Genomic DNA, 112,282 nt, shown 5'->3' with positions numbered 1-112,282 from the left:
GCCCGGGATTGGTTCATCAGCGTACGATCCAGGGTGCCGATGATCAGGGCTTCGTCCAGCCCGGCCAGGGCGATCCGGCTGCCGTCGGGGGCGGCGATGGAGCTTTGGCCGCAATAGCGGATCTGCTCTTCCCGGCCGCAGTAGTTGGCGTAGGCCACATAGCACTGGTTTTCGAAGGCCCGGGCGCGAATCGTCACATCGGCGACGAAGTCGTAGGGAATCATGTTTGCCGTCGGCACCAGGATCAGCTCGGCACCGGCCAGGGCCAGGCGCCGGGCGTTCTCCGGAAATTCGATGTCGTAGCAGATCAGGAAGCCGAGCTTCCAGCCGTTGAGCTCCACCAGGGGGAAGTCATCCGCACCGGCGCTGAACATCGAGTGATCCAGATCACCGAACAGATGAGTCTTGCGGTAGTTGCACAGGCGCTGGCCCTGGGCGTCGATCAACTGCACGGCGTTGTAGATCTGGCCGTCGCTGCTGCGCTCCGGGTAGCCGTAGAGAATCGCCGTGCCGGCGGCCTGGGCGATGGCGGCGATGCGCTGGGCCGAGGGGCCGTCCTGGGCCTCGGCCAGGGCGCCGACCGCTTCGGCACCGATGTTGTAGCCGCTGAGGAACATCTCCGGCAGCACCAGCAAATCGGCATCCGTGGCCTCCATGGCCACCCGGTGCAGGCGCTGCAGGTTACCGGCCACATCCAGTGGCGCGGGCGGGCACTGGTACAAGGCGACGTGCATGGTCTTCACTCCTCTGACTGACTGGCCGACCACTGTAGCGGCTGGCGCAGGCGGCGATAAGCCCCGCCAGGGACTTGCCGCGCGCCATGGTCCGTTGCTCAGTCCGCCAGGGCAATCGGTCCGATTTCGTGGAACACGTCCCCCGGTCCCGGGTTCTCGGGATGGGTGGCGCCGCCGAAGTGCTTCATGATGCCCCACACGGCGTTGAGCGAGGTCTGCACCGCGCCCTCGACCCAGGCCGGGGTCCAGGACACGTCATCGCCGGCGATGAAGATGCCGCGCTGTTCGGCCGGCATGTCGTCCTGCATGAAGTGCGCGTACATGCGCTGGTTGTAGCGGTAATGGCCCGGCAGCGCGCCCTTGAAGGCACCGAGGAAATGCGGATCGGCCTCCCAGGACACGGTGATCGGATCGCCGATGATGCGGCTGGCGATGTCGACTTTCGGGTAGATCTTCTTCAAGGCGTCCAGGGCCAGCTTCACGCGCTTTTCCACCGGCTGCGGGAGCATCTTCAGGGCGTCGCTCATCCACGAGTAGGACAGGCAGATCACCCCCGGCTTGTCGTCGCCGTTGTCGAACAGGTAGGTGCCGCGAGTCAGGCGGTCGGTGAGGGTCATGCTCATCAGGTCGCGGCCGGTTTCCGGGTCCTTGTCCTTCCAGAACGGCCGGTCGACCATGACGAAGGTCTTCGACGACTGCATGTAGCGGGTGCGGTCCAGGGCCATCCACATCTTCTGCGAGAACAGCGACTCTTCGCATTCGATCTGGGTGGTTAGCAGCCAGCTCTGGCAGGTGGTCAGGACCGCCGCGTATTCCCGGGTATCGCCCCAGTTGTCGGTGACGCTGAAGCGGCCGTCGGCGGCCCGGGCAATGCGCTTGACTCCGGTGCGTGGCGCGCCATGGTGCAGCGAGCTGAGGCTGGTGCCGGCCGGCCAGTGGGCGCAACGCTCCGGCACGTGGCGCCAGATGCCCAGGGGCACCTGTTCGACGCCGCCGACCACCAGATGCTGGTGATCGTCGCAGTTGGTCATGACCACGCGGAAGATTTCCAGCATCGAGTTGGGGAAGTCCGAGTCCCAGCCGCCGGTGCCGAAGCCCACCTGGCCGAACACTTCACGATGGTGGAACGACAGTTTGGCAAAGGCCTTGGAGGTGGCGACGAAGTCGTAAAAGGTGCGGTCGTCCCACAGCGGCACCAGGGTGTTCCACAGCTCCTTGAGGCGCGGCACGTCGCGATCGCGGATGGCTTGCTGGATCTCGCTGAAGCGCGAGCCGTCCTCCAGGGCGTCGGCCCAGGCGTCGGCGACTTCCTGGAACAGGGCCGGCAGGTCGGCGAGTTTCTGGGCGTAGTGGGTCTGGCCTTCGAGATCGATGACCGTGCTGCCCGACGCCGGGGTCAGCGGGTTGGGGAAGGGCTTGGTCTCAAGGCCGAGCTTGTCGACGTAGTGATAGAAGGCCGTGGACGACACCGGAAAGCGCATGCCACCGAGTTCGGCGATGATGCCTTCGGCGCCTTCGAAGGCCTGGGAGCGCAGGCGGCCACCCATTTTCGACGCTTCATAGACCACCGGCTTGAGGCCCAGTTTCATCAGTTCGTAAGCGGCGACCAGGCCGGCGATACCCGCGCCGACGATGGCCACTTCGGTGCCGTGCTGGGCTTCGGGGATGCTACCCAGGCCGGCGGGGTGCTCGATCCAGTCGTCAAAGGCGAAAGGAAAATCCGGGCCGAAGATGGTGATCGGTTTTTTACCGTCTGCAGGATGGCGATTGTTCTTGTTCATGGCTGACCTTGGCGGGCGGCTCAGCAGAGTGCTGAGTATAGGAAAAGATGGCAGCCATTCTAGAGAGGGGGAAACACGTAAATAAGACGCAAACTGTCGTCGTTATGCATTGTTATTTATCAACCTGACGAAGAGATGATTCAGATTGACGATGGAGCGCTTTCAGCTGTGGGGCTTCAGAGCGCATGCCCGCGATCGATCTTGCTGCTGAGGATGATCGAGGTGGTGGTCTTTTCCACGCCGTCGACGCTGCCGATCTGGTCCAGCAATTGGTCCAACTGTTCCGGCGAGTCGGTGCGCAGCCAGGCCACGTAATCGAACTCGCCGCTCACCGCGCACAGTTGCTGGACCTGAGCCATGCCGCTCAGGCGCCGCAGCACTTCCTTGCCGGAGCGCGGCTGGACCTTGATCCCCACATACGCCTGCAAGCCGCCGTCGACCACCCTCTGACCCAGGCGCACACCGTAGCCGGTGATGACCCGGGTCTTTTCCAGGCGCGCCAGACGCGAAGTCACGGTGGTGCGGGCAATACCCAGCTGCCGGGCCAGCATGGCCACGCTTTCGCGGGCATTGATCTGCAGGGCGGCGATCAGTTGGCGATCGACTTCATCAAGAACGGGAGGGCGGCTATCGGACAAGGGGGGCTCCAGCACGGCTATCGAGGGAGCGAGCATGTTACAGCCTCGGGCAAACCCTGGCTGCTGCTGCCGATTGTCTGTTCTGGCCAGGGACTGAGCTTTCGCCATCGGGACTTTTTTTGAAACAAATAGCCTGCGACAAGTTGTCATAAGTAACCAGTTAGTACATTCTCGCTGCCTAGTTTTACAAATGGCAGAGGTTTGACATGAAAAACACGGGGGCTGCCACCGGCAGCCGATGGCTCCTGGCGGGGTTGGGCATTCTGATTGCCCTGATCGGGCTGGGCCTGGCGGGAGGCGGTGGCTATCTCCTGAGTCTGGGAGGCAGCGCCTATTTCCTGTTGATGGGCCTGGCGATGCTGGTGTCCGGCATTCTGATTGCCCGGGCCAATCCTCGTGGCGCCAGACTGTACGGCGTGGCCCTGGTGCTGACCGCGATCTGGGCGGTCTGGGATGCCGGCTTGGAATACTGGCCGCTGGTTTCGCGGGTGCTGACCTTTGCCGTGATCGGCCTGGTGGTGGCGCTGATCTATCCGACCCTGATGCGCGCCTCCGGTGCCCGCGCCGGGCGTGCGGCTCATGGGCTGGCGGGGCTGCTGGGCGTTGGCATAGTGGCGACCCTGGCCTACATGTTCGTGCCGACCCATGTGGTCAAGGCCGACAGCGTACCGGCCATCCAGCCGGTGGCTCCCGCCGAGCAGCAGAAAGACTGGGCCCACTGGGGCAACACCACGGCGGGCAACCGCTTTGCTGCCCTGGACCAGATCAACAAGGGCAATATCGGCCAACTGCAAGTGGCCTGGACCTTCCGCACCGGTGACCTGCCCCAAAGCACCGGCGCCGGCGCCGAAGACCAGAACACCCCGCTGCAGATCGGCGATACCGTCTACACCTGCACCGCCTACGGTAAGGTGTTCGCCCTGGACGCCGACACCGGCGCCGAGCGCTGGAAGTTCGACCCGCAAGGCTATGCACCCAACTGGCAGCGCTGCCGTGGCTTGGGCTATTTCGACGCCTCCGCGGTCCCGGTAAGCCAGTCCTCGGCGCCCGCCGCTGCTCCTGCGGCTTGCACCAGGCGCCTGTTCCTGCCGACCGGCGATGCGCGCCTGATTGCGCTCGATGCTGAAACCGGCAAGCCCTGTGAAGACTTCGGCCACCAGGGCACGGTCGATCTGAAAACCGACATGGGCGAGATCAAGCCGGGTTACTACCAGCAAACCTCGACGCCCCTGGTGGCGGGCACCGTGGTCATCGTCGGCGGCCGGGTGGCGGACAACTTCTCCACGGGCGAGCCGCCAGGCGTTGTGCGGGCTTTTGATGTGCGCAGCGGCGATCTGATGTGGGCCTGGGACCCGGGCAACCCGGCCACCACCAAACGTCCGCCGGCGGGTGAAACCTATACCCGTGGCACCCCGAACGTCTGGTCGGCGATGTCCTATGACGCCAAGCTGGGCCTGGTGTACCTGCCCACCGGCAACGCCACGCCGGACTTCTTCGGCGGTCAGCGCAGCGAGTTCGATGACAAGTGGAGCTCCTCGGTCGTCGCCCTCGACGTGAAGACCGGCCAGGTGCGCTGGCATTTCCAGACCACCCACCACGACCTCTGGGATTTCGACCTGCCGGCGCAGCCGCTGCTGTACGACATTCCGGACGATAAGGGCGGCGTGCAACCGGCATTGGCCCAGGTCACCAAACAGGGCGAGATCTTCCTGCTCAACCGCGAAACCGGCAAGCCGATTGCCCGGGTCGAAGAGCGTCCGGTGCCCCAGGGCAATGTGCCGGGGGAGCGTTATTCGCCGACCCAGCCGTTCTCGGTGGAAATGCCATCGATTGGCAATCAGACGCTGACCGAGTCCGACATGTGGGGCGCGACTCCGTTCGACCAGCTGCTGTGCCGCATCCAGTTCAAGGGCATGCGCCATGAGGGCGTGTACACCCCGCCTGGCCTGGATCACGCACTGCAGTTCCCCGGCTCCCTGGGTGGCATGAACTGGGGCAGCGTGTCGGTGGATCCGACCAGCCACTACATGTTCGTCAACGACATGCGCCTGGGCCTGGCCAACTACATGATCCCTCGGGAGCAGATTGGCGCCGGTGCCAGTGGCATCGAAATGGGCGTGGTGCCCCAGGAAGGTACGCCGTTCGGCGCCATGCGCCAGCGCTTCCTCTCGGCGGTGGGCATTCCCTGCCAGAAGCCGCCGTTCGGCACCATGTCGGCCATCGACCTGAAGACCCGCAAACTGATGTGGCAGGTGCCGGTGGGCACCGTGCAGGACACCGGCCCGCTGGGGATTCGCATGCACCTGCCGATCCCGATTGGCATGCCGACTCTTGGCGCGTCTCTGGCGACCCAATCCGGCCTGCTGTTCTTCGCCGGCACCCAGGACTTCTACCTGCGGGCCTTCGATACCGGCAACGGTAATGAAATCTGGAAAGCGCGCCTGCCAGTGGGTAGCCAGTCGGGCCCGATGACTTACGTATCGCCCAAGACCGGGCGCCAGTACATCCTGCTCACGGCCGGTGGCGCACGGCAGTCGACCGATCGCGGTGACTATGTGATTGCCTACGCGCTGCCCAAATAAGGACAGCCGGCGACACAGTGAAAAGCCGCGCAATGCGCGGCTTTTTCATGGGGGCAAGAAATGGCTGGCGATGGCGGTGGTGCCCAGGGGCCTGCCTTGGCGTTGTAAGTATTAGCAGGTCTGAATTTGAGCTGACCACTAATGGTGCAGCGTTAAGTCGGCATCCGGGTTAATTCTGCATCAGCGATAACAGCTTGGCTGAACGAGCAGCAGATCGCGTAGCGCTTCACCCACTCCGGTGGCGGATTGAGGGTTTTGTCCCGTGACGAGCCGACCATCGACCACCACGTTGGCAGTCCAGTTTGCTGCGCCGTGATGATGCGCACCACGCGCACTCAGGGTGCTGGCCAGCAAGAAAGGCACGATGTTGTCGAGCTTGACCGCACGTTCTTCGTCGTCGGTAAACGCACTGAGGTTTTTGCCGGCAACCAGGTAGCTGCCATCGCTGAGCGTCACGTTCACCAGTGCCGCGGGGCCGTGACAGACTGCGGCCACTGCACCACCGGCTTCGAAGAGGTCGCGGGTCATGCTTTGCACGGCAGGGCTAGTCGGGAAATCCCACATCGCACCGTGGCCGCCGGTAAAGAAGATAGCGGCGTACTTCGACGCATCCAGGGCGTCCAGGCGTTGTGTGTTAGCAATGGCGGCGCGAAAGCGACTGTCGTTCCAGTAGCGTGCGTTGGTGACATCATTTAGGTCGAGACCATCGACCGGAGGTTCGCCGCCCTGGATCGAGGCGAACTCGATTGTAAAGCCGGCCGCTTCGAGTACGGCAAGCGGGTGGGTGACTTCGGCGAGGTAAAAGCCCGTCGGCTCGCCACCATCGCCTTTGCTGGCGTGGCTGGTGAGGACCATCAATAGTGGTTTGTGTTGGTTTGCGGATGAGGGCGTCATGATTTTTTCTCTAGAGTTCAAGCTGAAGGAGCAATGCCGGTGGCAGTGCCCACTGGCACAGTCGGGGAATTCGCTGGAGCGGCTGAGCCGCAAATGTTGTCGTTAGAAAGTCGCTTTACCGACTGACGCACCAGTAATAAGGACAGTGTGAGGTTTCATTACAGTGCTCCAAATACCCGTCAGAAACCGGGGTCGAGGGAGGGCGCAGTGCTGCAGTCGTGTTATTTCAATCGATCGAGCAGTGCCTTGCCGACCTCAATGGCCGAGGCTGGATTCTGGCCAGTGATCAACTCGCGATCGATGACCACATTAGGCGTCCAATTGGAAGTGTTGCTGCGGTACACCCCACCGGCTTGTTCCAGCGCGGTTTGCGGGTAGAACTTCATAACACCACCGTTGAGCAGACCTTTGGCTTCTTCCTCTTCCTTATTGCTGATAACGGTCATCTTGTAGCCCGCATAAATCCAGTCGGCGCTGCCCCTCTCAGGTTTCGCACTCTGGAGTTGGCGGGTGAATTTTTCGGCGTCAGGCAAGGTCGACAGCAGGGCGATCGGGCCATGGCAGACGAGTGCGGTGGTCTTGTCTTGTCCATGGAAATTCGCCAGCAAGCGACCCAGCTGACGGCTGTGGAGCAGGTCCTGCATGGGGGCGTGGCCGCCGGGAATGTAGACCGCATCAAAGTGCGCATAACCGATCTGCTCTACCCGAGAAAGGCTGATGACCGGTGACTGTTCCGGCAAGGTCAGTTTCAGTTGATCAAGCAAGTTCTTATAGGTCTGAAGCGCTGCCTCATCGTTGTTGAAGTACATTTTATCGATGGACGTTTTGTCCACTGTCGGCGCGTTGCCGTTCGGGGTGGCAAAGGTGACGTTATGGCCAGCGTCGAGCAGCATCTTTACCGGTTGCAAAAGCTCGTTCAGGTAGAAGCCGGTGGCAAAGACCTTGCCGTCCTTCAAATCGAGCTTCGCCGAATCGGAAAGCACCACAAGCACGTTGTCAGCGCTGGCTGCCAGGCTGGTGCTGGCGAGGGCCATGGCTAATGCAATACGGGTCAGTTTTCTCATGTCGTGTCCAGAATTTATCGGGCGAACGGTTGCCGCCCCTGCCTGGATACTCTATTGATGTATGATTTGGCGATAAACTACCTAAAATGGAATTCATTTGGACTTTGTAGGCAATAATGGCGCGTAGATTTGACCATCTTGGGGATGTGGAAGCCTTTATTCGCGTGGTGGAGCAGGGCACTGTCAGTGCTGCTGCCACTGCCCTGGCGACCACGCCTTCGGTGCTCAGCCGGGCGTTGACGAGGCTCGAGTCGCGCCTTGGCGTGCAATTGTTGCGACGTACTACCCGAAGGCTCAGCCTGACAGACGCCGGCAAGTTGTACCTGGAACAAACCCGTTTGGCCTTTTCACAGATTGAAGAGGCGGAGCGCAATATTTGCGGCCAGGAAGGCGAGTTGAGCGGGCGCGTTCGGATGAGCGTCCCAACGACTTACGGGCATCATCGTCTGCCACCGCTGCTCAGTGAGTTTGCCCGGCAATACCCGGCTGTGCGGGTGGAACTGAGCATCACCAATCGCAATGTCGACCTAGTCGCCGAAGGCTACGATCTGGCGATTCGTCTGGGGCAGTTGCCGGACAGTGGTCTGGTGGGCCGCAAACTGGAAGATGCGCGGCTTTGCCTCGTCGCGTCTCCCCAATACCTGGCTCGCGCCGGCATCCCTACGACGCTTGAGATGTTAGGCGAGCACGTTTGTCTGCCATTCATCATGCCCAGCAGTGGCAAGGTCGGATCGTGGTTGTTCTGTCTTGACGGGAAAAATATCGAATGGCTACCGCAAGCCAATGTGGAGGTTTCGGATGATGTTCTGGGGATCGTTTCGCTGGCGGAAAGCGGTCTGGGCATCTGCCAGACCTATGATTTCATCGTCCGGGACAAAATTCAGCGCGGGCAATTGGTGGAAATACTTGCGCAATTGAGTGGGCGCAGTCGGCCGTTCTCGATTATTTACCCGCCTCACCGGCAATTGTCAGCCGCATCCCGGGCGCTGATCGAGTTCATCCTGGACAACACCCAAGCCTGAGCGATTCAAGCGGCTGATGTGGACGTTTTGTGGACGGTCAGCAGATTTTAATTCGAGGTCTTTCGAACCGTAGAAGCGCGAAAGCCGCGCATTGCGCGGCTTTCAATTTGGTGGGCCCACACGGACTTGAACCGTGGACCAAAGGATTATGAGTCCTCTGCTCTAACCAACTGAGCTATAGGCCCTCAGTAGGCGGCGGATTATAACGATGGTTTCTCGGCTGTGCTATCCGAAAAATCGGAAACCCGGATCCGCAGGAAGGCCGCACAGAACTCATCTGCCTCAAGGGGCAGACTGACGATGTAGCCCTGGATCTGCTCGCAGCCTTCCTGGGCGAGGAAGGTCTGCTGGTCATGGTCTTCCACCCCTTCGGCGATCACCGTGAATTGCATGCTGCGACCCAGGGCGATGATGGCGCGGACAATCGCCACGTCGTGGGGGTCGTCCGGTAGGCCACGGACGAAGGACTGGTCGATCTTGAGGAAATCCAGGGGCAGGCGCTTGAGGTAGCTCAGGGACGAGTAGCCGGTGCCGAAGTCGTCGATGGCCAGTTGCACCCCCAGGCGCTTGAGCTGGTGCAACACCTCCAGGGCTTCTTCGGCCTGGCTCATGATGAAGTTCTCGGTGATCTCCAGTTGCAGCAAACCAGGCTGCAGGTCGTAGTCGCGCAGCAGTTGTTCGATGCGGCCCAAGAGATTGGGTTGGCGCAACTGGGCGCCGGCCAGGTTCACCGACAGCGGTCCGAAGTGCTCGTAGTGCTGGTTCCAGCTATGCAGGTGCTGGCAGGCCTGTTCCAGGACCCAGTCGCCGATCAGCAGGATCATGCCGTTTTCTTCGGCCAGGGGAATGAAGTGCTCGGGCGGGACATCGCCGAAGGTGGGGTGGTGCCAGCGGATCAGCGCCTCGGCGCCCACCAGTTCGTGGTTGCTGAGGCTGATCTTGGGCTGGAAGTACAGCGACAGCTCATCGCGTTCGATGGCCCGACGCAGTTCGTGTTCCAGGGCCACCCGCTCGCTGGCCTGGGCGGTCAGGTCGCGGGTGTAGCGTTCCACGCGGTTGCGGCCCTTGGCCTTGGAGCGGTACATGGCGGCATCGGCGTTCTTGATCAGGGTGGCGACGTCGCAACCGTCCTTGGGGTAGAGGCTGGTGCCGATGCTGGCGCTGATGAAGAACTCATGTTCACCGGCCTGGAACGGCGCGGTGAAGCAGTTCAGCAACTTGGTGGCGATGTGGTCGGCATCGCTGGCCTGGTGCAGCCCGGGCAGCAGGATGATGAATTCGTCCCCGCCCAGGCGAGCCACGGTGTCGATGTCTCGTAGCTGTTCCTTGAGGCGCACGGCGATGCCCTTGAGCAGCAGATCGCCCACCGGGTGGCCGAGGCTGTCGTTGATGTGCTTGAAGCGATCCAGGTCGAGGAACAGCACCGCGCCCTGGCCGCCGCTGTCCTGCTGGCCGTTGAGCGCGGCCAGCAGGCGACTTTCGAACAGGGTGCGATTGGGCAGGCCGGTCAGGGGGTCGTGGTGGGCCTGATAGTCGAGCCGTGCCTGGGCGTGCTTGAGGCTGGAGATATCGGCGAATACCGCCACGAAATGGGTGATCTGCCGCTCCTTGTTGCGCACGGCGTTGATGGTCAACCAGTTGGGGTAGAGCTCTCCGTTCTTGCGGCGGTTGGAAATCTCGCCCTGCCAGTGGCCTTCCAGGGTCAGTTGATGCCACATCGCGGCGTAGAAGGCGCTGTCGTGCAGCCCCGATGCCAGCAGGCGCGGGGTCTGGCCCAGGGTTTCACTTTCGCTGTAGCCGGTGATTTCGCTGAAGGCCCGATTGACCGCGCTGATGCGCTGCTGGGTATCAGTGATCATCACGCCCTCGGCGGTGCTTTCGAACACTGTGGCGGCCTGTTGCAGTTTTTCCTGCATTTGCTGGCGATCGGTAATGTCCCGGGCGATGGTCAGCATGCAGTCTTCTTCGCCGATGGGCAGCGGCCGGCTGGACAGCTCGCAAAGGCGGATCTGGCCATCGTTGCGGCGAATATGGCAACGGAAGTCGCGGACGTAGCCGTCGCGTTGCAGCAGATCGAGCATCTGTTTGCGTTCGTTGAGATTGACCCAGATTCCCAGTTCCAGGGTCGAGCGGTCCAGTGACACGGCGCTATTGAAGCCGGTGATGCGACTGAAGCCCTCGTTGACCTCGATCAGCAGGCCATCGCGCTGGCGGCTCAACAGCAGTCCGTCCGGGGAGGCGTGGAAGGCTTTGGCGAACTTCTCTTCGGAGGTCTGCAGTTGCTGCTGGGTTTCCTTGAGCTGGCTGATATCGCGCACCACCACCACCAGCGCCGGGGTGGTGTCGAGGTCAAAGGGCTCGGCGGAGATCAGCCCGGTGAACAACTGGCCACTGTGGCGGCGAAAGGGCATCTCCAGGTTGCGGATGCTGCCGGCCTGCAAGCGCTGCAAGAGGCTGGGGCCGACCCCCGGGATCCCCCAGATGTTCAGCTCGGTGGCGGTCTGGCCGATGACCGTTTCGGCACTCAGGCCGATCTGTTCCTCGAAGGCCTTGTTGACCTCCAGCAGGCAGCCGTCGGACAGGCGTGCGATGACCAGGATGTCCGGGCACTGCTGGAACACCGAAGCGAACTTCTGCTCGGACAGGCGTAGCGCTTCTTCGGTGTGCTTGGCTTCGCTGATGTCGATCATCAGCCCGCGCATCACCGGTTCCTGGCCGTGCTCGATCAGGCTGACGATGTCGCGTACCCAGAGACAGCGACCGTCGGCGGTGATCACCCGGTAGTCGAGGCTGTGGTCGCGCCCGGCCTGGACCTCATGGTCGCAGAACGCCTGGGCCCGGGTCAGGTCGGCGGGGTGGATGATGTTGCGCCAGAACCCGGGAACCAGCCAGTGAGCCAGGGGATAGCCCAGCAGCGCTTCGGCGTGGGGCGAGACGTAGCTGTAGGTGAAGTCGCTGACGCGGGCTTCCCAGGCGATGGCGGACAGGCTCTCCACCAGGCTGCGATAGTGGTATTCGCTGCTGCGCAGCTCCTGTTCCAGGGCCACCCTGCGGGAGATCTCCGAGCTCAGGCGGCGGTTGATACGGATCACCACCGCGAGCACGGTGACCAGCAGGAGCAGCCCGGGCAGCCCATAGAGCAGCACGTCGGACCAGAAGGTTCGATGGTCGAGCACGCTGCCGACCCAGTGTTGCTGAATGGCACTGATTTCATCGGGGCTGAGGTCGGCCAGCACTTTGTCGAGAATGCCCACCAGGATCTTGCTGTCGCGCGGGACGCCCATCGCCAACTGGTAGCGATAGGGGGTTTCGCCGCTGACATACAGGCCCTCGAGCTTGAGCTGGCGCAGGCTCCAGACGCTGGAGGCCAGGTCACCGACCACGGCGTCCACTTCGTCGGTGGCCAGGGCCTGCAGTGCGGAACTGATGTTGGGCAGGGCGACCAGGTTCAGGTCCGGATGATGGGTGCGCAGCAGTTCGTGGGGGGCGTAGTTTTCCACCACGGCCACTTTCAGGCCGTAAAGGTCCTGAAGGTTGCGCGGTTGCGCACCGCCGCTGTGGGCGAGGATGACGATGGGAAAATCAAGGTAGGGGCGGGTGAACGCCATGTAGCTCTGGCGCTCCGGTGTCGACATGATCCCGGGCAGCAGGTCCAGCTTGCCCTGCTTGGCGTCCTCGAGTACCTCGGTCCAGCTGGCGGGCTCGATGGGCGTCAGGCTCACCGACAGGCGTTCCTGGATCAGGTGGATGTAGTCCGCTGCAAGGCCCTGGTAGCGACCTTCCTCGTCTCGATATTCGAATGGCGGCCAGGAGGCATCTACCCCCAGGCGCAGTTGCGGGTGAGCCTTGAGCCAGCCACGTTCTTCATCGGTGAGAGTCAGCGCGCCAGCCGTTGCCGTCCAGGTAAGCAGCGCCAGCAGTAGCATGGCCGACAGTCTGGGCATAACCGTCTCGTTATGGCACGGGGAATGTTTCGAGTGTAGACGGGCTATGCGGCGAGGGAGAGCGAGGATCTGCAAAAAGCAAAACCCCCAGCTGGGCTGGGGGTCTTGGGCTTACTCGTCGAGGAAGGAGCGCAGATGCTCGCTTCGCGTCGGGTGGCGCAGCTTGCGCAGCGCCTTGGCTTCGATCTGACGAATCCGTTCACGGGTCACGTCGAACTGCTTACCAACCTCCTCGAGGGTGTGGTCGGTATTCATGTCGATGCCGAAGCGCATGCGCAGGACCTTGGCTTCACGGGCAGTGAGGCCGGAGAGTACTTCGCGGGTCGCTTCTTTGAGGCTCTCAACGGTGGCCACATCGATTGGCGACTGCATGGTCGAGTCTTCGATGAAGTCGCCCAGATGGGAGTCTTCGTCATCACCGATCGGGGTTTCCATGGAGATCGGCTCTTTGGCGATCTTCAATACCTTGCGGATCTTGTCCTCAGGCATTTCCATGCGTTCGCCCAGCTCTTCCGGCGTCGGTTCACGACCCATTTCCTGCAGCATCTGCCGGGAAATGCGGTTGAGCTTGTTGATCGTCTCGATCATGTGCACCGGAATACGGATAGTGCGGGCCTGGTCGGCAATCGAGCGAGTGATCGCCTGACGGATCCACCAGGTGGCATAGGTCGAGAACTTGTAGCCGCGACGGTATTCGAACTTGTCCACCGCTTTCATCAAGCCGATGTTGCCTTCCTGGATCAGATCGAGGAATTGCAGGCCACGGTTGGTGTACTTCTTGGCGATGGAGATCACCAGACGCAAGTTGGCTTCAACCATCTCTTTCTTCGCGCGGCGGGCCTTGGCCTCACCGATCGACATGCGACGGTTGATGTCCTTGATCTCGGCGATCTTCAAGCCGGTTTCGACTTCAAGAGCGGTCAGCTTCTGCTGGCAACGGATGATGTCCGGCTGCAGGCGGGCAATGGCTTCGGCGTATTTGGTCTTGCCTTTGGCCAGGGCGTCGGTCCAGCTTTCATCCACTTCGTTGCCCGGGAACTGGCGCAGGAAGTCGGCACGCGGCATGCGGGCATCACGCACGCAGAGCTGCATGATGGCGCGCTCTTGCTGACGCAGGCGATCCAGGGCGCTGCGTACGCGTTCAACCAGGCCTTCGAATTGCTTCGGAACCAGTTTGATCGGCATGAACAATTCGGCCAGGGCCAGCATTTCGGCGATGGCTTGCTTGTTCTCGCGGCCGTGCTTCTTCAGCGCCTTGCGGGTGATCTCCATCTGATCGGCGACAGCGCCAAAGCGCTGTGCGGCGATAACAGGATCCGGACCGCTTTCGGCTTCTTCTTCGTCTTCGGTCGCTTCAGCTTCTTCGTCGTCGCTGTCGTCATCCGCCTTCGCGGTTTTGGTGTCGACAGGCGGCGGCACTTCGGCGGCAGGCGGCGTAATACCGTCGTCCGGATCGATGTACCCGCTGAGAACGTCAGACAGGCGGCCACCTTCGGTGGTGACGCGAGTGTATTCGGCGAGGATGTGATCAACCGTGCCAGGGAAGTGCGCGATTGCGCCCATCACTTCACGGATGCCCTCTTCGATACGCTTGGCGATTTCGATTTCGCCTTCACGTGTGAGCAGCTCTACCGTGCCCATTTCGCGCATGTACATGCGCACTGGGTCGGTAGTGCGACCAATGTCGGTTTCCACAGCCGCCAACGCTGCGGCGGCTTCTTCAGCTGCTGCTTCGTCGGTGTCGGCTTCGGCCAACAAAAGGGCATCCGCATCCGGAGCACTCTCGAATACGTTGATCCCCATGTCGTTGATCATGCGGATGATGTCTTCCACCTGTTCCGGATCTGAAATATCCTCCGGCAGGTGGTCGTTGACCTCCGCGTAAGTCAGGTAACCCTGCTCACGTCCACGGCTGATCAACTCTTTGAGGCGAGACTGCTGTTGCGCTTTTCCGGACATAACACCCTATCCACTGAAGGTCTTGGCGGGCAAAAAACAAGCCGAGGATTATACCCGAGCTATGACCTCACGCGCCAGTTGAGGTCGGGTTCGATGCGGGAACATTGCGTTTTAAAAGCTCAACCAGCTGAATTTTCTCTTCGCTGCTGAGCTCGCTTTGACGCGATTTCCTGAGAAGTTGGTCTAAAACACGCTCGCGTTGGCGAGCGGACAAGCTATTAATGGTGTCGAAAAACTGTTGTTCAAGGTTATCTCCGTCGATCAACCACTCTTTTTCTGCCAGAGCAGTCAGCAGGTGGCCCTGCTGAGTGCCGTGCCAGCGCGCCATCAACTGATGAATAGAGCGTAGCTTAGGATTTTTCTGCACGGCTTCGATCAGGGCGACCAGCAACTGTGTATTGATGTTGTCGTCATCGGCAAAGTGCCCGGCATCTTCAACTTTTTCTGCCAACTGCGGGTGATGCAGCAAGGTGCGCAGAGCTGCCAGTGTCGGAGGCTCCACCGCTGCCGGGACCCGCGGGCCCCTGGGCTGGTCGCGATCGCCCTGGCGCTTGCCCTTGCCGTTCTTGTCCCAGGGCTTGTTTTCCCACTTCTTGCCGCCGCCATTTTTCTTCGGCGTCCAGTCCTGTTGAGGGACGTAGGTTTCCTGGTGGGGCTCATGGTAGTCGGCGTAATCCGGCATTGCGTCGTAATCAATGCCGGCGTCGTAGGCTGGCGGCGCTTCCGGCGCGGCGTTGTGGACCAGTTGCGTGACGGTTTCGCTGGTCAGGCCGGTGATCTCGCTGAGGCGCTGGCGCATCAGGGTGCGCAGGTTGGCGCCAGGGATCTTTTCGATCAGCGGCGCAGCCAGCGTGGCCAGGTGGGCCTTGCCTTCCAGAGAGCGCGGGTCTGCTTCGTCGATCAGTTGCTGGAAAAAGTAATCCGCCAGCGGCTGCGCGTGCTGATTGATCCGCGCGCGGAAGGCGTCGGTGCCTTCGGAGCGCACCAGGGTATCCGGGTCTTCGCCTTCCGGAAGGAACAGGAAGCGTGCGCGGCGTCCGTCCTGCAGGCAGCTCAGGGTGGCTTCCAGGGCGCGCCAGGCGGCCTTGCGTCCGGCCTGGTCGCCGTCGAAGCAGAACAGTACGTTGGGCACGATGCGGAACAGGCGCTTGAGGTGTTCCTCGCTGGTGGCGGTGCCCAGGGTCGCGACGGCATTGCGCAGCCCTTGCTGGGCCAGGGCAATCACGTCCATGTAGCCCTCGACGACGATGATTTCGTCGAGGTTGCGGTTGTTCTTGCGGGCCTCGTACAGGCCGTAGAGTTCCTGGCCTTTGTGAAACACCGGGGTTTCCGGGGAGTTCAGGTACTTGGGTTTGTCGTCCCCCAGCACCCGGCCGCCAAAGGCAATGATCCGGCCGCGGGTATCGCGGATGGGAAACATCACCCGGTCGCGAAAGCGGTCATAGCGTTTGCCGGTCTCGGCGTTTTCAATCAGCAGGCCGGCGTCGATCATGGCTTTTTGCTGCAGGGTGTCGCTGCTCAGATGCTTGAACAGGTTGTCCCAGCCGGGCGGGGCGAAGCCCAGGCCGAAGTCGCGGGCGATCTCGCCGGTGAGGCCACGTCCCTTGAGGTAGTCCACCGCCGCCTTGCGTGCCGGGTGGCTTTTCAGGGCCTGGCGATAGTAGTCGGCAGCGGCAGTGAGCAGGGGATAGAGCGGGGAGTCCGTGGGCTGTCGGGGTTTGCGCTGGCCGCGAGTGCTTTCCTCGCGGGGAATCTCCATGCCGGCGGCTTTCGCCAGTTCCTCGACGGCCTGGGGGAAGTCCAGGTTGTCGTGGTCCATGATGAAGCCGAGGGCGTTGCCGCCCGCGCCACAGCCGAAGCAGTAGTAGAACTGCTTGTCGGGGCTGACGCTGAAGGAGGGGGTCTTTTCCTTGTGGAACGGGCAGCAGGCGGTGTAGTTCTTGCCGGCTTTCTTGATCTGCAGGCGCGAGCTGACGACATCGACGATGTCGGTGCGGTTCAGAAGGTCGTCAATAAAGCTCTGGGGAATGAGCCCGGCCATGGCGTTCTCGTCATCACTGCGGGAAAAAATAGCCCTGGCGACGCTGTCGAAAGACCGGATGCAGCGAGGCGTGAAGGTTGCGCGGCTCGGTCCGGGTTTTCGGCGTGATCGCAGTCGGGAAGTGTATCTGCCGAACGTCCACTGACGTTAGTTTCAATCAGTATTCGACTATTTGAAGGTATTGCGCTGAGTCCGACAGTGGCCTTTGGGTGGCCTCGGATAGCTCATTAAGCGGGCGCTGGAGAAGTGCGCCTTGGGCTGATCGTCTGTAGGAATCAGTAAGGGTGTGCTCGTCAGTAGCCTTGGAAGGCTCGTCAGAAAAGACGTGCACCGCTGGCAAGAGCCAGGTCTGACGTGGTGAAGCAGATTCGTCTGGGTCGCATGGGCGGCTTCGACGGTGAAGCATCAAGCGTATTCCGCAAATGCCATTAGCCCGGCTGAGGGCCGGGCTTGGCAGAAGCTTGCAGCGAACGTCTGTGTATTAGTACAGACGTACGGCGCGGCGCTGTTCGCGCTGAACTTTCTTGGCGTGACGCTTAACAGCAGCAGCTGCTTTGCGCTTACGCTCGGAAGTCGGCTTCTCGTAAAATTCGCGGCTACGAACTTCAGCCAGAACACCGGCTTTTTCGCAGGAGCGCTTGAAACGACGCAGAGCTACGTCGAAGGGTTCGTTCTCTTTAACTTTGACGGCTGGCATCCAGAGCTACCTTCATTCATTACCGGGGTCAACGTTCTCGTCGCAAAAATCGCGGCTGAGGTCGTCGGTTTTTAAGGGTTGCGGATGTTAACCCCTCAACGCTCGGAATGCAAAGCCTCTGATCGAAAACCGCTGGTCGGGCGCGGGAGTGGCGACTATTATGCGCGCCTTCGAATTCAGCCTCTACAAGGCGCAAACCCATGCTAGTACTGGGATTAGAAACCTCCTGCGACGAAACCGGCGTCGCGCTTTACGACAGCGAGCGCGGCCTTTTGGCCGATGCGCTGTTCAGCCAGATCGACCTGCACCGCGTCTACGGCGGCGTGGTGCCGGAGCTGGCTTCCCGTGATCACGTCAAGCGCATGCTGCCGCTGATCCGTCAGGTTCTGGCTGAGGCCGACTGTGTGCCCACTGAGATCGATGCCATTGCCTATACGGCCGGTCCCGGCTTGGTCGGCGCGCTGCTGGTCGGGGCTTCCTGCGCCCAGGCGCTGGCGTTCGCCTGGGGCATTCCAGCCCTGGGCGTGCATCACATGGAAGGTCACCTACTGGCGCCAATGCTGGAAGAGCAGCCACCGGAATTCCCGTTCGTCGCCTTGTTGGTGTCCGGCGGTCATACCCAGCTGGTTCGGGTCGATGGCATCGGCCAATACGAGCTGCTGGGCGAGACGCTGGATGATGCGGCGGGCGAGGCGTTCGACAAGACCGCGAAGATGATCGGTCTGAATTATCCCGGCGGCCCTGAAATTGCGCGTCTGGCCACTCAAGGCGTACCGGGGCGGTTTGTCTTCCCCCGGCCGATGACCGATCGTCCTGGCCTCGATTTCAGTTTCAGCGGCTTGAAGACCTTCGCCCTCAACACCTGGCAGCAGTGCGTCAGCGCTGGAGACGACGGTGAGCAAACCCGTTGCGACATCTCCCTCGCGTTCCAGCAGGCAGTGGTGGAGACTTTGACCATCAAGTGCAAGCGCGCACTGAAGCAGACCGGCCTCAAGCGCTTGGTGATCGCCGGGGGCGTGAGCGCGAACAAGGCCTTGCGCGAGGCTCTGGAAAAGATGCTCGCGGAGATGAACGGCAATGTGTTCTATGCTCGCCCCCAGTTCTGCACCGATAACGGCGCGATGATCGCCTTTGCCGGTTGTCAGCGTTTGCAGGCCGGTCAGCAGGAAAGCCTGGCAATCACTGTGCAGGCGCGTTGGCCGATGGAGCAGTTGTCGGCCCTTTAGAGGGTGCGCGGCGGCGTAAGCTTGAGTCTTTTGATCGTCGAGGACTTAGAAATGCCGTTCGCGGCCGGCAAACAGGTCGCGTAGATTGCCGCGATGGCGCCAGACGATCAGCAGCGTCAGTACGCTCATCGGCAGCAGCGCTTCGGGCGCCTGCCAGGCCAGCAGCGGCAGGGTCAGGGGCGTGGCGATCAGGGCGGCCAGTGAGCTGGTACGGGTGAGGTAGAAGGTCAGCGCCCAGGCGGCGACGGCCAGCAGGGCGGCTGGAGGATAAAGCCCCAGCAGCATGCCGGCGGCGGTGGCGACACCTTTGCCGCCGCGAAAGCGGAAGTACAAAGGGAACAGGTGGCCAAGGACGGCGTAGAGTCCGACCCAGGCCTGTTGTTGCAGCGAGAGTCCCGCAAGGTGCGCGATCAGCACGGGCACCAGGCCCTTGCAGAGATCCCCCAGCAGGGTCAGGACTGCGAGTTTCTTGCCGGCCAGGCGCAGCATGTTGGTGGCGCCGGCATTACCCGAGCCACTCATTCGCGGATCGGGATTACCCGTCAGGCGGCTGAGCAAAATGGCAAAGGACAGAGAGCCAAGCAGGTAGGCGAGAATCGCCAGTAACCAAAACATGCTAACTATTCCGGGCGAGGACGCCCTGATTCTAACGGCGCATTGCGCCCTTGTCGTGCTGCGGAGAAGAGTGCTTGGACAGAGTGTTTATCGAAGGACTGGAAGTGGACACCGTGATTGGAGCCTACGACTGGGAGCGTGGCATCCGACAGTGCCTGCGTCTTGATCTGAGCTTTGCCTGGGATAATCGCCCGGCCGCCGCTGGGGATGATCTGACGCTGGCGCTGGATTACGCCAGCGTTTCCACGCGGATCCAGGCGTTTGCCGAGCAGGCCCAGTACCAGTTGGTGGAAACCTTTGCCGAGCGTCTTGCCGAAGTGCTGATGAGCGAATTCCACATCCCGTGGCTGCATTTGAAACTGACCAAGCCGGGTGCCGTTCCGGCTGCCGCGGGCGTGGGCGTGGAGATCGAGCGCGGATGTCGCTGACTCAGGTGTTTCTGGGGCTTGGTAGCAATATCGAGCGTGAAGTTCACCTGTGCGCCGGGCTTGATGCCCTGGCCGGCTTTCTGGTGGATATGCGTTGCTCGGCGGTGTTCGAGAGCCAGCCGGTGGGGATCAAGAGCGGCCCGTTCTTCAATCTGGTGGTGTCGGGCTATACCGATCTGCCGTTGATCGAACTGGATCGGCGCTTGAAGTTCATCGAGGCGGACAACGGCCGCTATGCTCCGGACCGCAAAGGCTTGCCGCTGGACATCGATGTGCTGCTGTATGGCGATCTGACCGGCAATTTCGATGGTCTGATCCTGCCTCGGGCAGAGATCCTGAAGAATGCCTTCGTGCTTTGGCCGTTGTCGCTGATGGCCCCTGAGCGGGTGCATCCGCTGGCCGGCAAGAGCCTGGCGGTGCTCTGGCATGAAGCGCAGATCGATCAGGTGTTGGCGCCGGTGCCGTTCGAATGGCGGGGCCGGCAACTGACGCCTCCCGGGCTGTAGTCCCCAGCCTCGGCTCCTGAGGCGGGCAAGGCTTGTGCCTTGCCCGCGGGGCTCAAGGTGTGGGCGGCTCCTTGTAGGCCTTGAGCGCTTTGAGTCGTTCCAGTCTCAGCGCTTCGCCCAGTGCCGGGCCTTTGAAGCCTTGCTCAAGCAACGGCTGGACCGCCACTGCCCGGGCCACATTGGCCGCGCCGCGCAGATAGTCCGCTTGGGGGTAGGGGCGCGACTCCAATCCCAACCGTCCGCGGGCATCCATCTCGCAAGCGGCAATGAACTCTTCGAAGCGCTGCGGGCGACGGAACACGTCAAAGCTTTGCAGCAGCTCTAGCAGTGTCGAGGCCTTCAGTTCCTGCGCCTTGTGGGCGTGGGTGTGGTACTGGCCTACCAGCAATGCCAGTTCCTGGCATTCCCGTGGCACCTTGAACCGCTCGCTGACGGCCTTGATCAGCTCCAGACCCTTGTGTTCGTGTCCGATGTGCCGTGGCCACTCCTGCTCGGGGGTAAGGCCTTTGCCCAGGTCGTGCAGCAGGCAGGCCCAGCGTACCGAGAGGGGCTGATGGTGCAGTGCCGCTTGCTGCAAAACGCTGAGGGTGTGCAGGCCGGTGTCTATCTCCGGATGGTGCGCGGCTGGCTGGGGAACGCCGAACAGGGCGTCGACCTCGGGCATCAGCACCGCCAGGGCGCCGCAGTCCCGGAGCACCTGGATGAAGACCTGGGGCTGTTCTTCCATCAAGGCCCGGGAAATCTCCTTCCAGCTGCGCTCCGCGGTGAGGGCCTGCAGCTCGCCTGACTCACTGAGTTCTCGCATCAGTTCGAGCGTCTCTGCGGCCACCCTGAAACCCAGGCCGGCATAGCGCGCGGCGAATCGCGCTACCCGCAGTACTCGAAGGGGATCTTCGGCGAATGCCGGGGAAACATGACGTAACAGCCGTTCTTGAAGATCCTTCTGGCCGTTATATGGGTCGGTCACGACACCCTGATCATCCTCGGCCATGGCGTTGATCGTCAGGTCGCGGCGAATCAGGTCCTCTTCCAGGGTGACCTCCGGGCTGGCGTGGAAGGTGAATCCGCCGTAACCCCGTCCGCTCTTGCGCTCGGTTCGGGCCAGGGCGTATTCCTCGCCATTCTTGGGGTGCAGAAACACCGGAAAATCGGCGCCAACCGGGCGAAAGCCCTGAGCGATCATGTCTTCTGCGCTGGCACCGACTACCACCCAATCAATATCGGTGACCGGCCTGCCCAGCAAGCGATCGCGCACTGCGCCGCCGACTTTGTAAATCCGCATAAAAAACCTCCGTTAGCGCGACAGAATAACTCTTGTGTCGCGCTGACGGAGGACTGTTGTTGGACTCAGAGGTGGATGACTGCCAGGTCCAGTCGACCGTAGTCGTTTTCGTTATGATCGCTTCTTGGCGGGACGTGATGGGTTTTCACCACTTGATCACCCTGCAGGGTTTCCAGGTGAATGTCGAAACCCCACAGGCGGTGCAGGTGCTTGAGTACCTCGTCAGTGGAGTCGCCAAGGGGTTTGCGATCATGTTGCTGGTGGCGCAGGGTCAGTGAGCGGTCGCCACGGCGGTCGATGCTCCAGATCTGCACGTTGGGTTCCCGGTTGCCCAGGTTGTATTGCGCGGCCAGGGTTTCGCGGATGATCCGATAGCCGCTTTCGTCATGGATCGCCGGCACCAGCAGGTCGTCCTTCTGGTCGTCGTCCATGATGCTGAACAGCTTGAGATCACGGATCACCTTGGGTGACAGGTACTGCAGGATGAAACTCTCGTCCTTGAAGCTGCTCATGGCGAATTTGATGCTCGACAGCCAGTCGGTGCCAGCCAGTTCCGGGAACCAGCGGCGGTCCTCTTCCGTGGGTTCCTCGCATATGCGGCGGATGTCCCGGTACATGGCAAAGCCCAGGGCGTAGGGGTTGATGCCGTTGTAGTAAGGACTGTCGAAGCCCGGCTGGTAAACCACGCTGGTATGGGAGGCGAGGAATTCCATCATGAAGCCGTCGGTCACCAGGCCTTCGTCATACAGGTCATTCATCAGGGTGTAGTGCCAGAAGGTTGCCCAGCCCTCGTTCATTACCTGGGTCTGGCGCTGCGGGTAGAAGTACTGGGCGATCTTGCGCACGATGCGCACGATCTCCCGCTGCCATGGCTCCAGCAGGGGGGCGTGCTTTTCAATGAAGTACAGGATGTTTTCCTGAGGCTCGGCGGGGAAGCGAGCATTGTCCTTGTCGCTGTATTTGTCCGCGCCTTTGGGAATGGTGCGCCACAGATCGTTGATCTGTTTCTGCAGGTGCTCTTCCCGGTCCTTCTGGCGGCGCCGTTCTTCCTCGGCGGAGATCGGGTAAGGCCGCTTGTAGCGGTCGACGCCGTAGTTCATCAGGGCATGGCAGGAGTCCAGCAGATCCTCCACGGCATCGATGCCATGGCGCTCCTCGCACTGCATGATGTACTGCTTGGCGAACACCAGGTAATCGATGATCGAACTGGCATCGGTCCAGGTGCGGAACAGGTAGTTGCCCTTGAAGAAGCTGTTGTGGCCATAGCAGGCATGTGCGACGACCAGGGCCTGCATGCAGATGGTGTTCTCCTCCATCAGGTAGGCGATGCAAGGATCTGAGTTGATCACGATCTCGTAGGCCAGTCCCATCTGCCCGCGGCTGTAGGACTTTTCGGTGCTGAGAAAGTGCTTGCCGTAGGACCAATGGTGATAACCCAAGGGCATGCCCACCGAAGCGTAGGCATCCATCATCTGCTCGGCGGTGATCACTTCGATCTGGTTGGGGTAGGTATCCAGGGCATAGCGAGCCGCGATACGGCTGATTTCGCGGTCGTAGGCCTGGATCAGCTCGAACGTCCATTCCGAGCCGGTGGAGATAGGTTGGCGCTTCTGCTCTCTGGCGGTCATGTCACTAACCTGCGCTGGAAGAGTTCACGGAAGACCGGATAGATATCGCCGGCCGAAACCAATTGTTGCTGGGCGAACGTGTCGGAGAAGGCCTCGGCGATACGTTCGTATTCGAACCACAGGGCCTGGTGCTCTCGTGGAGTGATCTCCACGTAGGTGTAGTACTGCACGAAAGGCATGATCTGGTTGATCAGGATGTCGCGGCAGATGGGCGAGTCATCGTTCCAGTTGTCGCCGTCGGAAGCCTGTGCGGCGTAGATGTTCCATTCGTTGCTTGGATAGCGCTCGGCCATGATCTCCTGCATCAGTTTCAGGGCACTGGAGACAATGGTCCCGCCGGTTTCCCTGGAATAGAAGAACTCTTCCTCGTCCACTTCACGGGCACTGGTGTGATGGCGGATGAAAACCACGTCGATCTTGTCGTAGTTGCGCTTGAGGAACAGGTACAAAAGGATGAAGAAGCGTTTGGCAATGTCCTTGGTGGCCTGGGTCATGGAGCCGGAGACGTCCATCAGGCAGAACATCACCGCCTTGGAGCTGGGGTTGGGCTGTTTCACCAACAGGTTGTACTTGAGGTCGAAGGTGTCGAGAAAAGGCACGCGATGAATGCGCGCGCTAAGGCGTTCGATTTCTGCTTCAAGTTCCTGAATATCGCCGAAGTTGTCCGGTTCTTCGCGTTTCAGGCGTTCCAGCTCTTCTTTCACCTCCCGCAGCTTGGCCCGGCTGCTGCCGGACAGGGCAATGCGTCGGGCGTGGGCCGAGCGCAAGGTGCGGATGATGTTGATCCGCGACGGGTTGCCTTCGTTGCTGATCCCCGCTCTCACGGTCTTGAAGGTGTCGGTGCCGGTCAGGTTGCGTTTGACCAGGTTGGGCAGTTCCAGGTCTTCGAACATGAACTCGAGGAATTCTTCCTGGGTAATCTGGAAGACGAATTCGTCCATGCCTTCGCCGGAGTTGCCGGCCTTGCCGCGGCCGCCGCCACCGCCGCCGCCCTGAGGCCTGGCGATATGTTCGCCGGCGGTAAATTCCTTGTTCCCGGGATGGACCACGGTCTGCTTGCCGCCACGGCCGTGGTGCAGCACCGGTTCGTCGATATCCCGCCCGGGAATGCTGATTTGTTCGCCGTGCTCCATGTCGGTGATGGAGCGGCGGCTGACGGCCTCTTCGACGGCCTTTTTAATATGGTCACGGTAACGCCGCAGGAAGCGCTGGCGGTTCACCGTGCTCTTGTTCTTGCCATTGAGACGTCGGTCGATCACATAGCTCATGGGCCCCTCCGGGGAGCTTCAAGACATAAGCCTCAAGCCGCAAGCGGCGTAGCGGCGGGGCCCGGGAAGGCTCCGCAGCATCGCGCTTGCAACTCGTAGCTAGAAGCTTGCAGCTGCATCACTGCGATTTTCTGACCCGCAGATACCATTCGGACAGCAGCCGAACCTGTTTGTCGGTGTAGCCGCGCTCGACCATTCGTGTGACGAAGTCGTTGTGTTTCTGTTGATCCTCCTTGCTGGCCTTGGCGTTGAAGCTGATGACCGGCAGCAGGTCCTCGGTGTTGGAGAACATTTTCTTCTCGATGACCACCCGCAGTTTTTCGTAGCTGAGCCAGGTGGGGTTCTTGCCGTTGTTGTTGGCCCGGGCACGCAGGACGAAGTTGACGATCTCGTTGCGGAAATCTTTCGGGTTGCTGATGCCGGCTGGTTTTTCGATCTTCTCCAGCTCCTCGTTGAGGGCCACGCGATTGAGGATCTCGCCGGTTTCCGGATCGCGGTATTCCTGATCCTGAATCCAGAAGTCCGCATAGAGCACGTAGCGGTCGAAGATGTTCTGGCCGTACTCGCTGTAGGACTCCAGGTAAGCGGTCTGGATCTCCTTGCCGATGAACTCGATGTAGCGCGGCGCCAGGTATTCCTTGAGGAAACGCAGGTAACGCTCGCGGGTTTCCGCCTGGAACTGTTCCTGCTCGATCTGCTGTTCCAGCACGTACAGCAGGTGCACCGGGTTGGCCGCCACTTCATGGGGGTCGAAGTTGAAGACTTTCGACAGGATCTTGAAAGCGAACCGGGTCGACAGGCCATTCATCCCTTCATCTACGCCGGCGCTGTCGCGGTACTCCTGGATCGACTTGGCCTTGGGATCGGTGTCCTTCAGGTTTTCACCGTCATAGACCCGCATCTTCGAGTAGATGTTGGAGTTCTCCGGCTCCTTGAGGCGCGACAGCACAGTGAACTGCGCCAGCATTTTCAGGGTGTCGGGGGCGCAATGGGCCTTGGCCAGGGAGCTGTTGAACAGCAGCTTGTCGTAGATCTTCACCTCATCGGTGACGCGCAGGCAGTAAGGCACCTTGACGATATAGATCCGGTCGATGAAGGCTTCGTTGTTCTTGTTGTTGCGGAAGGTGTGCCACTCCGATTCGTTGGAGTGGGCCAGCAGGATGCCGGTGAAGGGGATCGCCCCCAGCCCCTCGGTGCTGTTGTAGTTGCCTTCCTGGGTGGCGGTCAGCAATGGGTGCAGCACCTTGATGGGGGCCTTGAACATCTCGACGAATTCCATCAGGCCCTGGTTGGCCCGGCACAGTGCCCCGGAGTAGCTGTAGGCATCGGCATCGTTCTGCGGGAATTCTTCCAGCTTGCGGATATCCACCTTGCCGACCAGTGCCGAAATGTCCTGGTTGTTCTCGTCCCCGGGCTCGGTCTTGGCCACGGCGATCTGGTTGAGAATCGACGGGTACAGCTTCACCACGCGGAACTGGCTGATGTCACCGCCAAACTCCGACAGGCGCTTGGTGGCCCAGGGCGACATGATGGTGTTGAGATAGCGCCGGGGAATGCCGAAGTCTTCTTCGAGAATCGCGCCATCTTCCGTGGCGTTGAACAGCCCCAGTGGCGATTCGAAGACCGGGGAACCCTTGATCGCGTAGAAGGGCACTTTTTCGATCAGTTGCTTGAGCTTCTCGGCCAGGGACGATTTACCACCGCCCACCGGACCCAGGAGGTAGAGGATCTGCTTCTTCTCTTCCAGGCCCTGAGCGGCATGTCGGAAGTAGGAGACGATCTGGTCGATGCATTCTTCCATGCCATGGAAGTCTTCAAAGGCCGGATAACGCCGGATCACCTTGTTGGAAAAGATTCGTGACAGCCTCGAGTTGGTCGAAGTGTCCAGCAGTTCCGGCTCGCCGATGGCCAATAGCAGGCGTTCGGCGGCGGATGCGTAGGCGCTTCGGTCCTTCTTGCACAGCTCCAGGTATTCCTGCAGTGAGAACTCTTCCTGGCGTGTGGATTCGAAGCGCTGTTGGAAGTGGCTAAAAATACTCATGACGTCACCTCGCTCGATACGTTGAGCCGGCGTCGGATCAGTCAGTCAAGTGCTGGCGAGCAACTGAAAATCCAGTTGCCGTTTACCCCCCAGAACACTTCCAAAGCTATCGACCTTGAAAGCTAGTACCGATGACCCACTCGCCGGTGTACCGGCTCTCCCCTGATTTGGATGGCCTGAGGCTAAGGATAGTTCGGAATCCGGGAGGTCAAGGCGAGATGGGGAATTAGTTGCGCACTACCGTTCGTCCGGTGGCGCGTCAGCCCACGTAGTACGCGGGCTGGAGCTGAGGAAAAAAATTATTCGGCGCCGCCTTGGGCGGTTTCCGTCGGGTAGGTGCTGCGCCACAGCTCGAAGCCGCCGTCGAGGCTGTAGACATCGGAAAAACCCTGGCTCACCAGATACGCGGCGGCGCTCTGGCTGGAGTTTCCGTGATAGCAGACCACCACCAGCGGGGCGTCCAGGTCGGCGTTGCGAATGAAGTCGGAAATGGAGTGATTATCCAGATGCTGCGAGCCGCTGATGTGGCTCAGGGCATAGGTTTGCGGGTCGCGGATGTCCACCACCACGGCACCTTGCTCGCGCAGCGCCTGGGCCTGTTCTGGGGGAATGCGTTTGAATTCGCTCATGGCGGGCTCCTGGAGCTTGATAGTCAGCGCCGACTAGCGCTTTGCCGAGACAGGCAAGGGGTTGGGGGAAGGGTGTGCGGCGTGTCCCTGAGCATCGCAATCACAGGTCAGGCGCACGCCGCTGTCGACATTCAGCAGGGTCATGGCGCCGCCCCAGACGCAGCCGCTGTCGAGGGCGAAAATGCCGGGTTGGTTGCTATGGCCTTCCAGGGCCGCCCAGTGGCCGAAGATGATCTTCAGGTCCCGGGTCTTGCGCTCCTTGTGACTGAACCAGGGGGCATAGCCCGCCGGGGCGGTATCCAGTCCTTCCTTGCTCTTGAGATCGAGCTTGCCCTCGCTGGTGCAGAAGCGCATGCGGGTGAAATAGTTGGTGATGACCCGCAGGCGGGTCACGCCTTTGAGGTCACTGTCCCATTTCGCCGGGTCGTTGCCGTACATGCCGTCCAGAAAGGGTTCGAAGAGGTTGTCGTCGCGCAGCGCCTCTTCCACCTCGGCGGCGCATTTGAGGGCCTTTTTCAGCGACCACTGAGGGGCGATGCCGGCATGCACCAGGGCCACATGGCGGGCTTCGTCGTAGTGCATAAGTTTTTGCTGGCGCAACCACTGCAGCAGCTCTTCGCGGTCGGGGGCCTCAAGGATCTCGCGCAAGGTGTCGGACTTTTTCAAGCGCTCGATGTTGCGCCAGGCGGCCAGCAGGTGCAGGTCATGATTGCCCAGCACGCAGACCAGCGAATCGCGGATCGAGTACAGGTAGCGCAGGGTTTCCAGCGACTGCGGGCCACGGTTGACCAGGTCGCCCACCAGCCACAGGCGATCCCGGGCCGGGTCGAAGGCGACTTGTTCAAGCAGGCACTGCAGTGGCTCCAGGCAGCCTTGCAGGTCGCCGACAGCGTAAGTTGCCATCAGTGCAGGGCTCCGGGGACCGCCAGGCGGAAGGGCGCGATGATGGCGTCGAACTGTTTGCCGTCTTCGGCGAGCATCTGGTAGCTGCCCTGCATGTTGCCGACCCGGGTGGTCATCACGGTGCCGCTACTGTAGGTGTGGCTTTTGCCGGCGGCGATCAGCGGTTGCTGGCCAACCACGCCGGCGCCGCGCACTTCTTCCACGTGACCGTCGCCGTCGGTGATCACCCAGTGCCGGGACAGTAGCTTGGCCGGGAGCGAGCCATTGTTATGAACGGTGATGGTGTAGGCGAATGCGAAGCGGTTCTGCTCGGGTTGCGATTGGTCTGCCAGAAAGCGGGTGACGACGCTGACATCGACCTGATAACGAGGATCGGACATGCAAGAGGCCTTTAAAGCAAAGCGGGGCGCGGGACAAAGCTGATGGAGGTCAGTCTAGGTCAAGTACCGGGTAGTAAACCAGACATCCTGTCCGGCGTCCTACCCGATCTCGGGCAGAGGTAACGCTCAGTCGGCAGCAGGCTTGGGCTGGTCGGCCAACTGATCGGCCAGGCGCACGAAAGCGGCCAGGTCCAATTGCTCGGGGCGCAGGCTGCCGTCGACGCCGGCGGCTTCGATCTCGGCGCTGCTGAGGAGGGCCTTGAGGGTGTTGCGCAGGGTCTTGCGGCGCTGGTTGAAGGCTTCGCGCACGATGCGTTCCAGCAGTCGGTGATCCTTGGCCGGGTGTGGCAGTACCGCATGGGGCACCAGGCGCACGATGGCCGAGTCGACTTTCGGTGGCGGGTTGAAAGCGCCGGGACCGACATTGAACAGGTGTTCCACGCGGCAGTGATACTGGACCATGATCGACAGGCGGCCCCAGTCACCGCCGCCGGGTCCGGCTGCCAGACGCTCGACCACTTCCTTTTGCAGCATGAAGTGCATGTCGCGGATCAGTCCGGCGTTCTGCAGCAGGTGGAAGATCAGCGGAGTGGAGATGTTATAGGGCAGGTTGCCGACCACCCGCAGGCTGCTTGGCGCCGCGCCCAGGGTGTTGAAGTCGAACTTCAGGGCATCGCCCTGATGCAGGTTGAAGTTGCTCTTGCCAGCGAACTGCTGGTTGAGGATCGGGATCAGGTCCTTGTCCAGCTCCACCACATCCAGCTGCGCGCCGCTGCCCAGCAGGCCTTCGGTCAGGGCGCCCTGGCCCGGGCCGATTTCCAGCATGCGGTCTTCGGGTTTGGCGTGGATGGCCCGCAGGATGCGGTCGATGACGCCGGCGTCGTGCAGGAAGTTCTGACCGAAGCGCTTGCGCGCCCGGTGTTGGTATTGCTCGCTCATAAACGGTTCTCGGCCATCTGGTAGGCGGTTTCCAGGGCGACCTGCAGGCTGCCGGTGTCGATCTTGCCGCTGCCGGCCAGATCCAGGGCGGTGCCATGGTCGACGGAGGTGCGGATGATCGGCAGGCCGAGCGTCACATTGACGGCCGCGCCGAAGCCTTTGTATTTCAGCACGGGCAAGCCTTGGTCGTGGTACATCGCCAGCACTGCGTCGCAGTGCTCCAGATATTTGGGGGTAAACAGAGTGTCGGCTGGCAATGGACCGCGCAGGTCCATGCCTTCATTGCGCAGGCGCTCTAGGGTGGGTTCGATGATGTCGATTTCTTCGCGGCCCAGGTGTCCGCCTTCACCGGCATGAGGGTTGAGCCCACACACCAGGATGCGTGGCTGGGGGATGCCGAACTTATGCTGCAGGTCGGCATGCAGGATCCGTGTGACCCGCTCCAGGCGCTCGACGGTGATGGCGTCGGCAATCTCCCGCAAGGGCAGATGGGTGGTCACCAAGGCTACGCGCAGACCACGGGTGGCCAGCATCATCACCACTTGTTCGGTGTGGGTCAGGTCCGCGAGAAATTCGGTATGCCCGGAAAAGGCGATTCCGGAGTCGTTGATCACGCCCTTGTGCACGGGGGCCGTGATCATGCCGGCAAAGTGCCCATCCAGGCAGCCTTGGCCGGCGCGAGTCAGGGTTTCCAGGACGAAGGCGGCATTGGCCTGGTCCAGCTGGCCGCTGACCACCGGTTTGCCCAGGGGCGTGTCCCAGACATACAGGCTGTTTGCGGGGGCGGGTTGACTCGGCAGTTGCTCCAGGGTCACCGGCAGCAGATTGACTGCCACACCCAGTTGCGCGGCCCGCTCAAGGAGCAGGTCGCGGCTGGTAATGGCTATCAGGGGGTAAGGCTGGGGTTGCGAGGCGAGCAGCAGGCATAGGTCAGGACCTATACCCGCCGGTTCGCCGGGTGTCAGAGCGAAACGTCTGGGTTTCACTGTGCCGCCTGTTCAGCGCCAGGCAGTTTGATTTCGACGTAGGCCTCGTCACGGATCTGCCGCAACCAGGTCTGCAGCTCTTCGTCGTACTTGCGGTTGCGCAGGACGGTCATGGCTTGTTGCTCACGGGCCTGGCTGGTGCTGTCGGTGGCGCGACGGCCAAGGACTTCCAGTACGTGCCAGCCATAAGGACTCTTGAACGGCTTGGACAGCTGACCTTGTGGGGTCTTGGCCATCACTTCGCGGAATTCCGGTACCAGGGCGTTCGGGTCGATCCAGTTCAGATCACCGCCGTTGAGTGCCGAGCCTGGGTCTTCGGAGTAGCTTTTCGCCAGTTCGGCGAAGTCTTCGCCGGCTTCGATGCGCTCGTAGAGCTTCTGCGCCAGGCGCTTGGTCTCTTCTTCGCTGCGAATTTCGCTTGGCTTGATCAGGATGTGGCGTACATGCACTTCGTCACGCACCTGATTGCCGCCACCGCGCTTGTCCAGCAGCTTGAGGATGATGAAACCGCCTGGGGTGCGTGCTGGCTGGGTGATGTCGCCAACGGCCATTGCGCTCAGCTCGCGGTCGAACGGTGGAGGCAGTTGAGCGGCTTTACGCCAGCCCATGTCGCCGCCTTCCAGGGCGTTATCACTGCCGGAGCGGGCAATCGCCAGCTGGGCGAAGTCCGCGCCTTGCTTGAGTTGCTGGTACACGTCCATGGCCTGGCGGGCGGCACTCTGAATCGCTTCGGAGTTGGCGCTTTCCGGGGTCGGGATCAGGATATTGGCCAGGTGCAGTTCTTCGGAGAGCTGCATCTTGCCCAGGTCCGAGGCCAGGAAGTTCTTCACCTCCTGCTCCGACACCTGAATGCGTTCGGCCACACGGCGTTGACGCACGCGGCTGATGATCATCTCGCGGCGAACCTGATCACGCGCGTCTTCATAAGACAGGCCATCGTGAGCCAGGGCGGCGCGGAACTGCTCGATGCTCATGCTGTTGCGCTGGGCAATGGTGCCGATGGCCTGGTTCAGCTCTTCATCGGTGATGCGGATGCCGGAACGCTCGCCAATCTGCAGTTGCAGGTTTTCAACGATCAGGCGCTCCAGAACTTGCTGTTCCAGAACGCTGGTAGGTGGCACGCCACCGCCACGCTTGGCGATGGTTTGCTGGACTTCGTGAACCCGCTGGTCCAACTGGCTCTGCATGACCACGTCGTTATCGACGATGGCCACGACCTTGTCGATGGACTGCACCGCGGCGCTGGCCGCGGTACTCAGGAACAGCGCGCCCAGCATCAGCGGGCGCAGACAATCAGAAAGCTTGGTCTTCACGTTCACGATAACCTTGGATGCCTTTGTCGAGGAAGCTCTCTACTTTGGTGCCCATGACGCCACCGAGACCCTTCAGAACAATTTGGAGGAAGATGCCGCGGTCGCCTTTCTCGTTTTCCGGAGCGTTCTGACTGAACTCGTCATACTTGACCCAGTAACGGCTGATCAGGCGCAGTTTCCAGCAGCAGTTGTCGTATTCGAAACCACCGAAGGCCTCGAGCGTGCGGTTACGGTTGTAGTCGTACTGCCAACGGCTGATGGCGTTCCATTGCGGCACGATCGGCCAGATCACCGAGAAGTCATGCTGCTGGATCTTGTAGTAGTCCTTCACGTAGCCAGGTTGGCCTGCAGTTCCATAGCTGCTATCCATTTTCCAGGTGCCGCTGTTCTGGTCATAGCGGATCTGGTCGTTGCGATAGCGATAGCCGGCGTTGATAACCTTGTTCGGGTTGTCTTCGGGCTGGTAGTGGAGCATCGCACTGCCGGAACGCGGGCTGTGGCTGTCCGGGTCCCAGTTGTAGTCGGCAGTGGTACGCCAGTCGCGGTTGTAGCGGTACTCGTATTCAAGCGCGTAAGGCGAGACGTTGGACTTGGCGTCGGCGCGGGCGCGGTAGTCGATACCCGGGAGCTGGACAGTGCGGTCCTTGAAGTACAGAGCCTGGCCGACGCTGATGCGTTGACGCTGGAAGCCGTTGTCCTCGATCCAGCGGCTGGTTACACCCAGGGACAACTTGTTCTCGTCGCCGACACGGTCGGAGCCCGAGAAGCGGTTGTCGCGGAACAGCGAGGCGTAGTTGAAGGTGTATTCGCCGGTATCGAACACCGGGATGTCCTTCTGGTCTTCCTCGGGTACATAGAGGTAGAAGGCGCGCGGTTCCAGGGTCTGGCGGTAGTTCTTGCCAAACCATTGGGTGTTGCGGTCGAAGTACAGGCCACCGTCGAGGCTGGCGATTGGGACGCCGCGGTTCTGCGAGCTCTTGTAGGACTCGCCCAATGCCGAGGCGTTGTTTCTATTGCTGACCAAGTCGCCTTTGCCTTGCGCATCCAGATCAAGATTGTACTGGGTGTACATGTACTTGAGGGACGGTGTCAGGTAGCCGTAGCTCCAGTTCAGCGGCAGGCTGACGCCAGGCTTGAGGTTCAGGCGGTCACCGTTGGAACGGGCCAGCCCGGCAACGTTTTCATCCAGGCGGCGAGTTCCGATTGCAATGCCATTAGCATCGAATGGGCCGCCGTCCTTGTCAAAGTAGTTGCCTTTCATCAGGTCGCGCTCGAAGCGCACCAGCTCGGTCTCGTAGGTGAAATCCAGGCCTTGTGGGTGATATGGCAAGGCACCGTTGAAAGTGATTTGCGGCAGGCGGTTGTACGGGGTGATGTTGGACACGCTGGCCAGCTCGTACGCCTGTACGTTGAGGCGAGCGGTGTAGTCATCACCACGATAGGTCACGGCACCTTGCTGGTTGACGTAGTCGGTGGACGACTTCACGCCGAGCTGATCGGTCTGCAGATCCTGGAAGTAATAGGGATCGCTGATCTTGGTGTAGTCGACCTCGGTCATCAGACGCGAATCAAGCCCGCCCTTGTGCTGCCAGTTGAGCATGTAGCGGGTTTTTTCGTAGTCGGTCTGCTTGCTGCGATCGGTATCGTCGTCGTTGAGGTAAGCCGCGCCGAACTGACCTTCGCTGCTCTTGGTCAGGTAGCGGAATTCGCCTTCCATCAACAGGCCGCGCTTGGCCATGTAGCGTGGGTACAACGTGGCATCGTAGTTCGGTGCCAGGTTGAAGTAGTACGGCGTGACCAGCATGAAGCCGGTGTCGCCACCACTGCTGATGCTCGGTGGCAGGAAGCCGGACTGGCGACGGTCGTCGATCGGGAAGTAGATATACGGGGTGTAGAGCACCGGAATATCTTTGACCCGCAAGGTGACGTTGGTCGCAGTACCGAAGCCGGTGGCCGGGTTCAAGGTGATGTTGTTGCCCTTGAGCTGCCAGGCGTTGCTGTTCGGTTCGCAGGTGGTGTACGTACCATCCTTGAGGCGGATGATGGCGTTTTCCGCACGCTTGGCGTACAGCGCGCTGCCCCGCACCCGCGACTTGTGCATCACGTATTCGGCGTTGTCGACCTTGGCTTCACCGGTGTCGAGTTGCACGTCGGCGTGGTCGCCGACCATCAGCGTGCCGTTGTCGCGAATCCGTACGTTGCCGCTCAGTTCGCCACGGTTCTCGGCCTGGTACAGGTTGGCCTCGTCGGCCTCGACCTGCATGCTGCCCTGGCGCATGACCACGTCACCGGCCAGGGTCGCCACTTGTGCTTCCTGCTGATAACGCGAGGCCTTGGCGCCGATAAAGGTAGGGGCGTCACTTTTATTCGTCTTGTCATTCATGCCAGGACGAATCGGTTCGATATAGGAACCAGAGCAGTAAGGACCAGTCTCGGCCAATTGAGCGGCGGTGAGCTTCTCACGCGGCACCCAGTCGAGGTGGCTGTAGTCCGCACTGCGGGATTTCAGTCCACGGCCTTTGGCTTCGGTCACCAGCGTCGGCTTGTCGCCGCTGGCTGCTTCGCCCGCAGCGCCGGCATCAGCCGCTGTAGCAACGCTGGAGCTGACCGAGTTGGCGTCGTGAACCGGCCGTGGAGGCAGTTGGGCTGCGCTGGTTTTCGGCGCACAGGCCCAGCCACCCGAAGCAGAGACTGAGCAGTCATACTGTTCCGCAGCGACCACGAAGGAAGTGGCTAGAGGTTGCAGGGCCAGCAAACCGCCGGTAACCAGCAACGGGAATTTTTTACGAAACGCGGGGGATTTCAATGCCATCTTATTAGTCCGGGCTTCCTGCGTGCCATCTGCCCGCGGTGTGGGCCGCACGCCTCTCGATGGTCTGAAAAAGATGCTGGATAATAAAGCATGACCCGCTTGACGGCTAGCGCCGTCGGAGACCCTTGTAATGCCTGACCAAGATGTACGCTTGCAACACCTGAAAGTTTGGCTCGATGAGCAGTTGGCGATTGTTTACGCAGAGCAAGGCTGGGGCGAAGTGCCCCCGGCGACATTGACCGCGGCCAGTAGCGACGCGAGTTTCCGCCGTTATTTCCGTTGGCAGGGTGCTGACCGCAGCTTTGTGGTCATGGATGCCCCGCCCCCTCAGGAAAATTGCAAACCCTTCGTGGATATCGCCCATTTACTGGCGACTTCAGGCATCAACGTGCCGAAAATTTATGCACAGGACCTGGCGCGCGGCTTTCTGCTGCTCAATGACCTGGGCAACAAGACCTATCTCGACGTGATCGACGAGCACAACGCCGACGCGCTGTTTGACGACGCATTGCAGGCGTTGCTGGCGTTTCAGCAACTGCCGATGGAGGCGCCGCTGCCCAGTTACGATGTGGCTCTGCTGCGTCGCGAGCTCGAGCTGTTTCCCGAGTGGTACGTCGGACGCGAGCTGGGGATCACCTTCAGCGCGCAGCAACGTGAACAGTGGCAGCGGGTCAGCGATCTGTTGATCGACAGCGCGCTGGCGCAGCCCAAGGTGCTGGTGCACCGCGACTACATGCCGCGCAACCTGATGCTCAGTGAACCGAACCCGGGGGTTCTGGATTTTCAGGATGCGGTCTACGGTCCCGTGACCTATGACGTCACGTGCCTGTTCAAGGATGCCTTCCTCAGCTGGCCGGAGCCTCGGGTCCATAGCTGGCTCAGCGACTATTGGAATCGCGCCCGGGCGCTGGGAATTCCCGTGCAGGACGATTTTGCAGCCTTTCTGCGTGCCAGCGACCTGATGGGCGTGCAGCGTCACCTGAAGGTGATCGGGATCTTCTCGCGGATCTGCCATCGCGACGGCAAGCCGCGTTACCTCACGGATGTGCCGCGCTTCCTTGCTTATATAGAAGCGGTACTGGCCCGTCGTCCCGAGCTGGTCGAACTTGGGCAATTGCTGTGCAGCCTGCGCCAGTCCGCGGGGAGTGAGGCATGAAGGCGATGATTCTGGCGGCCGGCAAAGGCGAGCGCATGCGCCCCCTGACCCTGACCACCCCCAAGCCATTGTTGCCGGTGGCTGGCGTCCCTCTGATCGAATACCACCTGCGGGCCCTGGCTCGGGCGGGCTTTCGCGACATCGTCATCAATCACGCCTGGCTCGGCCAGCAGATCGAGGATGCGTTGGGCGATGGCCAGCGCTGGGGCCTGAACATCCGCTACTCGGCTGAAAGCGAGCCGCTGGAAACCGCAGGCGGAATCTTCCAGGCCCTGCCATTGCTGGGTGACCAACCGTTCCTGGTGGTCAATGGCGATATCTGGACCGATTACGACTTCGCCGCATTACGCCGCCCGCTGACCGGGCTTGCTCACCTGGTCATGGTGGACAACCCGGCTCATCACCCCAGCGGTGGTGATTTCTGCCTGGAGGACGGGATGTTGCACGACGCTCGCCCTGGAGTGGCGGCCCTGACCTTCAGCGGTATTTCGGTCCTGCATCCCGACTTGTTCCAAGACTGCGTGGCCGGTCCTTCCAAGCTCGCGCCACTGCTGCGCGAAGCCATGGCCCGGGACCAGGTCAGCGGCGAGCACATGCTGGGACAGTGGATCGACGTCGGCACGGTCGAGCGCCTGGCGCAGGTTGAGCGCCTGCTGCAAGCGAGTCGCTGATATGTGGTGGCCAGGGACTCTGATCGGAGCCGGAGCGGGTTTTGCAATCGCCAGCATTCCGGGGGCCATGCTTGGGGCATTGTTGGGGCAGGCGCTGGACCGGCGCCTGCAACTGCACAGCTGGGCACATGTGCGTGAGCGTCTGGGTGGACCCTCTGCGTTGCGCAACGATGAACTGTTGTTCGTGCTGTTGGGGCGCCTGGCGAAAAGTGACGGTCGGGTGGTGGATGGGCACATTCAGCAAGCACGCCAGGAAATGCGCTCGCTGGACATGAATGAAACAGCACAGCGCAGGGCCATCGCGGCGTTCAACCGGGGCAAGTCGGACAATGATCGTCTGCGCGGCTATCTGCGGCGCCTCAAAGCCCAGCCCCACGCTGCGGAAGGGGTGCTGCGCGCCTGCTGGCGCATGGTCTGGGCCGATGGCCGGGTAGGGCCGGCGGAGCGTGAACTGATCCAGCTCTGGGGCAAGTGGCTGGGCTGGACGTCGGAGCAGATCCAGGCCCTGGCACAGGAGTATGGTCCGGCAAGACGCGCGCTGGCCGAAGCGCCGTTGACCTATCAGGAGGCGCTACGTCTGCTGGGGGTCGCCGCCACCAGCGAGCCATCGCAGATCAAGCGCGCCTATCGACGACTGCTCAGCCGCCATCACCCGGACAAGATTGCCGGCAGTGGCGCCAGTACGGAGCAGATACGTGAGGCCACGGAAAAGACCCGGGAGCTGCACAGTGCCTATGCCCTGATCCGCCAGCGCCGGGACTTTCGCTGAGATCGATAAGCCTGGGCCGCGCCGCCGTCGTCGTTACTCAGGCGATGGCGGCCGGTGCCTTCAGCTGTCGGTCGGTTGTGGGTTCAGCCAGCCGCGGACCCGGCGGAACAATTGCTCTTGCTGGGCGGCAGCATTGCCCGGCACGGCCTTGAGCGGGATCTGGCTGAAGTTCGAATGCTTCAGGCGCTTGCTGGCTTGCAGCCGCTCCAGGGCGGCTTTCTGTGCGGCGCTCTTGTCGGCGTAGAAAAAGTCCGCAGTGGCCAGTTTCAGGGTCGGTGTCAGTTCCGCCAGTTGGGGCTTGCCGTTGGCCGGCGCTTGAGCGGCCACCATCACCAGTTTTTGCACTTGCGAGGGCTGCTTCTCGCTCAGGTAACGGGCAGCCCAGTAGGCGCCCGTACCGTGGCCCAGAAGCACGATACTGCGCGCATTCTGTTGTTCGGCGAAGGCCAGGGCCGCGTCGATCCGGGTAAAGATACGCTCGGCATCGGCCTTGACCTGTTCCTCGGTACTTTCCGCGACGACACGGTCGGCCACGTCGGTTTCGCCGCCGGCCACCTGTTCGATGGGCTTGGCTTCAGTGCTGGCGTCCTTGGCGGTGTTGCTCTTGTCGGTGGGGGCTGGAGCCGCCTCGACTACCCGCGGCTGGGCCGCTTCGCTGAGCATGTCCGGCAGGGTCAGGCTCAGGCTGCCCCAGTCGGTGTCCGGCAATTTGTTGCGCAGTGGCGCCACGGCTTGCGGCCAGTCAGCGGTTTCACCGGCGCCGGGGAGGATAATCACCACGCCCTTGGGGTCGCTGGTGTTGGCCGGCTTCCACAGGGCCAGGAAGGTGTCACCGCCGGCTTGCAGTTGTTGCTGCTCCTGGGCCGGCAACTGGCGTGCCAGGGCGCTGGCGTCTTCCTGGCTGCGCTCGGGCAGGGGTTGGCGTTGCGCCGGTTGTTCCTCGGGAGCCTTGGTTTCCGGAGCCGGATCGGCGGCTTGTGCAGAAAAGGTCCAGGGCAGGATCAGCGACAGGCACAATGCAGGCAGTGCCGAGCGGTGGACAAGGGGCATCGGATATTCCAGGCCAGAAGTAATTCCGGCAGCCTAATGGGTTGGTCAGTATTTGTCAGGGTGTGAGACTTCAGATGATGCTTTTTCGCTGCCTTTTGCTTATCGGCTGTGTCTGCCTTCCCTTGATAGGCTGGGCGGCGCCCACGTCTCCCGGGCCCATGGCGGCCTTGAGCCAGGAGCAGCGGCAATGGCTTGAGCAGCACCCGGAATTGCGCGTGGGGCTGGTGCTGCAGGCGCCCTTCGCTCAGTACGACCGGCGCCTGCAGCGTTTATCCGGCGCCAACGTCGAACTGATGCAGGCGTTGGCCCAGGCGCTGAAGATCGAGCTCAGCTGGCGCAACTTCCCTGATCAGGCACAACTGGAAAGAGCCTTGCGCGACGGCGAAGTGGACATGGCTCCGGGCCTGACCCAGACACCTGCCGGCCTGCGCCTGTGGCTGTTCAGCGACCCTTACATGCGCGTGCCGCAACTGGTGGTGGGGGAGCGCAAGGGGGCGGGCGCGGTCGAGCTGGAAAAGCTCGACAGCCAGGCCCGGGTCGCGGTGCGGATGCCCAGCGCGGTGGCCGACTACCTGCGTCAGACCTATCCCAATCTGAACCTGCAAGGGGTGCCCCTGGAGCGCCAGGCCCTGCAGTTGCTGCTGAGCCAACAGGCCCGTTATGCGGTAGTGGACGAGGCCCAGCTCAGTCGCCTGTCGGGGGAGGCGGAGTTCGCCGGGCTGGCGGTGGTGGGCGACATTGGCCTGCCGCAGCTGTTGCGGGTGGCGACCCGGCGCGACTGGCCGGAGCTGGCCAGCATCGTCGAAAGAGCCCTGCATGCGATTCCGGCCAAGGATCTGGAACAACTCCACAGTCGCTGGCTGCAGCCCAAGTACCCGCGGCTGGGGCAGTCCCCCGGCGTCTGGCAGAACCTCAGCCTGCTGTTGGTGATCCTGCTGTTGGCCAGCCTGGCGATCGTCTTCTGGCAGCGCCGTCAGCAACGCACCCTGGAGCAGCGGCTGTTGGCGGCTCGCGAGGACATCGCCCTGCGCGCCGCCAGCGAGGAAGCCCTGCGCCTGACGCAGTTTTCCATCGACCAGAGCACCGTGGGCATTCTCTGGGTCAACTGGGACAGCCACGTGCGCTACGCCAACCGCGCCGCCGAGGAGATGCTTGGCTATCCGGCGGGCGGGGTGATTGACCGGCCGTTGATCGATTTCGAACCCAACCTGCACATGGATCGTTGGCTCAACCTGTGGAAACGGGCCCGGGCCAGCGAGGAGGGCGTACAAAGCTTCGAGACGGAGTGTGTGCGCGCTGATGGCAGTATTCTGCCGGCGGACGTGTCATTGAGCTTCCTGCGCTTTCGCGACAGCGAGTACCTGGTGGTCTACCTCAACGACGTCACCGAGCGCCGGCGGGCCCTGGCGGCCCTGCGTGAAAGCGAAGCGCGCCTGCAGGGCATTGCCGCCAACGTTCCGGGCCTGGTGTTTCGCCTGGAACGGGCGCCGGTCACCGGGCAGATCGACTTTGCCTACATCAGCGAAGGCAGCGAAACCCTGGTGGGCTACCCACCGGCGGTACTGGCTCACCGGGACACCGGCCTGCGCAGCCTGGTGCACCCGGACGACAAGGCCAGCTACCACCAGACCCAGGACCAGGCCCTGGATACCGACAGCGACTGGTCCTGGCAGGGCCGCATCCTGACCCGTCAGGGGCAGCAGCGCTGGGCCGAGATCAAGGCCATTACCCGGCGCCTGGATGACGGCGCCTTCGTTTGGGACGGTATCGTCTGGGACATCAGCGAAAGCAAGCGCATCGAGCTGGAACTGGCCAGCTCCCGGGAGCAATTGCGCGAGCTGTCGGCGCACCTGGAGAGCGTGCGCGAGGAAGAAAAGGCCCGCATTGCCCGGGAAGTCCATGACGAACTGGGGCAGATGCTTACCGTGCTCAAGCTGGAAACGTCCATGTGCGAGCTGGCCTATGCCCAGCTCGACCCGGGCCTGCATGAGCGCCTCAACAGCATGAAACGCCTGATTGCCCAGTTGTTCCAGCTGGTGCGAGACGTGGCCACCGCCCTGCGGCCGCCGATCCTCGATGCGGGCATTGCTTCGGCCATCGAATGGCAGGCCCGACGGTTCGAGGCACGGACCCAGATTCCCTGCCTGGTGCAGGTGCCGGACAACCTGCCGCGTTTGAGCGACGCCAAGGCCATCGGCCTGTTTCGCATCCTCCAGGAGGCCCTGACCAATGTCATGCGTCATGCCCAGGCGCATACTGTGGAACTGTACCTGACCCTGGAAGGCGCGGAACTGTGCATGAGCATCAGCGATGACGGTCTTGGTTTCGACACCGCTTCGGCACGGCCAACCTCCTTTGGGCTGGTGGGCATGCGCGAGCGGGTGCTGATCATGGGCGGCAGCCTGGTGCTGCAAAGCGAGCAGGGCGAAGGCACCACCTTGAGCGTCCGGGTGCCCCTGGATCCAGAACAATAACGAGGAGAAGCGCGTGATCCGTGTACTGGTAGCCGAAGACCACACCATTGTCCGCGAGGGCATCAAGCAGCTGATCGGGTTGGCCAAGGATCTCACCGTGGTGGGGGAGGCGAGCAACGGCGAGCAACTGCTGGAAACCCTGCGCCAGGTGAGCTGCGAGGTGGTGCTGCTGGACATCTCCATGCCCGGGGTGAACGGTCTGGAGGCGATTCCGCGGATTCGCGCGCTGAACAACCCGCCGGCGATTCTGGTGCTGTCGATGCACGATGAGGCGCAGATGGCCGCCCGGGCGTTGAAGATCGGCGCTGCCGGCTACGCCACCAAGGACAGCGACCCGTCGCTGCTGCTGACCGCGATCCGCAAGGTGGCCTCGGGCGGACGCTACATCGATCCGGATCTGGCGGACCGCATGGTCTTCGAAGTCGGTCTGACCGACGCCCGCCCCTTGCATTCGCTGCTGTCCGAGCGCGAATTCTCGGTCTTCGAACGCCTGGCCCAAGGGGCCAATGTCAACGACATCGCCCAGCAGCTGGCGCTGAGCAGCAAGACCATCAGCACCCACAAGGCGCGGCTGATGCAAAAGCTCAACGTCACGTCCCTCGCCGAGCTGGTGAAGTACGCCATGGAGCACAAGCTGCTCTGACACCTGCTCCAGTGCTCTCTTCACCTCCCGGGGAGGGCACTTATCCATTTGCGACATCCCCGCCCTCAGGCTTTTGCCGTTTCTTGCCGCTTGTAGCTTGTCGCTGGCCACTGCCCTTACCCAATCCCGCCATCCTTGTAGGGCAATCCCTACAGACAACCTTCCAGGCGGCTGAGGCGAATCTCTCCTGAGCCCCGATTTGCGTGACCTGCGCGCTCCACTAGGCTTGCTCCACAGCCGTCTAAAACAAAAGGTGTGGGTATGAGCGAGGTCGTTTCAAGCGCTGGGGCCAACGATGTTCTGGTCAGTTTTCGTGGTGTGCAGAAGAGCTACGACGGCGAGAACCTGATCGTCAAAGACCTCAACCTGGAAATTCGCAAAGGCGAGTTCCTCACCCTGCTGGGGCCGTCCGGCTCCGGCAAGACCACCAGCCTGATGATGCTGGCCGGTTTCGAAACCCCGACCGCCGGCGAGATCCAGCTGGCCGGCCGCGCCATCAACAATGTGCCGCCGCACAAGCGCGACATCGGCATGGTGTTCCAGAACTACGCCCTGTTCCCGCACATGACCGTGGCCGAGAACCTCGGCTTTCCGCTGTCGGTGCGGGGCCTGGGCAAGACCGACATCAGCGAGCGGGTCAAGCGCGTGCTGAGCATGGTCCAGCTCGATGCCTTCGCCCAGCGCTATCCGGCGCAACTGTCCGGCGGCCAACAGCAGCGGGTGGCCCTGGCCCGCGCCCTGGTGTTCGAGCCGCAGCTGGTGCTGATGGACGAACCCCTCGGCGCCCTCGACAAGCAACTGCGCGAACACATGCAGATGGAGATCAAGCACCTGCACCAGCGCCTGGGCGTGACCGTGGTCTACGTGACCCACGACCAGGGCGAAGCCCTGACCATGTCCGACCGGGTGGCGGTGTTCCATCAGGGCGAGATCCAGCAGATCGCTCCGCCGCGGACCCTCTACGAAGAACCGAAGAACACCTTCGTCGCCAACTTCATTGGCGAGAACAACCGTCTCAACGGCCGCCTGCACAGCCATAACGGCGAGCGCTGCGTGGTGGAGCTGGGGCGTGGCGAGAAAGTCGAAGCGCTGGCGGTGAACGTCGGCCGCATCGGCGAGCCTGTGACCCTGTCCATCCGGCCGGAGCGCGTGAGCCTCAACGGCTCCAGCGAAAGCTGCGTCAACCGCTTCTCCGGGAGGGTGGCGGAATTCATCTATCTGGGCGACCACGTCCGGGTGCGCCTGGAAGTCTGCGGCAAGAGCGACTTCTTCGTGAAACAGCCGATTGCCGAGCTCGATCCTGCGCTGGCAGTGGGTGACGTGGTGCCGCTTGGCTGGCAAGTCGAGCACGTTCGCGCGCTTGACCCGCTTCTAGAGGCGAATTGATCGCCCCCCTGCAACACCAACCTGCACGTGGAGAACACAATAAATGTTGAGATCCCTGAAATTCACCGCCCTGGCATTGGGCATGATGGGTGCGGCGCACGCCATGGCGGCGGGCCCGGACCTGACCGTGGTGTCCTTTGGCGGGGCGAACAAGGCGGCTCAGGTCAAAGCCTTCTACGCACCGTGGGAAGCAGCGGGCAACGGCAAGATTGTCGCTGGTGAATACAACGGCGAGATGGCCAAGATCAAGGCCATGGTCGATACCAAGAGCGTGTCCTGGGACCTGGTGGAAGTGGAATCTCCTGAACTGTCCCGTGGTTGCGACGAGGACATGTTCGAGCAACTGGACCCGGCGCTGTTCGGCAAGAGCGAAGATTACGTCAAGGGCGCTATCCAGCCGTGCGGCGTGGGCTTCTTCGTCTGGTCCACGGTGCTGGCCTACAACGCCGACAAGCTGAAGGCAGCCCCCAGCAGCTGGGCCGACTTCTGGGACACCAAGAAATTCCCGGGTAAACGCGGCCTGCGCAAGGGCGCCAAGTACACCCTGGAATTCGCCCTGATGGCCGACGGCGTCGCGCCCAAGGACGTGTACAAGGTGCTGGCCGGCAAGGACGGCCAGGATCGTGCCTTCAAGAAACTCGATGAGCTCAAGCCCAACATCCAGTGGTGGGAAGCCGGCGCCCAGCCGCCGCAGTACCTGGCTTCCGGCGACGTGGTCATGAGTTCGGCCTACAACGGCCGGATCGCCGCAGTGCAGAAGGAAAGCAACCTGAAGGTGGTGTGGAACGGCGGCATCTACGACTTCGACGCCTGGGCCATTCCAAAAGGCTTGGACAAGGCTCGCGCCGAAGCGGCGAAGAAGTTCATCGCCTACTCGGTCCAGCCGCAACAGCAGAAAACCTATTCGGAAAACATCGCCTACGGTCCTGCCAACACCCAGGCCGTGCCGCTGCTGGCCAAGGACATCCTCAAGGACATGCCGACCACCCCGGAAAACATCGCCAACCAGGTGCAGATCGACGTCAGCTTCTGGGCTGACAACGGCGAGCAGCTGGAACAGCGCTTCAACGCCTGGGCAGCCAAGTAACCACCCCCTGCTGTTGTAGGAGCGAGCTTGCTCGCGAAGGCGTCATCAGCATCAACCCTGATGTTGAAGGATGCCCTTCGATTTGCGGCCAAGCCCGCTCCTGCCGCCTGGTGGCTTGTATTCGAAAGATCGATTCGCGGAGTTTGTCATGACCATCACCGTTCCCCTGAACGCGGTCACCGGCCCGACCTTGAAGCAGCGGCTGGCCCGTGCCGAGCGGGTCAACCGCTGGAAGGCGCAGGCCTTGATCGCGCCCCTGGTGCTGTTTCTGTTGCTGGTGTTCCTGGTACCGATCGTGGCGCTGCTGTACAAGAGCGTCGGCAACCCGGAAGTGGTCGGCGGCATGCCGCGCACGGTGGCGGCCGTGAGTGCCTGGGACGGTCGTGGTCTGCCCGGCGAAGGGGCCTACAAGGCCTTGAGCGAAGACCTGGCGGACGCCCGCAAGAATCAGACCCTGGGCGACCTGTCCAAGCGCCTGAACATGGAACTGGCCGGCTACCGCAGCCTGCTGACCAAGACCGCCCGCGCCTTGCCGTTCAAGGCCGAGCCCGAATCCTATAAAGAAGCCATGGAAAGCCTGGACGAGCGCTGGGGCGACCCGGCCTATTGGCAGGCGATCCGTCGCAACACCAGCAGCCTGACCCCTTACTACCTGCTGGCGGCGGTGGACCATCGCATTGATGATCTGGGCGAACTGGCCCCGGCCACCCCGGACCAGGCCATCTACCTGGACATCTTCGCCCGGACCTTCTGGATGGGCCTGGTGATCACCGCCATCTGCCTGGCCCTGGCCTATCCCCTGGCGTACCTGCTGGCCAACCTGCCGGCACGCAAGAGCAACCTCTTGATGATCCTGGTACTGCTGCCGTTCTGGACCTCGATCCTGGTGCGGGTCGCGGCCTGGATCGTGCTGCTGCAATCCGGTGGCCTGATCAACAGCGCGCTGCTGGCCATGGGGGTGATCGACAAACCCCTGGAGCTGGTGTTCAACCGCACCGGGGTCTACATCTCCATGGTGCACATCCTGCTGCCGTTCATGATCTTGCCGATCTACAGCGTGATGAAAGGCATCTCGCCCACCTACATGCGTGCGGCGATTTCCCTGGGTTGCCATCCGTTCGCCAGCTTCTGGCGGGTGTACTTCCCGCAGACCTACGCCGGGGTCGGCGCCGGTTGCCTGCTGGTGTTCATCCTGGCCATCGGCTACTACATCACCCCGGCATTGCTGGGCAGCCCGAACGATCAGATGGTCAGTTACTTCGTCGCCTTCTACACCAACACCAGCATCAACTGGGGCATGGCCACGGCCCTGGGCGGCCTGCTGTTGCTGGCGACCGTCGTGCTCTATCTGATCTACAGCTGGCTGGTGGGCGCCAGCCGCCTGCGCCTGAGCTAAGGAGAGAATCGAAATGCTGAGCCCCTACATGTCTCCCGTCGAACGGGTCTGGTTCTACAGCTTGCGGATTCTCTGCGGCTTGATCCTGTTGTTCCTGGTGTTGCCGGTGCTGGTGATCATCCCGCTGTCGTTCAACTCGGGCAGCTTCCTGGTGTACCCGTTGCAGGGGTTCTCGCTGCACTGGTATCAGGACTTCTTCGCCTCCGCCGAATGGATGCGGGCCCTGAAGAACAGCATCATCGTGGCCCCGGCCGCCACGCTGCTGGCCATGGTCTTCGGCACGCTCGCGGCCATCGGCCTGACCCGTGGCGACTTTCCCGGCAAGGCGCTGGTCATGGCCCTGGTGATTTCGCCGATGGTGGTGCCGGTGGTGATCATCGGTGTCGCCAGCTACCTGTTCTTCGCGCCGCTGGGCATGGGCAACAGTTTCTTCTCGCTGATCATCGTGCATGCGGTGCTCGGGGTGCCTTTCGTGATCATCACCGTGTCGGCGACCCTGCAGGGCTTCAACCATAACCTGGTGCGCGCCGCGGCGAGCCTCGGGGCTTCGCCCTTGACCACCTTCCGCCGGGTGACCTTGCCGTTGATCGCGCCCGGGGTCATCAGTGGCGCGCTGTTCGCCTTTGCCACCTCGTTCGACGAGGTGGTGGTGACGCTGTTTCTGGCCGGTCCGGAGCAAGCGACCCTGCCACGGCAGATGTTCAGCGGCATCCGTGAAAACCTCAGCCCGACCATTGCCGCGGCGGCGACGCTGCTGATCGCCTTTTCGGTGATTCTGCTGCTGACCCTGGAATGGCTGCGCGGACGCAGCGAGAAGCTGCGCACCGCCCAGGTGTAAACCCTTCGCTTTCCCCGCCCGGGCCACTGACTGTGCTCCCGGGCGAGGGGCAGCAGGGCATTCGTCCGCTGAATAGGCGACAACCGATAATCCACGTCTACGCTTGTGCCAGCTTCCACCTTCTATATAAGAGGCTGCGCACATGAGTATTTCCTCTTTCAAGATCGCTCATAAGCTGCTCACCGGCAGTACCGCCATCGAGCAACTGGCTGCTGAACTGACCCGCCTGGATGTCGACAACCCGCTGATCGTCACTGATGCCGCGCTGCTCGAGTCGGGCACGGTGGCGCTGGCGTTGGCCCATCTGGGGGAGCGCGATTACGAGATCTTCGACCGGGTGCTGCCCGATCCGGAAATCGCCATCGTCGAAGACTGCATGCAGGTTTACCGCGAAGGCGGGCATGACGGGCTGATCGGGCTGGGGGGCGGCAGCGCCATCGACATTGCCAAGAGTGTCGCGGCCTATGCCGGCTATCACGGCGCCCTGGAAGACCTGTTCGGCATCGATCAGGTGCCGCGCAAGGGGCCGCCGCTGATCGCCATCCCCACCACCGCCGGCACCGGTTCGGAAGTCACCAACGTGGCGATACTGTCCGACAGGGCCGCGCAACTGAAGAAGGGCATTGTCAGCGACTACCTGTTGCCGGACGTGGCCCTGGTCAGTCCGCAGATGACCCTGACCTGCCCCCGCAGCGTGACCGCCGCCAGTGGCGTCGATGCCCTGGTGCACGCGATTGAAGCCTATTTGTCGCTGAGTGCCTCCGCGATCACGGATGCCCTGGCCATAGGGGCCATCAAGCTGATCGTCAAGGCGCTGCCCAAGGCCTTTGCCAATCCGGCCAACCTGCAGGCCCGGGAGGATATGGCCACCGCCAGCCTGATGGCGGGCATGGCCTTCGGCAATGCCGGGGTGGGGGCGGTGCATGCGATGGCCTATCCCCTGGGTGGCCGTTTCCATATGTCCCACGGGGTCAGCAATGCCTTGCTGCTGCCCTATGTCATGACCTGGAACAAGATGGCCTGTGTCGAGCGTATGCAGGATATCGCCGACGCCATGGGGGTGCAGACCGCGCACTTGAGTGCCGGCGAGGCCGCCGATCGGGCCGTGGAGGCGATGACCGCCCTGTGCGCCGCGGTGGAGATTCCCAGTGGCTTGCGCAGCTTTGGCGTGCCCGAAGAGGCGATTCCCGCCATGGCCGTGGAGGCCGCGGGGATCGAGCGTCTGATGCGCAACAATCCGCGCAAGCTGAGCCCCGCCGATATCGAGAAGATCTATCGCGCGGCTTACTGAACATCGCGGTTACGGTGTGCGCCCCAAAGCATGAGGTATACAATGCGCGCCATCGTGATTCCGCTCAAAAAAGGTGCGTCATGCAGCCCTTCGCTATTGCTCCGTCGATTCTCTCCGCCGACTTCGCCCGTCTGGGCGAGGAAGTGGACAATGTCCTGGCCGCCGGTGCCGATATCGTCCACTTCGATGTCATGGACAACCACTATGTGCCGAACCTGACCATCGGCCCGATGGTCTGCTCGGCGCTGCGCAAGTACGGGATCACCGCGCCGATCGATGCGCACCTGATGGTGACCCCGGTGGACCGCATCATCGGCGACTTCATCGAGGCGGGCGCGACCTACATCACCTTTCACCCGGAAGCCACCCTGCACGTGGATCGCTCCCTGCAGATGATCCGCGAAGGCGGTTGCAAGGCGGGCCTGGTGTTCAACCCGGCAACCCCGCTGGACGTGCTCAAGTACGTGATGGACAAGGTCGACATGGTGCTGCTGATGAGCGTCAACCCGGGTTTCGGCGGGCAGAAGTTCATTCCTGGGACCCTCGACAAGCTGCGTGAGGCACGGGCCCTGATCGATGCCTCCGGCCGTGATATCCGCCTGGAGATCGACGGTGGGGTGAACGTCGGCAACATCCGTGAGATCGCCGCAGCAGGCGCTGACACCTTTGTTGCCGGCTCGGCGATCTTCAATGCGCCGAACTACCGGGAAGTCATCGAGAAGATGCGCGCCGAACTGGCGCTGGCGCGCTCATGAGCGCATTTGAGCAGCTGTTCCCGGGGCGTCTGCCGCGGCTGGTGATGTTCGACCTGGATGGCACTCTGGTCGATTCGGTGCCGGACCTCGCGGCCGCCGTGGATCAGATGCTGCTCAAGCTGGGGCGCAAGCCTGCGGGTATCGACGCGGTGCGCGAGTGGGTCGGCAATGGCGCGCCGATGCTGGTGCGCCGGGCCCTGGCCAACAGCCTGGAGGCCCAGGACGTCGACGATGTCGAGGCCGAGCACGCTCTTGAGCTGTTCAATGCGGCCTATGAGGACAGTCATGAGCTGACCGTGGTCTATCCCGGCGTGCGCGAAACCCTCAAGTGGCTGCACAAGCAGGGCGTGGAAATGGCCCTGATCACCAACAAGCCCGAGCGTTTCGTCGCCCCCTTGCTGGATCAGATGAAGATCGGCCGGTATTTCCGCTGGATCATCGGTGGCGACACCCTGCCGCAGAAGAAGCCGGACCCGGCGGCGCTGTTCTTCGTGATGAAGATGGCCAGCGTGCCAGCCTCGCAGTCGCTGTTCGTCGGCGACTCGCGCAGTGACGTGCTGGCGGCCAAGGCCGCGGGGGTCAAGTGCGTGGCGCTGAGCTACGGCTACAACCATGGTCGGCCGATTGCCGAGGAATCCCCGGCGCTGGTGATCGACAACCTGCGGGCGCTGATCCCCGGTTGCTTAGAACCTGCCGCTGAGATAACGTTGCCCGACGCTGTTCCATCCCCTTCTGGAAATTCCATCGTGGTGGTCACTCGCAAACTCTGGATGAAAGTCATCAAGGCCTTGGCCCGTTGGCGTTGGCGCGCCTGATTTTTGTCTGGCCGGCCCTGCCGGCGTGTTTGCATACCTGACTGTTAGACCCTCAAGCCACGAGGCATCCCATGATTCGCGAAGAATTCCTGCGTTTGGCCGCAGCCGGTTACAACCGTATCCCGCTGGCCTGCGAAACCCTTGCCGACTTCGACACGCCGCTGTCGATCTACCTGAAACTGGCCGATCAGCCCAACTCCTACTTGCTGGAGTCGGTGCAGGGCGGCGAGAAGTGGGGGCGCTATTCGATCATTGGCCTGCCGTGCCGCACCGTATTGCGTGTGCAGGGGCACCGGGTCAGCGTGACCCATGACGGGATCGAGATCGAAAGCCATGAAGTGGCCGATCCACTGGCCTTCGTCGAGGAATTCAAAGCCCGCTACAACGTACCGACCATCGCCGGCCTGCCGCGTTTCAACGGCGGCCTGGTGGGGTACTTCGGTTATGACTGCGTGCGTTATGTCGAGCCGCGCTTGGGCCAGTGCCCGAATCCGGATCCGATCGGCGTGCCGGATATCCTGCTGATGGTTTCCGATGCAGTGGTGGTGTTCGACAACCTGGCGGGCAAGATGCACGCCATCGTGCTGGCCGATCCGAGCCAGGACAATGCGTTCGAAGCCGGCCAGGCGCGTTTGCAGGAGTTGCTGGCACAGCTGCGCCAGCCGATCACCCCACGCCCCGGGCTGGATTTCAGCAAGCAGTCGGCGGCGGAGCCGGTGTTCCGCTCCAGCTTCACCCAGGGCGACTATGAGCGCGCGGTGGACACTATCAAGGAGTACATCCTGGCCGGTGACTGCATGCAGGTGGTGCCGTCCCAGCGCATGTCCATCGATTTTTCGGCCGCGCCCATCGACCTGTACCGGGCGCTGCGCTGCTTCAACCCGACGCCTTACATGTACTTCTTCAACTTCGGTGACTTCCATGTCGTGGGCAGTTCGCCGGAGGTGCTGGTGCGGGTCGAGGACAACCTGATTACCGTGCGGCCGATTGCCGGTACCCGTCCGCGGGGCGCTACCGAGGAAGCCGACCTGGCCCTGGAACAGGACCTGCTGTCGGACGACAAGGAAATTGCCGAGCACCTGATGCTGATCGACCTGGGGCGCAACGACACCGGTCGCGTATCCGAAATCGGTAGCGTGAAGCTCACCGAGAAGATGGTCATCGAGCGTTATTCCAACGTGATGCACATCGTCTCCAACGTCACCGGTCAATTGAAGGCCGGGCTGACAGCGATGGATGCTCTGCGGGCGATCCTGCCGGCGGGGACGTTGTCCGGGGCGCCGAAGATCCGGGCCATGGAAATCATCGACGAGCTGGAGCCGGTCAAGCGCGGCATCTACGGCGGCGCCGTGGGTTACTTCGCCTGGAACGGCAACATGGACACCGCGATTGCCATTCGCACCGCGGTGATCAAGAACGGTGAGCTGCATGTACAGGCCGGCGGCGGGATTGTTGCCGACTCGGTGCCGACCCTGGAGTGGGAAGAGACGCTGAACAAGCGTCGCGCAATGTTCCGTGCCGTGGCACTGGCTGAACAAACCCCCGCATCCAAGGCTTGAGGAGTTTCCACTATGTTGCTGATGATCGATAACTACGACTCCTTCACCTATAACGTCGTCCAGTACCTGGGCGAGTTGGGTGCCGAGGTCAAGGTGGTGCGCAATGACGAGCTGACCGTGGCTGAAATCGAGGCGCTCAAGCCTGAGCGCATCGTGGTTTCGCCCGGTCCTTGCACACCCACCGAGGCCGGTATCTCCATCGAGGCGATCAAGCATTTCGCCGGCAAGCTGCCGATTCTCGGCGTGTGCCTGGGTCACCAGTCCATCGGCCAGGCCTTTGGCGGCCAGGTGGTACGTGCCCGGCAAGTGATGCACGGCAAGACCAGCCCCGTGTTCCATCGTGACCTGGGGGTATTCAGCGGCCTGAATCTGCCGCTGACGGTGACCCGCTACCACTCGCTGGTGGTCAAGCGGGACAGCCTGCCCGACTGCCTCGAAGTCACTGCCTGGACTCAACTGGAAGACGGTTCCGTCGACGAGATCATGGGGCTGCGCCACAAGACATTGAATATCGAGGGTGTGCAATTTCACCCCGAGTCTATTCTCACCGAGCAGGGCCACGAGCTGTTCGCCAACTTCCTCAAACAGAGCGGCGGCACGCGCTAAGGACTTTTCATGGATATCAAGACTGCCCTGAGCCGTATTGTCGGCCATCTGGACCTGAGCACCGACGAGATGCGCGATGTGATGCGCGAGATCATGACCGGTCAGTGCACCGATGCGCAGATTGGCGCCTTCATGATGGCCATGCGCATGAAAAGCGAAAGCATCGACGAAATCGTCGGCGCGGTGTCGGTGATGCGCGAGTTGGCGGACAAGGTCGAGCTCAAGACCCTCGACGGTGTGGTGGATGTGGTAGGCACCGGCGGTGACGGTGCGAACATCTTCAACGTGTCCACGGCTTCTTCTTTTGTGGTGGCGGCGGCCGGCTGCACGGTCGCCAAACATGGCAATCGCGCGGTGTCCGGCAAGAGCGGCAGTGCCGACCTGCTGGAGTCGGCCGGGGTCTACCTGAACCTGACGCCGGTCCAGGTGGCCCGCTGCATCGACAACGTCGGTATCGGCTTCATGTTTGCCCAGTCTCATCACGGCGCCATGAAATATGCCGCTGGCCCGCGTCGCGACCTTGGTCTGCGCACCCTGTTCAACATGCTTGGCCCGCTTACGAATCCGGCCGGCGTGAAACATCAGGTGGTGGGCGTGTTCACCCAGGCGCTGTGCCGGCCATTGGCCGAGGTTTTGCAGCGCCTGGGCAGCAAGCATGTGCTGGTGGTGCACTCCCAGGATGGCCTGGACGAGTTCAGCCTGGCTGCACCGACCTATGTGGCCGAGCTGAAGAATGACCAGATTACCGAGTACTGGGTGCAGCCCGAGGACCTGGGCATGAAGAGCCAGAGCCTGTTTGGTCTGGTGGTGGAGAGCCCGGCGGCGTCCCTGGAGCTGATTCGCGATGCCCTGGGACGACGCAAGACCGAGCATGGCCAGAAGGCCGCCGAAATGATTGTGCTCAATGCCGGCGCGGCGCTGTATGCCGCGGATCATGCCAGCAGCCTGAAAGAGGGCGTGGCCCTGGCTCACGATGCGTTGCACACGGGCCTGGCCCGGGAAAAGCTTGAGGAACTGGGCGCCTTTACCGCGGTGTTCAAGCAGGAGAATGAAGGATGAGTGTGCCGACTGTTCTGGAAAAGATCCTCGCCCGCAAGGTGCAGGAGGTTGCCGAGCGTAGCGCGCGTGTCAGCCTGGCCGAGCTGGAAACCCTGGCGCGAGCCGCCGATGCCCCGCGTGGCTTCGCCAAGGCTCTGCAGGAGCAGGCCAAGCTCAAGCAACCGGCGGTGATCGCCGAGATCAAGAAGGCATCCCCCAGCAAAGGTGTGATCCGCGAGAACTTTGTGCCGGCGGACATTGCCAGGAGTTATGAGAAGGGCGGCGCCACCTGCCTGTCGGTGCTCACCGACGTCGACTTTTTCCAGGGCGCCGATGCTTACCTGCAACAGGCTCGGGCTGCCAGCAAGTTGCCGGTTATCCGCAAGGATTTCATGATCGATCCCTATCAGATCGTCGAAGCCCGTGCCCTGGGGGCCGACTGTGTGCTGCTGATCGTCGCCGCGCTGGATGACGCGCGAATGGCCGAGCTGGCCGCGGTGGCCAAAGGCGTTGGCCTGGATGTGCTGGTGGAAGTGCACGATGGCGATGAGCTGGAGCGGGCACTGAAAACCCTCGACACGCCGTTGGTGGGGATCAACAACCGCAACCTGCACACCTTCGATGTCGACCTGGAAACCACCCTCGACCTGCTGCCGCGGATTCCCCGCGACCGCCTGGTGATTACCGAGAGTGGCATTCTCAATCGTGCCGATGTTGAGCTGATGGAAATCAGCAACGTCTATTCGTTCCTGGTGGGCGAGGCGTTCATGCGCGCCGAGAGTCCGGGCAGCGAGCTGCAACGCCTGTTCTTCCCTGAACGCGGCGTCCCGGTCAGCGGTTCGACCCTGGACTGAACCTGAAACACTGAACAAGCCGGCGATGCCGGCTTTTTCATATCCACTGCCAAGGACTTTCCCTGTCATGACTCAACCCCTTGCCTTGACCGTCGAAGCCGGCCTGCAGGCCGAGCAGGATCTGCTGGCTCAGGTGTGTGCCACAGAGCAGGAGTTTGGCCTGCTGTTCTGGCAACCCAGTGACCGGGCGCTAGTGATGCCGCGGCGCCTGAGCCGCCTGCCCGGATTCGAGCAGGCTTGCCAGGTGTCGGCCGCCAATGGCTGGCCGGTGTTGCTGCGGGAAACCGGTGGCGAGCCAGTGCCGCAGTCGGCGGCCACGGTGAACATTGCGCTGGTCTACGCGCCGCCGCGTAGCGAGGGGGATCAGGGGCGGATTGAAACGGCCTATCGACGCTTGTGCCAACCGATTTGCGACCTGCTCACTGAGCTGGGAGGCAATCCGTCGTTGGGAGAGGTGGACGGTGCCTTTTGCGATGGGCGCTTCAACGTCAATCTGGACGGTCGCAAACTGGTCGGCACTGCCCAGCGCTGGCGTCAGAGCAAGGGCGGGCAGCGGCCGGTGGGGCTGGTACACGGAGCCTTGTTGCTGGATAACGAGCGCGCCTCGATGGTAGAAGCGGTCAATAGCTTCAATCAGGCCTGTGGACTGGAGCAGCGTTGCCGGGCCGAAAGCCATATCGCCTTGCATGAGGCTTTTGCCGCCCCCGATGCCATCGGCCGGCTGGACAGTCTCTACCGCGAGATGCTCAAGGGCTTTCTGCCGGGTTAGCGGGTGCCGAACACCACCATGGTCTTGCCTTTGACATGAACCAGATTGCGTTCTTCCAGGTCCTTGAGGACGCGGCCGACCATCTCCCGTGAACAGCCGACGATCCGGCCGATCTCCTGGCGGGTGATCTTGATCTGCATGCCGTCCGGATGGGTCATGGCATCCGGTTGCTTGCACAGCTCCAGCAAGCAGCGGGCAACCCGTCCGGTCACATCGAAGAACGCCAGATCGCCGACCTTGCGCGTGGTGTTGCGCAGGCGTTGGGCGATCTGCCCGCTCAGCACGTACAGAATGTCCGGATCGATCTGCGACAGCTCTCGGAACTTGGCATAGCTGATTTCCGCCACTTCACATTCCACCTTGGCGCGCACCCAGGCGCTGCGTTGCTGCTCCTGCCCGGCCTCTTCGAACAGCCCCAGCTCGCCGAAGAAGTCCCCGGCGTTGAGGTAGGCAATGATCATCTCCCGGCCGTCGTCGTCTTCGATGAGGATGGTCACCGAACCCTTGATGATGAAGTACAGGCTGTCGGACACGTCGCCGGCGCAGATGATGTTGCTCTTGGCCTGGTGCCGGCGGCGTTGACAGTGCATCAGCAACTTGTCGAGATTTTTGATCCTGGAGGTGGGGGCAATAGCAACCATGGTTGTATCCCGAAAAGACTGCACGGTATGAGGTGTTTGTTATGGGGCGAACAGCGAAGCTGTTTGACGCTGGCGATGCGCCATTCATTTGGCGTCAGCTTAACAGACACATCCTAAGCGGATTTAAGATTTTTCTTGGTAAGGATCGGCAATAGGCCTACATCGAGCAAAGCGCGGCCCGGGCAAAACCCTGTGCTAAGCTGGCGACCCTTTTTTAGCAGTGGAGTCTTGGCGATGAAGGCACGCATCCAATGGGCTGGCGAAGCCATGTTCCTCGGTGAGTCGGGCAGCGGTCATGTCGTGGTGATGGACGGCCCACCAGAAGCCGGTGGACGTAATCTGGGTGTTCGCCCCATGGAAATGCTCCTGTTGGGCGTGGGCGGTTGCAGCAACTTCGATGTGGTCAGCATTCTGAAGAAATCGCGCCAGGCCGTGGAAAGTTGCGAGGCCTTCCTCGACGCCGAACGCGCGACCGAAGATCCCAAGGTCTTCACCAAGATTCACATGCACTTCGTGGTCAAGGGGCGGGGCTTGAAGGAAGCCCAGGTCAAGCGCGCTATCGAGCTGTCGGCCGAGAAATACTGCTCGGCCTCGATCATGCTCGGCGCCGCTGGCGTGGCCATCACTCACGATTACGAAATCGTCGAGCTCGGCTGATTGGCGTCGATTGTTTCGGGCAAAGCAAAGGGCGCTCATGGAGCGCCCTTTTTTGTCAGCGGCAGTAGCGGGGTCAGATCCGGTAGGTGCTTTTGGTCATGACCTTGGCCAACAGGCTCATGCCGAACTTGACCGGTGCCGGGAAGCGAAAGCCGCCGGCTTCAAGGGCGGTTTCGGCGTGGTGTTCTTCGTCGATCCGCATCTGCTCGAGAATGGCCCGGGACTTTTCGTCCTCGGCCGGGAGCTGTTCCAGGTGCTCGTTCAGGTGTTTGCAGACCTGATCTTCGGTGGCGGCGACGAAACCCAGGCTGACCTTGTCGCTGATCAGGCCGGCCGCTGCGCCGATGCCGAACGACAGGCCGTAGAACAATGGATTGAGCACACTGGGATGGCTGCCCAGCTGACGGATGCGCTGTTCGCACCAGGCCAGGTGGTCGATCTCTTCTTCGGCGGCATGCTCCATGGCCTGGCGTACCTGGGGCAGCTTGGCGGTCAGCGCCTGGCCCTGGTACAGCGCCTGGGCACAGACTTCCCCGGTGTGGTTGATGCGCATCAGGCCGGCAACATGCCGGGTGTCCTCGTCACTCATCTGCGCTTCCGGCTGCACGATGGCCGGCGACGGGCGATAAGGTTGGCCACTGAACGGCAACAGCGTGCGCATGGCCATATCGGCCTGCAGCAGCAGGCGGTCAATCGGCGAGTAGTGACGTTGGGTAGTCATGCTTATCTCCGGGAAGAATCACGGCGGCCAGTTTACTCCAATCGATGGGGCGAAAACTGCGCTGGATCAGCGCACCCTCGTCGCAGACCGGACGAGAGGGCGCCGTGCAGGGGGGGCGTGGGTGGGGCAATCAGCCCGGAGGCCAGTTCATCTGACGTTGACCCAGCACATGCATGTGAATGTGGTAGACGGTCTGTCCGCCCAGCTCATTGCAGTTCATCACCACCCGGAAGCCGTCTTCACAGCCTTGTTCCTTGGCCAGTCGCTGGGCGGTGAACAGAATATGCCCGGCCAGGGCCTTGTCGTCCTCGGTGAGGTCGTTGAGGGTGCGGATGGGCTTTTTCGGAATCACCAGGAAGTGCACCGGCGCTTGCGGGGCGATGTCGTGGAAGGCCAGAACCTGGTCGTCCTCGTAGATGATCTTCGCGGGTATTTCTCTGTTGATGATCTTGGTGAACAGAGTATCCACAGCTGTTTCTCCATTGGGTTGGTCCGGGCTGAGTGTACTCAGGCTCATCCTGTGCGCCCAGCCCGGCATCTAACGTGGGCAATAGGCCCGATTGACGTAACCGACGATCTTGCGGGTCAGCCAGCGCGAGCCGAGGCGGCTGCTGAAAGCCATCCAGCGATTCAGGCGGCCGGGAATGATGATGGCGCGGTTCTTCTCCAGCGCGCGGACCGCGTACAGGGCCACTTCCTCGGGGCTCATGAGCAGTTTGCTGTCGTTGAGCCTTTGAGTGTCCATTTGTGCCGTGCGGAAAAAGCCCGTGCGAGTCGGGCCGGGGCACAGCACCGAGACCTTGACGGCGCATTTCTTCAGTTCTTCGCGCAGGCCTTCGGAGAAGTGCAGGACATAGGCCTTGCTGGCGTAGTAGGTGCTCATCCACGGGCCCGGATAGAAGGCGGCTACCGAGGCGACGTTGAGAATCTGTCCGCCGCCCAGCAGCGCCATGCTGTTGCCCAGGGCATGACACAGGCGGGTCAGGGCGAGGATGTTGACCTCGATCAGGTCCTGTTCGGTCATCCAGTCCTGGGCCAGGAAGGGGCCGCAGGTGCCGATGCCGGCGCAGTTGACCAGCAGATCGATCTGACGCTCGCCTTCCTCCAGTTCCAACAGGAAGCCGGACAGGCGCAAGGGCTCCCCCAGGTCGCAGGCGCGAAACAGCACTTCGACACCAAAACGTTGGGTCAACTCCAGGGCGATGCTTTCCAGCTGATCACGCTGGCGGGCCACCAGAAGCAGGTTGCGCCCACGCCGGGCCAGTGCTTCGGCCAGGGCCAGGCCTATGCCGCTGGAAGCGCCGGTGATCAGAGCGTAACGGGTCATGCATTTCTCCATCGCAACGGCCGGTCGCCTGCGACAGGAAGGGTCGCAGGCTCGGACGCGTTTATTCTTGCTCGGATTCTACAGGGGCCGCGGCGCTGTCGGCGGGTTCAGCATCTTCGTCAACGCTGCCGGAGTCGACGCTTTCGCTGTAGCTGGTCTCGCTGTAGCGATCTTCCAGGGAGCTCAGGCCACCGGCCACCATGCCAACGATCAATGCCACGATCAGTACCACCCACATCCACGACAGGACCTTGACCGCAGTGGTATTGGGCGGTGGTGGGGCGCCGTAGCGGTTGGCGACGTTGCTGCCCGGGCTGACCATCAGCACCAGGGGGAAGATGCTGCCGACGATTGGCACGAAGTTCAGCAGCCACAGCCAGCCGGACCAGCCCAGGTCATGCAGGCGCTGCACGCTGATCTGGATGCTGACGACGAGGAAACCGATGAACACCACGATGCCGCCGACGATCCCCACTCCAGTGAGGAGCGTGGAGTTGAGCACAGCAGCGGAAAGAATGCCGAAAAACGCACCGACTCCGACCACGGCCAGCATCGCGACCGTCAGGACCAGGGTCCAGGCCAGGTAGCGCAGGCGACCGATGCGGCCTTCGAAGCTGAAGACATTGAGTGTGGCGTATTGCGGCAGAGCTTCGCCGACCGTGGCTTGGGGAGGCGCGTAGGGCGACTCGCTGATCGGCGCCGGGCTCGGGGCATGGGTGACCGCGTCCAGGTTCAGGTCCAGTGCCTGTTCAGCTTCGATACGGGCGTCGATCCCGGCGTTTTTCAGGGCTTCCAGGTAGCGCTGGGCATCCGCTTGGGTCAGATCGCGTTTGAGCTCTACCCGTTGGCCGCTGAACAGACGCTCCACTGCGGCAGCATCGCTTTTGAACAGTTCTGCCAGGTTCAGTTGGGCGGTGGACTTCTCGACGCCGGGCAGCAGCGCGCCGTCGAAAACAATCTTGTAGCGAGTTTCGCTCATGGGGGGCATCCCTGTCTTTTGAAAAGAAGGCTTACATAAAAGGCGGCTAGTTTAAGGCCAGCGCCCCCCCGCTGGCCAAAAAACAATGAGAACGGGTTAACGTGGCCAGCGATTGCCCAACTGCGCGGCGCGTGCCTGGGCGGCCTGGTATTCGCTGTCCAGGCGGGCGATCAATTGATCGACGCTGGGCAGGTCGTCGATTTCGCCTACGCCTTGGCCGGCCGACCAAACGGTTTTCCAGGCCTTGGCCTCGTCGCTGATGGGCTTGAGCTTGGAACCGAAGTTGATTTCACCCTTGCCCTGCAGGGCAGCCAGGTCGAAACCGGCATTCTCCAGGCTTTGGCGCATGAAACTGGCGGGCACCCCGGACACGGCGGCGGTGTGCACGATGTCCGCAGCGCGGGAGCTGAGCAGCATCTCCTTGTAGGCGTCCGGTGCATGACTTTCGCGGGTGCCGATAAAGCGTGTACCCAGGTACGCCAGGTCGGCACCGAGCAATTGAGCGGCGAGAATCTCGTGGCCGCGGTTCAGGCAGCCGGCCAGCAGCAGGGTCTTGTCGAAGAACTGGCGGATTTCGGCGATGAGGGCGAAGGGGCTCCAGGTGCCAGCATGGCCGCCGGCCCCTGCGGCGACGGCGATCAGTCCATCGACTCCGGCTTCTGCGGCTTTCTCCGCGTGCCGGCGCGTGGTCACGTCATGGAACACCAGGCCGCCGTAGCTGTGTACGGCGTCCACGACTTCCTTGACCGCTCCCAGGCTGGTGATGACGATCGGCACTTGGTGTTCGATGCAGATCTGCAGGTCCGCCTGCAGGCGCGGATTGCTGTTGTGCACGATCAGGTTCACCGCGTAGGGGGCAGGGTTCTCCAATTTGTCCAGCCCCGCCTCGATCTCTTCGAGCCAGGCCTTGAAGCCACTGCTTTCGCGCTGGTTCAGGGCCGGGAAGCTGCCGACCACGCCATTGCGACAGCAGGCCAGGACCAGTTCGGGGTTGGAGATCAGGAACATCGGCGCCGCCACCAGGGGCAGGCGCAGGTGTTGCTCGAGCAGAACGGGCAGTGACATTGGAGTACCCCCAGGCAAGTGACTAGTCAGTGTTAGAACGGCCTGACAACGACCAAAATTACGATAGCCAGCAATAGCAGAACCGGTACTTCATTGAACCAGCGATAAAAGACATGGCTGCGGGTGTTCTCGCCACGGGCGAAGCGTTTCACTTGAGCGCCGCACATGTGGTGATAGCCGATCAGGATCACCACCAGGGTCAGTTTGGCGTGCATCCAGCCGCCCTGGCCGAAGTAGGCGCTGGGGTTGAGACTGATCAGCCAGATGCCGAAGATCAGCGCCGCGATCATCGCCGGGCCCATGATGAAGCGGTACAGCTTGCGCTCCATCAGGCAGAAGCGCTCGCGGCTGACGCTGTCTTCGCTTTGGGCGTGATAGACGAACAGGCGTGGCAGGTAGAACAGGCCGGCAAACCAGCAGACCACGCTGACGATATGAAAGGCTTTGAGCCATAGATAGAGCATTTTTAGTTATTCCCAGATTCACGGTGGCGAAGATAGTAGAGGGTAGAGCGGCCGCACGTCACCTTGACGGTTGTCGCAGGGGCGCGCCGCCCCTATTATCGGCAGCTTTCCAGTGGGTTCGTTGAGGGCAGGTTTATGGTCAAGGTCGGTATCGTCGGCGGCACGGGTTACACCGGTGTCGAACTGCTGCGTCTGTTGGCACAGCATCCGCAAGCGCGAGTGGAGGTCATCACTTCGCGATCCGAAGCCGGCCTGGCCGTCGCCGACATGTATCCGAACCTGCGCGGTCACTATGACGGCCTGGCCTTTAGCGTGCCGGATATCAAGAGCCTGGGGGCTTGCGATGTGGTGTTCTTCGCCACGCCTCACGGGGTAGCCCATGCCCTGGCCGGGGAGTTGCTGGCGGCGGGAACCAAGGTCATCGACCTGTCGGCGGACTTCCGTTTGCAGGATGCCGATGAGTGGGCCAAGTGGTACGGCCAGCCCCACGGCGCTCCCGAATTGCTGGATGAGGCGGTCTACGGCTTGCCGGAAGTCAACCGCGAGCAGATCAAGAAGGCTCGGCTGATCGCTGTTCCGGGCTGCTATCCAACCGCTACCCAGCTGGGCTTCCTGCCGCTGCTGGAAGCGGGGCTGGCTGATGCGTCGCGTCTGATCGCCGACTGCAAGTCGGGTGTCAGCGGCGCCGGCCGTGGCGCCAGCGTGGGTTCGCTGTACTCGGAAACCTCTGAGAGCATGAAGGCCTACGCGGTCAAAGGGCATCGTCACTTGCCGGAAATCCGCCAGGGCTTGCGTCGGGCGGCGGGCAAGGATGTAGGTCTGACCTTCGTTCCGCATTTGACGCCGATGATTCGCGGTATTCACTCCACGCTCTACTCGACGGTGGTGGACCGTTCGGTTGATTTGCAGGCGTTGTTCGAGAAGCGCTATGCCAACGAACCCTTTGTCGATGTGATGCCAGCGGGCAGTCATCCTGAAACCCGTAGCGTGCGTGGCGCCAACGTGTGCCGGATCGCGGTGCATCGTCCGCAGGACGGTGATCTGGTGGTGGTGCTGTCGGTCATCGACAACCTGGTCAAGGGCGCTTCGGGCCAGGCGGTGCAAAACCTCAACATCCTCTTTGGCCTGGATGAGCGTCTGGGGCTGTCCCACGCGGGCATGCTGCCTTAAGGCCGTTTTAGCGTTGAACACAAAGGCCCGTCTGACGGGCCTTTGTGCGTTATGCGGGTAGCTGTACGACTATTGATATACCGTAACAATAGTTGACCGCTTTTCTAGGAGAAGCGGATAATGCGCGTCATTACGCAGTATGGCGGCTTAACGCCGGGAGATAGTCAGCATGAGCGTTGAATCCTTCACCCCCACGGCTTTGCAATTCACTCAAGGTGCAGCGCACAAGGTGAAGACCCTGGTCGACGAAGAGGGTAATGATCGCTTGAAGCTGCGCGTATTCGTTACGGGCGGCGGTTGTTCGGGGTTTCAGTACGGTTTCACTTTTGATGAGGAAGTGGCCGAGGATGACACCATCGTTGAGCGCGAGGGTGTGAGCCTGGTGGTGGACCCCATGAGTTTCCAGTACCTGGCCGGTGCTGAGGTGGACTATCAGGAAGGCCTGGAAGGTTCGCGTTTCGTGATCAAAAACCCCAATGCCACTACTACCTGTGGTTGCGGGTCATCGTTTTCGATCTGATCGATCGCTCAAAGCCATTCGCCTAGCGCCGCAGGGTCTGACGATCCTGCGGCGTTTTGCTGTCTGGTGTTCAAGCAGGGTAGATAGCGCCCAGTATCCGCAGGCCGCGGGCGCCGGTAACGCTGGGGCGGTTGGCGGCAATGCCTTCCATGCAGCAATGGGCCAGCCAGGCGAAGGCCATGGCCTCGACCCAGTCGGGATCCACGCCATATACAGCGGTGCTGCTCACCCGTGTCCCGGGCAGTAGGGCCGCGAGGCGCTGCATCAGGGCATTGTTGTGGGCGCCGCCGCCACAGACCAGAAGCTCCTGGGTGTCGCTCTGTGCCGCCTGTAGCGAGTGAACGATGGTCAGCGCTGTCAGTTCCAGCAGGGTGGCTTGCACATCTTCGGCGGGAAGCGGAGGGTGCTGTGCCAGCTGCCGTTGCAGCCACTGCAGATTGAATACTTCGCGCCCTGTGCTCTTCGGCCCCTGGGTAGCGAAGAACGGGTCGCTGAGCAGGGTTGTCAATAAGGACTGGTCGAGCTGGCCGCTGGCTGCCCACTGGCCGTTGCGGTCAAAGGTTTCTGCGCGTTGATCCTGTATCCAGGTGTCGAGCAGTACATTGCCTGGGCCGCAATCGAAGCCGGTCACCGGTTTGTCCGTCTCGATCAGGCTCAGGTTGCTGAAGCCGCCAATGTTCAGAACTGCACGGTTTCCTGTGCGCCGTTCGAACAGGGCTTCGTGGAAGGCCGGGACTAGTGGCGCCCCTTGGCCGCCGGCGGCTACATCGCGGCTGCGAAAGTCACTGACGACGCTTATACCGGTGAGCTCTGCAAGCAGTGCCGGGTTGCCAATCTGTACAGTAAAACCGCGGCTCGGTTCATGACGTACTGTCTGGCCGTGACTGCCAATGGCGCGAATCTCCCCAGCTTGCAGTTGTTGCTGTTGCAGAAGGCTATGGATGCCCTGGGCAGCCAGCTTGACCCAATGCTGCTGAGCCATGGCGGAGCGGGCGATCTCGTCTGGGCCGCTGGCGCACAAGCTCAACAGCTCGGCGCGCAGGGACTCTGGCATGGGGATGTAGTGGGTGGCGATCAGTCTGATCGCCGGATCCTGCTCGATCAGGGCGATGTCCAGGCCATCAAGGCTGGTTCCGGACATGACTCCTATATAGCGCGCCATGGTTCAGCGCTTGCTCGAGGCCAGCATCGTGGCCTTTTCCTGCTCCATTCGAGCCATCAGAGGCTGGCTCTGCTGGAGGAAACGAGCACGTTCTGCCTTGGCGATCGGGTCGGCCATTGGCAGTTTCTGGCCCAGCGGGTCTACGTGGACGCCATTGACCTGAAACTCGTAATGCAAGTGTGGGCCGGTGGACAGGCCTGTGGTGCCGATATAGCCAATGACCTGACCCTGCTTCACCGAGCCGCCGGTTTTGACACCTTTGGCGAAGCCTTGCATGTGGCCATACAGCGTGCGGTAGGTATTGCCGTGCTGGATGATCACGGTGTTGCCGTAACCGCCGCGGCGACCTGCCAGCAGGACCTTGCCGTCGCCGGCGGCCTTGATGGGGGTACCCCGCGGAGCGGCATAGTCGACGCCCTTGTGAGCGCGGATCTTGTTCAGGATTGGATGCTTGCGCCCCATGGAGAAGCGTGAGCTGATGCGGGCAAAGTCCACTGGCGTGCGGATGAACGCCTTGCGCATGCTGTTGCCGTCTGCGGTGTAGTAGCTGCTTGAGCCTTGTTTGTTGGTGTAGCGCACTGCGGTGTAGGTTTTGCCACGGTTGGTGAAACGCGCGGAGAGGATATTGCCGGTCCCGACCACTTTGCCGTTGGCCACCCTCTGCTCATAGATCACGTCAAACTCGTCACCCTGGCGAATGTCCTGAGCGAAGTCGATGTCGTAGCCGAAAATGCTCGCCATATCCATGGTCAGGCTATGGGACAGGCCGGCACGGGCCGCAGACTGTGAAAGCGAACTGTTGATCACGCCGTGAACGTAGGCTGAGCGCACTACTGGCTTGGTGATTACTCGGTTGAAGGTAAAGCCTTTGGGGCCCTTGGTCAGCGTGATGGTTTCCAGGTCGCTGACTTTCGTGTGCAGGTTGTTCAGTTGGCCGTCTGGAGTCAGTTCGAACTCCAGCTTCTGGCCATGTTTGAGCTGAGAAAACTGTTTGGCTTGCTTGTCGCTAGCCAGTATTTCGTGCACCGAGGTGGCGGGCAGGCCAACCTTCTCGAACAGTGTGGACAGGGTGTCGCCCTTGGTGACTGTTACTTCTCTGTGGCCTGGAGCTTTTGCTTCTTCCACGACGGCGGGCGCAGGTTTGCTTTCTGCGGTTTCCGTGGTGTCTTCCGGGGTGTTTTCGATCTGTGCGAAAGGTGAGGCTACTGCTTCAGTTGTGGCTTGTTCCGTAGATGCAGCGTCTTGATCTTGTGTGAGTTGCTCGATCGGGCTTTCCAGATCAAGGCTCAAGGTGGTTTTTTTGGCTTCAACATCACTGGAAGGGAATACCAGCAGAGCCAGACTTAGAAGGGCTGCTATGCCGCTTGCGGCGAGCAGGTGGCTCTTCGGATAAAGCGGTGGCGCTTTAGACGGTTCGGTGGTCATAGGTAATTTGACTTTGAAAAGATGAAATGGAAAAGATGAATGACATGATGAAGATGAAATAACTGTATAAAATATAACCAAATCATCTGTGACGCAAGCGCGCGGACACTCTGTTCTCTGAATGCACCCGTACGCCGGGCAAAACTTGTAATTAGTCCGTGATCTTGTATGGTTGGTTCCCTTTTGAATCTGAGCCTTGCGGGTCTGTTATGAAGTCGGTTGAAGAGCAGCTAGCGCTGATCAAGCGTGGTGCGGAAGAGTTGTTGGTCGAGTCCGAGTTGATCGAGAAGCTCAAACGTGGCGTGCCGCTGCGTATCAAGGCCGGCTTCGATCCGACTGCGCCGGATTTGCACCTTGGGCATACCGTGCTTATCAATAAGCTGCGTCAATTTCAGGATCTGGGTCATCAAGTGATCTTCCTGATTGGCGACTTTACCGGGATGATCGGTGATCCAAGCGGCAAGAGTGCCACTCGTCCGCCGTTGACTCGCGAGCAGGTTCTGGAAAATGCCGAGACCTATAAAAGCCAGGTCTTCAAGATTCTTGATCCAGCCAAGACTGAGGTGGCTTTCAACTCGACTTGGATGGACAAGATGGGGCCGGCGGACTTCATTCGTCTGACTTCTCAATACACGGTTGCGCGCATGCTCGAGCGCGATGACTTCGATAAGCGCTACTCGACCAATCAGCCGATTGCTATCCATGAGTTTTTGTATCCGCTGGTTCAGGGGTACGACTCGGTTGCGCTGCGTGCGGATGTCGAGCTGGGTGGTACCGATCAGAAGTTCAACCTGTTGATGGGGCGTGAGCTGCAGCGCGGTTATGGTCAAGAGGCGCAATGCATCCTGACCATGCCGTTGCTTGAAGGGTTGGATGGGGTCAAGAAGATGTCCAAGTCCTTGGGCAACTACGTGGGTATCCAGGAAGCGCCAGGGGTTATGTATGGCAAGTTGGTTTCCATTCCTGATGCGTTGATGTGGCGTTATTTCGAGCTGCTCAGCTTCCGTTCGATGGAAGAAATCGATGCATTCCGCGCTGATGTCGAGGCGGGTGCGAATCCGCGTGACATCAAGATCAAGCTGGCCGAGGAAATTGTTGCGCGCTTCCATGGTGAGGAGGCGGCTGCAAGTGCTCATCGTGCTGCGGGCAACCGCATGAAGGATGGCGAACTGCCAGAGGATCTGCCGGAGATCGAGCTGGCGGCCACTGAGGATATGCCGATTGCTGCTGTCCTTAATAAAGCTGGGCTGGTTAAGAACGCTGCAGTGGCGCGTGATCTTCTGGGTTCTGGTGGTGTGCGCGTGGATGGCGAAGTTGTTGATCGCACCTTTATATACGTATTGGGCGCTACGCATGTTTGTCAGGCCGGCAAGAAGGCATTTGCGCGCATTACGCTCAAATCCGAATAAAACAGAAAATAGGTGTTGACGGCGAGTTATATGTCTCTATAATTCGCCCCACTTCCGGCGCAGTCGAAACGGAAAACTCCTTGAAATTCAACGAGTTACGCAGTTTTCGGCAGCGGTTACGCTTCAGTTCATCGAAGCCAGAAGCAGTTAGTAAGGCAGTGTGTTTTCGCCTTGTTAACGATTCGATCGTCTCGGTCGAAAGCGGTTAAAAAGAGGTGTTGACAGCAGCGTGTAACGCTGTAGAATTCGCCTCCCGCTAACGAGAGATCGAAAGCGCAAGTGGTTGAAGTTGTTGAGGAAATCTTCAAAAACTTCTTAAAAAATCGCTTGACAGCAAATGAGGCTGCTGTAGAATGCGCGCCTCGGTTGAGACGAAAGATCTTAACCAACCGCTCTTTAACAACTGAATCAAGCAATTCGTGTGGGTGCTTGTGGGGTCAGACTGATAGTCAAAAAGATTATCAGCATCACAAGTTACTCCGCGAGAAATCAAAGATGTAACCAACGATTGCTGAGCCAAGTTTAGGGTTTTCTCAAAACCCAAAGATGTTTGAACTGAAGAGTTTGATCATGGCTCAGATTGAACGCTGGCGGCAGGCCTAACACATGCAAGTCGAGCGGCAGCACGGGTACTTGTACCTGGTGGCGAGCGGCGGACGGGTGAGTAATGCCTAGGAATCTGCCTGGTAGTGGGGGATAACGTCCGGAAACGGGCGCTAATACCGCATACGTCCTACGGGAGAAAGTGGGGGATCTTCGGACCTCACGCTATCAGATGAGCCTAGGTCGGATTAGCTAGTTGGTGAGGTAATGGCTCACCAAGGCTACGATCCGTAACTGGTCTGAGAGGATGATCAGTCACACTGGAACTGAGACACGGTCCAGACTCCTACGGGAGGCAGCAGTGGGGAATATTGGACAATGGGCGAAAGCCTGATCCAGCCATGCCGCGTGTGTGAAGAAGGTCTTCGGATTGTAAAGCACTTTAAGTTGGGAGGAAGGGTACTTACCTAATACGTGAGTATTTTGACGTTACCGACAGAATAAGCACCGGCTAACTCTGTGCCAGCAGCCGCGGTAATACAGAGGGTGCAAGCGTTAATCGGAATTACTGGGCGTAAAGCGCGCGTAGGTGGTTTGTTAAGTTGGATGTGAAAGCCCCGGGCTCAACCTGGGAACTGCATCCAAAACTGGCAAGCTAGAGTATGGTAGAGGGTGGTGGAATTTCCTGTGTAGCGGTGAAATGCGTAGATATAGGAAGGAACACCAGTGGCGAAGGCGACCACCTGGACTGATACTGACACTGAGGTGCGAAAGCGTGGGGAGCAAACAGGATTAGATACCCTGGTAGTCCACGCCGTAAACGATGTCAACTAGCCGTTGGGAGCCTTGAGCTCTTAGTGGCGCAGCTAACGCATTAAGTTGACCGCCTGGGGAGTACGGCCGCAAGGTTAAAACTCAAATGAATTGACGGGGGCCCGCACAAGCGGTGGAGCATGTGGTTTAATTCGAAGCAACGCGAAGAACCTTACCAGGCCTTGACATCCAATGAACTTTCCAGAGATGGATTGGTGCCTTCGGGAACATTGAGACAGGTGCTGCATGGCTGTCGTCAGCTCGTGTCGTGAGATGTTGGGTTAAGTCCCGTAACGAGCGCAACCCTTGTCCTTAGTTACCAGCACGTTATGGTGGGCACTCTAAGGAGACTGCCGGTGACAAACCGGAGGAAGGTGGGGATGACGTCAAGTCATCATGGCCCTTACGGCCTGGGCTACACACGTGCTACAATGGTCGGTACAAAGGGTTGCCAAGCCGCGAGGTGGAGCTAATCCCATAAAACCGATCGTAGTCCGGATCGCAGTCTGCAACTCGACTGCGTGAAGTCGGAATCGCTAGTAATCGCGAATCAGAATGTCGCGGTGAATACGTTCCCGGGCCTTGTACACACCGCCCGTCACACCATGGGAGTGGGTTGCACCAGAAGTAGCTAGTCTAACCTTCGGGGGGACGGTTACCACGGTGTGATTCATGACTGGGGTGAAGTCGTAACAAGGTAGCCGTAGGGGAACCTGCGGCTGGATCACCTCCTTAATCGACGACATCAGCTGCTTCATAAGCTCCCACACGAATTGCTTGATTCATTGAAGAAGACGATAGAAGCAGCTTTAAGCTCCAAGCTGATAGCTCCAAGCTAACAGTTACAAGCTCGAAATTGGGTCTGTAGCTCAGTTGGTTAGAGCGCACCCCTGATAAGGGTGAGGTCGGCAGTTCGAATCTGCCCAGACCCACCAATTTTGTTATGGGGCCATAGCTCAGCTGGGAGAGCGCCTGCCTTGCACGCAGGAGGTCAGCGGTTCGATCCCGCTTGGCTCCACCATAAACTGCTTCTGAAAGCTTAGAAATGAGCATTCACATTGAATGTTGATTTCTAGTCTTTTGATTAGATCGTTCTTTAAAAATTTGGGTATGTGATAGAAAGATAGACTGAACGTTACTTTCACTGGTAACGGATCAGGCTAAGGTAAAATTTGTGAGTTAAATTGCAAATTTTCGGCGAATGTCGTCTTCATAGTATAACCAGATTGCTTGGGGTTATATGGTCAAGTGAAGAAGCGCATACGGTGGATGCCTTGGCAGTCAGAGGCGATGAAAGACGTGGTAGCCTGCGATAAGCTTCGGGGAGTCGGCAAACAGACTTTGATCCGGAGATCTCTGAATGGGGGAACCCAGCCATCATAAGATGGTTATCTTGTACTGAATACATAGGTGCAAGAGGCGAACCAGGGGAACTGAAACATCTAAGTACCCTGAGGAAAAGAAATCAACCGAGATTCCCTTAGTAGTGGCGAGCGAACGGGGACTAGCCCTTAAGTGGCTTTGAGATTAGCGGAACGCTCTGGAAAGTGCGGCCATAGTGGGTGATAGCCCTGTACGCGAAAATCTCTTAGTCATGAAATCGAGTAGGACGGGGCACGAGAAACCTTGTCTGAATATGGGGGGACCATCCTCCAAGGCTAAATACTACTGACTGACCGATAGTGAACTAGTACCGTGAGGGAAAGGCGAAAAGAACCCCGGAGAGGGGAGTGAAATAGATCCTGAAACCGTATGCGTACAAGCAGTGGGAGCAGACTTTGTTCTGTGACTGCGTACCTTTTGTATAATGGGTCAGCGACTTATTTTCAGTGGCGAGCTTAACCGAATAGGGGAGGCGTAGCGAAAGCGAGTCTTAATAGGGCGTCTAGTCGCTGGGAATAGACCCGAAACCGGGCGATCTATCCATGGGCAGGTTGAAGGTTAGGTAACACTGACTGGAGGACCGAACCGACTACCGTTGAAAAGTTAGCGGATGACCTGTGGATCGGAGTGAAAGGCTAATCAAGCTCGGAGATAGCTGGTTCTCCTCGAAAGCTATTTAGGTAGCGCCTCATGTATCACTGTAGGGGGTAGAGCACTGTTTCGGCTAGGGGGTCATCCCGACTTACCAAACCGATGCAAACTCCGAATACCTACAAGTGCCGAGCATGGGAGACACACGGCGGGTGCTAACGTCCGTCGTGAAAAGGGAAACAACCCAGACCGTCAGCTAAGGTCCCAAAGTTATGGTTAAGTGGGAAACGATGTGGGAAGGCTTAGACAGCTAGGAGGTTGGCTTAGAAGCAGCCACCCTTTAAAGAAAGCGTAATAGCTCACTAGTCGAGTCGGCCTGCGCGGAAGATGTAACGGGGCTCAAACCATACACCGAAGCTACGGGTATCACGTAAGTGATGCGGTAGAGGAGCGTTCTGTAAGCCTGTGAAGGTGAGTTGAGAAGCTTGCTGGAGGTATCAGAAGTGCGAATGCTGACATGAGTAACGACAATGGGTGTGAAAAACACCCACGCCGAAAGACCAAGGTTTCCTGCGCAACGTTAATCGACGCAGGGTTAGTCGGTCCCTAAGGCGAGGCTGAAAAGCGTAGTCGATGGAAAACAGGTTAATATTCCTGTACTTCTAGTTATTGCGATGGAGGGACGGAGAAGGCTAGGCCAGCTTGGCGTTGGTTGTCCAAGTTTAAGGTGGTAGGCTGGAATCTTAGGTAAATCCGGGGTTCTAAGGCCGAGAGCTGATGACGAGTTACCTTTTAGGTGACGAAGTGGTTGATGCCATGCTTCCAAGAAAAGCTTCTAAGCTTCAGATAACTAGGAACCGTACCCCAAACCGACACAGGTGGTTGGGTAGAGAATACCAAGGCGCTTGAGAGAACTCGGGTGAAGGAACTAGGCAAAATGGCACCGTAACTTCGGGAGAAGGTGCGCCGGTGAGGGTGAAGGACTTGCTCCGTAAGCTCATGCCGGTCGAAGATACCAGGCCGCTGCGACTGTTTATTAAAAACACAGCACTCTGCAAACACGAAAGTGGACGTATAGGGTGTGACGCCTGCCCGGTGCCGGAAGGTTAATTGATGGGGTTAGCTAACGCGAAGCTCTTGATCGAAGCCCCGGTAAACGGCGGCCGTAACTATAACGGTCCTAAGGTAGCGAAATTCCTTGTCGGGTAAGTTCCGACCTGCACGAATGGCGTAACGATGGCGGCGCTGTCTCCACCCGAGACTCAGTGAAATTGAAATCGCTGTGAAGATGCAGTGTATCCGCGGCTAGACGGAAAGACCCCGTGAACCTTTACTATAGCTTTGCACTGGACTTTGAATTTGCTTGTGTAGGATAGGTGGGAGGCTTTGAAGCGTGAACGCCAGTTTGCGTGGAGCCATCCTTGAAATACCACCCTGGCAACTTTGAGGTTCTAACTCAGGTCCGTTATCCGGATCGAGGACAGTGTATGGTGGGTAGTTTGACTGGGGCGGTCTCCTCCTAAAGAGTAACGGAGGAGTACGAAGGTGCGCTCAGACCGGTCGGAAATCGGTCGTAGAGTATAAAGGCAAAAGCGCGCTTGACTGCGAGACAGACACGTCGAGCAGGTACGAAAGTAGGTCTTAGTGATCCGGTGGTTCTGTATGGAAGGGCCATCGCTCAACGGATAAAAGGTACTCCGGGGATAACAGGCTGATACCGCCCAAGAGTTCATATCGACGGCGGTGTTTGGCACCTCGATGTCGGCTCATCACATCCTGGGGCTGAAGCCGGTCCCAAGGGTATGGCTGTTCGCCATTTAAAGTGGTACGCGAGCTGGGTTTAGAACGTCGTGAGACAGTTCGGTCCCTATCTGCCGTGGACGTTTGAGATTTGAGAGGGGCTGCTCCTAGTACGAGAGGACCGGAGTGGACGAACCTCTGGTGTTCCGGTTGTCACGCCAGTGGCATTGCCGGGTAGCTATGTTCGGAAAAGATAACCGCTGAAAGCATCTAAGCGGGAAACTTGCCTCAAGATGAGATCTCACTGGGATCTTGAATCCCCTAAAGGGCCGTCGAAGACTACGACGTTGATAGGTTGGGTGTGTAAGCGCTGTGAGGCGTTGAGCTAACCAATACTAATTGCCCGTGAGGCTTGACCATATAACACCCAAGCAATTTGCTTAAGAAGCGAGTTGCGGTGTGTGAAGACGAAACGAACCGAAAGTTTGCACCGCTCACAAAGCACACAAACCTATTACATACCCATTCGCTGGCACGTTGCATAAGCAACGGACTGGCTACCGAATTTCTTGACGACCATAGAGCGTTGGAACCACCTGATCCCATCCCGAACTCAGAAGTGAAACGATGCATCGCCGATGGTAGTGTGGGGTTTCCCCATGTGAGAGTAGGTCATCGTCAAGATTAAATTCCGAAACCCCAATTGCGAAAGCAGTTGGGGTTTTGTTTTTGCGCTGCAGAAAAGTTGCGCTGCTGCGGCCGGCCATGACCGCTCGGCTACGGTTGCCAGCGCTTCGATCTCCCTCTGAAGCCCTTTGCCTACGGTGATTTCTATGCAATGGCTTGGGGCATAGCTATCATTCCAGCCTCATTGTAAGGCGGAGCTTGCATGTCGACGTTGTTAGAGCTTCTTAAGGATGGGCAATTTCACTCAGGGCAAGCCCTTGGGGGTGCGTTGGGTGTTACTCGTAGTGCTATATGGAAGCAATTACAGCTTCTTGAGGCGGAGTTGGGGCTCGATATTCATAAGGTGCGAGGCCGTGGTTACCGCCTGGCCTCCCCCATTACGTTGTTAAGCGCAGAGAAAATTAATCGTCTTTCCCCCGATGCCCCCTGGGCGGTCCAGGTTTTTGATTTTCTGGACTCGACAAACGCCGAGGCGCTGCGCTCGATCGAGCGTGGATGTATTGCTCCCTTCCTGGTTCTAGCTGAGCGACAAACAGCGGGGCGCGGTCGGCGCGGTCGTAAGTGGGTCAGTCCCTTCGCTGAGAACATTTACTACAGCCTTGTGTTGCGAGTTGATGGTGGTATGCGGCAGTTGGAGGGGCTGAGTCTGGTTGTGGGCCTGGCTGTGATGCAGGCTCTTCGAGGCTGTGGCGTTCCAGGTGCGGGGCTGAAATGGCCAAATGATGTCTTGGTCGGTCAGAAAAAGATTGCTGGAATACTTCTTGAGTTGGTGGGTGATCCTGCAGATGTATGTCATGTCGTCATTGGTGTTGGGATCAATGTGAACATGCAAGGTTCTGAGGAGGTCGATCAGGAATGGACTTCGGTAAGGCTCGAGTCTGGCAAGATCATGGATCGAAATCAGCTTGTCGCTCGTCTGGGCGAGGTTCTGGCCGCTTATCTGGAGCGTCATCGCTTGCAGGGGTTTTCAGCTATCCAGCATGAGTGGGAGCAAAACCACCTATGGCAGGGGCGCGCAGTGTCTCTGATAGCGGGTGTAACTAAAGTTGATGGGGTCGTTCTGGGAGTTGATCGCCAGGGAGGGCTGCGCCTTAAGGTGGGGGGCGAGGAAAAGGTATATAGCGGTGGAGAGCTTAGTTTGAGGTTGTGCGACGACTCTTGAGCTCTGGCTAGCGCTAATTGGATTGGCTGTGGCGCGTCCGCTGTCGTGAGGTGTTTATGCGTTGGTTGTTTCTGCTGTTATTGGTACTCAATGTTTTCTACTACGTCTGGCATCAGCAGGAGGCCCCGCTTCGGGCAAAAGAAGTGATGCCGCTCTCACTTTATCGAGGATCTCAGCAGGATATTCGACTGCTGAGCGAGTCTACTGACGCGGTCGAGCGACGTGATAAGGGGCGGGTGGCAGATGCGGAGGCAGGTTGTCTGTATCTGGGGGGCTTTGTGCGTCGAGAGTCGGCTCAGGGGCTTGAGCGGCGTCTCGGTGAGTTGGGTGTCGAGGTCAAATTGCAGGCTTTGAATGCCCCTGGTTCATCAGGTTTTTGGTTGCGCATATCTCCTGAAAGCAAGCATCTAGTGGATGATCCTCAGTTGCTGAGCCTTGCTAAGGAATTCAATGAGTTAAAACATAAAATAATGCCGTGTGAGGGGGTTGCAACTGTCGAATAGGTTGCATAGAATGGCGCCCGCTCCGCAGTGAAGACCTCTTGAGGTTGAAGCTAAAGAGTTAGGTCAATGCAGCTAACCTCAAGATTTAATTGAGAAAATGCTTGACAGAAGGGTGGCATAGTATAGAATGCTGCCTCGCTTAGGAGGGGTTCCCGAGCGGCCAAAGGGATCAGACTGTAAATCTGACGTCTACGACTTCGAAGGTTCGAATCCTTCCCCCTCCACCAGATTTAGCGAGAGCTGCAGGCTCCGCGGGTATAGTTTAGTGGTAGAACCTCAGCCTTCCAAGCTGATGATGCGGGTTCGATTCCCGCTACCCGCTCCAAGTTTGCGGATTTTGCAAAGTGTTTTGCTCTTGTAGCTCAGTTGGTAGAGCACACCCTTGGTAAGGGTGAGGTCAGCGGTTCAAATCCGCTCAAGAGCTCCATATAACAAGGCAGATATGAAAATATCTGCCTTTGTTTTAATGGCTTGTGTGAGTTGCTTAATTCTTCTCCTAGGGGTGATTTCGATGGCTAAGGAAAAGTTCGAACGTAATAAGCCGCACGTTAACGTGGGTACTATCGGTCACGTTGACCACGGTAAAACCACTCTGACTGCTGCTCTGACTCGCGTTTGCTCCGAAGTTTTCGGTTCGGCTCGTGTTGACTTCGACAAGATCGACAGCGCCCCAGAAGAAAAGGCTCGTGGTATCACTATCAACACTGCTCACGTAGAGTACGATTCGCACATTCGTCACTACGCGCACGTTGACTGCCCAGGTCACGCCGACTACGTCAAAAACATGATCACCGGTGCTGCCCAGATGGACGGCGCGATCCTGGTTTGCTCGGCTGCCGATGGTCCGATGCCACAAACTCGTGAGCACATCCTGCTGTCCCGTCAGGTAGGCGTTCCGTACATCGTTGTCTTCCTGAACAAGGCTGACATGGTTGACGACGCTGAGCTGCTGGAACTGGTTGAGATGGAAGTGCGCGATCTGCTGAGCGCTTACGACTTCCCAGGCGACGACACTCCGATCATCATCGGTTCGGCTCTGATGGCTCTGAACGGCCAAGACGACAACGAAATGGGTACCACCGCTGTTAAGCGTCTGGTAGAAACTCTGGACACCTACATCCCGGAGCCAGAGCGTGCTATCGACAAGCCGTTCCTGATGCCAATCGAAGATGTATTCTCGATCTCCGGTCGTGGTACCGTGGTAACTGGCCGTGTTGAGCGTGGTATCGTTCGCATCCAGGAAGAAGTTGAGATTGTTGGTCTGCGCGACACTCAGAAAACTACCTGCACCGGCGTTGAAATGTTCCGCAAACTGCTCGACGAAGGTCGTGCTGGCGAGAACTGCGGCGTTCTGCTGCGTGGTACCAAGCGTGACGACGTTGAGCGTGGTCAGGTTCTGGTTAAGCCAGGCACCGTTAAGCCTCACACCAAGTTCACCGCTGAAGTTTACGTTCTGAGCAAAGAAGAAGGCGGCCGTCATACTCCGTTCTTCAAAGGCTACCGTCCACAGTTCTACTTCCGTACTACTGACGTGACTGGTAACTGCGAGCTGCCAGAAGGCGTTGAAATGGTAATGCCAGGTGACAACATCCAGATGACTGTCACTCTGATCAAAACCATCGCGATGGAAGATGGTCTGCGTTTCGCTATCCGTGAAGGCGGTCGTACCGTCGGCGCCGGCGTCGTGGCCAAAGTCATCGAATAAGCTCTTGAAATATCTCCATCGGGCCGACATAATGGTCGGCCTGATTTTGTTTTTAGGTCAGTAGCTCAATTGGCAGAGCGACGGTCTCCAAAACCGTAGGTTGGGGGTTCGATTCCCTCCTGACCTGCCAGATTCACTCAATGTGTCTGGCTTTCTTTTCACAGGATCTTCATAGATGACTCCTAAAGCTGAAGCTCAAGGCTCTCGCTTCGATCTGCTCAAGTGGCTCGTTGTGGTCGCTTTGGTGATTGTTGGTGTTGTTGGCAATCAGTACTACTCTGCTTCGCCGATCCTGTACCGTGTCCTAGCGCTGCTTGCTATTGCTGCTGTTGCTGCCTTTGTTGGTCTGCAAACTGCAAAGGGCAAGTCGTTCTTTGTGCTGGTTAAGGAAGCGCGCACTGAGATTCGTAAAGTCGTATGGCCTACTCGCCAAGAAACCACGCAAACCACTTTGATTGTTGTGGCTGTGGTTCTGGTTATGGCGTTGCTGTTGTGGGGGCTAGATTCCCTGCTCGGCTGGCTTGTTTCCTTGATTGTTGGCTAAGGGTGTCCCGTGGCTAAGCGTTGGTACGTTGTGCATGCTTACTCGGGTTACGAGAAGCATGTAATGCGCTCGTTGATCGAGCGTGTGAAGCTGGCTGGCATGGAAGATGGCTTCGGCGAAATTCTGGTTCCCACTGAAGAAGTGGTTGAGATGCGTAACGGCCAGAAGCGCAAAAGCGAGCGTAAATTCTTTCCAGGCTATGTGCTGGTTCAGATGGATATGAATGAGGGTACTTGGCACTTGGTCAAGGATACCCCTCGTGTGATGGGCTTTATCGGTGGTACTGCCGATAAGCCGGCTCCTATTACTGATAAAGAAGCGGAGGCGATTCTGCGTCGCGTCGCTGATGGTAGTGATAAGCCTAAGCCCAAGACCCTGTTTGAGCCGGGTGAAGTGGTTCGTGTTACTGACGGTCCATTCGCTGACTTTAATGGCACGGTCGAAGAAGTTAACTACGAAAAGAGCCGTATTCAGGTGGCTGTGCTCATTTTCGGTCGCTCTACTCCGGTAGAGCTAGAGTTCAGTCAGGTCGAGAAGGCATAACTGGACGAGAATCCCATACCCCGCAGCCTTAGGCTGTGGGGTTTTGTCGTCACTGGGATAAACGCGCAAGTAACCGGGGAGCCTTTCTAGGCGTCTGAACCCGTAATTGGAGTGCCTCATGGCTAAGAAGATTACTGCTTACATCAAGCTGCAAGTTAAGGCCGCTCAGGCCAACCCAAGCCCGCCCGTTGGTCCGGCTCTGGGTCAGCACGGCGTGAACATCATGGAATTCTGCAAGGCTTTCAACGCCCGTACTCAGGGTCTTGAGCCAGGTCTGCCGACTCCTGTGATCATCACTGTTTACAGTGACCGCAGCTTCACTTTCGAAACTAAGAGCACCCCTGCTTCGGTTCTGCTGAAGAAAGCTGCTGGTCTGACCAGCGGTTCCGCTCGTCCGAACACCGTTAAGGTTGGCACCGTTACCCGTGCTCAGCTGGAAGAGATCGCGAAAACCAAAAACGCGGATCTGACTGCAGCTGATATGGATGCAGCCGTGCGTACTATCGCCGGTTCTGCTCGTAGCATGGGCCTTAACGTGGAGGGTGTGTAATGGCTAAGCTGACCAAGCGCCAAAAGGCTATCGCCGGCAAGATTGAAGCAGGCAAGGCCTACAACTTCGTAGAAGCCGCCGCTCTCCTGACCGAGCTGTCGACCGTTAAGTTCAGCGAGTCCGTAGACGTTGCTGTGAACCTGGGCGTAGACCCACGTAAATCTGACCAGGTTGTTCGTAGCGCTACTGTGCTGCCGCACGGCACTGGCAAGACTGTACGTGTAGCTGTGTTCACCCAGGGTCCAGCTGCTGAAGCTGCTCTGGCTGCCGGTGCAGACCGCGTAGGTATGGATGATCTGGCTGCCGAAATGAAAGGCGGCGACCTGAACTATGACGTAGTTATTGCTTCCCCGGATGCAATGCGCGTTGTAGGTCAGCTGGGTCAGGTTCTGGGTCCTCGTGGCCTGATGCCTAACCCGAAAGTCGGTACCGTTACTCCAGACGTAGCTTCGGCAGTCAAGAACGCCAAGGCTGGCCAGGTTCGTTACCGCACCGACAAAAACGGCATCATCCACACTTCCGTTGGCAAGGTCGGCTTCGACGCCGTCAAGCTGAAGGAAAACGTTGAAGCCCTGATCGCTGACCTGAAGCGTATCAAGCCAGCTTCTTCGAAAGGCATCTACGTCAAGCGCGTTACCCTGAGCACCACTATGGGCCCAGGTCTGGTCATCGACCAGGGTTCGCTGGACGTATAAGACACAAGCGGATGCAAGTGATTGCATCCGCTGAAAAATTGGGGTCCCTGCCTGGCGGGGGCTATCCAAGACCGTAGGCGACGCAAGTCTTAAACCTCAAGCCTACGCAGATGGTGCTCCCGGTTCCTTACCGAATCAGACACCAAAACGACATCCAGCTCCGGTTGGATGAAACGGTAACAAGCAGGAGTTAAACCCGTGGCAATTAAACTCGAAGACAAGAAGGCCATCGTCGCTGAAGTCAACGAGGCTGCCAAAGTCGCTCTGTCTGCTGTTGTGGCTGATGCCCGCGGCGTGACAGTAGGCGCAATGACCGGACTCCGTAAAGAGGCCCGCGAAGCTGGCGTTTACGTACGTGTTGTACGTAACACCCTGCTCAAGCGCGCTGTTGAAGGCACTCAATATGACGTGCTCAACGACGCGTTCGTCGGCCCTACCCTGATTGCATTCTCCAAGGAACATCCGGGCGCTGCCGCTCGTATTTTCAAAGAGTTCGCAAAGGGTCAGGACAAGTTCGAGATCAAGGCAGCTGCGTTCGAGGGCAAGTACCTCGCAGCAAACGAGATCGACGTGTTGGCTTCGCTGCCAACTCGCGACGAAGCTATTGCGAAGCTGATGAGCGTGATTCAAGGCGCTACCAGCAAGCTGGCTCGTACTCTGGCGGCTATTCGCGACCAGAAAGAAGCTGCTGCTGCCTAAGGCACCGCAAGCCCTTTCAAAATCATATGTTTAATTTGATGGCTGCGTAGGCTGTCACCCCAATACAGGAATTTATAGTCATGTCTCTGACTAACGAGCAAATCATCGAAGCAATCGGCCAGAAAACCGTTCTGGAAGTTGTTGAGCTGATCAAGGCAATGGAAGAAACCTTCGGCGTTACCGCTGCTGTTGCCGCCGCTGGCCCAGCTGCTGCTGCCGCTGTTGTTGAAGAGCAAACTGAATTCAACGTCATGCTGACCGAAGCTGGCGAGAAGAAAGTTAACGTGATCAAGGCTGTACGTGAACTGACCGGTCTGGGCCTGAAAGAAGCCAAGGCTGTAGTTGACGGCGCTCCTGCCATGGTTCTGGAAGCTGTTGCTAAAGAAGCAGCTGAAAAAGCCAAAGCAGCTCTGGAAGAAGCAGGCGCTAAAGTCGAGCTCAAGTAAGCATCGACTTTGTGTCTCCAGCCCAAGCGTTAAGCGAACGGCTGATGGCTGGTGGCTTTTGCCACCGGCCTTTTTCCGTTATTGGCGACCGACTGGGTCGGTGCCTTTAACGTGCTGTAACCCACCCTGTGCGGTGGCGCAAACCAAAGGGTTTGCACGATTTTCTGGCTGCTCCCGTCGGGAGAAGCCGAATAAGCAGGTGACCAAGCTGGGGAACGCTGATGGCTTACTCATATACTGAGAAAAAACGTATCCGCAAGGACTTTAGCAAGTTGCCGGACGTCATGGATGTGCCGTACCTCCTGGCCATCCAGCTGGATTCGTATCGTGAATTCTTGCAAGCGGGAGCGACTAAAGATCAGTTCCGCGACGTGGGCCTGCATGCGGCCTTCAAATCCGTTTTCCCGATCATCAGCTACTCCGGCAATGCTGCGTTGGAGTATGTCGGTTATCGCCTGGGCGAACCGGCGTTTGATGTTAAAGAATGCGTGTTGCGTGGTGTGACTTACGCCGTACCTTTGCGGGTAAAAGTCCGTCTGATCATTTTCGACAAAGAATCGTCGAACAAAGCGATCAAGGACATCAAAGAGCAAGAAGTCTACATGGGTGAAATCCCCCTGATGACTGAGAACGGTACCTTCGTAATCAACGGTACCGAGCGTGTAATCGTTTCCCAGCTGCACCGTTCCCCTGGCGTATTCTTCGACCACGACCGTGGCAAGACGCACAGCTCCGGTAAGCTGCTTTACTCTGCGCGGATCATTCCGTACCGCGGTTCGTGGCTGGACTTCGAGTTCGACCCGAAAGACTGCGTGTTCGTCCGTATCGACCGTCGCCGCAAGCTGCCTGCGTCGGTTCTGCTGCGCGCGCTGGGTTACACCACTGAAGAAGTGCTGGACGCTTTCTACACCACCAACGTATTCCATGTGAAAGGCGAGAGCCTGAGCCTGGAGCTGGTGCCTCAGCGCCTGCGTGGTGAAATTGCCGTTCTGGACATCCAGGATGACAAGGGCAAGGTTATTGTCGAGCAGGGTCGTCGTATCACCGCTCGTCACATCAACCAGCTGGAAAAAGCCGGTATTAAGGAGCTGGATGTACCTCTGGACTACGTCCTGGGTCGTACCACCGCCAAGGCTATCGTGCATCCGGCTACCGGCGAAATCCTGGCAGAGTGCAACACCGAGCTGAACACTGAAATTCTGGCAAAAATCGCCAAGGCTCAGGTTGTTCGCATCGAAACTCTGTACACCAACGACATCGACTGCGGTCCGTTCGTTTCCGACACTCTGAAGATCGACTCCACCAGCAACCAATTGGAAGCGCTGGTCGAGATCTATCGCATGATGCGTCCTGGCGAGCCGCCGACCAAAGATGCAGCCGAGACTCTGTTCAACAACCTGTTCTTCAGCCCTGAGCGCTATGACTTGTCCGCCGTTGGCCGGATGAAGTTCAACCGTCGGATCGGTCGTACCGAGATCGAAGGTTCTGGCGTGCTGTGCAAAGAAGACATCGTTGCCGTACTGAAAACTCTGGTCGACATCCGTAACGGTAAAGGCATCGTCGATGACATCGACCACCTGGGTAACCGTCGTGTTCGCTGCGTAGGCGAAATGGCCGAGAACCAGTTCCGCGTTGGCCTGGTACGTGTAGAGCGTGCGGTCAAAGAGCGTCTGTCGATGGCCGAAAGCGAAGGCCTGATGCCGCAAGACCTGATCAATGCCAAGCCAGTGGCGGCGGCAGTGAAAGAGTTCTTCGGTTCCAGCCAGCTGTCGCAGTTCATGGACCAGAACAACCCGCTCTCCGAGATCACCCACAAGCGTCGTGTCTCTGCACTCGGCCCAGGTGGTCTGACGCGCGAGCGCGCAGGTTTTGAGGTTCGTGACGTACACCCGACTCACTACGGTCGTGTATGCCCGATCGAAACGCCGGAAGGTCCGAACATCGGTCTGATCAACTCCCTGGCGGCCTATGCGCGCACCAACCAGTATGGCTTCCTTGAGAGCCCGTACCGTGTGGTGAAAGACGCTCTGGTTACCGACGAGATTGTGTTCCTGTCCGCCATCGAAGAGGCCGATCACGTGATCGCCCAGGCTTCGGCGACCATGAACGACAAAGGTCAGCTGATCGATGAGCTGGTAGCTGTTCGTCACTTGAACGAATTCACTGTCAAGGCGCCGGAAGACGTCACCTTGATGGACGTTTCGCCGAAGCAGGTAGTTTCGGTTGCAGCGTCGCTGATCCCGTTCCTCGAGCACGACGACGCCAACCGTGCATTGATGGGTTCCAACATGCAGCGCCAGGCTGTACCGACACTGCGTGCCGACAAGCCGCTGGTAGGTACCGGCATGGAGCGCAACGTTGCCCGTGACTCCGGTGTTTGCGTTGTGGCTCGCCGTGGCGGCGTGATCGACTCGGTCGATGCCAGCCGTATCGTGGTTCGTGTTGCGGATGACGAAGTTGAGACTGGCGAAGCCGGTGTTGATATCTACAACCTGACCAAGTACACCCGCTCCAACCAGAACACCTGCATCAACCAGCGTCCGCTGGTGAGAAAGGGTGATCGGGTACAGCGCAGCGACATCATGGCCGATGGTCCGTCCACCGACATGGGTGAGCTGGCACTGGGTCAGAACATGCGTATCGCGTTCATGGCATGGAACGGCTTCAACTTCGAAGACTCCATCTGCCTGTCCGAGCGTGTGGTTCAGGAAGACCGCTTCACCACGATCCACATCCAGGAACTGACCTGCGTGGCTCGTGACACCAAGCTTGGCCCAGAGGAAATCACTGCAGACATCCCGAACGTGGGTGAGGCTGCACTGAACAAGCTGGACGAAGCCGGTATCGTTTATGTAGGTGCTGAAGTTGGCGCAGGCGACATCCTGGTCGGTAAGGTCACTCCGAAAGGCGAGACTCAACTGACTCCGGAAGAGAAGCTGCTGCGTGCGATCTTCGGTGAGAAAGCCAGCGACGTTAAAGACACCTCCCTGCGTGTGCCTACCGGTACCAAGGGTACTGTCATTGACGTACAGGTCTTCACTCGTGACGGCGTTGAGCGTGACGCTCGTGCTCTGTCCATCGAGAAGAGCCAGCTCGACGAGATCCGCAAGGATCTGAACGAAGAGTTCCGCATCGTGGAAGGCGCGACCTTCGAACGTTTGCGCTCCGCTCTGGTCGGCCATAAAGCCGAAGGCGGCGCCGGTCTGAAGAAAGGCCAGGAAATCACCGACGAAGTTCTCGACGGTCTTGAGCACGGCCAGTGGTTCAAACTGCGCATGGCTGAAGATGCTCTGAACGAGCAGCTCGAGAAGGCTCAGGCCTACATCGTTGACCGCCGCCGTCTGCTGGACGACAAGTTCGAAGACAAGAAGCGCAAACTGCAGCAGGGCGATGACCTGGCTCCAGGCGTGCTGAAAATCGTCAAGGTCTACCTGGCAATCCGTCGTCGCATCCAACCGGGCGACAAGATGGCCGGTCGTCACGGTAACAAGGGTGTGGTCTCCGTGATCATGCCGGTTGAAGACATGCCGCACGATGCCAATGGCACCCCGGTCGACGTCGTCCTCAACCCGCTGGGCGTACCTTCGCGTATGAACGTTGGTCAGATTCTCGAAACTCACCTGGGCCTCGCGGCCAAAGGTTTGGGCGAGAAGATCAACCGCATGGTTGAAGAGCAGCGTAAGGTGGCGGAGCTGCGCACCTTCCTGGACGAAATCTACAACCAGATCGGCGGTCGCAACGAAGACCTGGACAGCTTCTCCGATCAGGAGATTCTGGATCTGGCGAACAACCTGCGCGGCGGTGTGCCAATGGCCACTCCGGTGTTCGACGGCGCCAAGGAAAGCGAAATCAAGGCCATGCTGAAACTGGCGGACCTGCCAGAGAGCGGCCAGATGCAGCTGACCGACGGCCGTACCGGCAACAAGTTCGAGCGTCCAGTTACCGTTGGCTACATGTACATGCTGAAACTGAACCACTTGGTAGACGACAAGATGCACGCTCGTTCTACCGGTTCGTACAGCCTGGTTACCCAGCAGCCGCTGGGTGGTAAGGCGCAGTTCGGTGGTCAGCGTTTCGGGGAGATGGAGGTCTGGGCACTGGAAGCATACGGTGCTGCATACACTCTGCAAGAAATGCTCACAGTGAAGTCGGACGATGTGAACGGTCGTACCAAGATGTACAAAAACATCGTGGACGGCGATCACCGTATGGAGCCGGGCATGCCCGAGTCCTTCAACGTGTTGATCAAAGAAATTCGTTCCCTCGGCATCGATATCGATCTGGAAACCGAATAACACGTGACGCGAATCGAGAGCGGGGCAGGATTGCCCGCTCTCTGCTCCGCCAGGAGGAAAGGCCTTGAAAGACCTACTGAATTTGCTGAAAAACCAGGGTCAAGTCGAAGAGTTCGACGCCATCCGTATCGGATTGGCCTCGCCTGAGATGATCCGTTCGTGGTCGTTCGGTGAAGTTAAAAAGCCGGAAACCATCAACTACCGTACGTTCAAGCCTGAGCGTGACGGCCTGTTCTGCGCCAAGATCTTTGGCCCGGTAAAGGATTACGAGTGCTTGTGCGGTAAGTACAAGCGCTTGAAGCATCGCGGCGTGATCTGCGAGAAGTGCGGCGTTGAAGTTGCACTGGCCAAGGTTCGTCGTGAGCGCATGGCGCACATCGAGCTGGCCTCGCCGGTTGCCCACATCTGGTTCCTGAAATCGTTGCCGTCCCGTATCGGCCTGCTGATGGACATGACCCTGCGTGATATCGAGCGCGTTCTCTACTTCGAGAGCTACGTTGTTATCGATCCAGGCATGACCACCCTGGAAAAGGGGCAGCTGCTGAACGACGAGCAGTACTTCGAAGCGCTGGAAGAGTTCGGTGATGACTTCGACGCCCGCATGGGTGCCGAGGCTGTCCGCGAGCTGCTGCACGCTATCGACCTGGAGCACGAGATTGGCCGTCTGCGTGAAGAGATTCCGCAAACCAACTCGGAAACCAAGATCAAGAAGCTGTCCAAGCGTCTGAAGTTGATGGAGGCCTTCCAAGGCTCCGGCAACCTGCCAGAGTGGATGGTGTTGACCGTTCTGCCGGTTCTGCCGCCAGATCTGCGTCCACTGGTTCCGCTGGATGGCGGTCGCTTTGCGACTTCCGACCTCAACGACCTGTATCGTCGAGTGATCAACCGTAACAACCGTTTGAAGCGCCTGCTGGATCTGTCCGCTCCGGACATCATCGTGCGCAACGAAAAGCGTATGTTGCAGGAAGCCGTCGACGCCTTGCTCGACAACGGTCGTCGTGGCCGCGCTATTACCGGTTCGAACAAGCGTCCTCTGAAGTCCCTGGCTGACATGATCAAGGGTAAGCAAGGTCGTTTCCGTCAGAACTTGCTCGGTAAGCGCGTTGACTACTCCGGTCGTTCGGTAATTACCGTAGGTCCGACCCTGCGTCTGCACCAGTGCGGTCTGCCGAAGAAGATGGCTCTCGAGCTGTTCAAGCCGTTCATTTTCGGCAAGCTGGAAATGCGTGGCCTGGCCACGACCATTAAAGCTGCCAAGAAGATGGTCGAGCGCGAGCTGCCAGAGGTCTGGGACGTTCTCGCTGAAGTGATTCGCGAACACCCAGTGCTTCTCAACCGTGCACCGACCCTTCACCGTCTGGGCATCCAGGCGTTTGAACCGGTACTGATCGAAGGTAAGGCTATCCAGCTGCACCCTCTGGTCTGTGCGGCGTACAACGCCGACTTCGACGGCGACCAAATGGCCGTGCACGTTCCGCTGACGCTGGAAGCCCAGCTGGAAGCGCGTGCGTTGATGATGTCGACCAACAACATTCTGTCGCCAGCCAACGGTGAGCCAATCATCGTTCCGTCGCAGGACGTTGTATTGGGTCTGTACTACATGACCCGTGAAGCGATCAACGCCAAAGGCGAAGGTCGTGTGTTCGCCGACCTGCAGGAAGTCGACCGCGTATTCCGCGCCGGCGAAGCTGCTCTGCACGCCAAGATCAAGGTTCGTATCAACGAAACCGTCAATGATCGCGATGGCGGCAGCGTGAGCACCACCCGTATCGTCGACACAACTGTCGGCCGTGCGCTGTTGTTCCAGGTTGTGCCAAAAGGCTTGTCTTTCGACGTCGTCAACTTGCCGATGAAGAAGAAAGCGATCTCCAAGCTGATCAACCAGTGCTACCGCGTGGTGGGTCTGAAAGAGACCGTGATCTTCGCTGACCAGTTGATGTACACCGGTTTTGCTTACTCGACCATTTCCGGCGTTTCGATCGGCGTTAACGACTTCGTTATCCCGGATGAAAAAGCCCGCATCATCGGTGCCGCCACCGACGAAGTGAAGGAAATCGAGAGCCAGTACGCCTCCGGCCTGGTAACCCAGGGCGAGAAGTACAACAAAGTGATCGACCTTTGGTCGAAGGCTAACGACGAAGTATCCAAGGCGATGATGGCCAACCTCTCGAAAGAGAAGGTCATTGACCGTCACGGCGAAGAAGTCGAGCAAGAGTCGTTCAACTCGATGTACATGATGGCTGACTCGGGTGCGCGGGGTTCCGCTGCACAGATCCGTCAGTTGGCCGGTATGCGTGGTCTGATGGCCAAGCCGGATGGCTCCATCATCGAAACGCCGATTACTGCGAACTTCCGTGAAGGTCTGAGCGTACTCCAGTACTTCATCTCGACTCACGGTGCTCGTAAAGGTCTGGCGGATACCGCGTTGAAAACTGCGAACTCCGGTTACCTGACTCGTCGTCTGGTAGACGTGGCGCAGGATCTGGTTGTAACCGAGATCGATTGCGGCACCGAGCACGGTCTGCTGATGACTCCGCACATTGAAGGCGGTGACGTTGTAGAACCTCTGGGTGAGCGCGTTCTGGGTCGTGTTATCGCCCGTGACGTATTCAAGCCGGGTACCGAGGACGTCATCGTTCCTGCGGGCACTCTGGTCGACGAGAAGTGGGTTGAGTTCATCGAGCTGAACAGCATCGACGAAGTGATCGTGCGTTCGCCGATCAGCTGCGAAACCCGTTATGGCATCTGTGCCAAGTGCTACGGTCGCGACCTGGCTCGTGGTCACCTGGTGAACATCGGTGAAGCGGTTGGCGTAATCGCTGCCCAGTCCATCGGTGAGCCGGGTACCCAGTTGACGATGCGTACGTTCCACATCGGTGGTGCGGCAAGCCGGACCTCGGCAGCGGACAGCGTACAGGTGAAAAATGGCGGTACCGTCCGTCTGCATAACCTGAAGCACGTTGAGCGGGTGGATGGTCACCTGGTTGCCGTGTCGCGTTCGGGCGAGCTGGCAATTGCCGACGACTTCGGTCGTGAGCGCGAGCGCTACAAGCTGCCTTACGGTGCTGTGATTTCGGTGAAGGAAGGCGATAAGGTCGACGCTGGTGCCATCGTGGCCAAGTGGGATCCGCACACTCACCCAATCGTTACCGAAATGAAAGGTACCGTGACCTACGTGGGCATGGAAGAAGGCATCACGATCAAGCGTCAGACTGACGAATTGACCGGTATGACCAACATTGAAGTACTTGACGTCAAAGACCGTCCGGCTGCCGGTAAGGACATTCGTCCAGCCGTGAAGATGGTGGGTATGGATGGCAAGGATCTGCTGCTGCCAGGTACCGACGTACCGGCCCAGTACTTCCTGCCGGCTAACGCCCTTGTGGGTGTTGCCGACGGTGCGCAGATTGCGATCGGTGATGTTATCGCTCGTATTCCGCAAGAAACTTCGAAGACCCGTGACATCACCGGTGGTCTGCCGCGTGTTGCCGACTTGTTCGAAGCTCGTCGTCCGAAGGAAGCCTCGATTCTGGCTGAAGTCAGCGGCACCATCGCGTTCGGTAAAGAGACCAAGGGCAAGCGCCGTCTGGTCATCACTCCGAACGACGGTAGCGATCCGTATGAGGAGCTGATTCCGAAGTGGCGTCACCTGAACGTCTTCGAAGGCGAACAAGTGAACCGCGGCGAAGTTATTTCCGACGGTCCGAGCGATCCACACGACATCCTGCGTCTGCTGGGTGTGAGTGCGCTGGCCAAGTACATCGTTAACGAGATCCAGGACGTTTATCGTCTGCAGGGCGTGAAGATCAACGATAAGCACATCGAGACCATCCTGCGTCAGATGCTGCGTAAAGTTGAGATTGCCGAATCCGGCGACTCCAGCTTCATCAAGGGCGACCAGATGGAACTGACTCACGTACTGGTAGAAAACGAGCGTCTGAGCGCTGAAGACAAGTTCATCTCCAAGTTCACCCGCGTACTGCTGGGTATTACTAAGGCGTCCTTGTCCACTGAGTCGTTCATCTCGGCGGCCTCTTTCCAAGAGACCACTCGTGTTCTGACCGAAGCAGCAGTGACCGGCAAGCGCGACTACCTGCGCGGCCTGAAGGAAAACGTGGTCGTGGGTCGTCTGATCCCGGCCGGTACCGGCCTGGCTTACCACAGTGAGCGTAAGCGCCGTCGTGATGCAGACAAGCCACTGCGTGTAAGCGCAAGCGAAGTCGAAGCAGCACTGACTGAAGCGCTGAACTCCAGCGGTAACTGAGGTCTGCAGTAGATTGAGATGAGGCCCCGGTTTTTCCGACTGAGAATCGAGACATTTTTTGTCGCGGTTCACTGATCGGAGAGGCCGGGGCCTTGCCTTGACTGGGGACGGGATCCTCTTTAGACTCTTGTACCCCTAAATTTGGTGGAGCTCCTGCTCTGCCATTTTGTTTATGTCGAAAGACAACAGTGGAGCTAGTAGATGGCAACTATCAACCAGCTGGTACGTCAGCCGCGTAAGCGTATCGTCGAGAAATCCGACGTGCCTGCGCTGCAGAACTGCCCGCAACGTCGTGGCGTGTGCACTCGCGTGTATACCACTACGCCGAAAAAACCTAACTCGGCACTGCGTAAAGTATGCCGTGTGCGTCTGACCAACGGTTTCGAGGTTTCCTCGTACATCGGTGGTGAAGGCCACAACCTGCAAGAGCACAGCGTCGTTCTGATTCGCGGCGGTCGTGTAAAAGACTTGCCAGGTGTTCGTTATCACACCGTTCGCGGCTCCCTGGATACCTCCGGCGTTAAAGGTCGTAACCAAGGTCGTTCGAAGTACGGTACCAAGCGTCCGAAGTAATCGGCCGTTTTGCAGTTTTTAATTATATTGAGTCGATAAGAGTAAGGTCGGGCACGCGTCCATCGGATCAACTGTCCCGAGCTAACCTGAAGACCGTTTGAGGGCTTATCAATGCCAAGACGTCGCGTAGCAGCCAAACGTGAGATTCTGGACGATCCGAAATACGGAAGCCAGATCCTCGCCAAGTTCATGAACCACGTAATGGAGAGCGGCAAGAAAGCCGTTGCCGAGCGTATCGTTTATGGCGCGCTGGAAAAAGTTAAAGAGCGCAAGAACAGCGATCCCCTGGAAATCTTCGAGAAAGCTCTCGACGCCATCGCTCCGCTGGTCGAAGTGAAGTCGCGCCGTGTAGGCGGTGCTACTTACCAGGTTCCGGTCGAAGTTCGTCCGTCCCGTCGTAACGCTCTGGCAATGCGCTGGTTGGTAGACTTCGCCCGCAAGCGCGGCGAGAAGTCTATGGCTCTGCGTTTGGCTGGCGAACTGCTGGACGCTGCCGAAGGCAAAGGTGCTGCAGTTAAGAAGCGTGAAGACGTTCACCGTATGGCTGAAGCCAACAAGGCTTTCTCGCACTACCGCTTCTAATCTCAGCATCATTCATTTTGCGAGGGCTTTATGGCTCGTACTACAGCAATCAACCGCTACCGTAACATCGGTATCTGTGCCCACGTTGACGCGGGCAAGACTACCACTACCGAGCGGATCCTGTTTTACACAGGTCTCAGCCACAAGATGGGTGAGGTGCATGACGGCGCTGCTACCACCGACTGGATGGTGCAGGAGCAGGAGCGTGGTATCACCATTACCTCCGCTGCTGTAACTACCTTCTGGAAAGGTTCGCGCGGCCAATACGATAACTATCGTGTCAACGTTATCGATACCCCAGGCCACGTAGACTTCACCATTGAAGTAGAGCGCTCTCTGCGCGTACTCGACGGCGCGGTCGTTGTGTTCTGCGGTACTTCCGGTGTTGAGCCTCAGTCCGAAACCGTATGGCGTCAGGCCAACAAGTACGGCGTCCCACGTGTTGTTTACGTGAACAAGATGGACCGTGCTGGTGCTAACTTCCTGCGCGTTGTTGGTCAGATCAAGAATCGCCTGGGCCACACCCCGGTTCCGGTTCAGCTGGCTATCGGCGCTGAAGATAACTTCGAAGGTCAGGTTGATCTGATCAAGATGAAGGCTATCTACTGGAACGACGACGACAAGGGTACTACCTATCGCGAGGAAGAAATTCCTGCTGATATGCTGGACCTGGCTACCGAGTGGCGCTCCAACATGGTTGAAGCTGCTGCTGAAGCCAACGAAGAGCTGATGAACAAGTACCTTGAAGAAGGTGACCTGACTCCAGAAGAGATCAAGGCTGGCCTGCGTGCGCGCACCCTGGCGAGCGAGATCGTTCCGGCTGTCTGCGGTTCTTCGTTCAAGAACAAGGGTGTTCCCCTGGTTCTCGACGCCGTTATCGACTTCCTGCCTGCTCCTACCGAGATCCCGGCGATCAAGGGTATCCATCCGGACCTCATCGAGAAGCCGAAGGATGAGCTGGTAGAGGCGGATTACGACGAGCGTCACGCTGATGATGCTGAACCGTTCTCGGCTCTGGCATTCAAGATTGCTACCGACCCGTTCGTTGGTACTCTGACTTTCGTGCGCGTTTACTCGGGCTTCCTGAGCTCGGGCGACTCCGTGATCAACTCGGTCAAGGGCAAGAAAGAGCGCGTTGGTCGTATGGTGCAGATGCACGCCAACCAGCGTGAAGAGATCAAGGAAGTACGTGCAGGCGATATCGCTGCCCTGATCGGCATGAAGGACGTCACCACTGGTGATACTTTGTGCGATCTCGACAAGCAGATCATTCTTGAGCGTATGGACTTCCCTGAGCCTGTAATTTCGGTGGCAGTAGAGCCGAAAACCAAGCAGGACCAGGAGAAGATGGGTATTGCACTGGGCAAACTGGCTCAGGAAGACCCGTCGTTCCGCGTCAAGACTGACGAAGAGACTGGTCAGACCATCATTTCCGGTATGGGTGAGCTGCACCTGGATATCCTCGTTGACCGCATGAAGCGCGAGTTCAACGTCGAAGCCAACATCGGCAAGCCGCAGGTTTCGTACCGCGAGAAGATCACCAAGAGCAACGTTGAGATCGAAGGCAAGTTCGTTCGTCAATCGGGTGGTCGTGGTCAGTTCGGTCACTGCTGGATCCGTTTCTCGGAGCCGGACGTCGACGCGAGCGGCAACATCACCGAAGGTCTGGTCTTCACCAACGAAGTTGTTGGTGGTGTGGTTCCTAAGGAATACATCCCGGCTATCCAAAAGGGTATCGAAGAGCAGATGAAGAACGGCGTCGTTGCCGGCTATCCGCTGATCGGCCTGAAGGCTACCGTGTTCGATGGTTCCTACCACGACGTCGACTCCAACGAGATGGCGTTCAAGGTGGCGGCCTCCATGGCGACCAAGCAGCTGGCCCAGAAGGGCGGCGGTGTTGTGCTCGAGCCGATCATGAAGGTTGAAGTAGTAACCCCAGAGGACTACATGGGTGACGTGATGGGTGACCTGAACCGTCGTCGTGGTCTGATTCAGGGTATGGATGACTCGGTGTCCGGCAAGGTGATCCGCGCCGAGGTACCACTGGGTGAAATGTTCGGTTATGCAACTGACGTTCGTTCCATGTCTCAGGGTCGCGCGAGCTACTCCATGGAATTCTCCAAATACGCCGAAGCTCCGTCGAACATCGTCGAAGCTCTCGTTAAAAAACAAGGCTGATTCAGTCTCCCCTTTAGGCTAGGAGTTTATTGTCGTGGCTAAAGAAAAATTTGAACGTAACAAACCGCACGTCAACGTTGGCACCATCGGTCACGTTGACCACGGTAAAACCACTCTGACTGCTGCTCTGACTCGCGTTTGCTCCGAAGTTTTCGGTTCGGCTCGTGTTGACTTCGACAAGATCGACAGCGCCCCAGAAGAAAAGGCTCGTGGTATCACTATCAACACTGCTCACGTAGAGTACGATTCGCACATTCGTCACTACGCGCACGTTGACTGCCCAGGTCACGCCGACTACGTCAAAAACATGATCACCGGTGCTGCCCAGATGGACGGCGCGATCCTGGTTTGCTCGGCTGCCGATGGTCCGATGCCACAAACTCGTGAGCACATCCTGCTGTCCCGTCAGGTAGGCGTTCCGTACATCGTTGTCTTCCTGAACAAGGCTGACATGGTTGACGACGCTGAGCTGCTGGAACTGGTTGAGATGGAAGTGCGCGATCTGCTGAGCACTTACGACTTCCCAGGCGACGACACTCCGATCATCATCGGTTCGGCTCTGATGGCTCTGAACGGCCAAGACGACAACGAAATGGGTACCACCGCCGTTAAGCGTCTGGTAGAAACTCTGGACACCTACATCCCAGAGCCAGAGCGTGCTATCGACAAGCCGTTCCTGATGCCAATCGAAGACGTGTTCTCGATCTCCGGTCGTGGCACCGTGGTAACTGGCCGTGTTGAGCGTGGTATCGTTCGCATCCAGGAAGAAGTTGAGATCGTTGGTCTGCGCGACACTCAGAAAACTACCTGCACCGGCGTTGAAATGTTCCGCAAACTGCTCGACGAAGGTCGTGCTGGCGAGAACTGCGGCGTTCTGCTGCGTGGTACCAAGCGTGACGACGTTGAGCGTGGTCAGGTTCTGGTTAAGCCAGGCACCGTTAAGCCTCACACCAAGTTCACCGCTGAAGTTTACGTTCTGAGCAAAGAAGAAGGCGGCCGTCATACTCCGTTCTTCAAAGGCTACCGTCCACAGTTCTACTTCCGTACTACTGACGTGACTGGTAACTGCGAGCTGCCAGAAGGCGTTGAAATGGTAATGCCAGGTGACAACATCCAGATGACTGTCACTCTGATCAAAACCATCGCGATGGAAGATGGTCTGCGTTTCGCTATCCGTGAAGGCGGTCGTACCGTCGGCGCCGGCGTCGTAGCCAAAGTCATCGAGTAATCGACGACTCATGAAGAAGCCCCCGCTTGCGGGGGCTTTTTTATTGGGTTGACACTCTGTGGGGCCGTCTATAGAATTGCGCCTCCTTTTAACGGGCGTATTGCGCCCGGTGGGAATAGCAGCCTGGAGTCTGAAATCCAATGCAAAATCAGCAAATCCGTATCAGGTTGAAGGCTTTCGACCATCGCCTGATCGACCAATCCACCCAGGAAATCGTGGAAACCGCGAAACGTACTGGTGCTCAAGTGCGTGGTCCAATTCCACTGCCTACCCGTAAAGAGCGGTTCACCGTTCTGGTCTCTCCGCACGTCAACAAAGACGCGCGTGACCAGTACGAGATCCGTACTCATAAGCGTGTCCTGGACATCGTCCAGCCAACGGATAAAACCGTTGACGCACTTATGAAGCTTGATCTTGCGGCAGGTGTGGAAGTGCAGATCAGCCTCGGCTAAGACTCGGTCTTAGTCGTGTAACGCTCTGAAATGGGCGGCCATAGCGGGTGAAAGCCCCGTACACTCATGAGGTTTACAACATGACTATTGGTGTAGTCGGTCGTAAATGCGGTATGACCCGTATTTTCACCGAAGAAGGTGTCTCCATTCCGGTCACGGTCATTGAGATCGAGCCGAATCGCGTCACCCAGTTCAAAACTGAAGAAACCGATGGCTATCGTGCAGTGCAAGTCACTGTAGGTGAGCGTCGTGCTTCGCGCGTGACTGCTGCTCAAGCAGGTCACTTCGCTAAAGCGAACGTTGCTGCTGGTCGTGGCGTTTGGGAATTCCGTCTTGAAGAAGGCGAATACCAAGCTGGCGATCTGATCAATGCAGAAATCTTCGCAGCTGGCCAACTGGTAGATGTTACCGGTCAGTCGAAAGGTAAAGGCTTCGCCGGTACCATCAAGCGTTGGAATTTCCGCGGTCAAGATAACACCCACGGTAACTCCGTTTCCCACCGCGTCCCGGGCTCTATTGGCCAGTGCCAGACTCCTGGTCGTGTATTCAAGGGCAAAAAAATGTCCGGTCATATGGGCGCTGAGCGCGTGACCGTGCAGTCCCTGGAAGTAGTGCGCGTCGACGCTGAACGCAATCTGTTGTTGGTCAAGGGTGCTGTTCCTGGCGCTACTGGCGGCAACCTGGTTGTACGTCCGGCGGCCAAGGCTCGCGGTTAAGGGGAAGCTGACATGCAATTAAATGTAAATGACGCTCAAGCGATCGAAGTTTCCGAACTGACATTTGGCGGCGAATTCAACGAGACGCTGGTTCACCAAGCAGTCGTGGCCTACATGGCCGGCGGCCGTCAAGGTAGCAAGCAGCAAAAGACCCGTTCCGACGTTTCCGGTGGCGGCAAGCGCCCATGGCGTCAGAAAGGTACTGGCCGTGCTCGTGCCGGTACTATCCGTAGCCCAATCTGGCGTGGCGGCGGTACCACTTTCGCAGCTCGTCCTCAGGATCACTCCCAGAAGCTGAACAAGAAGATGTATCGCGCAGCAATGCGTTCCATCCTTGCTGAGCTGGTGCGTACTGATCGTCTGGTCGTGGTTCAGGATTTCGCTGTTGAAACTCCGAAGACCAAAGATCTGCTGGGCAAACTGAACAACATGAGCCTGACCGACGTTCTGATCGTGTCGGACGCTGTTGATCAGAACCTGTACCTGGCTGCTCGTAACCTGCCTCACGTTGATGTACGTGACGTGCAAGGTTCCGATCCAGTTAGTCTGATCGCATACGACAAAGTGTTGATCACTGTGTCGGCCGTGAAGAAATTCGAGGAGCTGCTGGGATGAACCAGGAACGCGTATTTAAAGTTCTGCTTGGCCCGCACGTTTCCGAGAAGGCTACGGTTCTGGCAGACAAGAAAGGCCAGTTCGTTTTCAAGGTTGCTACTGATGCAACCAAGCTGGAAATCAAGAAGGCCGTCGAAAGCCTGTTCAGCGTGAAAGTGGAGCGCGTTACTACCCTGAATGTTCTGGGTAAGAGCAAGCGTACCGCTCGCGGTCTGGGCAAGCGTAATGACTGGAAGAAGGCAGTTATCTCCCTTCAGCCAGGCCAAGATCTCGATTTCAGCAGCAGTGCTGAGTAAGGAAGGGGTGCATCATGGCAATCGTTAAATGCAAACCGACTTCCCCTGGCCGCCGTTTTGTGGTCAAGGTGGTCAACCAGGAGCTGCATAAAGGCGCTCCTCACGCACCGCTGCTCGAGAAGAAGTCGAAGTCTGGTGGTCGTAACAACAATGGCCGTATTACCACTCGTCACGTTGGTGGTGGTCATAAGCAGCATTACCGTCTGGTCGACTTCCGTCGCAACGACAAAGATGGCATCGCTGCCACTGTCGAGCGTATCGAATACGATCCAAACCGTACTGCTCACATCGCTCTGCTGCTGTACGCAGATGGCGAGCGTCGCTACATCATCGCCCCTAAGGGTGTGAGTGCTGGCGACCAGCTGATCGCAGGTGCTTTGGCGCCGATCAAGCCGGGCAACGCTCTGCAACTGCGCAACATTCCAGTTGGTAGCACCGTACACGGCATCGAACTGAAGCCAGGTAAAGGCGCGCAAATCGCTCGTTCGGCTGGTGCTTCGGCTCAGTTGGTCGCTCGCGAAGGTGTCTACGTGACCCTGCGTCTGCGCTCTGGTGAGATGCGTAAAGTGCTGGCTGAGTGCCGTGCGACCCTGGGCGAAGTCTCGAACTCCGAGCACAGCCTGCGTTCGCTGGGTAAAGCTGGTGCCAAACGCTGGCGTGGCGTTCGCCCAACCGTTCGTGGTGTTGCCATGAACCCGGTTGACCACCCACATGGTGGTGGTGAAGGTCGTACCTCTGGTGGTCGTCATCCGGTATCGCCATGGGGCTTCCCGACTAAGGGCGCGAAGACTCGTGGTAATAAGCGTACCGACAAAATGATCGTCCGTCGTCGCAAGTAAATAGAGGGATACGACAGTGCCACGTTCTCTGAAAAAAGGTCCTTTTATTGATCTTCACCTACTGAAGAAGATCGAAGTGGCGGCGGAAAAGAACGATCGCAAACCAGTTAAGACCTGGTCGCGCCGTTCCATGATCCTGCCACAAATGGTCGGTCTGACCATTGCTGTGCATAACGGTCGTCAACATGTTCCAGTTCTCGTGAACGAAGACATGGTCGGCCACAAACTGGGCGAGTTCGCCGGTACCCGTACATATCGCGGGCACGTGGCTGACAAGAAAGCCAAGCGTTAAGGGGTAAGGAATGATGGAAGTAGCCGCTAAGTTGTCGGGCGCTCGAATCTCCGCCCAGAAAGCCCGCTTGGTCGCCGACCAGATCCGCGGGAAGAAGGTGGGCGAAGCGCTCAACCTGTTGGCTTTCAGCAGTAAGAAAGCCGCCGAGATCATGAAGAAAGTGCTGGAGTCGGCCGTAGCCAACGCCGAGCATAACGAAGGCGCAGACGTTGATGACCTGAAGGTCTCCACCGTTTTCGTCAACGAAGGGCGTTCGCTGAAGCGCATCATGCCACGTGCCAAAGGCCGTGCTGATCGCATCGTCAAGCGGTCTTGCCATATCACTGTCAAGGTTGCTGACAAGTAACGGAGTCGAAGAGATGGGTCAGAAAGTACATCCCATTGGCATTCGCCTGGGAATCGTCAAGGAGCACACCTCCGTCTGGTACGCAGACGGTCGGACTTATGCGGACTATTTGCTCGCAGATCTGAATGTGCGTGAGTATCTCCAAGACAAACTAAAAAGCGCGTCCGTAAGCCGTATCGATATCCATCGTCCGGCTCAAACTGCACGCATCACCATCCACACCGCTCGTCCCGGCATCGTGATCGGCAAGAAAGGTGAAGATGTTGAGAAGCTGCGTCAGGACCTGACCAAGCAAATGGGTGTGCCTGTGCACATCAATATCGAAGAGATCCGCAAGCCGGAGCTCGACGGTATGCTGGTTGCGCAGAGCGTAGCTCAGCAGCTGGAGCGTCGCGTAATGTTCCGCCGTGCTATGAAGCGCGCTGTACAGAACGCCATGCGCATTGGTGCCAAAGGCATCAAAATCCAAGTGAGCGGTCGTCTCGGCGGTGCTGAAATCGCACGTACTGAATGGTATCGCGAAGGTCGTGTGCCACTGCACACCCTGCGTGCCGATATCGACTATGCCACCTACGAAGCTCACACCACTTACGGTGTGATCGGTGTGAAGGTTTGGATCTTCAAAGGCGAAGTAATTGGTGGTCGCCAAGAAGAGCTGAAGCCGCAAGCACCTGCGCCTCGTAAAAAAGCTGCTAAGTAAGGGGTACGCCAAATGTTGCAACCAAAGCGTACGAAGTTCCGCAAGCAAATGACCGGCCACAACCGTGGTCTGGCATTGCGCGGTAGCAAAGTCAGCTTCGGCGAGTTCGCGCTGAAGTCTGTTGCTCGTGGTCGTCTCACCGCTCGTCAGATCGAGTCAGCGCGTCGTGCTCTGACCCGTCACGTAAAACGTGGTGGCAAGATCTGGATCCGTGTATTCCCGGACAAGCCTATTTCCAAAAAACCACTCGAAGTTCGGATGGGTAAAGGTAAGGGTAACGTCGAATACTGGGTTGCCCAGATTCAGCCAGGCAAAGTCCTGTATGAAATCGAGGGTGTTTCTGAAGAGCTGGCGCGTGAGGCTTTCGCCCTGGCTGCTGCAAAGCTGCCGCTCGCCACCTCCTTTGTTAAACGGACGGTGATGTGATGAAAGCGAATGAACTTCGTGAAAAATCCGCACAGCAGCTGAACGAGCAACTGCTCGGCCTGCTGCGCGACCAGTTCAATCTGCGTATGCAGAAGGCAACTGGCCAGTTGGGGCAGTCTCATCTGCTCTCGCAAGTTAAGCGTGACATCGCTCGCGTGAAGACTGTGCTCAACCAGCAGGCAGGTAAGTAATCATGGCTGAAGCCGAAAAAACTGTCCGTACGCTGACTGGCCGTGTTGTCAGCGACAAGATGGACAAGACCATCACCGTTCTGATCGAGCGTCGCGTTAAGCACCCTATCTACGGTAAATACGTTAAGCGTTCGACTAAGCTGCACGCGCACGACGAAACCAATCAGTGCCACATCGGCGACAAAGTCACTATTCGTGAAACTCGTCCGATGGCCAAGACCAAGTCTTGGGCCCTGGTTGATGTTCTCGAACGCGCTGTGGAAGTCTAAGGGCTAGGGGTCGGAGAAATTATATGATTCAGACTCAATCCATGCTCGATGTGGCCGATAACAGCGGCGCTCGCCGCGTTATGTGCATCAAGGTGCTGGGTGGCTCCCATCGTCGTTACGCTGGTATCGGTGACATCATCAAAGTGACCGTCAAGGAAGCAATTCCTCGCGGTAAGGTGAAGAAAGGCCAAGTGATGACTGCTGTTGTAGTCCGCACTCGCCACGGTGTTCGTCGTGCAGACGGCTCCATCATCCGCTTTGATGGCAACGCTGCTGTTCTGTTGAACAACAAGCAAGAGCCGATCGGCACCCGTATCTTTGGGCCAGTGACCCGTGAACTTCGTACTGAGAAGTTCATGAAGATCGTCTCGCTCGCCCCAGAAGTGCTGTAAGGAGATCCGACATGCAAAAGATTCGTCGTGACGACGAGATCATCGTGATCGCCGGCAAAGACAAAGGTAAGCGCGGTAAGGTGCTTAAGGTTCTGGCTGATGACCGTCTGGTCGTCGGTGGCCTGAACCTGGTCAAGCGTCATACCAAGCCTAACCCGATGTCGGGCGTACAGGGCGGTATCGTCGAGAAAGAAGCGCCACTGCACGCTTCCAACGTCGCCATTTTCAACGGCGAAACCAACAAGGCTGACCGCGTTGGTTTCAAAGTAGAAGACGGCAAAAAAATTCGTGTCTTCAAGTCGACCCAAAAAGCGGTTGATGCTTGAACACTGCTAGGTAGAAGACCATGGCACGACTAAAAGAGATTTACCGGAAGGAAATCGCTCCGAAACTTAAGGAAGAACTTAAGCTTTCGAACGTGATGGAAGTTCCGCGCGTTACCAAAATCACCCTGAACATGGGTCTGGGCGAAGCGATCGGCGACAAAAAAGTCATCGAGCATGCTGTTGCTGACCTGGAAAAGATCACCGGCCAGAAAGTCGTTGTGACCTACGCTCGTAAATCCATCGCTGGCTTCAAAGTCCGCGAAGGATGGCCGATCGGCGTCAAAGTGACCCTGCGCCGTGAGCGTATGTACGAGTTCCTGGATCGTCTGCTGTCGATCTCCCTGCCTCGGGTTCGCGACTTCCGCGGCCTGAATGCCAAGTCCTTCGACGGTCGTGGCAACTACAGCATGGGTGTCAAAGAGCAGATCATTTTCCCGGAAATCGATTACGACAAGATCGATGCTCTCCGCGGTCTGGACATTACCCTGACCACCACTGCTAAGAACGATGACGAAGGCCGCGCTCTGCTGCGTGCTTTCAAATTCCCGTTCCGCAACTGATTGGAGTAGGAAAATGGCCAAGAAGAGCATGAAAAACCGTGAGCTGAAGCGTCAGCTCACCGTTGCCAAGTACGCCACCAAGCGTGCAGCGCTGAAAGCTATCATCGTGGATCTGAACGCAAGTCCAGAAGCTCGTTGGGAAGCTACCGTAGCTCTGCAGAAGCAGCCACGTGACGCCAGCGCCTCGCGCATGCGTAACCGCTGCCGCCTGACTGGTCGTCCGCACGGCGTTTACCGCAAGTTCGGCCTGGGCCGTAACAAGCTACGTGAAGCTGCAATGCGTGGTGACGTACCAGGTCTGGTTAAAGCCAGCTGGTAATAGCTATCGAAGTCGCGGTGTTCGGGCTCGCAAGATCCCGATCACCGGTGGCCTTGAACGTGAATCAAGCCCCTTTTGGGGCTTGATTCATTTCTGGGGTGTGTCTAGAATGACCGGCTCGCCTGAGCCCGTGTTTTTTGCCCGGAATTTCTCGGCGACAGTTGTAGCCGCAAGGCTAATTCTTTTTGTATCAGGAGCATCTAGCCCATGAGTATGCAGGACCCGTTAGCGGACATGCTAACTCGAATCCGTAATGCCCAGATGGCTGAAAAGTCCGTCGTAAGCATGCCGTCTTCCACGCTGAAGGTGGCTGTAGCAAAAGTCCTGAAGGACGAAGGTTACATCGCGGGTTATCAGATCAGCAGCGAAATCAAGCCTCTGCTGTCCATCGAGCTGAAGTACTTCGAAGGCCGTCCGGTCATCGAAGAAGTGAAGCGCGTTAGCCGTCCAGGCCTGCGTCAGTACAAGTCCGTTGAAGAGCTGCCGAAAGTTCGTGGCGGTCTTGGCGTGTCTATCGTCTCCACCAACAAAGGTGTGATGACTGATCGTGCTGCGCGCGCTGCCGGTGTCGGCGGCGAAGTTCTTTGCACTGTGTTCTAAGGGGGGATAAGCATGTCTCGCGTCGCTAAGAACCCCGTTAAGCTGCCAGCTGGTGTCGAAGTTAAATTCGCCGGCCAACAGCTTTCGGTGAAGGGTGCCAAGGGCACTCTCGAACTGAACGTTCACTCGTCCGTTGAAATTGTTGAGGAAGCTGGTGAGCTGCGTTTCGCTGCTCGCAATGGCGATCAACAAACTCGTGCAATGGCCGGTACCACTCGTGCTCTGGTAAACAACATGGTCCAAGGCGTAAGCCAAGGCTTCGAGCGCAAGCTCCAGCTGGTCGGTGTTGGTTACAAGGCACAAGCAAAAGGCACAGTGCTGAACCTGGCCCTCGGCTTCTCGCATCCAGTGGATTACGAACTGCCGGAAGGCATCACCGCTGAGACTCCTAGCCAGACCGATATCCTGATCCGGGGCATCGATAAGCAGCTGGTAGGTCAAGTGGCCGCTGAGATCCGCGACTTCCGTCCACCAGAGCCTTACAAAGGTAAAGGTGTGCGCTACGCGGACGAAGTCGTCCGTCGTAAAGAAGCCAAGAAGAAGTAGGGCATAGCAAATGACCGACAAAAAAGTTACTCGACTGCGTCGCGCTCGCAAAGCACGCCTGAAAATGCACGAACTCGAAGTCGTGCGTCTCTGCGTGTTCCGCTCTTCGCAGCACATCTACGCCCAGGTCATTTCGGCCGACGGCAACAAAGTCCTGGCAAGTGCCTCGACTTTGGATAAAGAACTGCGTGATGGCGCCACTGGCAACATCGACGCGGCCACTAAGGTTGGCCAGCTGGTCGCTACGCGTGCAAAAGCCGCTGGCGTCTCGCAGGTGGCTTTCGACCGCTCTGGCTTCAAGTACCACGGCCGCGTCAAGGCGCTGGCTGATGCTGCTCGTGAAGCTGGGCTGGAGTTCTAAGTTATGTCAAATAACGACCAAAAGCGCGACGAAGGCTACATCGAGAAGCTGGTTCAAGTTAACCGCGTAGCCAAAACCGTTAAAGGCGGCCGTATCTTCACTTTCACCGCGTTGACCGTGGTTGGTGATGGTAAGGGCCGTGTTGGCTTCGGCCGTGGCAAGTCGCGTGAAGTGCCTGCTGCGATCCAGAAGGCAATGGAAGCTGCTCGCCGCAACATGATCCAAGTTGATCTGAACGGCACCACTCTGCAATACGCTATGAAGTCCGCTCACGGCGCTTCCAAGGTGTATATGCAGCCTGCTTCTGAAGGTACCGGTATCATCGCTGGCGGCGCTATGCGTGCTGTTCTCGAGGTTGCTGGTGTTCAGAACGTTCTGGCCAAGTGCTATGGCTCGACTAACCCAGTAAACGTGGTTCACGCCACTTTCAAGGGTTTGAAAGCAATGCAGTCCCCTGAATCCATTGCCGCCAAGCGTGGCAAAAGCGTCCAGGAGATCATCTGATCATGGCTACCGTTAAAGTAACGCTGATCAAAAGCATGACCGGCCGTATCCCTAACCACAAACTGTGCGTTAAGGGTCTGGGTCTGCGTCGCATCGGTCACACTGTAGAAGTCCAGGATACTCCCGAGAACCGCGGGATGATCAACAAGGCTTACTACATGCTGCGTGTCGAGGGTTAATCGATGAAACTCAATGATCTGAGTCCAGCGCCGGGTTCCCGTCGCGAAAAGCATCGTCCGGGCCGTGGTATCGGTAGTGGTTTGGGTAAGACTGGTGGCCGTGGTCACAAAGGTCAGACTTCCCGCTCCGGTGGCACCATTGCTCCAGGCTTTGAAGGCGGTCAACAGCCGCTGCATCGTCGCCTGCCAAAGTTCGGTTTCGTTTCCCTGAAAGCCATGGACCGCGCAGAAGTGCGTCTGTCCGAGCTGGCTAAGGTGGAAGGCGACATCGTCACTGTGCAGTCCCTGAAAGATGCCAACGTGATTAACCAAAACGTTCAGCGTGTGAAAATCATGCTGTCCGGCGAAGTTACTCGCGCTGTGACCATCAAGGGTATCGCCGCCACCAAAGGTGCGCGCGCGGCTATCGAAGCAGCTGGCGGCAAGTTCGAGGAATAAATGGCTAAGCAAGGTGCTCTCTCTGCGCTCGGCAAAGGCGGTATGTCTGAACTCTGGGCTCGTCTGCGTTTTCTGTTCCTGGCGATTATCGTCTACCGAATAGGCGCACACATCCCGGTACCAGGTATCAACCCTGACCGACTCGCAGACCTGTTTCGACAGAATGAGGGGACCATTCTTAGCTTGTTCAACATGTTTTCCGGCGGCGCGCTGGAGCGGATGAGCATCTTTGCGCTGGGGATCATGCCGTATATCTCGGCATCGATCATCATGCAACTGATGACAGCCGTCAGCCCGCAGCTGGAGCAGTTGAAGAAGGAAGGTGAAGCTGGCCGTCGCAAGATCAGCCAGTACACCCGCTACGGCACTGTCGTCCTAGCTCTGGTTCAGGCCATCGGCATGTCCGTTGGTCTGGCGGGGCAGGGCGTTGCGTTCACTGGTGACTTTGGCTTCCATTTCGTCGCGGTATCCACTTTTGTGGCTGGTGCGATGTTCATGATGTGGCTGGGTGAGCAGATTACTGAGCGTGGTGTTGGCAACGGTATCTCGATGTTGATTTTCGCAGGTATCGTCGCCGGTCTTCCGAGAGCGATCGGGCAGTCTTTCGAGTCTGCACGTCAGGGTGATATCAATATTTTTGCCCTGGTTGCGATCGGTTTGCTGGCAGTAGCGATTATCGGTTTCGTGGTGTTCATTGAGCGTGGCCAGCGTCGTATTGCTGTTCACTACGCCAAGCGTCAGCAGGGCCGTAAGGTGTTTGCTGCGCAGACCAGCCACTTGCCGCTGAAAGTGAATATGGCCGGTGTTATTCCTGCTATCTTCGCGAGCAGCATTTTGCTGTTTCCGGCTTCGTTGGGTGCCTGGTTCGGTCAGTCTGAAGGTATGGGCTGGTTGCAGGACATCTCGCAGTCGATCGCTCCTGGTCAGCCGTTGAATATTCTGCTGTTTAGTGCAGGGATTATTTTCTTCTGCTTCTTCTATACGGCGTTGATGTTCAATCCGAAAGACGTAGCGGAAAACCTGAAGAAGTCCGGTGCCTTTATTCCGGGCATCCGTCCAGGCGAGCAGTCGGCGCGCTACATTGATGGCGTACTGACCCGCTTGACCATGTTCGGTGCTCTATATATGACGGCCGTGTGCCTGTTGCCCCAGTTCCTGGTGGTTGCTGCAAACGTTCCGTTCTACCTTGGCGGGACCTCGTTGCTGATCGTGGTCGTGGTTGTTATGGACTTTATGTCGCAAGTACAATCGCACCTCGTTTCCCACCAGTACGAATCCCTGATGAAGAAAGCCAACCTGAAGGGTTACGGCAGCGGAATGCTGCGCTAATCCATAAGGTTCGAGGAGTTGGTGATGAAAGTTCGTGCATCGGTGAAAAAGCTGTGCCGTAACTGCAAGATTATTCGCCGCGAAGGTGTTGTTCGAGTAATTTGCAGCGCGGAACCGCGTCACAAACAGCGCCAAGGCTGAGTGTGATTGTGCTTCAAGCCCGGCAGCTAGTGCGCTGCCGGGTTGATTATTTGTTATTACAGCGATATTATCTCGCGCCCTATTTCTTGGCTTCCGGGGCGTAGGTAGCTGTCAATTGGAGTCCCACTGAATGGCCCGTATTGCAGGCGTTAACATTCCAGATAACAAGCATACTGTTATCTCGCTGACCTACATCTATGGTGTTGGTCGCACTACTGCACAGAAAATCTGTGCGGTGACTGGGGTCAACCCAGCTGCGAAGATCAAGGATCTGAGCGACGAGCAAATTGAACAGCTGCGTGGCGAAGTGGCGAAGTTCACCACTGAAGGTGACCTGCGTCGCGAAATCAACATGAAAATCAAACGCTTGATGGATCTGGGCTGCTACCGCGGTCTGCGCCATCGTCGTGGTCTTCCAGTGCGCGGTCAGCGTACCAAGACCAACGCGCGTACTCGCAAAGGTCCGCGTAAGCCGATCCGCAAGTAATCGCACCAGCGAATCGACAGGAATTTAGTCATGGCAAAACCTGCTGCTCGTCCTCGTAAAAAGATTAAAAAGACAGTGGTTGATGGCATCGCCCACATCCACGCGTCTTTCAACAACACCATCGTGACCATCACCGACCGTCAAGGTAACGCTCTTTCCTGGGCAACCTCCGGTGGTTCGGGTTTCCGCGGTTCTCGCAAGTCCACCCCGTTTGCTGCTCAAGTAGCTGCTGAACGTGCTGGTCAAGCTGCGCTGGAATATGGCCTGAAGAACCTCGACGTTAACGTCAAGGGCCCAGGTCCAGGTCGTGAATCCGCAGTCCGCGCTTTGAACGGCTGTGGCTACAAGATCGCCAGCATCACCGACGTGACGCCAATCCCGCACAACGGGTGCCGTCCGCCGAAGAAGCGCCGCGTGTAATCCAGGAGATTGTAAAGAATGGCTCGTTACATTGGTCCAAAATGCAAACTGGCTCGTCGCGAAGGCACCGATCTCTTCCTGAAGAGCGGCGTGCGCGCTATCGAATCCAAGTGCAACATCGAAGCAGCTCCTGGCATCCACGGCCAGCGTCGTGGTCGTCAGTCCGACTACGGTACTCAGCTGCGTGAAAAGCAAAAAGTCCGTCGTATCTACGGCGTACTCGAGCGTCAATTCAGCGGCTACTACAAACAAGCAGCTGGCAAGAAGGGCGCAACCGGCGAAAACCTGTTGCAACTGCTCGAATGCCGTCTGGACAACGTTGTATACCGCATGGGCTTCGGTTCTACTCGTGCCGAGTCCCGTCAGCTGGTATCGCACAAGTCGATCAGCGTAAACGGTCAGACCGTTAACGTTCCGTCCTACCAGGTTCGTGCTGGTGACGTGGTCGCTGTTCGCGAGAAAGCAAAAAATCAACTTCGCATTGTCCAAGCTCTCGATCTGTGTGCTCAACGTGGCCGCGTAGAATGGGTAGAAGTAGACACTGAGAAGAAGTCGGGCGTTTTCAAGAACGTTCCAGCTCGCAGTGATCTGTCCGCCGACATCAACGAAAGCCTGATTGTCGAGCTCTACTCCAAGTAAGGGCTAGAAAATAGGTGCATCCATGCAGATTTCGGTAAATGAGTTCCTGACACCCCGCCACATTGATGTGCAGGTTGTCAGTCCAACCCGCGCCAAGATCACTCTCGAGCCTCTCGAGCGTGGCTTTGGCCACACCCTGGGCAACGCGCTGCGCCGCATCCTGTTGTCCTCAATGCCCGGCTGTGCAGTAGTCGAGGCCGAGATTGACGGTGTGCTCCACGAGTACAGCGCCATCGAAGGTGTACAGGAAGACGTAATTGAAATCCTGTTGAACCTTAAAGGTCTGGCTATCAAGCTGCACGGCCGTGACGAAGTTACGCTGACCTTGTCGAAGAAGGGTTCGGGGGTGGTTACCGCTGCCGATATTCAGCTGGATCATGATGTCGAGATCGTTAACCCCGATCACGTAATCGCTAACCTGGCGTCTAACGGCGCCCTGAACATGAAGCTCGTAGTAGCTCGTGGTCGTGGTTATGAACCGGCCGACTCGCGTCAGAGCGATGAAGACGAAAGCCGCAGCATTGGTCGCTTGCAGCTCGACTCTTCGTTCAGCCCGGTTCGCCGCATCGCATACGTGGTGGAAAACGCCCGTGTCGAGCAGCGTACTAACCTGGACAAGCTGGTTATTGATCTGGAAACCAACGGTACTCTGGATCCTGAAGAGGCTATCCGTCGTGCTGCAACCATCCTGCAACAGCAGTTGGCTGCGTTCGTCGACCTCAAAGGTGACAGTGAGCCAGTGGTAGTCGAGCAGGAAGACGAGATCGATCCGATCCTGCTTCGCCCGGTTGACGATCTGGAACTGACTGTACGTTCGGCTAACTGCCTTAAGGCGGAAAACATTTACTACATCGGCGACCTGATTCAGCGTACCGAAGTAGAGCTGTTGAAGACTCCGAACCTGGGTAAGAAATCCTTGACCGAAATCAAGGACGTTCTGGCCTCCCGCGGTCTGTCCCTCGGCATGCGCCTCGACAACTGGCCGCCTGCAAGTCTTAAGAAGGACGACAAGGCGACTGCCTGATCGTCGTAATCACCGAACGTTGTGTTTGGTAAGGAATGAACCATGCGTCATCGTAAAAGTGGGCGTCACCTGAGCCGCACCAGCTCGCACCGCAAGGCCATGTTCCAGAACATGGCGGTGTCGCTGTTCGAGCACGAGCTGATCAAAACTACACTGCCGAAAGCTAAAGAACTGCGCCGCGTTGCCGAGCCGCTGATCACTTTGGCCAAGACAGACAGCCTGGCTAACCGCCGTCTGGCTTTCGACCGTACTCGTTCGAAAGCTATCGTTGGTAAGCTCTTCAACGACCTGGGCAAGCGTTACGCTACCCGTGAGGGTGGCTACCTGCGCATCCTCAAGTGCGGTTTCCGCGCTGGCGACAACGCTCCTATGGCGTACGTTGAACTGGTTGATCGTGCTGTCGGCGGTGAAGCTGTATCCGCTGAGTAAGACGTCAGTCTGAAACAAGGAACCGGGCCTAGTGCCCGGTTTTTTGTGTCTGCATGTATAAGATATTTCTATCGTTAACTAATGTGTAATGCATTGGATGTTGTAACACTGGTGATCAATACTCCTTGTCAGCCGATTAGCCGGCAGTTTCACAGACTGACAGAGGAAGATTGTGCATGAGCCAGACCAAAACTCTTACAACCGCTAGTGGCGCTCCTGTCGCTGACAACCAGAATTCCCGCTCCGCCGGCCCTCGGGGCCCGTTGCTTCTCGACGATTTTCACCTGATCGAAAAGCTTGCCCATTTCAACCGTGAGAATATTCCTGAGCGTCGTGTGCACGCCAAGGGCTCGGGTGCCTATGGCACTTTCACTGTCTCTCGCGATATCACCCAATACACCAGCGCGAAGCTGTTTGAAGCAGTTGGCAAGAAGACTCCGACCTTCCTGCGTTTCTCCACCGTGGGCGGTGAACGTGGCTCGGCTGATACCGAGCGTGACCCTCGCGGCTTCGCCCTCAAGTTCTACACGGAGGAAGGCAACTGGGACATCGTGGGCAACAACACACCGGTATTCTTCATTCGCGACCCACTGAAGTTTCCCGACTTTATCCACACCCAGAAACGCCTTCCCCAGAGCAATCTGAAAAGTGCCCAGATGATGTGGGATTTCTGGTCGCACTCGCCTGAGGCGTTGCACCAGGTGACCATCCTGTTTTCCGATCGCGGTATTCCAGACGGCTACCGTCATATGCACGGCTTTGGCAGTCACACCTACAGCCTAATCAACGCCAAGGGAGAGCGGCACTGGGTCAAGTGGCACTACAAGACCAAGCAGGGCATCAAGAACCTCGCGCCGGCAGAGGCGGCACGCCTGGCCGGTACCGACCCGGATTACGCTCAGCGCGACCTGTTCAATGCGATCGAGCGCGGCGATTTTCCGAAGTGGAGCGTGTGCATTCAGATCATGACTGAGGCACAAGCCGCGGCGCACTACGAGAACCCGTTTGATGTGACCAAGACCTGGTCGCAGAAGGAGTTCCCGTTGATTGAGGTGGGTGAGTTGGAGTTGAACCGCAATCCGCTGAACTACTTTGCCGAGGTCGAACAGGCCACCTTTGGCCCAAGCAACATGGTGCCAGGTGTCGGGCTTTCGCCGGATCGTATGCTGCAGGGCCGGGTATTCGCTTACGCCGATGCGCACCGCTACCGCGTGGGCACCAACCATCAGCAGCTGCCGGTGAACGCTCCATTGAGCCCGGTAAACAGCTACCAGCGTGACGGCTCCATGGCGTTCGGAAGCAATGGTGCTGCTGCGCCGAACTACGAGCCCAATAGCTACAGCGATGCCCCGAAGCAGGCTCCACGCTACGCAGAGCCGCCCCTGGCGCTTAGCGGTGCGGCAGCCCGCTACGATCATCGTGAAGACACCGACTATTACAGTCATGCAGGGGCTCTGTTCCGCCTCATGAACGATGAGCAGAAGGCTCTGTTGATCAACAACATTGCCGGTGCCATGACCGGGGTAACGGCTGATGTGGTTGATCGTCAGCTGCAACATTTCTACAAGGCTGACCCGGCTTACGGCGAGGGTATCGCCAAAGCGTTGGGCGTATCGCTCAAGTAAGTCTAAATAAGAAGCAGAACCGCCCTCATTAGGGCGGTTTTTGCGTTATTTCTACTGGTTTTCTCGGATATTCTTCACTTTTATGGCTCTTTCTAAGTGACCTGCAAGTCAGCTTGGTTCAAACTACCCACTTTCAAGCAGGGAGATTTAGGGCGATGCAAGGTCACCCGGACGTAATCGATTACCTCAACACGTTGCTGACGGGCGAACTGGCAGCACGCGACCAATATTTCATTCATTCGCGGATGTACGAGGACTGGGGCTTCACCAAGCTCTACGAGCGTATCAACCACGAAATGGAAGAAGAGGCGCAACACGCCGATGCCCTGATACGCCGCATTCTGATGCTCGAAGGCACACCGCGCATGCGCCCCGATGATCTCGACACCGGAACCACGGTGCCGGAGATGCTGGCCAGCGACCTGCGTCTGGAATACAAGGTCCGCGCTGCGCTTTGCAAAGGCATCGAGCTGTGCGAGCTGCACCAGGACTATGTCAGCCGCGACATTCTGCGTATCCAGTTGGCAGATACCGAAGAAGATCACACCTACTGGCTGGAGAAGCAGTTGGGCCTGATCAAATCCATCGGTCTGGAAAACTACCTGCAATCGCAGTTCTGATTGCGTGAGGTTTGGTTGCCTGTTCGCGAGCGAGCTCGCTACTACGGGAAACGCAGCAATCCATAGAGACAAAAAAGCCCCTGGCACTGTGAAGTGCCAGGGGCTTTTTCATGGGCCTCAGGCGCGGTCGCGAGTCAGCAACGGCTTGAGGTAATGCCCGGTGTGGGATTGGGGCATTTCCGCAACCTGCTCCGGGGTACCGACGGCGATGATCTGGCCGCCTTTGGAGCCGCCTTCCGGCCCCAGGTCCACCAGCCAGTCGGCGGTCTTGATCACATCCAGGTTGTGTTCGATCACCACCACGGTGTTGCCGTGATCGCGCAGGCGGTGCAACACGTCCAGCAGTTGCTGGATATCCGCGAAGTGCAGGCCAGTGGTCGGCTCGTCGAGGATATACAGGGTCTTGCCGGTGTCGCGCTTGGACAGCTCACGGGACAGCTTGACCCGCTGGGCTTCGCCGCCGGACAAGGTGGTCGCCGACTGGCCAAGCTTGATGTAGGACAGGCCCACATCCATCAGTGTTTGCAGTTTGCGCGCCAGGGCCGGAACCGGGTCGAAGAATTCACGCGCTTCCTCGATGGTCATTTCCAGCACTTCGTGGATGTTCTTGCCCTTGTACTTGATCTCCAGCGTCTCGCGGTTGTAACGCTTGCTCTTGCACACGTCGCAGGGCACGTAGATGTCCGGCAGGAAGTGCATCTCCACCTTGATCAGACCATCACCTTGACAGGCCTCGCAGCGGCCACCCTTGACGTTGAAGGAGAAGCGGCCAGGGCCATAGCCCCGGGAACGGGACTCCGGAACGCCGGAAAACAACTCGCGAATCGGGGTGAACAGCCCGGTGTAAGTCGCCGGGTTGGAGCGCGGAGTACGACCGATCGGGCTTTGATCGATGTCCACCACCTTATCCAGGTGCTGCAGGCCGTTGATGCTGTCGTGCGGTGCCGCTTCCAGAGTGGTGGCACCGTTGAGCGCCGTGGCGCTCAGGGGGAACAGGGTGTTGTTGATCAGCGTCGATTTGCCCGAGCCGGATACCCCGGTAACGCAGGTCAGCAGACCAATCGGAATTTCCAGGTCGACATTGCGCAGGTTGTTGCCGCGCGCGCCCTTGAGGGTCAGGGAAAGCTTCTTGTTGCGCGGCGTGCGCTTGGCCGGCACCACGATCTTCACCCGGCCGGACAGGTACTTGCCGGTCAGGGAGTCCGGGTGCGCCATGACTTCTGCCGCAGTACCTTCGGCAACGATTCGGCCGCCATGCACACCGGCGCCCGGGCCGATGTCCACCACGTAGTCGGCCAGGCGGATTGCGTCTTCATCGTGCTCGACCACGATGACCGTGTTGCCGATATCCCGCAGGTGCTTCAGGGTGCCCAGCAGTCGGTCATTGTCCCGCTGGTGCAACCCAATGGATGGCTCGTCGAGGATGTACATCACCCCCACCAGGCCGGCACCGATCTGGCTGGCCAGGCGGATACGCTGGGCCTCGCCGCCGGATAAGGTATCGGCGCTGCGATCCAGGGTCAGATAGTCGAGCCCCACGTTCACCAGGAATTGCAGGCGCTCGCGGATCTCCTTGAGGATCTTGTCGGCGATTTCGCCGCGTCGCCCGGTGAGCTTCAAGGTACCGAAGTAGTCGGTGGCATCGCCGATGGGCAGGCTGGTGACCGCCGGCAGGGTTTTCTCGCCGACCCAGACATGACGGGCCTCGCGGCGCAGGCGCGTACCGCGGCAGTCCGGGCAGGGCTGGGTGCTGAGGAACTTGGCCAGTTCCTCACGCACCGTGGCCGACTCGGTTTCCCGGTAGCGACGCTCCAGATTCGGCACTATCCCTTCGAACGGGTGGGAGCGCTTGACGATATCGCCGCGGTCGTTGAGGTACTTGAAGTCGACATTCTGCGTACCGCTGCCCTGCAGGATGACTTTCTGCTGGTCCGCCGGCAGCTGGTTGAACGGCACCTCCAGGCTGAACCCGTAATGCGCAGCCAGCGAGCCGAGCATCTGGAAGTAATAGACGTTGCGCCGGTCCCAGCCGCGAATCGCGCCTTCGGCCAGGGTCAGTTCGCCATTGACCAGACGCTTGATGTCGAAGAACTGCTTGACCCCCAGGCCATCGCAGGTCGGGCAGGCGCCGGCCGGGTTGTTGAAGGAGAACAGCTTGGGTTCCAGCTCGCTGATGGCATGGCCGCAGATCGGACAGGCAAAGCGTGCGGAGAAGATCATTTCTTCCCCCGGCTCGTCGTCCATCGGCGCCACCAGGGCAATGCCGTCCGCCAGCTTCAGTGCGGTCTCAAAGGATTCCGCCAGGCGTTGCTGCAGATCGCCACGCACCTTGAAGCGGTCGACCACCACATCGATGGAATGCTTCTTCTGTTTATCCAGCTTCGGCAATTCGTCCAGCTCGAACAGCTTGCCGTTGACCCGCGCTCGGACAAAACCCTGGGCCCGCAGCTCTTCGAAGACCGACAGGTGTTCACCCTTGCGCTCGCGAATCACCGGGGCCAACAGCATCAGCTTGCTGCCTTCGGGCTGGGCCAGCACCAGATCGACCATCTGGCTGACGGTCTGGGCTTCCAGCGGGATGTCGTGATCGGGGCAGCGCGGAGTACCGACGCGGGCATAGAGCAGGCGCAGGTAGTCGTAGATTTCGGTGATGGTGCCGACAGTGGAGCGCGGGTTGTGGGAGGTGGATTTCTGCTCGATGGAAATCGCCGGCGACAGACCTTCGATGCTGTCCACATCGGGCTTTTCCATCATCGACAGGAACTGTCGGGCATAGGCCGACAGCGACTCGACATAGCGGCGCTGGCCTTCGGCATACAAAGTGTCGAAAGCCAGGGACGACTTGCCGGACCCAGACAGCCCGGTGATGACGATCAACTTGTCCCGCGGCAGGGTCAGGTCGATGTTCTTCAGGTTGTGGGTGCGGGCCCCACGAATCAGAATCTTGTCCAAAAGTGGCCTCGATCGGCGGGCGTAAAGGCAGGAGTATAAAACCAAATACTGGATGGATGCACACTATCGTGCGTGGCTTTTTCGGTTGCCGCTCAGGGCTGCGCGGCAAAGCGTCGCCATATACCCCCTCTACCGATCCGACTGGTAGAATCGCCGCCGGTTCACACGAGGTTTTTCCATGCACGATCCCCACAGCGAACGCATGAGCGGCAGCGAGACCCGCGCAGCAAGCGGCCTGGCCCTGGTGTTCGCCTTCCGTATGCTTGGCATGTTTATGGTACTGCCGGTCCTGGCAACCTATGGAATGGATCTCGCAGGAGCGACCCCGGCCCTGATCGGCCTGGCCATTGGTGCCTATGGCCTGACCCAGGCGATTTTCCAGATTCCCTTCGGGATCATTTCCGATCGCATCGGGCGCCGTCCGGTGATCTACCTGGGGCTGATCGTGTTCGCCCTGGGCAGCGTGCTGGCGGCTAATGCCGACTCGATCTGGGGCGTGATCGCCGGCCGGATCCTGCAGGGCGCCGGGGCGATTTCCGCAGCGGTGATGGCGTTGCTCTCGGACCTGACCCGGGAGCAGCATCGGACCAAGGCCATGGCCATGATCGGCATGACCATCGGCGTCTCCTTTGCCGTCGCCATGGTGGTCGGCCCGCTGCTGACCCGCAGCTTCGGCTTGTCCGGGCTGTTCCTGGCCACCGGTGGCATGGCCCTGGTGGGGATCCTGATCATTGCCTTCATGGTGCCGCGCGCCACCGGGCCCCTGCAGCACCGCGAGTCCGGAGTGGCGCGTCAGGCGCTGATTCCCACCCTCAAGCATCCGGACCTGCTGCGCCTGGACCTGGGTATCTTCGTGTTGCACGCGATGCTCATGTCGAGCTTCGTTGCCTTGCCCCTGGCGCTGGTGGAAAAAGCCGGCTTGCCCAAAGACCAGCATTGGTGGGTGTACCTCACCGCACTGCTGATCTCCTTCTTCGCCATGATCCCGTTCATCATCTACGGCGAGAAGAAACGCAAAATGAAACGAGTTCTCTTGGGCGCGGTCAGTACGCTGCTGCTCACCGAGCTATTCTTCTGGGAGTTCGGCGACAGTTTGCGGGCGCTGGTGATCGGCACCGTGGTGTTCTTCACCGCGTTCAACCTGCTGGAAGCGTCCTTGCCGTCGCTGATCAGCAAGGTGTCGCCGGCAGGCGGCAAGGGCACGGCGATGGGGGTGTATTCCACCAGCCAGTTCCTCGGTTCGGCACTGGGTGGCATCCTCGGCGGCTGGTTGTTCCAGCATGGCGGTTTGTCGGTTGTGTTCCTTGGAGGGGCAGGTCTGGCTGCACTCTGGCTGGCCTTTGCTGTTACCATGTGCGAGCCCCCGTATGTGACGAGCCTGCGCTTGCCGTTATCGCCCGAAGCGATCCGCGAAGCCGGCCTGGTCGAGCGCCTGAAGGCCGTTGTTGGGGTAACAGATGCCGTAGTGGTGGCCGAAGAAGCCGCCATTTACATCAAATTGGACACCGAATTATTGGATCGCACGACCCTCGAGCAGCTGGTCAATCCAGCGCCGTCGGCGCGCGAAGCCTAGGAGAACGTTATGGCCCGTGGGGTTAACAAAGTCATATTGGTCGGCACTTGCGGCCAGGATCCCGAAGTTCGCTACCTGCCCAACGGTAACGCCGTGACCAACCTGAGTCTGGCCACCAGCGAGCAGTGGACCGACAAGCAGACCGGTCAGAAGGTCGAGCGCACCGAATGGCACCGTGTGTCGATGTTCGGCAAGGTGGCCGAGATCGCCGGCGAGTACCTGCGCAAAGGTTCGCAGGTCTACATCGAAGGCAAGCTGCAGACCCGCGAGTGGGAAAAAGACGGTATCAAGCGCTACACCACCGAGATCATCGTCGACATGCAGGGCACCATGCAGCTGCTGGGCGGCCGTCCACAGGGCGACCAGCAGGGCCAGGGCGGCATGTCCAACTCGGCACCGCGTCCTCAGCAGTCCCGTCCTGCGCCGCAACCGCAGCGTGAGTCGCGTCCGGCACCACAGCAGGCCGCTCCGCAGCCGGCACCGGACTTCGACAGCTTCGATGACGATATTCCGTTCTGAACCACCGCTTTTCAGCGTTCAGCACCGATGAAAAAGGGGCCCTGCAGGGCCCCTTTTTTATGCCTGGCTGATCAGGCGCAGGCTCATAGCTGCACCCGGCGCAAGCGCCCGCTCAGGGCCACCACCTGCTGATCCGCCGTGGGAATCGGGCGTCCGCTCAGGCCCATGCCTTCGCTCACCAGCACGGCATTCGCCACGCAGCACAGGTTGGACGGCGTATCCAGGCCCTGGGCCAGTACCTGCACCGAGCGTTGCTGCAGGTCGCAGCGCAGCAGGCGTCCGCTGAATCGGGCAAAGCCGCCGTGCAAGGTCTCGCCGGACCAGTCGGGCTGCAGGGGTTGCAACAGCCGGTCGCACAGTTCCAGCACCAGAATCCGTCCCTGCGGGTCCAGCGCCAGTCCGGTGGGCAGTTGCAGCCCGCGAA

The 112,282-nt window shown here is 59.1% G+C and carries 107 protein-coding genes, 7 tRNA genes and 3 rRNA genes (2 of these 117 only partly in view); 83 read left to right on the top strand and 34 right to left on the bottom strand.

Going from position 1 to position 112,282, the window contains the following annotated elements; translation table 11 throughout:
• The 3 genes from PST29_RS27570 to PST29_RS27560 all read right to left on the bottom strand — a co-directional run.
• On the bottom strand, positions 1 to 734 hold the 5' portion of the coding sequence (locus PST29_RS27570; RefSeq protein ID WP_060841389.1) for a carbon-nitrogen hydrolase family protein. It extends 61 nt beyond the left edge of the window; 734 of the gene's 795 nt are visible here — the first part of the coding sequence; its start codon is at positions 732 to 734; its stop codon lies off the left edge, out of view.
• Between the two features lie 98 nt (positions 735 to 832).
• Entirely contained in the window at positions 833 to 2,515 is a 1,683-nt protein-coding gene (locus tag PST29_RS27565; protein ID WP_047306368.1) for a flavin monoamine oxidase family protein, read from the bottom strand.
• A 176-nt stretch (positions 2,516 to 2,691) separates the two neighbouring features.
• Positions 2,692 to 3,153, bottom strand: a complete 462-nt coding sequence (locus PST29_RS27560) for an Lrp/AsnC family transcriptional regulator (RefSeq protein ID WP_011063845.1) — start codon at positions 3,151 to 3,153, stop codon at positions 2,692 to 2,694.
• Positions 3,154 to 3,359: 206 nt separating this feature from the next.
• Between PST29_RS27560 and PST29_RS27555 the strand changes: the two genes are divergently transcribed.
• Complete coding sequence (locus PST29_RS27555) at positions 3,360 to 5,735, top strand: glucose/quinate/shikimate family membrane-bound PQQ-dependent dehydrogenase (RefSeq protein WP_060844793.1); 2,376 nt, start codon at positions 3,360 to 3,362, stop codon at positions 5,733 to 5,735.
• A 180-nt stretch (positions 5,736 to 5,915) separates the two neighbouring features.
• Here PST29_RS27555 and PST29_RS27550 read toward each other — a convergent pair whose 3' ends face one another.
• The gene (locus PST29_RS27550; RefSeq protein WP_060841387.1) at positions 5,916 to 6,629 is read right to left on the bottom strand and encodes a type 1 glutamine amidotransferase domain-containing protein; all 714 of its coding nucleotides are present in this window, start codon (positions 6,627 to 6,629) and stop codon (positions 5,916 to 5,918) included.
• Positions 6,630 to 6,850: 221 nt separating this feature from the next.
• The gene (locus PST29_RS27545; protein WP_060841386.1) at positions 6,851 to 7,693 is read right to left on the bottom strand and encodes a type 1 glutamine amidotransferase domain-containing protein; all 843 of its coding nucleotides are present in this window, start codon (positions 7,691 to 7,693) and stop codon (positions 6,851 to 6,853) included.
• A 116-nt stretch (positions 7,694 to 7,809) separates the two neighbouring features.
• On the opposite strand from PST29_RS27545, the gene PST29_RS27540 reads away from it, so the two are divergent.
• The gene (locus PST29_RS27540; protein ID WP_060841385.1) at positions 7,810 to 8,715 is read left to right on the top strand and encodes a LysR family transcriptional regulator; all 906 of its coding nucleotides are present in this window, start codon (positions 7,810 to 7,812) and stop codon (positions 8,713 to 8,715) included.
• A gap of 108 nt (positions 8,716 to 8,823) precedes the next feature.
• On the opposite strand, the gene PST29_RS27535 is transcribed toward PST29_RS27540, so the two are convergent.
• The 4 genes from PST29_RS27535 to dnaG all read right to left on the bottom strand — a co-directional run bounded on the left by PST29_RS27535 (position 8,824) and on the right by dnaG (position 16,659).
• A tRNA-Ile gene (locus PST29_RS27535) sits at positions 8,824 to 8,900 on the bottom strand.
• Between the two features lie 15 nt (positions 8,901 to 8,915).
• On the bottom strand, positions 8,916 to 12,659 hold the full coding sequence (locus PST29_RS27530) for an EAL domain-containing protein (protein WP_060844792.1): 3,744 nt from the start codon (positions 12,657 to 12,659) through the stop codon (positions 8,916 to 8,918).
• Between the two features lie 111 nt (positions 12,660 to 12,770).
• Positions 12,771 to 14,618, bottom strand: coding sequence for an RNA polymerase sigma factor RpoD (gene rpoD / locus PST29_RS27525; protein ID WP_016967955.1), 1,848 nt, complete (start codon positions 14,616 to 14,618; stop codon positions 12,771 to 12,773).
• Between the two features lie 67 nt (positions 14,619 to 14,685).
• Positions 14,686 to 16,659: a DNA primase gene (gene dnaG / locus PST29_RS27520; protein WP_060844791.1), complete on the bottom strand. Its 1,974-nt coding sequence runs from the start codon at positions 16,657 to 16,659 to the stop codon at positions 14,686 to 14,688.
• On the opposite strand from dnaG, the gene PST29_RS32165 reads away from it, so the two are divergent.
• Positions 16,658 to 16,804, top strand: a complete 147-nt coding sequence (locus PST29_RS32165; protein ID WP_159426288.1) for a hypothetical protein — start codon at positions 16,658 to 16,660, stop codon at positions 16,802 to 16,804. The two genes, dnaG and PST29_RS32165, sit on opposite strands and share 2 nt — an antisense overlap.
• A gap of 336 nt (positions 16,805 to 17,140) precedes the next feature.
• Here the strand turns inward: PST29_RS32165 and rpsU are convergent, their stop codons facing one another.
• Positions 17,141 to 17,356, bottom strand: a complete 216-nt coding sequence (gene rpsU, locus PST29_RS31360; protein WP_002551877.1) for a 30S ribosomal protein S21 — start codon at positions 17,354 to 17,356, stop codon at positions 17,141 to 17,143.
• 200 nt (positions 17,357 to 17,556) lie between these two features.
• Here rpsU and tsaD point away from each other — a divergent pair, with 200 nt between their 5' ends.
• Positions 17,557 to 18,582, top strand: coding sequence for a tRNA (adenosine(37)-N6)-threonylcarbamoyltransferase complex transferase subunit TsaD (tsaD, locus tag PST29_RS27510; protein WP_060844790.1), 1,026 nt, complete (start codon positions 17,557 to 17,559; stop codon positions 18,580 to 18,582).
• A 45-nt stretch (positions 18,583 to 18,627) separates the two neighbouring features.
• On the opposite strand, the gene plsY is transcribed toward tsaD, so the two are convergent.
• Complete coding sequence (gene plsY, locus PST29_RS27505) at positions 18,628 to 19,197, bottom strand: glycerol-3-phosphate 1-O-acyltransferase PlsY (RefSeq protein WP_060841381.1); 570 nt, start codon at positions 19,195 to 19,197, stop codon at positions 18,628 to 18,630.
• Between the two features lie 74 nt (positions 19,198 to 19,271).
• On the opposite strand from plsY, the gene folB reads away from it, so the two are divergent.
• Together folB and folK are read left to right on the top strand one after the other, a co-directional pair.
• Positions 19,272 to 19,625: a dihydroneopterin aldolase gene (gene folB / locus PST29_RS27500; RefSeq protein WP_060841380.1), complete on the top strand. Its 354-nt coding sequence runs from the start codon at positions 19,272 to 19,274 to the stop codon at positions 19,623 to 19,625.
• Complete coding sequence (folK, locus tag PST29_RS27495; RefSeq protein WP_060844789.1) at positions 19,616 to 20,131, top strand: 2-amino-4-hydroxy-6-hydroxymethyldihydropteridine diphosphokinase; 516 nt, start codon at positions 19,616 to 19,618, stop codon at positions 20,129 to 20,131. Before folB ends, folK begins: the two co-directional genes overlap by 10 nt.
• Before the next feature lie 52 nt (positions 20,132 to 20,183).
• On the opposite strand, the gene PST29_RS27490 is transcribed toward folK, so the two are convergent.
• From PST29_RS27490 to PST29_RS27440, 11 genes are all read right to left on the bottom strand, one after another.
• A complete protein-coding gene (locus PST29_RS27490) occupies positions 20,184 to 21,413 on the bottom strand; it encodes a multifunctional CCA addition/repair protein (protein WP_060841378.1) in 1,230 nt (409 codons plus the stop codon).
• Between the two features lie 65 nt (positions 21,414 to 21,478).
• Positions 21,479 to 23,041, bottom strand: a complete 1,563-nt coding sequence (locus tag PST29_RS27485; protein ID WP_060841377.1) for a SpoVR family protein — start codon at positions 23,039 to 23,041, stop codon at positions 21,479 to 21,481.
• Positions 23,038 to 24,309 carry a YeaH/YhbH family protein gene (locus tag PST29_RS27480; protein WP_060841376.1) on the bottom strand — a complete coding sequence of 424 codons (1,272 nt, stop codon included), beginning with the start codon at positions 24,307 to 24,309 and terminating at the stop codon, positions 23,038 to 23,040. The genes PST29_RS27485 and PST29_RS27480 overlap by 4 nt, the downstream gene beginning before the upstream one ends.
• Positions 24,310 to 24,427: 118 nt before the next feature.
• Positions 24,428 to 26,350: a PrkA family serine protein kinase gene (locus PST29_RS27475; RefSeq protein ID WP_011063831.1), complete on the bottom strand. Its 1,923-nt coding sequence runs from the start codon at positions 26,348 to 26,350 to the stop codon at positions 24,428 to 24,430.
• Positions 26,351 to 26,649: 299 nt separating this feature from the next.
• Entirely contained in the window at positions 26,650 to 26,979 is a 330-nt protein-coding gene (gene glpE / locus PST29_RS27470) for a thiosulfate sulfurtransferase GlpE (protein WP_060841375.1), read from the bottom strand.
• A 33-nt stretch (positions 26,980 to 27,012) separates the two neighbouring features.
• The gene (locus PST29_RS27465; protein WP_060841374.1) at positions 27,013 to 27,882 is read right to left on the bottom strand and encodes a symmetrical bis(5'-nucleosyl)-tetraphosphatase; all 870 of its coding nucleotides are present in this window, start codon (positions 27,880 to 27,882) and stop codon (positions 27,013 to 27,015) included.
• Positions 27,882 to 28,262 (bottom strand): Co2+/Mg2+ efflux protein ApaG, encoded by a 381-nt coding sequence (gene apaG, locus PST29_RS27460; RefSeq protein ID WP_060841373.1) that lies wholly within the window; start codon positions 28,260 to 28,262, stop codon positions 27,882 to 27,884. Before apaG ends, PST29_RS27465 begins: the two co-directional genes overlap by 1 nt.
• A gap of 126 nt (positions 28,263 to 28,388) precedes the next feature.
• Positions 28,389 to 29,201, bottom strand: a complete 813-nt coding sequence (gene rsmA, locus PST29_RS27455; RefSeq protein WP_016967935.1) for a 16S rRNA (adenine(1518)-N(6)/adenine(1519)-N(6))-dimethyltransferase RsmA — start codon at positions 29,199 to 29,201, stop codon at positions 28,389 to 28,391.
• On the bottom strand, positions 29,198 to 30,187 hold the full coding sequence (gene pdxA / locus PST29_RS27450; protein ID WP_060844788.1) for a 4-hydroxythreonine-4-phosphate dehydrogenase PdxA: 990 nt from the start codon (positions 30,185 to 30,187) through the stop codon (positions 29,198 to 29,200). The genes rsmA and pdxA overlap by 4 nt, the downstream gene beginning before the upstream one ends.
• Positions 30,184 to 31,500 carry a peptidylprolyl isomerase SurA gene (gene surA, locus PST29_RS27445; protein ID WP_042942111.1) on the bottom strand — a complete coding sequence of 439 codons (1,317 nt, stop codon included), beginning with the start codon at positions 31,498 to 31,500 and terminating at the stop codon, positions 30,184 to 30,186. The genes pdxA and surA overlap by 4 nt, the downstream gene beginning before the upstream one ends.
• Complete coding sequence (locus tag PST29_RS27440) at positions 31,481 to 34,312, bottom strand: LPS-assembly protein LptD (protein ID WP_060844787.1); 2,832 nt, start codon at positions 34,310 to 34,312, stop codon at positions 31,481 to 31,483. The genes surA and PST29_RS27440 overlap by 20 nt, the downstream gene beginning before the upstream one ends.
• Positions 34,313 to 34,442: 130 nt before the next feature.
• On the opposite strand from PST29_RS27440, the gene PST29_RS27435 reads away from it, so the two are divergent.
• The 3 genes from PST29_RS27435 to PST29_RS27425 are packed head-to-tail and all read left to right on the top strand — an operon-like array spanning position 34,443 to position 36,908.
• A complete protein-coding gene (locus tag PST29_RS27435; RefSeq protein ID WP_060844786.1) occupies positions 34,443 to 35,468 on the top strand; it encodes an aminoglycoside phosphotransferase family protein in 1,026 nt (341 codons plus the stop codon).
• A complete protein-coding gene (gene murU / locus PST29_RS27430) occupies positions 35,465 to 36,139 on the top strand; it encodes an N-acetylmuramate alpha-1-phosphate uridylyltransferase MurU (protein ID WP_060844785.1) in 675 nt (224 codons plus the stop codon). Before PST29_RS27435 ends, murU begins: the two co-directional genes overlap by 4 nt.
• A 1-nt stretch (position 36,140) precedes the next feature.
• The gene (locus PST29_RS27425; protein WP_060844784.1) at positions 36,141 to 36,908 is read left to right on the top strand and encodes a TerB family tellurite resistance protein; all 768 of its coding nucleotides are present in this window, start codon (positions 36,141 to 36,143) and stop codon (positions 36,906 to 36,908) included.
• A 60-nt stretch (positions 36,909 to 36,968) separates the two neighbouring features.
• Here the strand turns inward: PST29_RS27425 and PST29_RS27420 are convergent, their stop codons facing one another.
• Entirely contained in the window at positions 36,969 to 37,958 is a 990-nt protein-coding gene (locus tag PST29_RS27420; RefSeq protein ID WP_060841367.1) for an alpha/beta hydrolase family protein, read from the bottom strand.
• Positions 37,959 to 38,032: 74 nt separating this feature from the next.
• Here PST29_RS27420 and PST29_RS27415 point away from each other — a divergent pair, with 74 nt between their 5' ends.
• The 14 genes from PST29_RS27415 (at position 38,033) to PST29_RS27350 (ending at position 53,469) form a co-directional block, all read left to right on the top strand.
• Positions 38,033 to 40,432, top strand: a complete 2,400-nt coding sequence (locus PST29_RS27415; protein ID WP_060844783.1) for a PAS domain-containing sensor histidine kinase — start codon at positions 38,033 to 38,035, stop codon at positions 40,430 to 40,432.
• A 13-nt stretch (positions 40,433 to 40,445) separates the two neighbouring features.
• Entirely contained in the window at positions 40,446 to 41,075 is a 630-nt protein-coding gene (locus tag PST29_RS27410) for a response regulator (protein ID WP_060841365.1), read from the top strand.
• Between the two features lie 261 nt (positions 41,076 to 41,336).
• Positions 41,337 to 42,461 (top strand): ABC transporter ATP-binding protein, encoded by a 1,125-nt coding sequence (locus tag PST29_RS27405; RefSeq protein WP_060841364.1) that lies wholly within the window; start codon positions 41,337 to 41,339, stop codon positions 42,459 to 42,461.
• 43 nt (positions 42,462 to 42,504) lie between these two features.
• The gene (locus PST29_RS27400) at positions 42,505 to 43,548 is read left to right on the top strand and encodes an ABC transporter substrate-binding protein (protein WP_060841363.1); all 1,044 of its coding nucleotides are present in this window, start codon (positions 42,505 to 42,507) and stop codon (positions 43,546 to 43,548) included.
• Positions 43,549 to 43,696: 148 nt separating this feature from the next.
• On the top strand, positions 43,697 to 44,944 hold the full coding sequence (locus PST29_RS27395) for an ABC transporter permease (RefSeq protein WP_060841362.1): 1,248 nt from the start codon (positions 43,697 to 43,699) through the stop codon (positions 44,942 to 44,944).
• 13 nt (positions 44,945 to 44,957) lie between these two features.
• Positions 44,958 to 45,782 (top strand): ABC transporter permease, encoded by an 825-nt coding sequence (locus tag PST29_RS27390; RefSeq protein ID WP_016963813.1) that lies wholly within the window; start codon positions 44,958 to 44,960, stop codon positions 45,780 to 45,782.
• A gap of 142 nt (positions 45,783 to 45,924) precedes the next feature.
• Positions 45,925 to 47,073: an iron-containing alcohol dehydrogenase gene (locus tag PST29_RS27385; RefSeq protein ID WP_060844782.1), complete on the top strand. Its 1,149-nt coding sequence runs from the start codon at positions 45,925 to 45,927 to the stop codon at positions 47,071 to 47,073.
• A gap of 80 nt (positions 47,074 to 47,153) precedes the next feature.
• Positions 47,154 to 47,828 (top strand): ribulose-phosphate 3-epimerase, encoded by a 675-nt coding sequence (gene rpe / locus PST29_RS27380; RefSeq protein ID WP_060841360.1) that lies wholly within the window; start codon positions 47,154 to 47,156, stop codon positions 47,826 to 47,828.
• Positions 47,825 to 48,643, top strand: a complete 819-nt coding sequence (locus tag PST29_RS27375; protein ID WP_060841359.1) for a phosphoglycolate phosphatase — start codon at positions 47,825 to 47,827, stop codon at positions 48,641 to 48,643. Before rpe ends, PST29_RS27375 begins: the two co-directional genes overlap by 4 nt.
• Before the next feature lie 71 nt (positions 48,644 to 48,714).
• Positions 48,715 to 50,202, top strand: coding sequence for an anthranilate synthase component I (gene trpE / locus PST29_RS27370; RefSeq protein WP_060841358.1), 1,488 nt, complete (start codon positions 48,715 to 48,717; stop codon positions 50,200 to 50,202).
• A gap of 12 nt (positions 50,203 to 50,214) precedes the next feature.
• Positions 50,215 to 50,808: an aminodeoxychorismate/anthranilate synthase component II gene (locus PST29_RS27365; RefSeq protein ID WP_060841357.1), complete on the top strand. Its 594-nt coding sequence runs from the start codon at positions 50,215 to 50,217 to the stop codon at positions 50,806 to 50,808.
• 9 nt (positions 50,809 to 50,817) lie between these two features.
• Complete coding sequence (gene trpD, locus PST29_RS27360) at positions 50,818 to 51,867, top strand: anthranilate phosphoribosyltransferase (RefSeq protein ID WP_016963746.1); 1,050 nt, start codon at positions 50,818 to 50,820, stop codon at positions 51,865 to 51,867.
• Entirely contained in the window at positions 51,864 to 52,700 is an 837-nt protein-coding gene (trpC, locus tag PST29_RS27355; protein WP_060841356.1) for an indole-3-glycerol phosphate synthase TrpC, read from the top strand. Before trpD ends, trpC begins: the two co-directional genes overlap by 4 nt.
• Positions 52,701 to 52,767: 67 nt before the next feature.
• Positions 52,768 to 53,469, top strand: coding sequence for a lipoate--protein ligase family protein (locus PST29_RS27350; RefSeq protein WP_060844781.1), 702 nt, complete (start codon positions 52,768 to 52,770; stop codon positions 53,467 to 53,469).
• Here PST29_RS27350 and crp read toward each other — a convergent pair.
• Positions 53,466 to 54,110, bottom strand: coding sequence for a cAMP-activated global transcriptional regulator CRP (crp, locus tag PST29_RS27345; protein ID WP_060844780.1), 645 nt, complete (start codon positions 54,108 to 54,110; stop codon positions 53,466 to 53,468). The two genes, PST29_RS27350 and crp, sit on opposite strands and share 4 nt — an antisense overlap.
• Positions 54,111 to 54,344: 234 nt before the next feature.
• Between crp and PST29_RS27340 the strand changes: the two genes are divergently transcribed.
• Positions 54,345 to 54,767 carry an OsmC family protein gene (locus tag PST29_RS27340; RefSeq protein ID WP_009045862.1) on the top strand — a complete coding sequence of 141 codons (423 nt, stop codon included), beginning with the start codon at positions 54,345 to 54,347 and terminating at the stop codon, positions 54,765 to 54,767.
• Between the two features lie 73 nt (positions 54,768 to 54,840).
• On the opposite strand, the gene coq7 is transcribed toward PST29_RS27340, so the two are convergent.
• The 6 genes from coq7 to hemJ all read right to left on the bottom strand — a co-directional run bounded on the left by coq7 (position 54,841) and on the right by hemJ (position 59,323).
• Positions 54,841 to 55,488 carry a 2-polyprenyl-3-methyl-6-methoxy-1,4-benzoquinone monooxygenase gene (gene coq7 / locus PST29_RS27335; protein WP_011063796.1) on the bottom strand — a complete coding sequence of 216 codons (648 nt, stop codon included), beginning with the start codon at positions 55,486 to 55,488 and terminating at the stop codon, positions 54,841 to 54,843.
• A gap of 130 nt (positions 55,489 to 55,618) precedes the next feature.
• Entirely contained in the window at positions 55,619 to 55,957 is a 339-nt protein-coding gene (locus PST29_RS27330) for a histidine triad nucleotide-binding protein (RefSeq protein WP_016963742.1), read from the bottom strand.
• A gap of 69 nt (positions 55,958 to 56,026) precedes the next feature.
• A complete protein-coding gene (locus PST29_RS27325) occupies positions 56,027 to 56,815 on the bottom strand; it encodes an SDR family NAD(P)-dependent oxidoreductase (RefSeq protein WP_060844779.1) in 789 nt (262 codons plus the stop codon).
• Positions 56,816 to 56,876: 61 nt separating this feature from the next.
• The gene (locus PST29_RS27320) at positions 56,877 to 57,794 is read right to left on the bottom strand and encodes a DUF805 domain-containing protein (protein WP_060844778.1); all 918 of its coding nucleotides are present in this window, start codon (positions 57,792 to 57,794) and stop codon (positions 56,877 to 56,879) included.
• Between the two features lie 96 nt (positions 57,795 to 57,890).
• A complete protein-coding gene (locus PST29_RS27315) occupies positions 57,891 to 58,859 on the bottom strand; it encodes an NAD(P)H-dependent flavin oxidoreductase (protein WP_060841351.1) in 969 nt (322 codons plus the stop codon).
• 32 nt (positions 58,860 to 58,891) lie between these two features.
• Complete coding sequence (hemJ, locus tag PST29_RS27310; RefSeq protein ID WP_060841350.1) at positions 58,892 to 59,323, bottom strand: protoporphyrinogen oxidase HemJ; 432 nt, start codon at positions 59,321 to 59,323, stop codon at positions 58,892 to 58,894.
• A gap of 135 nt (positions 59,324 to 59,458) precedes the next feature.
• Here hemJ and argC point away from each other — a divergent pair, with 135 nt between their 5' ends.
• Both argC and erpA read left to right on the top strand, forming a co-directional pair.
• Positions 59,459 to 60,493 (top strand): N-acetyl-gamma-glutamyl-phosphate reductase, encoded by a 1,035-nt coding sequence (gene argC / locus PST29_RS27305; RefSeq protein WP_060844777.1) that lies wholly within the window; start codon positions 59,459 to 59,461, stop codon positions 60,491 to 60,493.
• Between the two features lie 169 nt (positions 60,494 to 60,662).
• On the top strand, positions 60,663 to 61,013 hold the full coding sequence (gene erpA, locus PST29_RS27300) for an iron-sulfur cluster insertion protein ErpA (protein WP_011063789.1): 351 nt from the start codon (positions 60,663 to 60,665) through the stop codon (positions 61,011 to 61,013).
• Positions 61,014 to 61,083: 70 nt separating this feature from the next.
• Here erpA and PST29_RS27295 read toward each other — a convergent pair whose 3' ends face one another.
• Positions 61,084 to 62,175 (bottom strand): anhydro-N-acetylmuramic acid kinase, encoded by a 1,092-nt coding sequence (locus tag PST29_RS27295; protein WP_060844776.1) that lies wholly within the window; start codon positions 62,173 to 62,175, stop codon positions 61,084 to 61,086.
• Positions 62,176 to 62,178: 3 nt separating this feature from the next.
• On the bottom strand, positions 62,179 to 63,600 hold the full coding sequence (locus tag PST29_RS27290) for a peptidoglycan DD-metalloendopeptidase family protein (RefSeq protein ID WP_060841347.1): 1,422 nt from the start codon (positions 63,598 to 63,600) through the stop codon (positions 62,179 to 62,181).
• Between the two features lie 209 nt (positions 63,601 to 63,809).
• On the opposite strand from PST29_RS27290, the gene tyrS reads away from it, so the two are divergent.
• From tyrS to bfr, 55 genes are all read left to right on the top strand, one after another.
• A complete protein-coding gene (tyrS, locus tag PST29_RS27285) occupies positions 63,810 to 65,009 on the top strand; it encodes a tyrosine--tRNA ligase (RefSeq protein ID WP_060844775.1) in 1,200 nt (399 codons plus the stop codon).
• Between the two features lie 552 nt (positions 65,010 to 65,561).
• Positions 65,562 to 67,100: ribosomal RNA gene (locus PST29_RS27280) — 16S ribosomal RNA — on the top strand.
• 123 nt (positions 67,101 to 67,223) lie between these two features.
• A tRNA-Ile gene (locus PST29_RS27275) sits at positions 67,224 to 67,300 on the top strand.
• 10 nt (positions 67,301 to 67,310) lie between these two features.
• Positions 67,311 to 67,386, top strand: a tRNA-Ala gene (locus PST29_RS27270).
• A 221-nt stretch (positions 67,387 to 67,607) separates the two neighbouring features.
• A 23S ribosomal RNA gene (locus tag PST29_RS27265) occupies positions 67,608 to 70,499 on the top strand.
• A gap of 148 nt (positions 70,500 to 70,647) precedes the next feature.
• Positions 70,648 to 70,763 (top strand): 5S ribosomal RNA (rrf, locus tag PST29_RS27260).
• Together the 16S, 23S and 5S rRNA genes with 2 tRNA genes alongside form the textbook arrangement of a ribosomal RNA operon.
• 205 nt (positions 70,764 to 70,968) lie before the next feature.
• Positions 70,969 to 71,928, top strand: coding sequence for a bifunctional biotin--[acetyl-CoA-carboxylase] ligase/biotin operon repressor BirA (gene birA, locus PST29_RS27255; protein ID WP_060844774.1), 960 nt, complete (start codon positions 70,969 to 70,971; stop codon positions 71,926 to 71,928).
• Positions 71,929 to 71,984: 56 nt separating this feature from the next.
• A complete protein-coding gene (locus PST29_RS27250) occupies positions 71,985 to 72,431 on the top strand; it encodes a hypothetical protein (RefSeq protein WP_060841344.1) in 447 nt (148 codons plus the stop codon).
• A gap of 142 nt (positions 72,432 to 72,573) precedes the next feature.
• Positions 72,574 to 72,658, top strand: a tRNA-Tyr gene (locus tag PST29_RS27245).
• 24 nt (positions 72,659 to 72,682) lie between these two features.
• Positions 72,683 to 72,756 (top strand) — tRNA-Gly (locus PST29_RS27240).
• A 26-nt stretch (positions 72,757 to 72,782) separates the two neighbouring features.
• A tRNA-Thr gene (locus PST29_RS27235) sits at positions 72,783 to 72,858 on the top strand.
• An 84-nt stretch (positions 72,859 to 72,942) separates the two neighbouring features.
• Positions 72,943 to 74,136: an elongation factor Tu gene (gene tuf, locus PST29_RS27230; RefSeq protein WP_060845179.1), complete on the top strand. Its 1,194-nt coding sequence runs from the start codon at positions 72,943 to 72,945 to the stop codon at positions 74,134 to 74,136.
• 54 nt (positions 74,137 to 74,190) lie between these two features.
• Positions 74,191 to 74,266: transfer RNA gene (locus tag PST29_RS27225), tRNA-Trp, on the top strand.
• Between the two features lie 45 nt (positions 74,267 to 74,311).
• A complete protein-coding gene (gene secE, locus PST29_RS27220; protein ID WP_016968680.1) occupies positions 74,312 to 74,680 on the top strand; it encodes a preprotein translocase subunit SecE in 369 nt (122 codons plus the stop codon).
• A 9-nt stretch (positions 74,681 to 74,689) separates the two neighbouring features.
• Positions 74,690 to 75,223, top strand: coding sequence for a transcription termination/antitermination protein NusG (gene nusG, locus PST29_RS27215; protein WP_002555501.1), 534 nt, complete (start codon positions 74,690 to 74,692; stop codon positions 75,221 to 75,223).
• A 118-nt stretch (positions 75,224 to 75,341) separates the two neighbouring features.
• A complete protein-coding gene (rplK, locus tag PST29_RS27210) occupies positions 75,342 to 75,773 on the top strand; it encodes a 50S ribosomal protein L11 (RefSeq protein ID WP_003176435.1) in 432 nt (143 codons plus the stop codon).
• Complete coding sequence (gene rplA / locus PST29_RS27205) at positions 75,773 to 76,468, top strand: 50S ribosomal protein L1 (RefSeq protein WP_011063782.1); 696 nt, start codon at positions 75,773 to 75,775, stop codon at positions 76,466 to 76,468. Before rplK ends, rplA begins: the two co-directional genes overlap by 1 nt.
• Before the next feature lie 198 nt (positions 76,469 to 76,666).
• Positions 76,667 to 77,167, top strand: a complete 501-nt coding sequence (rplJ, locus tag PST29_RS27200) for a 50S ribosomal protein L10 (protein ID WP_016968679.1) — start codon at positions 76,667 to 76,669, stop codon at positions 77,165 to 77,167.
• Positions 77,168 to 77,247: 80 nt separating this feature from the next.
• Positions 77,248 to 77,613: a 50S ribosomal protein L7/L12 gene (gene rplL, locus PST29_RS27195; RefSeq protein ID WP_060841342.1), complete on the top strand. Its 366-nt coding sequence runs from the start codon at positions 77,248 to 77,250 to the stop codon at positions 77,611 to 77,613.
• 221 nt (positions 77,614 to 77,834) lie between these two features.
• Positions 77,835 to 81,908 carry a DNA-directed RNA polymerase subunit beta gene (gene rpoB / locus PST29_RS27190; RefSeq protein WP_016968678.1) on the top strand — a complete coding sequence of 1,358 codons (4,074 nt, stop codon included), beginning with the start codon at positions 77,835 to 77,837 and terminating at the stop codon, positions 81,906 to 81,908.
• Positions 81,909 to 81,972: 64 nt separating this feature from the next.
• Positions 81,973 to 86,172, top strand: coding sequence for a DNA-directed RNA polymerase subunit beta' (gene rpoC, locus PST29_RS27185; protein WP_060841341.1), 4,200 nt, complete (start codon positions 81,973 to 81,975; stop codon positions 86,170 to 86,172).
• A 201-nt stretch (positions 86,173 to 86,373) separates the two neighbouring features.
• Positions 86,374 to 86,745 carry a 30S ribosomal protein S12 gene (gene rpsL, locus PST29_RS27180; protein WP_003186084.1) on the top strand — a complete coding sequence of 124 codons (372 nt, stop codon included), beginning with the start codon at positions 86,374 to 86,376 and terminating at the stop codon, positions 86,743 to 86,745.
• Positions 86,746 to 86,856: 111 nt separating this feature from the next.
• Complete coding sequence (rpsG, locus tag PST29_RS27175; protein WP_007925959.1) at positions 86,857 to 87,327, top strand: 30S ribosomal protein S7; 471 nt, start codon at positions 86,857 to 86,859, stop codon at positions 87,325 to 87,327.
• Positions 87,328 to 87,357: 30 nt separating this feature from the next.
• Positions 87,358 to 89,505 (top strand): elongation factor G, encoded by a 2,148-nt coding sequence (gene fusA / locus PST29_RS27170; RefSeq protein WP_060841340.1) that lies wholly within the window; start codon positions 87,358 to 87,360, stop codon positions 89,503 to 89,505.
• Between the two features lie 34 nt (positions 89,506 to 89,539).
• Complete coding sequence (tuf, locus tag PST29_RS27165) at positions 89,540 to 90,733, top strand: elongation factor Tu (protein WP_060841339.1); 1,194 nt, start codon at positions 89,540 to 89,542, stop codon at positions 90,731 to 90,733.
• Between the two features lie 140 nt (positions 90,734 to 90,873).
• Complete coding sequence (rpsJ, locus tag PST29_RS27160) at positions 90,874 to 91,185, top strand: 30S ribosomal protein S10 (protein ID WP_003186070.1); 312 nt, start codon at positions 90,874 to 90,876, stop codon at positions 91,183 to 91,185.
• Between the two features lie 80 nt (positions 91,186 to 91,265).
• Positions 91,266 to 91,901 (top strand): 50S ribosomal protein L3, encoded by a 636-nt coding sequence (rplC, locus tag PST29_RS27155; RefSeq protein ID WP_007924205.1) that lies wholly within the window; start codon positions 91,266 to 91,268, stop codon positions 91,899 to 91,901.
• A gap of 12 nt (positions 91,902 to 91,913) precedes the next feature.
• Entirely contained in the window at positions 91,914 to 92,516 is a 603-nt protein-coding gene (gene rplD / locus PST29_RS31350) for a 50S ribosomal protein L4 (protein WP_007924200.1), read from the top strand.
• Positions 92,513 to 92,812 (top strand): 50S ribosomal protein L23, encoded by a 300-nt coding sequence (gene rplW / locus PST29_RS27145; RefSeq protein WP_002555488.1) that lies wholly within the window; start codon positions 92,513 to 92,515, stop codon positions 92,810 to 92,812. Before rplD ends, rplW begins: the two co-directional genes overlap by 4 nt.
• A gap of 14 nt (positions 92,813 to 92,826) precedes the next feature.
• Positions 92,827 to 93,651: a 50S ribosomal protein L2 gene (gene rplB / locus PST29_RS31345; RefSeq protein ID WP_011063775.1), complete on the top strand. Its 825-nt coding sequence runs from the start codon at positions 92,827 to 92,829 to the stop codon at positions 93,649 to 93,651.
• A 16-nt stretch (positions 93,652 to 93,667) separates the two neighbouring features.
• Complete coding sequence (gene rpsS / locus PST29_RS27135; RefSeq protein WP_002555486.1) at positions 93,668 to 93,943, top strand: 30S ribosomal protein S19; 276 nt, start codon at positions 93,668 to 93,670, stop codon at positions 93,941 to 93,943.
• A gap of 13 nt (positions 93,944 to 93,956) precedes the next feature.
• A complete protein-coding gene (gene rplV, locus PST29_RS27130; protein ID WP_003103908.1) occupies positions 93,957 to 94,289 on the top strand; it encodes a 50S ribosomal protein L22 in 333 nt (110 codons plus the stop codon).
• 13 nt (positions 94,290 to 94,302) lie between these two features.
• Positions 94,303 to 94,989 (top strand): 30S ribosomal protein S3, encoded by a 687-nt coding sequence (rpsC, locus tag PST29_RS27125; protein ID WP_007924192.1) that lies wholly within the window; start codon positions 94,303 to 94,305, stop codon positions 94,987 to 94,989.
• Positions 94,990 to 95,001: 12 nt separating this feature from the next.
• Entirely contained in the window at positions 95,002 to 95,415 is a 414-nt protein-coding gene (gene rplP, locus PST29_RS27120) for a 50S ribosomal protein L16 (protein ID WP_003228729.1), read from the top strand.
• Complete coding sequence (gene rpmC, locus PST29_RS27115; protein ID WP_002555481.1) at positions 95,415 to 95,606, top strand: 50S ribosomal protein L29; 192 nt, start codon at positions 95,415 to 95,417, stop codon at positions 95,604 to 95,606. The genes rplP and rpmC overlap by 1 nt, the downstream gene beginning before the upstream one ends.
• 2 nt (positions 95,607 to 95,608) lie before the next feature.
• Positions 95,609 to 95,875, top strand: coding sequence for a 30S ribosomal protein S17 (rpsQ, locus tag PST29_RS27110; protein ID WP_003194644.1), 267 nt, complete (start codon positions 95,609 to 95,611; stop codon positions 95,873 to 95,875).
• A 23-nt stretch (positions 95,876 to 95,898) separates the two neighbouring features.
• The gene (rplN, locus tag PST29_RS27105) at positions 95,899 to 96,267 is read left to right on the top strand and encodes a 50S ribosomal protein L14 (protein ID WP_002555479.1); all 369 of its coding nucleotides are present in this window, start codon (positions 95,899 to 95,901) and stop codon (positions 96,265 to 96,267) included.
• A gap of 11 nt (positions 96,268 to 96,278) precedes the next feature.
• Positions 96,279 to 96,593 (top strand): 50S ribosomal protein L24, encoded by a 315-nt coding sequence (gene rplX / locus PST29_RS27100; RefSeq protein ID WP_007896770.1) that lies wholly within the window; start codon positions 96,279 to 96,281, stop codon positions 96,591 to 96,593.
• Between the two features lie 20 nt (positions 96,594 to 96,613).
• Complete coding sequence (rplE, locus tag PST29_RS27095; protein WP_003210069.1) at positions 96,614 to 97,153, top strand: 50S ribosomal protein L5; 540 nt, start codon at positions 96,614 to 96,616, stop codon at positions 97,151 to 97,153.
• 13 nt (positions 97,154 to 97,166) lie between these two features.
• Positions 97,167 to 97,472 carry a 30S ribosomal protein S14 gene (gene rpsN / locus PST29_RS27090; RefSeq protein ID WP_003228726.1) on the top strand — a complete coding sequence of 102 codons (306 nt, stop codon included), beginning with the start codon at positions 97,167 to 97,169 and terminating at the stop codon, positions 97,470 to 97,472.
• A 207-nt stretch (positions 97,473 to 97,679) separates the two neighbouring features.
• Complete coding sequence (rpsH, locus tag PST29_RS27085) at positions 97,680 to 98,072, top strand: 30S ribosomal protein S8 (protein ID WP_011063773.1); 393 nt, start codon at positions 97,680 to 97,682, stop codon at positions 98,070 to 98,072.
• Between the two features lie 12 nt (positions 98,073 to 98,084).
• Positions 98,085 to 98,618, top strand: coding sequence for a 50S ribosomal protein L6 (gene rplF / locus PST29_RS27080; protein ID WP_016966733.1), 534 nt, complete (start codon positions 98,085 to 98,087; stop codon positions 98,616 to 98,618).
• A gap of 10 nt (positions 98,619 to 98,628) precedes the next feature.
• Positions 98,629 to 98,979, top strand: coding sequence for a 50S ribosomal protein L18 (rplR, locus tag PST29_RS27075; RefSeq protein WP_003186037.1), 351 nt, complete (start codon positions 98,629 to 98,631; stop codon positions 98,977 to 98,979).
• A 3-nt stretch (positions 98,980 to 98,982) separates the two neighbouring features.
• Complete coding sequence (gene rpsE / locus PST29_RS27070) at positions 98,983 to 99,483, top strand: 30S ribosomal protein S5 (RefSeq protein WP_007924184.1); 501 nt, start codon at positions 98,983 to 98,985, stop codon at positions 99,481 to 99,483.
• A gap of 2 nt (positions 99,484 to 99,485) precedes the next feature.
• Positions 99,486 to 99,662 (top strand): 50S ribosomal protein L30, encoded by a 177-nt coding sequence (gene rpmD, locus PST29_RS27065; protein ID WP_003176408.1) that lies wholly within the window; start codon positions 99,486 to 99,488, stop codon positions 99,660 to 99,662.
• Positions 99,663 to 99,665: 3 nt separating this feature from the next.
• Positions 99,666 to 100,100 carry a 50S ribosomal protein L15 gene (rplO, locus tag PST29_RS27060; protein ID WP_007924183.1) on the top strand — a complete coding sequence of 145 codons (435 nt, stop codon included), beginning with the start codon at positions 99,666 to 99,668 and terminating at the stop codon, positions 100,098 to 100,100.
• Complete coding sequence (secY, locus tag PST29_RS27055; protein ID WP_007924182.1) at positions 100,101 to 101,429, top strand: preprotein translocase subunit SecY; 1,329 nt, start codon at positions 100,101 to 100,103, stop codon at positions 101,427 to 101,429.
• Positions 101,430 to 101,453: 24 nt separating this feature from the next.
• Positions 101,454 to 101,570: a 50S ribosomal protein L36 gene (gene rpmJ, locus PST29_RS32020; RefSeq protein WP_002555468.1), complete on the top strand. Its 117-nt coding sequence runs from the start codon at positions 101,454 to 101,456 to the stop codon at positions 101,568 to 101,570.
• A gap of 130 nt (positions 101,571 to 101,700) precedes the next feature.
• Complete coding sequence (gene rpsM / locus PST29_RS27050; RefSeq protein WP_003186020.1) at positions 101,701 to 102,057, top strand: 30S ribosomal protein S13; 357 nt, start codon at positions 101,701 to 101,703, stop codon at positions 102,055 to 102,057.
• 30 nt (positions 102,058 to 102,087) lie between these two features.
• Positions 102,088 to 102,477 carry a 30S ribosomal protein S11 gene (gene rpsK / locus PST29_RS27045; RefSeq protein ID WP_007924177.1) on the top strand — a complete coding sequence of 130 codons (390 nt, stop codon included), beginning with the start codon at positions 102,088 to 102,090 and terminating at the stop codon, positions 102,475 to 102,477.
• 18 nt (positions 102,478 to 102,495) lie between these two features.
• Positions 102,496 to 103,116 carry a 30S ribosomal protein S4 gene (gene rpsD, locus PST29_RS27040; protein ID WP_011063772.1) on the top strand — a complete coding sequence of 207 codons (621 nt, stop codon included), beginning with the start codon at positions 102,496 to 102,498 and terminating at the stop codon, positions 103,114 to 103,116.
• A 22-nt stretch (positions 103,117 to 103,138) separates the two neighbouring features.
• Entirely contained in the window at positions 103,139 to 104,140 is a 1,002-nt protein-coding gene (locus tag PST29_RS27035; protein WP_007970428.1) for a DNA-directed RNA polymerase subunit alpha, read from the top strand.
• A 42-nt stretch (positions 104,141 to 104,182) separates the two neighbouring features.
• Positions 104,183 to 104,569 (top strand): 50S ribosomal protein L17, encoded by a 387-nt coding sequence (gene rplQ / locus PST29_RS27030; protein ID WP_007924175.1) that lies wholly within the window; start codon positions 104,183 to 104,185, stop codon positions 104,567 to 104,569.
• A 176-nt stretch (positions 104,570 to 104,745) separates the two neighbouring features.
• Positions 104,746 to 106,194 (top strand): catalase, encoded by a 1,449-nt coding sequence (locus PST29_RS27025; protein ID WP_060844772.1) that lies wholly within the window; start codon positions 104,746 to 104,748, stop codon positions 106,192 to 106,194.
• A 155-nt stretch (positions 106,195 to 106,349) separates the two neighbouring features.
• A complete protein-coding gene (gene bfr / locus PST29_RS27020; RefSeq protein ID WP_060841335.1) occupies positions 106,350 to 106,814 on the top strand; it encodes a bacterioferritin in 465 nt (154 codons plus the stop codon).
• Positions 106,815 to 106,931: 117 nt separating this feature from the next.
• On the opposite strand, the gene uvrA is transcribed toward bfr, so the two are convergent.
• Complete coding sequence (uvrA, locus tag PST29_RS27015; protein WP_060844771.1) at positions 106,932 to 109,766, bottom strand: excinuclease ABC subunit UvrA; 2,835 nt, start codon at positions 109,764 to 109,766, stop codon at positions 106,932 to 106,934.
• A 178-nt stretch (positions 109,767 to 109,944) separates the two neighbouring features.
• On the opposite strand from uvrA, the gene PST29_RS27010 reads away from it, so the two are divergent.
• Together PST29_RS27010 and PST29_RS27005 are read left to right on the top strand one after the other, a co-directional pair.
• A complete protein-coding gene (locus PST29_RS27010) occupies positions 109,945 to 111,339 on the top strand; it encodes an MFS transporter (RefSeq protein WP_060844770.1) in 1,395 nt (464 codons plus the stop codon).
• Positions 111,340 to 111,348: 9 nt separating this feature from the next.
• Positions 111,349 to 111,858 (top strand): single-stranded DNA-binding protein, encoded by a 510-nt coding sequence (locus tag PST29_RS27005; RefSeq protein WP_011063767.1) that lies wholly within the window; start codon positions 111,349 to 111,351, stop codon positions 111,856 to 111,858.
• Positions 111,859 to 111,941: 83 nt separating this feature from the next.
• Here the strand turns inward: PST29_RS27005 and PST29_RS27000 are convergent, their stop codons facing one another.
• Positions 111,942 to 112,282, bottom strand: the end of a protein-coding gene (locus PST29_RS27000; protein ID WP_060844769.1) for a hypothetical protein. The gene runs 712 nt beyond the window's last position; 341 of the gene's 1,053 nt are visible here — the last part of the coding sequence; the start codon falls outside the window, past its right edge — the gene reads right to left on this strand; it ends in the stop codon at positions 111,942 to 111,944.

It is taken from the genome of Pseudomonas sp. St29, assembly GCF_001547915.1.
Classification (GTDB): domain Bacteria; phylum Pseudomonadota; class Gammaproteobacteria; order Pseudomonadales; family Pseudomonadaceae; genus Aquipseudomonas.
The sequence above is the reverse complement of the archived record's forward strand: the minus strand, read 5'-3'. Positions and strand labels throughout refer to the sequence as shown.

What these genes read in the sequence shown, in the direction of transcription:
- PST29_RS27565 (WP_047306368.1), bottom strand. Translation starts at nt 2,515, where the DNA reads ATGAACAAGAACAATCGCCATCCTGCAGACGGTAAAAAACCGATCACC.
- PST29_RS27555 (WP_060844793.1), top strand. Translation starts at nt 3,360, where the DNA reads ATGAAAAACACGGGGGCTGCCACCGGCAGCCGATGGCTCCTGGCGGGG.
- PST29_RS27550 (WP_060841387.1), bottom strand. Translation starts at nt 6,629, where the DNA reads ATGACGCCCTCATCCGCAAACCAACACAAACCACTATTGATGGTCCTC.
- PST29_RS27545 (WP_060841386.1), bottom strand. Translation starts at nt 7,693, where the DNA reads ATGAGAAAACTGACCCGTATTGCATTAGCCATGGCCCTCGCCAGCACC.
- PST29_RS27540 (WP_060841385.1), top strand. Translation starts at nt 7,810, where the DNA reads ATGGCGCGTAGATTTGACCATCTTGGGGATGTGGAAGCCTTTATTCGC.
- PST29_RS27530 (WP_060844792.1), bottom strand. Translation starts at nt 12,659, where the DNA reads ATGCCCAGACTGTCGGCCATGCTACTGCTGGCGCTGCTTACCTGGACG.
- rpoD (WP_016967955.1), bottom strand. Translation starts at nt 14,618, where the DNA reads ATGTCCGGAAAAGCGCAACAGCAGTCTCGCCTCAAAGAGTTGATCAGC.
- PST29_RS32165 (WP_159426288.1), top strand. Translation starts at nt 16,658, where the DNA reads ATGGCGTTCTCGTCATCACTGCGGGAAAAAATAGCCCTGGCGACGCTG.
- dnaG (WP_060844791.1), bottom strand. Translation starts at nt 16,659, where the DNA reads ATGGCCGGGCTCATTCCCCAGAGCTTTATTGACGACCTTCTGAACCGC.
- rpsU (WP_002551877.1), bottom strand. Translation starts at nt 17,356, where the DNA reads ATGCCAGCCGTCAAAGTTAAAGAGAACGAACCCTTCGACGTAGCTCTG.
- tsaD (WP_060844790.1), top strand. Translation starts at nt 17,557, where the DNA reads ATGCTAGTACTGGGATTAGAAACCTCCTGCGACGAAACCGGCGTCGCG.
- plsY (WP_060841381.1), bottom strand. Translation starts at nt 19,197, where the DNA reads ATGTTTTGGTTACTGGCGATTCTCGCCTACCTGCTTGGCTCTCTGTCC.
- folK (WP_060844789.1), top strand. Translation starts at nt 19,616, where the DNA reads ATGTCGCTGACTCAGGTGTTTCTGGGGCTTGGTAGCAATATCGAGCGT.
- PST29_RS27490 (WP_060841378.1), bottom strand. Translation starts at nt 21,413, where the DNA reads ATGCGGATTTACAAAGTCGGCGGCGCAGTGCGCGATCGCTTGCTGGGC.
- PST29_RS27485 (WP_060841377.1), bottom strand. Translation starts at nt 23,041, where the DNA reads ATGACCGCCAGAGAGCAGAAGCGCCAACCTATCTCCACCGGCTCGGAA.
- PST29_RS27480 (WP_060841376.1), bottom strand. Translation starts at nt 24,309, where the DNA reads ATGAGCTATGTGATCGACCGACGTCTCAATGGCAAGAACAAGAGCACG.
- PST29_RS27475 (WP_011063831.1), bottom strand. Translation starts at nt 26,350, where the DNA reads ATGAGTATTTTTAGCCACTTCCAACAGCGCTTCGAATCCACACGCCAG.
- glpE (WP_060841375.1), bottom strand. Translation starts at nt 26,979, where the DNA reads ATGAGCGAATTCAAACGCATTCCCCCAGAACAGGCCCAGGCGCTGCGC.
- PST29_RS27465 (WP_060841374.1), bottom strand. Translation starts at nt 27,882, where the DNA reads ATGGCAACTTACGCTGTCGGCGACCTGCAAGGCTGCCTGGAGCCACTG.
- apaG (WP_060841373.1), bottom strand. Translation starts at nt 28,262, where the DNA reads ATGTCCGATCCTCGTTATCAGGTCGATGTCAGCGTCGTCACCCGCTTT.
- rsmA (WP_016967935.1), bottom strand. Translation starts at nt 29,201, where the DNA reads ATGAGCGAGCAATACCAACACCGGGCGCGCAAGCGCTTCGGTCAGAAC.
- PST29_RS27440 (WP_060844787.1), bottom strand. Translation starts at nt 34,312, where the DNA reads ATGGCATTGAAATCCCCCGCGTTTCGTAAAAAATTCCCGTTGCTGGTT.
- PST29_RS27435 (WP_060844786.1), top strand. Translation starts at nt 34,443, where the DNA reads ATGCCTGACCAAGATGTACGCTTGCAACACCTGAAAGTTTGGCTCGAT.
- murU (WP_060844785.1), top strand. Translation starts at nt 35,465, where the DNA reads ATGAAGGCGATGATTCTGGCGGCCGGCAAAGGCGAGCGCATGCGCCCC.
- PST29_RS27425 (WP_060844784.1), top strand. Translation starts at nt 36,141, where the DNA reads ATGTGGTGGCCAGGGACTCTGATCGGAGCCGGAGCGGGTTTTGCAATC.
- PST29_RS27420 (WP_060841367.1), bottom strand. Translation starts at nt 37,958, where the DNA reads ATGCCCCTTGTCCACCGCTCGGCACTGCCTGCATTGTGCCTGTCGCTG.
- PST29_RS27415 (WP_060844783.1), top strand. Translation starts at nt 38,033, where the DNA reads ATGATGCTTTTTCGCTGCCTTTTGCTTATCGGCTGTGTCTGCCTTCCC.
- PST29_RS27405 (WP_060841364.1), top strand. Translation starts at nt 41,337, where the DNA reads ATGAGCGAGGTCGTTTCAAGCGCTGGGGCCAACGATGTTCTGGTCAGT.
- PST29_RS27400 (WP_060841363.1), top strand. Translation starts at nt 42,505, where the DNA reads ATGTTGAGATCCCTGAAATTCACCGCCCTGGCATTGGGCATGATGGGT.
- PST29_RS27395 (WP_060841362.1), top strand. Translation starts at nt 43,697, where the DNA reads ATGACCATCACCGTTCCCCTGAACGCGGTCACCGGCCCGACCTTGAAG.
- PST29_RS27390 (WP_016963813.1), top strand. Translation starts at nt 44,958, where the DNA reads ATGCTGAGCCCCTACATGTCTCCCGTCGAACGGGTCTGGTTCTACAGC.
- PST29_RS27385 (WP_060844782.1), top strand. Translation starts at nt 45,925, where the DNA reads ATGAGTATTTCCTCTTTCAAGATCGCTCATAAGCTGCTCACCGGCAGT.
- rpe (WP_060841360.1), top strand. Translation starts at nt 47,154, where the DNA reads ATGCAGCCCTTCGCTATTGCTCCGTCGATTCTCTCCGCCGACTTCGCC.
- PST29_RS27375 (WP_060841359.1), top strand. Translation starts at nt 47,825, where the DNA reads ATGAGCGCATTTGAGCAGCTGTTCCCGGGGCGTCTGCCGCGGCTGGTG.
- trpE (WP_060841358.1), top strand. Translation starts at nt 48,715, where the DNA reads ATGATTCGCGAAGAATTCCTGCGTTTGGCCGCAGCCGGTTACAACCGT.
- PST29_RS27365 (WP_060841357.1), top strand. Translation starts at nt 50,215, where the DNA reads ATGTTGCTGATGATCGATAACTACGACTCCTTCACCTATAACGTCGTC.
- trpD (WP_016963746.1), top strand. Translation starts at nt 50,818, where the DNA reads ATGGATATCAAGACTGCCCTGAGCCGTATTGTCGGCCATCTGGACCTG.
- trpC (WP_060841356.1), top strand. Translation starts at nt 51,864, where the DNA reads ATGAGTGTGCCGACTGTTCTGGAAAAGATCCTCGCCCGCAAGGTGCAG.
- PST29_RS27350 (WP_060844781.1), top strand. Translation starts at nt 52,768, where the DNA reads ATGACTCAACCCCTTGCCTTGACCGTCGAAGCCGGCCTGCAGGCCGAG.
- crp (WP_060844780.1), bottom strand. Translation starts at nt 54,110, where the DNA reads ATGGTTGCTATTGCCCCCACCTCCAGGATCAAAAATCTCGACAAGTTG.
- PST29_RS27340 (WP_009045862.1), top strand. Translation starts at nt 54,345, where the DNA reads ATGAAGGCACGCATCCAATGGGCTGGCGAAGCCATGTTCCTCGGTGAG.
- coq7 (WP_011063796.1), bottom strand. Translation starts at nt 55,488, where the DNA reads ATGACTACCCAACGTCACTACTCGCCGATTGACCGCCTGCTGCTGCAG.
- PST29_RS27325 (WP_060844779.1), bottom strand. Translation starts at nt 56,815, where the DNA reads ATGACCCGTTACGCTCTGATCACCGGCGCTTCCAGCGGCATAGGCCTG.
- PST29_RS27320 (WP_060844778.1), bottom strand. Translation starts at nt 57,794, where the DNA reads ATGAGCGAAACTCGCTACAAGATTGTTTTCGACGGCGCGCTGCTGCCC.
- PST29_RS27315 (WP_060841351.1), bottom strand. Translation starts at nt 58,859, where the DNA reads ATGTCACTGCCCGTTCTGCTCGAGCAACACCTGCGCCTGCCCCTGGTG.
- hemJ (WP_060841350.1), bottom strand. Translation starts at nt 59,323, where the DNA reads ATGCTCTATCTATGGCTCAAAGCCTTTCATATCGTCAGCGTGGTCTGC.
- argC (WP_060844777.1), top strand. Translation starts at nt 59,459, where the DNA reads ATGGTCAAGGTCGGTATCGTCGGCGGCACGGGTTACACCGGTGTCGAA.
- erpA (WP_011063789.1), top strand. Translation starts at nt 60,663, where the DNA reads ATGAGCGTTGAATCCTTCACCCCCACGGCTTTGCAATTCACTCAAGGT.
- PST29_RS27295 (WP_060844776.1), bottom strand. Translation starts at nt 62,175, where the DNA reads ATGGCGCGCTATATAGGAGTCATGTCCGGAACCAGCCTTGATGGCCTG.
- PST29_RS27290 (WP_060841347.1), bottom strand. Translation starts at nt 63,600, where the DNA reads ATGACCACCGAACCGTCTAAAGCGCCACCGCTTTATCCGAAGAGCCAC.
- tyrS (WP_060844775.1), top strand. Translation starts at nt 63,810, where the DNA reads ATGAAGTCGGTTGAAGAGCAGCTAGCGCTGATCAAGCGTGGTGCGGAA.
- birA (WP_060844774.1), top strand. Translation starts at nt 70,969, where the DNA reads ATGTCGACGTTGTTAGAGCTTCTTAAGGATGGGCAATTTCACTCAGGG.
- PST29_RS27250 (WP_060841344.1), top strand. Translation starts at nt 71,985, where the DNA reads ATGCGTTGGTTGTTTCTGCTGTTATTGGTACTCAATGTTTTCTACTAC.
- tuf (WP_060845179.1), top strand. Translation starts at nt 72,943, where the DNA reads ATGGCTAAGGAAAAGTTCGAACGTAATAAGCCGCACGTTAACGTGGGT.
- secE (WP_016968680.1), top strand. Translation starts at nt 74,312, where the DNA reads ATGACTCCTAAAGCTGAAGCTCAAGGCTCTCGCTTCGATCTGCTCAAG.
- rplK (WP_003176435.1), top strand. Translation starts at nt 75,342, where the DNA reads ATGGCTAAGAAGATTACTGCTTACATCAAGCTGCAAGTTAAGGCCGCT.
- rplA (WP_011063782.1), top strand. Translation starts at nt 75,773, where the DNA reads ATGGCTAAGCTGACCAAGCGCCAAAAGGCTATCGCCGGCAAGATTGAA.
- rplL (WP_060841342.1), top strand. Translation starts at nt 77,248, where the DNA reads ATGTCTCTGACTAACGAGCAAATCATCGAAGCAATCGGCCAGAAAACC.
- rpoB (WP_016968678.1), top strand. Translation starts at nt 77,835, where the DNA reads ATGGCTTACTCATATACTGAGAAAAAACGTATCCGCAAGGACTTTAGC.
- rpsL (WP_003186084.1), top strand. Translation starts at nt 86,374, where the DNA reads ATGGCAACTATCAACCAGCTGGTACGTCAGCCGCGTAAGCGTATCGTC.
- rpsG (WP_007925959.1), top strand. Translation starts at nt 86,857, where the DNA reads ATGCCAAGACGTCGCGTAGCAGCCAAACGTGAGATTCTGGACGATCCG.
- fusA (WP_060841340.1), top strand. Translation starts at nt 87,358, where the DNA reads ATGGCTCGTACTACAGCAATCAACCGCTACCGTAACATCGGTATCTGT.
- rpsJ (WP_003186070.1), top strand. Translation starts at nt 90,874, where the DNA reads ATGCAAAATCAGCAAATCCGTATCAGGTTGAAGGCTTTCGACCATCGC.
- rplC (WP_007924205.1), top strand. Translation starts at nt 91,266, where the DNA reads ATGACTATTGGTGTAGTCGGTCGTAAATGCGGTATGACCCGTATTTTC.
- rplD (WP_007924200.1), top strand. Translation starts at nt 91,914, where the DNA reads ATGCAATTAAATGTAAATGACGCTCAAGCGATCGAAGTTTCCGAACTG.
- rplW (WP_002555488.1), top strand. Translation starts at nt 92,513, where the DNA reads ATGAACCAGGAACGCGTATTTAAAGTTCTGCTTGGCCCGCACGTTTCC.
- rplB (WP_011063775.1), top strand. Translation starts at nt 92,827, where the DNA reads ATGGCAATCGTTAAATGCAAACCGACTTCCCCTGGCCGCCGTTTTGTG.
- rplV (WP_003103908.1), top strand. Translation starts at nt 93,957, where the DNA reads ATGGAAGTAGCCGCTAAGTTGTCGGGCGCTCGAATCTCCGCCCAGAAA.
- rpsC (WP_007924192.1), top strand. Translation starts at nt 94,303, where the DNA reads ATGGGTCAGAAAGTACATCCCATTGGCATTCGCCTGGGAATCGTCAAG.
- rplP (WP_003228729.1), top strand. Translation starts at nt 95,002, where the DNA reads ATGTTGCAACCAAAGCGTACGAAGTTCCGCAAGCAAATGACCGGCCAC.
- rpmC (WP_002555481.1), top strand. Translation starts at nt 95,415, where the DNA reads ATGAAAGCGAATGAACTTCGTGAAAAATCCGCACAGCAGCTGAACGAG.
- rpsQ (WP_003194644.1), top strand. Translation starts at nt 95,609, where the DNA reads ATGGCTGAAGCCGAAAAAACTGTCCGTACGCTGACTGGCCGTGTTGTC.
- rplN (WP_002555479.1), top strand. Translation starts at nt 95,899, where the DNA reads ATGATTCAGACTCAATCCATGCTCGATGTGGCCGATAACAGCGGCGCT.
- rplX (WP_007896770.1), top strand. Translation starts at nt 96,279, where the DNA reads ATGCAAAAGATTCGTCGTGACGACGAGATCATCGTGATCGCCGGCAAA.
- rplE (WP_003210069.1), top strand. Translation starts at nt 96,614, where the DNA reads ATGGCACGACTAAAAGAGATTTACCGGAAGGAAATCGCTCCGAAACTT.
- rpsN (WP_003228726.1), top strand. Translation starts at nt 97,167, where the DNA reads ATGGCCAAGAAGAGCATGAAAAACCGTGAGCTGAAGCGTCAGCTCACC.
- rpsH (WP_011063773.1), top strand. Translation starts at nt 97,680, where the DNA reads ATGAGTATGCAGGACCCGTTAGCGGACATGCTAACTCGAATCCGTAAT.
- rplF (WP_016966733.1), top strand. Translation starts at nt 98,085, where the DNA reads ATGTCTCGCGTCGCTAAGAACCCCGTTAAGCTGCCAGCTGGTGTCGAA.
- rplR (WP_003186037.1), top strand. Translation starts at nt 98,629, where the DNA reads ATGACCGACAAAAAAGTTACTCGACTGCGTCGCGCTCGCAAAGCACGC.
- rpsE (WP_007924184.1), top strand. Translation starts at nt 98,983, where the DNA reads ATGTCAAATAACGACCAAAAGCGCGACGAAGGCTACATCGAGAAGCTG.
- rpmD (WP_003176408.1), top strand. Translation starts at nt 99,486, where the DNA reads ATGGCTACCGTTAAAGTAACGCTGATCAAAAGCATGACCGGCCGTATC.
- rplO (WP_007924183.1), top strand. Translation starts at nt 99,666, where the DNA reads ATGAAACTCAATGATCTGAGTCCAGCGCCGGGTTCCCGTCGCGAAAAG.
- secY (WP_007924182.1), top strand. Translation starts at nt 100,101, where the DNA reads ATGGCTAAGCAAGGTGCTCTCTCTGCGCTCGGCAAAGGCGGTATGTCT.
- rpmJ (WP_002555468.1), top strand. Translation starts at nt 101,454, where the DNA reads ATGAAAGTTCGTGCATCGGTGAAAAAGCTGTGCCGTAACTGCAAGATT.
- rpsM (WP_003186020.1), top strand. Translation starts at nt 101,701, where the DNA reads ATGGCCCGTATTGCAGGCGTTAACATTCCAGATAACAAGCATACTGTT.
- rpsK (WP_007924177.1), top strand. Translation starts at nt 102,088, where the DNA reads ATGGCAAAACCTGCTGCTCGTCCTCGTAAAAAGATTAAAAAGACAGTG.
- rpsD (WP_011063772.1), top strand. Translation starts at nt 102,496, where the DNA reads ATGGCTCGTTACATTGGTCCAAAATGCAAACTGGCTCGTCGCGAAGGC.
- PST29_RS27035 (WP_007970428.1), top strand. Translation starts at nt 103,139, where the DNA reads ATGCAGATTTCGGTAAATGAGTTCCTGACACCCCGCCACATTGATGTG.
- rplQ (WP_007924175.1), top strand. Translation starts at nt 104,183, where the DNA reads ATGCGTCATCGTAAAAGTGGGCGTCACCTGAGCCGCACCAGCTCGCAC.
- PST29_RS27025 (WP_060844772.1), top strand. Translation starts at nt 104,746, where the DNA reads ATGAGCCAGACCAAAACTCTTACAACCGCTAGTGGCGCTCCTGTCGCT.
- bfr (WP_060841335.1), top strand. Translation starts at nt 106,350, where the DNA reads ATGCAAGGTCACCCGGACGTAATCGATTACCTCAACACGTTGCTGACG.
- PST29_RS27010 (WP_060844770.1), top strand. Translation starts at nt 109,945, where the DNA reads ATGCACGATCCCCACAGCGAACGCATGAGCGGCAGCGAGACCCGCGCA.
- PST29_RS27005 (WP_011063767.1), top strand. Translation starts at nt 111,349, where the DNA reads ATGGCCCGTGGGGTTAACAAAGTCATATTGGTCGGCACTTGCGGCCAG.